This window comes from uncultured Roseobacter sp., from assembly GCF_947488185.1.
In the GTDB taxonomy this organism is placed as follows: domain Bacteria; phylum Pseudomonadota; class Alphaproteobacteria; order Rhodobacterales; family Rhodobacteraceae; genus Roseobacter.
Genome location: NZ_CANKYM010000001.1, coordinates 668267 through 783609, shown reverse-complemented (window position 1 = coordinate 783609; position 115343 = coordinate 668267). Strand labels below are relative to the sequence as shown.

At 60.1% G+C, this 115343-nt stretch carries 107 protein-coding genes (2 of these 107 running past the window's edge); 58 read left to right on the top strand and 49 right to left on the bottom strand.

The features are described 5' to 3' along the window. On the top strand, positions 1–732 hold the 3' portion of the coding sequence (locus Q1A52_RS03975) for a folylpolyglutamate synthase/dihydrofolate synthase family protein (protein ID WP_300011162.1). 543 nt of this gene lie to the left of the window's left edge; the window shows 732 of its 1275 coding nt (coding positions 544–1275); the start codon falls outside the window, past its left edge; it ends in the stop codon at positions 730–732. A gap of 146 nt (positions 733–878) precedes the next feature. After that, positions 879–1457, top strand: coding sequence for a hypothetical protein (locus Q1A52_RS03970; RefSeq protein WP_300011159.1), 579 nt, complete (start codon positions 879–881; stop codon positions 1455–1457). Here the strand turns inward: Q1A52_RS03970 and zapE are convergent. After that, the gene (gene zapE / locus Q1A52_RS03965; RefSeq protein WP_300011155.1) at positions 1454–2512 is read right to left on the bottom strand and encodes a cell division protein ZapE; all 1059 of its coding nucleotides are present in this window, start codon (positions 2510–2512) and stop codon (positions 1454–1456) included. The genes Q1A52_RS03970 and zapE overlap by 4 nt on opposite strands. Positions 2513–2644: 132 nt before the next feature. On the opposite strand from zapE, the gene Q1A52_RS03960 reads away from it, so the two are divergent. Then, positions 2645–3886, top strand: a complete 1242-nt coding sequence (locus tag Q1A52_RS03960; RefSeq protein WP_300011151.1) for an MFS transporter — start codon at positions 2645–2647, stop codon at positions 3884–3886. Here the strand turns inward: Q1A52_RS03960 and Q1A52_RS03955 are convergent. The 7 genes from Q1A52_RS03955 to mbfA form a co-directional block, all read right to left on the bottom strand. Further along, positions 3883–4806 carry an alpha/beta fold hydrolase gene (locus tag Q1A52_RS03955; RefSeq protein ID WP_300011148.1) on the bottom strand — a complete coding sequence of 308 codons (924 nt, stop codon included), beginning with the start codon at positions 4804–4806 and terminating at the stop codon, positions 3883–3885. The two genes, Q1A52_RS03960 and Q1A52_RS03955, sit on opposite strands and share 4 nt — an antisense overlap. After that, positions 4803–5720 (bottom strand): ornithine cyclodeaminase, encoded by a 918-nt coding sequence (locus tag Q1A52_RS03950; RefSeq protein WP_300011145.1) that lies wholly within the window; start codon positions 5718–5720, stop codon positions 4803–4805. Before Q1A52_RS03950 ends, Q1A52_RS03955 begins: the two co-directional genes overlap by 4 nt. After that, positions 5717–6337, bottom strand: a complete 621-nt coding sequence (locus Q1A52_RS03945; RefSeq protein WP_300012161.1) for an HAD family phosphatase — start codon at positions 6335–6337, stop codon at positions 5717–5719. The genes Q1A52_RS03950 and Q1A52_RS03945 overlap by 4 nt, the downstream gene beginning before the upstream one ends. A gap of 23 nt (positions 6338–6360) precedes the next feature. Continuing rightward, a complete protein-coding gene (locus tag Q1A52_RS03940; protein WP_300011142.1) occupies positions 6361–6816 on the bottom strand; it encodes a YaiI/YqxD family protein in 456 nt (151 codons plus the stop codon). After that, the gene (gene fghA / locus Q1A52_RS03935) at positions 6813–7643 is read right to left on the bottom strand and encodes an S-formylglutathione hydrolase (protein ID WP_300011139.1); all 831 of its coding nucleotides are present in this window, start codon (positions 7641–7643) and stop codon (positions 6813–6815) included. Before fghA ends, Q1A52_RS03940 begins: the two co-directional genes overlap by 4 nt. A 65-nt stretch (positions 7644–7708) precedes the next feature. After that, on the bottom strand, positions 7709–8638 hold the full coding sequence (locus tag Q1A52_RS03930) for an AEC family transporter (protein ID WP_300011136.1): 930 nt from the start codon (positions 8636–8638) through the stop codon (positions 7709–7711). Between the two features lie 36 nt (positions 8639–8674). Next, a complete protein-coding gene (mbfA, locus tag Q1A52_RS03925; RefSeq protein WP_299780207.1) occupies positions 8675–9649 on the bottom strand; it encodes an iron exporter MbfA in 975 nt (324 codons plus the stop codon). A 138-nt stretch (positions 9650–9787) separates the two neighbouring features. On the opposite strand from mbfA, the gene Q1A52_RS03920 reads away from it, so the two are divergent. Next, positions 9788–10405, top strand: coding sequence for a TetR/AcrR family transcriptional regulator (locus Q1A52_RS03920; protein ID WP_300011133.1), 618 nt, complete (start codon positions 9788–9790; stop codon positions 10403–10405). Between the two features lie 83 nt (positions 10406–10488). Next, positions 10489–12150, top strand: a complete 1662-nt coding sequence (locus Q1A52_RS03915) for a DNA polymerase Y family protein (RefSeq protein WP_300011130.1) — start codon at positions 10489–10491, stop codon at positions 12148–12150. A gap of 78 nt (positions 12151–12228) precedes the next feature. Here Q1A52_RS03915 and Q1A52_RS03910 read toward each other — a convergent pair whose 3' ends face one another. The 3 genes from Q1A52_RS03910 to paaI all read right to left on the bottom strand — a co-directional run bounded on the left by Q1A52_RS03910 (position 12229) and on the right by paaI (position 14542). Next, the gene (locus tag Q1A52_RS03910) at positions 12229–12654 is read right to left on the bottom strand and encodes a DUF4399 domain-containing protein (protein ID WP_300011127.1); all 426 of its coding nucleotides are present in this window, start codon (positions 12652–12654) and stop codon (positions 12229–12231) included. A gap of 137 nt (positions 12655–12791) precedes the next feature. Beyond that, positions 12792–14093 carry a phenylacetate--CoA ligase PaaK gene (gene paaK / locus Q1A52_RS03905; RefSeq protein WP_300011124.1) on the bottom strand — a complete coding sequence of 434 codons (1302 nt, stop codon included), beginning with the start codon at positions 14091–14093 and terminating at the stop codon, positions 12792–12794. After that, positions 14090–14542: a hydroxyphenylacetyl-CoA thioesterase PaaI gene (gene paaI, locus Q1A52_RS03900; RefSeq protein ID WP_300011121.1), complete on the bottom strand. Its 453-nt coding sequence runs from the start codon at positions 14540–14542 to the stop codon at positions 14090–14092. Before paaI ends, paaK begins: the two co-directional genes overlap by 4 nt. A 111-nt stretch (positions 14543–14653) precedes the next feature. Between paaI and Q1A52_RS03895 the strand changes: the two genes are divergently transcribed. After that, a complete protein-coding gene (locus Q1A52_RS03895) occupies positions 14654–15001 on the top strand; it encodes a DUF2794 domain-containing protein (RefSeq protein ID WP_300011119.1) in 348 nt (115 codons plus the stop codon). Positions 15002–15082: 81 nt separating this feature from the next. On the opposite strand, the gene Q1A52_RS03890 is transcribed toward Q1A52_RS03895, so the two are convergent. From Q1A52_RS03890 to Q1A52_RS03880, 3 genes are all read right to left on the bottom strand, one after another. Continuing rightward, complete coding sequence (locus Q1A52_RS03890) at positions 15083–15874, bottom strand: NlpC/P60 family protein (RefSeq protein ID WP_300011116.1); 792 nt, start codon at positions 15872–15874, stop codon at positions 15083–15085. After that, complete coding sequence (locus Q1A52_RS03885) at positions 15871–17256, bottom strand: M17 family metallopeptidase (RefSeq protein ID WP_300011114.1); 1386 nt, start codon at positions 17254–17256, stop codon at positions 15871–15873. Before Q1A52_RS03885 ends, Q1A52_RS03890 begins: the two co-directional genes overlap by 4 nt. 65 nt (positions 17257–17321) lie before the next feature. After that, positions 17322–17702, bottom strand: a complete 381-nt coding sequence (locus Q1A52_RS03880; RefSeq protein ID WP_299780223.1) for a hypothetical protein — start codon at positions 17700–17702, stop codon at positions 17322–17324. 146 nt (positions 17703–17848) lie between these two features. Between Q1A52_RS03880 and Q1A52_RS03875 the strand changes: the two genes are divergently transcribed. From Q1A52_RS03875 to Q1A52_RS03855, 5 genes are all read left to right on the top strand, one after another. Beyond that, positions 17849–18499: a carbonic anhydrase gene (locus Q1A52_RS03875; RefSeq protein WP_299780225.1), complete on the top strand. Its 651-nt coding sequence runs from the start codon at positions 17849–17851 to the stop codon at positions 18497–18499. Between the two features lie 58 nt (positions 18500–18557). Next, positions 18558–19538, top strand: a complete 981-nt coding sequence (locus Q1A52_RS03870; protein WP_300011111.1) for a sodium-dependent bicarbonate transport family permease — start codon at positions 18558–18560, stop codon at positions 19536–19538. A 4-nt stretch (positions 19539–19542) separates the two neighbouring features. Then, a complete protein-coding gene (locus tag Q1A52_RS03865) occupies positions 19543–19854 on the top strand; it encodes a transcriptional regulator (RefSeq protein ID WP_299780229.1) in 312 nt (103 codons plus the stop codon). 36 nt (positions 19855–19890) lie between these two features. Then, positions 19891–20301 (top strand): hypothetical protein, encoded by a 411-nt coding sequence (locus Q1A52_RS03860; protein ID WP_300011108.1) that lies wholly within the window; start codon positions 19891–19893, stop codon positions 20299–20301. Between the two features lie 107 nt (positions 20302–20408). Next, positions 20409–20936, top strand: a complete 528-nt coding sequence (locus Q1A52_RS03855) for a hypothetical protein (RefSeq protein WP_300011105.1) — start codon at positions 20409–20411, stop codon at positions 20934–20936. 59 nt (positions 20937–20995) lie between these two features. On the opposite strand, the gene Q1A52_RS03850 is transcribed toward Q1A52_RS03855, so the two are convergent. From Q1A52_RS03850 to Q1A52_RS03830, 5 genes are all read right to left on the bottom strand, one after another. Continuing rightward, positions 20996–22018, bottom strand: a complete 1023-nt coding sequence (locus tag Q1A52_RS03850; RefSeq protein ID WP_300011102.1) for an aspartate-semialdehyde dehydrogenase — start codon at positions 22016–22018, stop codon at positions 20996–20998. A 69-nt stretch (positions 22019–22087) separates the two neighbouring features. Next, entirely contained in the window at positions 22088–22864 is a 777-nt protein-coding gene (locus Q1A52_RS03845) for an HpcH/HpaI aldolase/citrate lyase family protein (RefSeq protein WP_300011099.1), read from the bottom strand. 71 nt (positions 22865–22935) lie between these two features. Beyond that, complete coding sequence (locus Q1A52_RS03840) at positions 22936–24402, bottom strand: hypothetical protein (RefSeq protein ID WP_300011096.1); 1467 nt, start codon at positions 24400–24402, stop codon at positions 22936–22938. 64 nt (positions 24403–24466) lie between these two features. Then, positions 24467–25171, bottom strand: coding sequence for a hypothetical protein (locus Q1A52_RS03835; RefSeq protein ID WP_299780240.1), 705 nt, complete (start codon positions 25169–25171; stop codon positions 24467–24469). After that, on the bottom strand, positions 25143–25430 hold the full coding sequence (locus Q1A52_RS03830) for a hypothetical protein (protein ID WP_300011093.1): 288 nt from the start codon (positions 25428–25430) through the stop codon (positions 25143–25145). The genes Q1A52_RS03835 and Q1A52_RS03830 overlap by 29 nt, the downstream gene beginning before the upstream one ends. A 173-nt stretch (positions 25431–25603) precedes the next feature. Between Q1A52_RS03830 and Q1A52_RS03825 the strand changes: the two genes are divergently transcribed. The 3 genes from Q1A52_RS03825 (at position 25604) to Q1A52_RS03815 (ending at position 28081) form a co-directional block, all read left to right on the top strand. Further along, positions 25604–26086, top strand: a complete 483-nt coding sequence (locus Q1A52_RS03825; protein ID WP_300011090.1) for a hypothetical protein — start codon at positions 25604–25606, stop codon at positions 26084–26086. 180 nt (positions 26087–26266) lie between these two features. Continuing rightward, positions 26267–26896 (top strand): ribonuclease HII, encoded by a 630-nt coding sequence (locus tag Q1A52_RS03820; protein ID WP_300011088.1) that lies wholly within the window; start codon positions 26267–26269, stop codon positions 26894–26896. 84 nt (positions 26897–26980) lie between these two features. Next, positions 26981–28081, top strand: coding sequence for a site-specific DNA-methyltransferase (locus tag Q1A52_RS03815; protein ID WP_300011085.1), 1101 nt, complete (start codon positions 26981–26983; stop codon positions 28079–28081). Between the two features lie 242 nt (positions 28082–28323). Here Q1A52_RS03815 and Q1A52_RS03810 read toward each other — a convergent pair whose 3' ends face one another. The 3 genes from Q1A52_RS03810 to mutY form a co-directional block, all read right to left on the bottom strand. Further along, entirely contained in the window at positions 28324–28749 is a 426-nt protein-coding gene (locus tag Q1A52_RS03810; RefSeq protein ID WP_299780250.1) for a response regulator, read from the bottom strand. Between the two features lie 70 nt (positions 28750–28819). Next, complete coding sequence (locus tag Q1A52_RS03805; RefSeq protein WP_300011082.1) at positions 28820–29971, bottom strand: alkane 1-monooxygenase; 1152 nt, start codon at positions 29969–29971, stop codon at positions 28820–28822. 69 nt (positions 29972–30040) lie between these two features. Continuing rightward, on the bottom strand, positions 30041–31117 hold the full coding sequence (gene mutY / locus Q1A52_RS03800) for an A/G-specific adenine glycosylase (protein ID WP_300011079.1): 1077 nt from the start codon (positions 31115–31117) through the stop codon (positions 30041–30043). 84 nt (positions 31118–31201) lie between these two features. Here mutY and Q1A52_RS03795 point away from each other — a divergent pair, with 84 nt between their 5' ends. The 3 genes from Q1A52_RS03795 to Q1A52_RS03785 are packed head-to-tail and all read left to right on the top strand — an operon-like array spanning position 31202 to position 33508. Further along, positions 31202–31711, top strand: a complete 510-nt coding sequence (locus tag Q1A52_RS03795; protein WP_300011076.1) for a DUF721 domain-containing protein — start codon at positions 31202–31204, stop codon at positions 31709–31711. 13 nt (positions 31712–31724) lie between these two features. Continuing rightward, positions 31725–32396: a DsbA family protein gene (locus Q1A52_RS03790; protein ID WP_299825498.1), complete on the top strand. Its 672-nt coding sequence runs from the start codon at positions 31725–31727 to the stop codon at positions 32394–32396. Beyond that, positions 32396–33508: a CaiB/BaiF CoA-transferase family protein gene (locus Q1A52_RS03785; RefSeq protein WP_300011073.1), complete on the top strand. Its 1113-nt coding sequence runs from the start codon at positions 32396–32398 to the stop codon at positions 33506–33508. The genes Q1A52_RS03790 and Q1A52_RS03785 overlap by 1 nt, the downstream gene beginning before the upstream one ends. On the opposite strand, the gene lpxK is transcribed toward Q1A52_RS03785, so the two are convergent. The 6 genes from lpxK to Q1A52_RS03755 form a co-directional block, all read right to left on the bottom strand. Further along, positions 33505–34497 carry a tetraacyldisaccharide 4'-kinase gene (lpxK, locus tag Q1A52_RS03780; protein WP_300011070.1) on the bottom strand — a complete coding sequence of 331 codons (993 nt, stop codon included), beginning with the start codon at positions 34495–34497 and terminating at the stop codon, positions 33505–33507. The two genes, Q1A52_RS03785 and lpxK, sit on opposite strands and share 4 nt — an antisense overlap. Then, positions 34484–35731 carry a glycosyltransferase N-terminal domain-containing protein gene (locus Q1A52_RS03775; protein WP_300011067.1) on the bottom strand — a complete coding sequence of 416 codons (1248 nt, stop codon included), beginning with the start codon at positions 35729–35731 and terminating at the stop codon, positions 34484–34486. Before Q1A52_RS03775 ends, lpxK begins: the two co-directional genes overlap by 14 nt. Positions 35732–35737: 6 nt before the next feature. Further along, positions 35738–35980: a DUF4170 domain-containing protein gene (locus tag Q1A52_RS03770; RefSeq protein WP_299780266.1), complete on the bottom strand. Its 243-nt coding sequence runs from the start codon at positions 35978–35980 to the stop codon at positions 35738–35740. 57 nt (positions 35981–36037) lie between these two features. After that, positions 36038–36823 carry a 3'(2'),5'-bisphosphate nucleotidase CysQ gene (locus Q1A52_RS03765; protein WP_300011064.1) on the bottom strand — a complete coding sequence of 262 codons (786 nt, stop codon included), beginning with the start codon at positions 36821–36823 and terminating at the stop codon, positions 36038–36040. Continuing rightward, positions 36810–38156 (bottom strand): TldD/PmbA family protein, encoded by a 1347-nt coding sequence (locus Q1A52_RS03760; protein WP_300011061.1) that lies wholly within the window; start codon positions 38154–38156, stop codon positions 36810–36812. Before Q1A52_RS03760 ends, Q1A52_RS03765 begins: the two co-directional genes overlap by 14 nt. 122 nt (positions 38157–38278) lie before the next feature. Beyond that, positions 38279–39802, bottom strand: coding sequence for a DUF2125 domain-containing protein (locus Q1A52_RS03755; protein WP_300011058.1), 1524 nt, complete (start codon positions 39800–39802; stop codon positions 38279–38281). 128 nt (positions 39803–39930) lie between these two features. Here Q1A52_RS03755 and Q1A52_RS03750 point away from each other — a divergent pair, with 128 nt between their 5' ends. Both Q1A52_RS03750 and Q1A52_RS03745 read left to right on the top strand, forming a co-directional pair. After that, positions 39931–40680, top strand: a complete 750-nt coding sequence (locus tag Q1A52_RS03750) for an SDR family oxidoreductase (RefSeq protein ID WP_300011055.1) — start codon at positions 39931–39933, stop codon at positions 40678–40680. Beyond that, positions 40677–41285, top strand: coding sequence for an enoyl-CoA hydratase/isomerase family protein (locus Q1A52_RS03745; RefSeq protein ID WP_300011051.1), 609 nt, complete (start codon positions 40677–40679; stop codon positions 41283–41285). Before Q1A52_RS03750 ends, Q1A52_RS03745 begins: the two co-directional genes overlap by 4 nt. A gap of 4 nt (positions 41286–41289) precedes the next feature. On the opposite strand, the gene Q1A52_RS03740 is transcribed toward Q1A52_RS03745, so the two are convergent. Further along, on the bottom strand, positions 41290–41583 hold the full coding sequence (locus tag Q1A52_RS03740; protein WP_300011048.1) for an HNH endonuclease: 294 nt from the start codon (positions 41581–41583) through the stop codon (positions 41290–41292). 73 nt (positions 41584–41656) lie between these two features. Here Q1A52_RS03740 and Q1A52_RS03735 point away from each other — a divergent pair, with 73 nt between their 5' ends. Both Q1A52_RS03735 and Q1A52_RS03730 read left to right on the top strand, forming a co-directional pair. Beyond that, entirely contained in the window at positions 41657–42991 is a 1335-nt protein-coding gene (locus Q1A52_RS03735; RefSeq protein WP_300011045.1) for a mechanosensitive ion channel domain-containing protein, read from the top strand. Next, on the top strand, positions 42988–44172 hold the full coding sequence (locus Q1A52_RS03730) for a TIGR03862 family flavoprotein (protein ID WP_300011042.1): 1185 nt from the start codon (positions 42988–42990) through the stop codon (positions 44170–44172). Before Q1A52_RS03735 ends, Q1A52_RS03730 begins: the two co-directional genes overlap by 4 nt. Here the strand turns inward: Q1A52_RS03730 and Q1A52_RS03725 are convergent. Beyond that, positions 44151–44735, bottom strand: a complete 585-nt coding sequence (locus Q1A52_RS03725) for a glutathione S-transferase family protein (protein WP_300011039.1) — start codon at positions 44733–44735, stop codon at positions 44151–44153. The genes Q1A52_RS03730 and Q1A52_RS03725 overlap by 22 nt on opposite strands. A gap of 134 nt (positions 44736–44869) precedes the next feature. On the opposite strand from Q1A52_RS03725, the gene Q1A52_RS03720 reads away from it, so the two are divergent. Next, positions 44870–45298, top strand: a complete 429-nt coding sequence (locus Q1A52_RS03720; protein ID WP_300011036.1) for a GFA family protein — start codon at positions 44870–44872, stop codon at positions 45296–45298. On the opposite strand, the gene holA is transcribed toward Q1A52_RS03720, so the two are convergent. From holA to Q1A52_RS03700, 4 genes are all read right to left on the bottom strand, one after another. After that, a complete protein-coding gene (holA, locus tag Q1A52_RS03715; RefSeq protein WP_300011033.1) occupies positions 45295–46296 on the bottom strand; it encodes a DNA polymerase III subunit delta in 1002 nt (333 codons plus the stop codon). The genes Q1A52_RS03720 and holA overlap by 4 nt on opposite strands. Then, the gene (gene lptE, locus Q1A52_RS03710) at positions 46296–46772 is read right to left on the bottom strand and encodes an LPS assembly lipoprotein LptE (RefSeq protein ID WP_300011030.1); all 477 of its coding nucleotides are present in this window, start codon (positions 46770–46772) and stop codon (positions 46296–46298) included. Before lptE ends, holA begins: the two co-directional genes overlap by 1 nt. Continuing rightward, positions 46759–49305: a leucine--tRNA ligase gene (gene leuS / locus Q1A52_RS03705; protein WP_300011027.1), complete on the bottom strand. Its 2547-nt coding sequence runs from the start codon at positions 49303–49305 to the stop codon at positions 46759–46761. Before leuS ends, lptE begins: the two co-directional genes overlap by 14 nt. A 90-nt stretch (positions 49306–49395) precedes the next feature. Further along, positions 49396–49890: a DUF3576 domain-containing protein gene (locus tag Q1A52_RS03700; RefSeq protein ID WP_299780294.1), complete on the bottom strand. Its 495-nt coding sequence runs from the start codon at positions 49888–49890 to the stop codon at positions 49396–49398. Between the two features lie 285 nt (positions 49891–50175). Here Q1A52_RS03700 and Q1A52_RS03695 point away from each other — a divergent pair, with 285 nt between their 5' ends. Together Q1A52_RS03695 and Q1A52_RS03690 are read left to right on the top strand one after the other, a co-directional pair. Next, on the top strand, positions 50176–51132 hold the full coding sequence (locus Q1A52_RS03695) for a porin (protein WP_300011024.1): 957 nt from the start codon (positions 50176–50178) through the stop codon (positions 51130–51132). Positions 51133–51238: 106 nt separating this feature from the next. Further along, positions 51239–51892 carry a YggS family pyridoxal phosphate-dependent enzyme gene (locus tag Q1A52_RS03690; RefSeq protein WP_300011021.1) on the top strand — a complete coding sequence of 218 codons (654 nt, stop codon included), beginning with the start codon at positions 51239–51241 and terminating at the stop codon, positions 51890–51892. An 8-nt stretch (positions 51893–51900) separates the two neighbouring features. Here the strand turns inward: Q1A52_RS03690 and Q1A52_RS03685 are convergent, their stop codons facing one another. Both Q1A52_RS03685 and ribA read right to left on the bottom strand, forming a co-directional pair. After that, complete coding sequence (locus Q1A52_RS03685) at positions 51901–52410, bottom strand: L,D-transpeptidase family protein (protein ID WP_300011018.1); 510 nt, start codon at positions 52408–52410, stop codon at positions 51901–51903. Continuing rightward, positions 52407–53495: a GTP cyclohydrolase II gene (gene ribA, locus Q1A52_RS03680; RefSeq protein ID WP_300011015.1), complete on the bottom strand. Its 1089-nt coding sequence runs from the start codon at positions 53493–53495 to the stop codon at positions 52407–52409. Before ribA ends, Q1A52_RS03685 begins: the two co-directional genes overlap by 4 nt. Before the next feature lie 161 nt (positions 53496–53656). Between ribA and Q1A52_RS03675 the strand changes: the two genes are divergently transcribed. From Q1A52_RS03675 to Q1A52_RS03655, 5 genes are all read left to right on the top strand, one after another. Then, positions 53657–54343, top strand: coding sequence for a response regulator transcription factor (locus tag Q1A52_RS03675; protein WP_299780304.1), 687 nt, complete (start codon positions 53657–53659; stop codon positions 54341–54343). A 252-nt stretch (positions 54344–54595) separates the two neighbouring features. Next, the gene (locus Q1A52_RS03670; protein WP_300011012.1) at positions 54596–55384 is read left to right on the top strand and encodes an exodeoxyribonuclease III; all 789 of its coding nucleotides are present in this window, start codon (positions 54596–54598) and stop codon (positions 55382–55384) included. Between the two features lie 53 nt (positions 55385–55437). After that, positions 55438–56355: a thioredoxin gene (trxA, locus tag Q1A52_RS03665; protein WP_300011009.1), complete on the top strand. Its 918-nt coding sequence runs from the start codon at positions 55438–55440 to the stop codon at positions 56353–56355. A 27-nt stretch (positions 56356–56382) separates the two neighbouring features. Then, entirely contained in the window at positions 56383–57027 is a 645-nt protein-coding gene (locus tag Q1A52_RS03660) for an LON peptidase substrate-binding domain-containing protein (protein ID WP_300011006.1), read from the top strand. Continuing rightward, entirely contained in the window at positions 57024–57209 is a 186-nt protein-coding gene (locus Q1A52_RS03655; RefSeq protein ID WP_300011003.1) for a Trm112 family protein, read from the top strand. Before Q1A52_RS03660 ends, Q1A52_RS03655 begins: the two co-directional genes overlap by 4 nt. On the opposite strand, the gene Q1A52_RS03650 is transcribed toward Q1A52_RS03655, so the two are convergent. Next, positions 57206–58468: an FAD-dependent monooxygenase gene (locus Q1A52_RS03650; protein ID WP_300010999.1), complete on the bottom strand. Its 1263-nt coding sequence runs from the start codon at positions 58466–58468 to the stop codon at positions 57206–57208. The two genes, Q1A52_RS03655 and Q1A52_RS03650, sit on opposite strands and share 4 nt — an antisense overlap. Positions 58469–58516: 48 nt before the next feature. On the opposite strand from Q1A52_RS03650, the gene Q1A52_RS03645 reads away from it, so the two are divergent. From Q1A52_RS03645 to Q1A52_RS03630, 4 genes are all read left to right on the top strand, one after another. Further along, the gene (locus Q1A52_RS03645; RefSeq protein ID WP_300010996.1) at positions 58517–59845 is read left to right on the top strand and encodes an amidase; all 1329 of its coding nucleotides are present in this window, start codon (positions 58517–58519) and stop codon (positions 59843–59845) included. A gap of 106 nt (positions 59846–59951) precedes the next feature. Further along, on the top strand, positions 59952–61136 hold the full coding sequence (locus Q1A52_RS03640; protein ID WP_300010993.1) for an aminotransferase class I/II-fold pyridoxal phosphate-dependent enzyme: 1185 nt from the start codon (positions 59952–59954) through the stop codon (positions 61134–61136). An 18-nt stretch (positions 61137–61154) separates the two neighbouring features. Next, positions 61155–63974, top strand: coding sequence for a DNA translocase FtsK (locus Q1A52_RS03635; RefSeq protein ID WP_300010990.1), 2820 nt, complete (start codon positions 61155–61157; stop codon positions 63972–63974). A gap of 119 nt (positions 63975–64093) precedes the next feature. After that, the gene (locus Q1A52_RS03630) at positions 64094–64699 is read left to right on the top strand and encodes an outer membrane lipoprotein carrier protein LolA (protein WP_300010986.1); all 606 of its coding nucleotides are present in this window, start codon (positions 64094–64096) and stop codon (positions 64697–64699) included. Positions 64700–64704: 5 nt separating this feature from the next. Here the strand turns inward: Q1A52_RS03630 and Q1A52_RS03625 are convergent, their stop codons facing one another. After that, complete coding sequence (locus Q1A52_RS03625) at positions 64705–65292, bottom strand: lytic transglycosylase (protein WP_300010982.1); 588 nt, start codon at positions 65290–65292, stop codon at positions 64705–64707. Between the two features lie 248 nt (positions 65293–65540). On the opposite strand from Q1A52_RS03625, the gene hspQ reads away from it, so the two are divergent. Next, positions 65541–65867, top strand: a complete 327-nt coding sequence (gene hspQ, locus Q1A52_RS03620) for a heat shock protein HspQ (RefSeq protein WP_195820854.1) — start codon at positions 65541–65543, stop codon at positions 65865–65867. 35 nt (positions 65868–65902) lie between these two features. Here hspQ and Q1A52_RS03615 read toward each other — a convergent pair whose 3' ends face one another. From Q1A52_RS03615 to Q1A52_RS03605, 3 genes are all read right to left on the bottom strand, one after another. Then, positions 65903–67477 carry a gamma-glutamyltransferase family protein gene (locus Q1A52_RS03615; protein WP_300010979.1) on the bottom strand — a complete coding sequence of 525 codons (1575 nt, stop codon included), beginning with the start codon at positions 67475–67477 and terminating at the stop codon, positions 65903–65905. A 265-nt stretch (positions 67478–67742) separates the two neighbouring features. Further along, on the bottom strand, positions 67743–68183 hold the full coding sequence (locus tag Q1A52_RS03610; RefSeq protein WP_300010976.1) for an ATP-binding protein: 441 nt from the start codon (positions 68181–68183) through the stop codon (positions 67743–67745). A gap of 27 nt (positions 68184–68210) precedes the next feature. Next, positions 68211–68549: an STAS domain-containing protein gene (locus Q1A52_RS03605; RefSeq protein WP_299780329.1), complete on the bottom strand. Its 339-nt coding sequence runs from the start codon at positions 68547–68549 to the stop codon at positions 68211–68213. 79 nt (positions 68550–68628) lie between these two features. On the opposite strand from Q1A52_RS03605, the gene Q1A52_RS03600 reads away from it, so the two are divergent. The 11 genes from Q1A52_RS03600 (at position 68629) to Q1A52_RS03550 (ending at position 79445) form a co-directional block, all read left to right on the top strand. Continuing rightward, entirely contained in the window at positions 68629–69801 is a 1173-nt protein-coding gene (locus Q1A52_RS03600) for an acetyl-CoA C-acyltransferase (protein ID WP_300010973.1), read from the top strand. Next, the gene (locus tag Q1A52_RS03595) at positions 69798–70253 is read left to right on the top strand and encodes a GAF domain-containing protein (protein WP_300010970.1); all 456 of its coding nucleotides are present in this window, start codon (positions 69798–69800) and stop codon (positions 70251–70253) included. The genes Q1A52_RS03600 and Q1A52_RS03595 overlap by 4 nt, the downstream gene beginning before the upstream one ends. A 225-nt stretch (positions 70254–70478) precedes the next feature. Further along, positions 70479–71051, top strand: coding sequence for a helix-turn-helix domain-containing protein (locus Q1A52_RS03590; RefSeq protein WP_300010967.1), 573 nt, complete (start codon positions 70479–70481; stop codon positions 71049–71051). Continuing rightward, complete coding sequence (locus Q1A52_RS03585; RefSeq protein WP_300010964.1) at positions 71052–71672, top strand: LysE family translocator; 621 nt, start codon at positions 71052–71054, stop codon at positions 71670–71672. 1 nt (position 71673) lies between these two features. Next, complete coding sequence (locus Q1A52_RS03580) at positions 71674–72048, top strand: GFA family protein (protein WP_300010961.1); 375 nt, start codon at positions 71674–71676, stop codon at positions 72046–72048. A gap of 3 nt (positions 72049–72051) precedes the next feature. Further along, on the top strand, positions 72052–74505 hold the full coding sequence (locus Q1A52_RS03575) for an FAD-dependent oxidoreductase (RefSeq protein ID WP_300010958.1): 2454 nt from the start codon (positions 72052–72054) through the stop codon (positions 74503–74505). Continuing rightward, a complete protein-coding gene (locus Q1A52_RS03570; protein WP_300010955.1) occupies positions 74502–75392 on the top strand; it encodes a homocysteine S-methyltransferase family protein in 891 nt (296 codons plus the stop codon). Before Q1A52_RS03575 ends, Q1A52_RS03570 begins: the two co-directional genes overlap by 4 nt. Before the next feature lie 14 nt (positions 75393–75406). After that, on the top strand, positions 75407–77851 hold the full coding sequence (locus Q1A52_RS03565) for an FAD-dependent oxidoreductase (RefSeq protein WP_300010951.1): 2445 nt from the start codon (positions 75407–75409) through the stop codon (positions 77849–77851). Between the two features lie 119 nt (positions 77852–77970). Next, positions 77971–78618 (top strand): RluA family pseudouridine synthase, encoded by a 648-nt coding sequence (locus tag Q1A52_RS03560; RefSeq protein WP_300010948.1) that lies wholly within the window; start codon positions 77971–77973, stop codon positions 78616–78618. Between the two features lie 90 nt (positions 78619–78708). Next, positions 78709–79026 (top strand): helix-turn-helix transcriptional regulator, encoded by a 318-nt coding sequence (locus tag Q1A52_RS03555; RefSeq protein WP_300010945.1) that lies wholly within the window; start codon positions 78709–78711, stop codon positions 79024–79026. Further along, positions 79023–79445, top strand: a complete 423-nt coding sequence (locus Q1A52_RS03550; protein WP_300010942.1) for an SRPBCC domain-containing protein — start codon at positions 79023–79025, stop codon at positions 79443–79445. Before Q1A52_RS03555 ends, Q1A52_RS03550 begins: the two co-directional genes overlap by 4 nt. A gap of 157 nt (positions 79446–79602) precedes the next feature. Here the strand turns inward: Q1A52_RS03550 and Q1A52_RS22845 are convergent, their stop codons facing one another. Both Q1A52_RS22845 and Q1A52_RS03545 read right to left on the bottom strand, forming a co-directional pair. Beyond that, positions 79603–80112: a J domain-containing protein gene (locus Q1A52_RS22845; protein WP_367277990.1), complete on the bottom strand. Its 510-nt coding sequence runs from the start codon at positions 80110–80112 to the stop codon at positions 79603–79605. A 403-nt stretch (positions 80113–80515) separates the two neighbouring features. Beyond that, entirely contained in the window at positions 80516–80839 is a 324-nt protein-coding gene (locus tag Q1A52_RS03545; RefSeq protein ID WP_300012158.1) for a DUF3775 domain-containing protein, read from the bottom strand. 528 nt (positions 80840–81367) lie between these two features. On the opposite strand from Q1A52_RS03545, the gene Q1A52_RS03540 reads away from it, so the two are divergent. Further along, positions 81368–82615 carry an integrase arm-type DNA-binding domain-containing protein gene (locus Q1A52_RS03540; RefSeq protein ID WP_300010939.1) on the top strand — a complete coding sequence of 416 codons (1248 nt, stop codon included), beginning with the start codon at positions 81368–81370 and terminating at the stop codon, positions 82613–82615. A 21-nt stretch (positions 82616–82636) separates the two neighbouring features. On the opposite strand, the gene Q1A52_RS03535 is transcribed toward Q1A52_RS03540, so the two are convergent. After that, complete coding sequence (locus Q1A52_RS03535; protein ID WP_300010936.1) at positions 82637–82867, bottom strand: conjugal transfer protein TraD; 231 nt, start codon at positions 82865–82867, stop codon at positions 82637–82639. A 1-nt stretch (position 82868) separates the two neighbouring features. Next, positions 82869–83195: a conjugal transfer protein TraD gene (locus Q1A52_RS03530; RefSeq protein ID WP_300010933.1), complete on the bottom strand. Its 327-nt coding sequence runs from the start codon at positions 83193–83195 to the stop codon at positions 82869–82871. A gap of 193 nt (positions 83196–83388) precedes the next feature. On the opposite strand from Q1A52_RS03530, the gene traA reads away from it, so the two are divergent. The 7 genes from traA to Q1A52_RS03495 all read left to right on the top strand — a co-directional run bounded on the left by traA (position 83389) and on the right by Q1A52_RS03495 (position 105939). Further along, the gene (gene traA, locus Q1A52_RS03525) at positions 83389–85650 is read left to right on the top strand and encodes a Ti-type conjugative transfer relaxase TraA (protein WP_300010930.1); all 2262 of its coding nucleotides are present in this window, start codon (positions 83389–83391) and stop codon (positions 85648–85650) included. Between the two features lie 811 nt (positions 85651–86461). Continuing rightward, positions 86462–86695, top strand: coding sequence for an AlpA family transcriptional regulator (locus Q1A52_RS03520; RefSeq protein ID WP_300010927.1), 234 nt, complete (start codon positions 86462–86464; stop codon positions 86693–86695). Positions 86696–86937: 242 nt separating this feature from the next. Further along, positions 86938–87816: a DUF1403 family protein gene (locus tag Q1A52_RS03515; RefSeq protein ID WP_300010924.1), complete on the top strand. Its 879-nt coding sequence runs from the start codon at positions 86938–86940 to the stop codon at positions 87814–87816. Between the two features lie 3 nt (positions 87817–87819). Next, positions 87820–88419: an SMC-Scp complex subunit ScpB gene (locus tag Q1A52_RS03510; protein WP_300010921.1), complete on the top strand. Its 600-nt coding sequence runs from the start codon at positions 87820–87822 to the stop codon at positions 88417–88419. A 292-nt stretch (positions 88420–88711) separates the two neighbouring features. After that, complete coding sequence (locus tag Q1A52_RS03505; protein WP_300010918.1) at positions 88712–98548, top strand: hypothetical protein; 9837 nt, start codon at positions 88712–88714, stop codon at positions 98546–98548. Next, complete coding sequence (locus tag Q1A52_RS03500) at positions 98545–105084, top strand: hypothetical protein (protein WP_300010915.1); 6540 nt, start codon at positions 98545–98547, stop codon at positions 105082–105084. Before Q1A52_RS03505 ends, Q1A52_RS03500 begins: the two co-directional genes overlap by 4 nt. 36 nt (positions 105085–105120) lie before the next feature. Then, entirely contained in the window at positions 105121–105939 is an 819-nt protein-coding gene (locus Q1A52_RS03495; protein ID WP_195819304.1) for a hypothetical protein, read from the top strand. A gap of 159 nt (positions 105940–106098) precedes the next feature. On the opposite strand, the gene Q1A52_RS03490 is transcribed toward Q1A52_RS03495, so the two are convergent. The 3 genes from Q1A52_RS03490 to Q1A52_RS03480 are packed head-to-tail and all read right to left on the bottom strand — an operon-like array spanning position 106099 to position 107920. After that, positions 106099–106908: an ImmA/IrrE family metallo-endopeptidase gene (locus tag Q1A52_RS03490; RefSeq protein WP_300010911.1), complete on the bottom strand. Its 810-nt coding sequence runs from the start codon at positions 106906–106908 to the stop codon at positions 106099–106101. Next, on the bottom strand, positions 106905–107324 hold the full coding sequence (locus Q1A52_RS03485; RefSeq protein ID WP_300010908.1) for a hypothetical protein: 420 nt from the start codon (positions 107322–107324) through the stop codon (positions 106905–106907). Before Q1A52_RS03485 ends, Q1A52_RS03490 begins: the two co-directional genes overlap by 4 nt. Beyond that, positions 107321–107920 (bottom strand): hypothetical protein, encoded by a 600-nt coding sequence (locus Q1A52_RS03480; protein WP_300010905.1) that lies wholly within the window; start codon positions 107918–107920, stop codon positions 107321–107323. The genes Q1A52_RS03485 and Q1A52_RS03480 overlap by 4 nt, the downstream gene beginning before the upstream one ends. A gap of 165 nt (positions 107921–108085) precedes the next feature. Here Q1A52_RS03480 and Q1A52_RS03475 point away from each other — a divergent pair, with 165 nt between their 5' ends. The 3 genes from Q1A52_RS03475 to Q1A52_RS22840 are packed head-to-tail and all read left to right on the top strand — an operon-like array spanning position 108086 to position 110776. After that, the gene (locus tag Q1A52_RS03475; RefSeq protein WP_300010902.1) at positions 108086–108988 is read left to right on the top strand and encodes a multiubiquitin domain-containing protein; all 903 of its coding nucleotides are present in this window, start codon (positions 108086–108088) and stop codon (positions 108986–108988) included. Beyond that, a complete protein-coding gene (locus tag Q1A52_RS03470) occupies positions 108988–110379 on the top strand; it encodes a ThiF family adenylyltransferase (RefSeq protein WP_300010899.1) in 1392 nt (463 codons plus the stop codon). Before Q1A52_RS03475 ends, Q1A52_RS03470 begins: the two co-directional genes overlap by 1 nt. 1 nt (position 110380) lies before the next feature. Continuing rightward, a complete protein-coding gene (locus Q1A52_RS22840) occupies positions 110381–110776 on the top strand; it encodes a DUF6527 family protein (RefSeq protein ID WP_367277988.1) in 396 nt (131 codons plus the stop codon). 119 nt (positions 110777–110895) lie between these two features. Here the strand turns inward: Q1A52_RS22840 and cas13a are convergent, their stop codons facing one another. Further along, positions 110896–114213: a type VI-A CRISPR-associated RNA-guided ribonuclease Cas13a gene (gene cas13a, locus Q1A52_RS03465; RefSeq protein ID WP_300010896.1), complete on the bottom strand. Its 3318-nt coding sequence runs from the start codon at positions 114211–114213 to the stop codon at positions 110896–110898. Positions 114214–114336: 123 nt separating this feature from the next. On the opposite strand from cas13a, the gene Q1A52_RS03460 reads away from it, so the two are divergent. Then, positions 114337–114756 carry an antitoxin Xre/MbcA/ParS toxin-binding domain-containing protein gene (locus Q1A52_RS03460; RefSeq protein WP_300010893.1) on the top strand — a complete coding sequence of 140 codons (420 nt, stop codon included), beginning with the start codon at positions 114337–114339 and terminating at the stop codon, positions 114754–114756. A 47-nt stretch (positions 114757–114803) separates the two neighbouring features. Beyond that, a protein-coding gene (locus tag Q1A52_RS03455) for an RES family NAD+ phosphorylase (protein WP_300010890.1) crosses the window boundary here: on the top strand, positions 114804–115343 show its 5' portion. It continues 114 nt past the right edge of the window; 540 of the gene's 654 nt are visible here — the first part of the coding sequence; its start codon is at positions 114804–114806; the stop codon falls past the right edge of the window.

Sequence of the window (115343 nt, the reverse complement as noted above, 5' to 3'; positions counted from 1 at the left end):
GAAAAAGCGGGCATCCTGAAGCGCGGCATCCCCTGCGTGGTTGCCCGACAGGAAGAAGATGGTCTGGACGTCATCGAAGAGGTGGCTGCGCGCCTTGGTGCCCCCTTGCTGGCCTATGGTCAGCACTGGCATGTCGGGCCGGAGCGGGACCGGATGGTCTATCAGGATGACAACGGGCTGTTGGATCTGCCGCGTCCCAACCTGCCCGGCGCGCATCAGATCATGAATGCCGGTGCGGCGCTGGCCGTGTTGCGACATTTGGGTCTGGACAACGCGGCCTGCGAAGCTGCCGTGACATCGGCGCATTGGCCGGCACGCATGCAGCGGCTGAAGAGCGGACCCCTGTGCGCGGCGGCACCACTGGTCGAATTGTGGCTGGATGGCGGGCATAATCCGGCGGCAGGCGAGGCGCTGGCGCAGCATATCGCGAGCCTGCCGGCACGGCCGACGCATCTCATCTGTGGCATGCTGAATACCAAGGACATCGGCGGCTATCTGCGTCCTTTGGCGGCCGTTGCTGACAGCCTTGTGGCGGTGTCCATTCCGGGCGAGGCCAACACGTTACCCGCTAATGTCACCGCCAGGGAGGCGCAGGCAGCCGGGTTTCAGGCGACAACAGCCGAGACAGTGATGGACGCGCTGGCAGATATAGCGCATCGCATGCCCGGCACACGTGTTTTGATTTGCGGATCTTTGTACCTCGCCGGCGCTGTTCTGCGCGAAAATGGCTGAAAAAGAAAATTATCCACAACCCCAGATTTAGTAGCCCCTGCGTGATGTTGACGTGTGGGTAAGTGGCCCCCTATATGTTGCGTCGAATACGACGTGCCGGTGCCATTCGCCTCTCGGGGCTGCATCTGCATATGGGGGCTAGCGGAATGCAACAGGATGGTCGGGGGGCTGCACCCGAGCTTGATTTGACACGTATGATCACACGACCTGGGGCACCGGCCTCGGCAGTCTGGCTGCCATTGGCGGGATTGATTGCGCTGGCGGTGATTGCCATTCCGGTGGCTCTGGTCTTCAAATCGGACGTAGTCACCCAACCCCAAGACTCCGTGGCCGTGCAGATGCCCGCGCCAGAGGAAGTGTCGCGCGCTGCCGCTTCGCTGCTTGAGACACCGCAGGCGCTGCCGCCTTTGGCGGGCCCACCAGTGAGCCAGCAAGTGCGGCGGCCCATTCGTTTGACGGATCGATCCGCCAAGGCGCATGATTTGCTGAACCTGACGCGCGAGGCTTTGGAGCAATTCGGATACCGCGGCCCCGAAGGTGATCCACTGCAACGTATTCTGGTCCGGACGCTGGCGGAGGGTCAATCAGATGCCTACATCGATGCAGCGCTGAACGCGGCCATGGCACGCGGCGATTTTGCAGCCCCCGCAGCGCTCACCACGCCCTTTGGCGAACTGGACACAAACCGTCTGCTTTTCGCCGTTTTGCAGGCGTCTCAGAGCTAGAGCCCCCAGCCTTCCGATTGCATTTCACGGAGACGGGAAGCGGTGCGTTCGAACTCAAAAGTGCCTTCACCTTCGAGGTAGAGCATCTCAGGTTTCGCCGCTGCAGAACAGATCAATCGCACTTTGGCCTCGTAGAGCGCGTCGATCAGCGTCACGAACCGTTTTGCCTCATTGAAGTTGTTGCGCGATAGTGTGGGCACATCATCCAGCATCAGGACCTTGACGGCATCCGCGAGCGCCAGGAAATCCGCAGGTCCCAGGGGTTTGCCGCAAAGGTCGTGAAACCCGGCGCGCGCCACCCCGTTGCGGAAGGCCGGCAGTTCGACGTCGCGTCCCTTTACCTTCAGGATCAGGGGCTCTCCCGGACCCCCGGCGAGATCTTTCCAGACAGCTTCCATCGCTGCGCGGGCATCTGTGTTGATGGGGGTGAAATACACGGGCTGCCCGCCAAGCCGATCCTGCCGATAGTCAGTGGGGCTGGCCAGCTCAACCACATTCATCTTGTCCTTGATCAGTGCGATAAACGGCAAAAAAAGGTCCCGATTCAACCCGTTGAGGTAAAGATCATCGGGCACCCGGTTGGACGTTGTGACAACCACGACGCCGTCTGCAAACAATGCCTCGAACAGCCTGCCGACGATCATCGCGTCAGTAATATCGGTGATCTGCATCTCGTCAAAGGCCAGCAGCCGGACGGAGGCGGCAACATCGGCGGCGACAGGGGCAATAGCGTCCTCAACGCCGGTCTTGCGCACCTCGTGCATAGCGCTGTGGATTTCCTGCATGAAGGCGTGAAAATGCACGCGGCGCGCCGGAATATCATCCAGATGCTCCACGAAGAGGTCCATCAGCATGGATTTGCCGCGCCCGACGCCGCCCCAAAGATAAAGCCCCTTGGGCGGCTCCGGCGCCTTGCGGAACAACCCCTTTTTGATCGGGGTACTCAGGGCCGAACGGATGCGGTCGAATTCCGGCAACACGGTCAGCTGCGCGTCATCGGCCTGTAGGGAACCTGTGTCGATCAGGCCGTCATAGATATCGCCCAGTGTTTTCATCATTTCGCAATAGCGCGGGGCCGGGGCAGAGAAAAGGTCATCAACACATAAGGAAATTTGATGTGACCTAAGTAAATGCTGAATTGACCTGTGTCGGGACGGGCGTAGTGTCGCCAAATCGGAGGATCGAATATGCAGCAGCGCACCCCCCTATTCACGCCCGTTCTGATTGTCGGCTGTGTCATCATTATTGTCAGCTTTGCGATCCGGTCGGCCTTTGGCGTGTTCCAGATCCCGATTGCTGATGAATTTGGTTGGCTGCGGGCGGAGTTCTCGTTGGCCATTGCAATCCAGAACCTTGCCTGGGGTATCGGCCAGCCGCTTTTTGGTGCCTTGGCAGAGAAGATCGGCGACCGTAAGTCGATTGTTCTGGGGGCGGCGATCTATGCGCTGGGGCTGGTCCTGTCCGCACAGTCTACGACGCCAATCGAGCACCAGATGTATGCTTGGCTGGTGGGTTTTGGAATCGCGGGCACTGGGTTTGGCGTCATTCTGGCCGTGGTCGGGCGTGCGGCTTCCGATGAAAACCGCTCCATGTCGCTGGCGATTGTATCTGCGGCTGGCAGCGGTGGGCAGATTTTCGGGCCGCCGACCGCTGAATGGATGCTGAGCTTCATGACATGGCAGAGCACGTTCATGCTCTTTGCCGCGGCGATCATTCTGGTGCTGTTAACACTGCCGATGATGCGCGCACCGGCCACGGCCAGCAAGACAGAGCTTGAAGAAAGCCTCGGCCAGATACTGGTCAAGGCATTGCGCGACCCGTCCTTCACCTTCATCTACCTTGGATTTTTCTCCTGCGGTTATCAGCTGGCCTTTGTTACGGCGCATCTGCCTGCCTTCGTGACCGAGCTGTGTGGGCCGATCATGCCGGGTGGGATGCTGGACAACCTTGGCATCAGCACCACCTCGGCACTTGGCGCCGTCGCAATATCACTCATCGGGTTGGCCAATATTGCGGGAACACTGATCGCCGGTTGGGCGGGCAAACACTACTCCAAGAAGTACCTGTTGGCCGGCATCTACACAGCGCGCACGATCATTGGCGCGCTTTTCATCATGTTTCCCATCACCCCGACCAGCGTCATCCTGTTCTCGATCGGTATGGGCACGCTCTGGCTTGCGACCATTCCGCTGACCTCTGGCCTTGTCGCGCATATCTATGGCCTGCGGTACATGGGGACACTATACGGGATCGTTTTTCTCAGCCACCAGTTGGGCAGTTTCCTTGGCGTTTGGCTCGGCGGTCGGATGTACGATGTCTATGGCGATTATACGATGGTCTGGTGGATCGGCGTTGCGGTCGGTGCGTTCAGCGCCATCATCCACCTGCCCATCCGGGAGCGCAGGTTGGAAGGATTGCGTATTGCCTAATCGCTCTGCTGCATGAAGCCGTTTATCGCTTCCAGCGCATCCACGGTATGCGAATAGGGCAGACCGTGGCCTGCACCCTCGATCACCACTGTGTGCGCATCGCTGTTCCAGCGCTTGAGTATGTCGCGGGAGGAAAGAGGGATCACGTTGTCCTCGCTACCAAAGATCGCGAGAACCGGAACATCTTCGCGGTGCAGAAGGGCGTGATCCTCCTGCAGGTCGTCAGACAGAATTCCTGCAATACTGGCACGGACCGCGGGGATGAAGCCGCGCCAGTTGAGTTCCGCATCTTGCAGGTCGTTGATCCCGGCAACGCTGGTGGGCCGATCTCGTTCGGCCTTCAGCCCTGCGCGCAGAATGGCCGGGTAAAGCTCCAGCATAAGCCATGTGCCGATCACGGGCGTTCGGGCCGCAAAACCCAAAAGCCCCTTTGTCAGGGTGCACATACCCGCGGGCGCGAGCAGAATGAGTTCGTGAATGCGGTTGGGTTTCTGAGCGGCAAACACCGTTGCAATGGACCCACCCATTGAATACCCGATGAGGGTGATGTCATCCTCAACACCTTGGTCGGCGAGAAGGTCGTTCAGTTGAGTAATGAAGAAGGCACGATCCTGCGCACCGCGCAGACGTTCGGAAAATCCGCGCCCATACAGGTCATAGACCAGCACGCGCAAGCCCATGTGTGCGAGACCCTTGGCAATCCCTTGCCAAACGAAACTGGGCGTCGTCAGCCCGTGCACACAGACTGCCACGGGGCCGCCCTCAGGTCCGTACCATTGATAGTGCGTGACACCTTGAGACAGATGCGCGAACTGCCCTGGTGCGGCGGCGCGGGCCTTGTCATTCATGGGCTTGCGCGTGCTTTCGATGATCAGGGGGGTTGCGATGATCGCAGCCAGAATGAGGTATACCCAGATCATGTGTGGGCCTCCCATTGGTCAAGGATGTAGCGGCTGGTCATCAGGTCCAGATGTGCCCCGCCGCCGTTCTTGAAAATCGTGATGTCACTATCGCTGTCGCGGGTGAAAGCCTCAGGCGTATAGTAGTCGGCCACAATATCTGTTGCCCTGATCACGCCTGTTTCTATTGGGATCTTGATCTCGCCGATGTGCCCGACCGTGGTGTCGAGGCTGTCGACGAAAAGCCGCCCGCGGTGCAGGGCTGCATCGTCCACTTCGCGCATATCCGGGCGGTAGGCACCGATCAGGTCAAGGTGTTGACCCGGTTGCAGCCAATCCCCCCGTATCAAGGGCGTGGTGGACATGGTGGCGCAGGTGATGATGTCTGCCTGGTGCACGGCATCTTCCAGCGATGTCGCAACGGCGATGTCGGGGATTTCGCGCGCCAACGCTTCGGCATTTGCGCTTGTGCGATTCCAGATCGTGAACCGCGCCTCCGGAAATGCGGCGCTATACGCAGCATGCAGCCCGCGCGCCTGCGTTCCCGCTCCGACGATCAGGATGTTTCGGCTGTCAGGTCGGGCCAGTCGCCGCGCGGCAAGCAGGCTGTCACCGGCAGTTTTCCACTTGGTCACGAGATGAAAATCAATGATCGCCTGCAACGTCCCATCAGCATCAGAAAACAGCATGACGCCACCGTTGATCGAAGAGGTGCCTCGCGCAGTGTTCCCCGGAAAGACCGTGGCGGATTTCACTGCCAACCCCAGTCCGTCTATCCATGCAGCACGATTGAGCAGCGTGTCAGCATCCCGGTACAGGAATGTATCCGCAATCTCGGCCTTGGGCAGCCGGTGCCCCTCTGCCAGTGCCTCGGTCAGTGCGACCCAGTCGAGATGTACCTCGCCCTCGGCAAAGGGGATGACGATTGCCGTCACTGCGCCTCACCTTCTGTCAAAAGGCCGCTGTCGATCAGTTTTGCAGCCCACCCCTGCGGTCCTTCGAACAAATGTGTTTGCCAGCCCCGAACCTGTGCAACTGCAATGTTGTCCGCCCGGTCATCGGTGAAAATCAGGTCACTGCCGCTCAACCCGGAGGTCTGTTCAAGTTGCGCATAGATATCCGGGTCGGGCTTGGTCACCCGCATATGGCCAGAGATGAAGTCGCGGTCGAACTCGCGCAGGAACGGATAGTGTGTTGCCGCAAAATCGTAGCTTTCCACCCCGAAGTTGGTCAGCGAAAAGACCGGTACGCCCTTGGACTGCAGGGCTTTCATCAGCCGCACGGAATGCGCGATCACCGGGGTTGCCATCTCGATCCAACGATCATGCCACATACGAATTTCGTCCCGCCAGTCCGGGGTCGCCTCCGCTTGGGCGTATACTGTTCTGGTGAAATGCTCGCCCCGATCCACCCGTTCGTTCATGCCGTGCAAATCAACCGCATCAAACATCTCGCGGCGGCGCGGCTCACCGATCACTGCGTCGTAAAAACGTTCCGGTTGCCATTCGATCAGCACATTGCCGATGTCAAAGATCACCGCCTTGGGTTTCATATCTGTCTCTTCAATCATGTAAATCAATCAATCGCTTTTGCAGACCGCAAGGCCCGCTCCAATGCATCCAGAAAACGGGAGCGGTCAGCCTTTGTAAAGCCCTTGCCGCCGCCCGTGCGGAACGGATCAGCCGCACGCAGGTCCGCCATCAGATCCCGCGTCGCCAAAACATTGCCGATATTGGCCGAGGTTAGAGGCTCACCATTGTGCTTGAGAACCCGCGCCCCGGCCTCCACGCATTTGGCGGCCAATGGAATGTCACCGGTGACCACCACATCCTTCGGACCACAGCGTTCCGCGATCCACATATCGGCAACGTCAGGCCCATCCGAAACGATGACGGTTTCAACGAGCGGGTTTTGAGAGGGCCTGAGTCCGCCATTGGACACGACAAACATCTTCACGCCATGGCGTGTGGCGACCTTTTCGGCTTCTGCCTTGACCGGACAGGCATCCGCATCAATGTAAACCGCGGTCATGCGTAAAGAGCATCCGCGTGGAACGCCACATGCTCCTCCATGAAGGTGGACACGAAGAAATAGCTGTGGTCATACCCCGGCTGCATCCGCAACGTCGCCTGCTGGCGGCGCGCGGCTGTTGCCGCGGCCAGCGCTTCGGGTTTCAACAGATCGATGAACTGATCCTTGCTGCCGGTGTCAATGAGGACGGGCCCATCAAACCCCTTCTGCTGCATGAGCAGGGTCGCGTCGTGGGCGGCCCACGCCTCTTCATTGTTCCCCAAATATGCAGAAAACTGTTTGCGCCCCCAATCGCTGGCCGTCGGGTTCGAGATCGGCGCAAAGGCCGAGACCGAGCGGAACCGCCCCGGCAGTGACATCGCCATGGTCAAGGCCCCATGCCCGCCCATCGAATGCCCGGTGATCCCTTGGCGGGACATGTCCAGCGCAAAGGAATGATCCAGCACCTTGGGCAGTTCTTCGGTGATGTAGTCCCACATACGATAGTGCGGCGCCCAGGGCGCTTCGGTCGCGTTGACGTAAAACCCGGCACCTTTGCCAAGGTCATAGGCCTCGTCATCCGCCACATCCTCTCCGCGCGGCGAGGTGTCGGGAAACACCAGCGCAATCCCTTGTTCCGCAGCCCAGGCCTGCGCGCCTGCCTTGGTCATGGCGTTCTCATGGGTGCAGGTCAGACCCGACAAATACCATAACAGCGGCACGGGGCCGTCTTCGGCATCGCGCGGCAGGAAAAGACCAAAGGTCATGTCACAGGCGCAGGGCGTCGAGGCATGCGTGTAGACCCCTTGTGTGCCCCCGAAGCAGGCGTTTTCAGAGATGGTTTGCATCGGCGGGCTCCTCGTTCCTGATATACATGATGGCTACCGCGCGCAGCGCGGTGCGACAAGGGGGCTCAGGTCGGTGCGACCACGGCAATGATGCTGCTGACGGTCAGAATGCTGACGGTTGTTGACACAAGGATCGCCGCGGAAACCCGGTGCGGGGCCACGCCGTAGTGTTGCGCGAGGATGTAGACGTTGCCGGCCACCGGCAAGGCGGCGGCCGAGATGATCACGGCCGCGAAATAGGGATCGGCCGGAAACAGGTAAAGCACCCCCACGGCGACAAACAGCGGATGCAGCCCTAGTTTGCAAAAACTCAGCCATCCCGCGATGTGCAGCCTTTCGGCGGATTTGCTGGCCAGCGACGCGCCGATGGCAAAGAGCGCGCCGGGTGTGGCTGCACCCCCCAGAATGGCCAGAAACTCATTGGCCGGTGCCGGGATCGGCAGATCGAAGAAAGACCATATCAACCCCACGGTGATGGCCACGATCATCGGGTTCTTGATCAGACCGAGGCCCACCGTCCGGAACACGCCGAAGCTCAACCGTCCATCGCGGGAGCCGGTGATCAGGATGACAATCAGGCTGGAAAAGACAATGAGATCAACCGCCAGCGCCATCATGATCGGCCCGATTGCGGCCTCCCCCAGCAGCAGGGTGAGCATCGGCACGCCCAGAAAACCGACATTGCCAATCGCCGCACATTGCGCCTCAACCGCCGTGGTGGCGACATCGAGCTTGCGCAGATATCCCACCAGCGTGGCGATGAGGTAGACGGTCAGGGTCCCAACCAGGTACCCGGCGACGAGATTGGTGTCCCAGACGTCTTCAAACGACAAATTGGCCGAAAAGCGAAACAGCATCGCGGTCAGGGCAAAGTAGAAGACGAACTTGGTGAGATAGGCCGTGGCCTCTTCGCTGAAGAACCGCGTGTAGCCTGCCCAGTATCCCAGACCGATCAATGCAAAGAAGGGAACGGTCTTCAGGAAAATTTCAACCATGCTTGGTTGTTAGTGCGAAGCGCCCCGGGCTGCAAGCTAGCCTGATCCGATCAGCACCCCGGCGGCAAAGACCAGGGCGCCGCCGCAGACGACCTGCAGCGTCGCGCGCCAGAACGGCGTGTCCATATACCGGTTCTGAATCCAGGCAATTGCCCAAAGCTCGACAAAAACAACGATGATCGCAATCACCGTCGCGGTCCAGAAATCGGTGATCAGATAGGGCAGGGCATGTCCCAAGCCGCCCAGCGTGGTCATGATCCCGGAAGCAAAGCCGCGTTTGATGGGTGAGCCCCGCCCTGACAGTTGCCCATCATCTGATGCTGCCTCAGTGAAGCCCATGGAAATGCCCGCACCGACGGAGGCCGCCAGCCCCACGAGGAACGTGGTCCAGGTGTCCTGCGTGGCAAAGGCCGTGGCAAAGATCGGCGCGAGGGTGGAGACCGACCCATCCATCAGCCCGGCCAGCCCCGGCTGCACCCATGTCAGCAGAAACTGCCGGTGCGCGGTCTTTTCCTCGGAGGCCAGCGTGTCCGCATCCAGATGTTTTGCCTCCAGATCGCTGGCGGTGGTCTGATGACCCGCTTCTGCAGCGGCAAGATCCCCCAGCAGCTTGCGGGTGGCGGCATCCGAGGTTTGCGCAGCAGCGGCGAGATAGAAGGTCTCGGCCTCACGCTCCATCGCCGCGGCTTCGGTCCGGATACGCTCCAACCCCAGGTTTTCCACCAGCCAGACGGGCCGCCGGTTGTAATATCCCGCCACATGTTCCCGTCGAATGAGCGGGATGACATCGCCAAACCGCACCGTGTGCAGGTCGATCAATCGCTGCCTGTGCTGATCCTCTTCCGCGGCCATCCCGTCAAAAACATGCGCGGAATCGGGAAAATCCGCCCGCAGATACTCCGCGTAGCCCCGATAGATGCGCGCATCATCCTCCTCCGAAGAGATGGCCAGGGCCAGAATTTCTTGCTCGCTCAAATCGCGGAACCGCTTGCGGGAAAAGGAAAATCGCATTAGGTACGCTCCATAGTTTAGAATAATTCTAATCTATGAAAAAGCCTTCGGCAACCGGCTTTGCGCGGGGTCATACGGGTTTTTGCTTGGAACTGAACGGTTCGGTTTATATTGTGGACGGGCACAGCGGGGGATGCCATGACATCGACAGCCGAAATCATCCGCAAAGGCCGGAAATTTGATCAGGTGCTTGAGGGCGCGCGGCAAGTGTTCATGGCGGACGGATTCGAAGGTGCGAGTGTGGATGAGATCGCGCGTGTGGCCAATGTCTCCAAAGCCACGCTCTACAGCTACTTCCCGGACAAACGGCTGCTGTTCATGGAAGTGGCAACAACGGAATGCCAACGGCAGGCCAGCGATGCGCTGAACAGGATTGATATGAGTGCCGCGCCGGAGGAAGTGCTGACCCAGACCGGGCAACATTTCCTGGGCTTCATTACCTCGAAATTCGGGCAGCAGATTTTCCGGATCTGCGTTGCTGAAGCGGACCGGTTCCCTGAGCTGGGCCAGAAATTCTATAACTCCGGCCCGGCGGTCATGCGGGCGGAGATGGCAGCCTATTTCGAAGAGGCCGAGGCGCGCGGAGAACTGCGGATCGAGGACCGTATCCTCGCAGCCGATCAGTTTGGCGAGCTGTGCAAGGCCGATGTCTGGCCACGGCTGATTTTTGGCATGACCAAGGTGGTGACTGCTGATGAGATCGAACGTGTGGTCAATGGCGCAGTCAAAACCTTCATGGCGCGATACGGAGTCTGATCCGGCGTGACTCGACTCAGGTCGGGGTGTGTTCTATTTTGGAACAAATAGTGAACAAGTGAGTCTGCCCCGTTCTCCTGCCCATGACCAACCGCCGCGTCCTTTCGCTCTGGTTTCCGCATCTGGGGACCGACCGGCTGATCCGCCGAACCCCCCAGCTTGCCGATGTGCCGCTGGCAGTGGTGGAGGAACAGCAGAATGCGCAGGTTCTGACGTCCCTTAACATCGCTGCGCTGGGTTTCGGGCTGCGGGTTGGTCAACCTGTTCGGGATGCCCATGCGATGTGCGAAGGGCTGATCACGCGCACCCGCAGCCTGCAGGGTGAGGCCAGTTTTCTTGCCTCGCTGCAGCGTTGGGCGGGAAAGTTCAGCCCCTGGGTCGCAACAGAGGCAGAGGATGGGCTGGTGGTCGACCTGACTGGCTGTGCCCATCTTTTCGGGGGAGAGATGGCGCTATTGGAAGTGGTGCAGCAGGATTGCACCGACCTGAGCCTTGCCGTGCGCATGGGGTTGGCCGACACCCGGGGCGCAGCCTGGGCGTTGGCGCGGTTTGCGGGGCAGGTGGCAGGATCGCACCGTTCCGGTGACGCGATTGATCAGGAGGCGCGTGCCACCCGGTCCCGGGCAAGCAAGCGGCGCCACTGGACCCGCGGCGGCGCGGCTCCGGTTGTCACCCTGGGCCCGGAGGAGACCGCGCACCGCATTGCCGCGCCCGGACAAATGTATTCCGCGCTTGGCCCTTTGCCCATCGCGGCATTGCGCCTGGAGCCGCATATCACCGAACAGCTGTCCCGGTTGGGTCTGCGCCGGATCAGTGACCTGCTGGGGCAACCGCGCGCGGGTCTGGCGCGGCGCTTCGGGCGGGGGCTGGTGATGCGGATGGATCAGGCGATGGGCTCTGCGCCGGAACCGGTATCGCCCGCGCGGCCCCCCGATCAGTTTGCCGTCCGGCTGACGTTGCCCGATCCCATCGGGTTGGAAGAAGACGTGCTTGCCGGGATCGACCGGTTGCTGCCGCGCTTGTGTGAAACCCTTAAAACCAAGGGGCGTGGGGCCCGCCGGGTCCGGCTGCAGGCGTTTCGCAGCGATCATGGGGTCGAGAGCATTGAGGTCGGGCTGGCCAGTGTTTCGCATATGCCAGAGCGCATCCGCCCCCTGCTGGCGCTGAAGCTCAATGAGATCGATGCAGGCTTTGGCATCGACATGCTACGGCTGGAAGCTGTGCAGACGGAACCGGTTTTCGATCGTACTGTGCCGGGGCACCTTGAAGCGGGTCAGGCGGTGAACAGGCGGCTTTCAGAGGACACCCGTTTCGAAGATCTGATTGCGCGTATCGGCGCGCGGGTGGGGCTGGAGGCGATCACCCGGCGGCATCCGGCGTCGAGCCATATCCCCGAAAAGACCAGTACGGTTCTGGCGGCGGCCTGGTCCAAACCGCATGAGGGGGGCTGGCCCGCGCCCGCCAATCCGCGCCCGATGTTGATATGGCAGCCCGAGCCGGTGGGCGCGCCGGATACCCCGAAACTGCCGCAGGTGTTTCGCTGGCGCGGGCAGGATCTGACACGGGTGCGGGCCATCGGCCCGGAACGCATCGCGCCCGAATGGTGGCTGGACGATCCCAACTGGCGCAGTGGCGTGCGCGATTACTGGGTCATGGATACCGATGACGGCCAGCGATTATGGCTGTTTTATGGGCACGGGCATACAATGTCGTCAGGCTGGTTCTGTCAGGGGACGTTTGCCTGAGGCAGAGTACACAGCAAGACGGCACCGTGGCGTAGTGCTGAATCATGAACACCACGCCGCTGGATCAGGCCGGAATGCTCATTCGACGGTGATTGAAATCGCCTCGCTCATCACGGGTGGGTCGTGCGGAATGTGGTTCAGGTCGCCCAGAAGCAGTTGGATGCTGTGGGTCCCGCTGGGCAATTCCTTGGTCACCTGCGTCTGGCCGCCCCCGAAATGCACGATCTGATCCGTCGCGGGCAGAGATTCGCTCATGTCGATCCCGGACGGGTCGGTGTTGATCAGCAGATGGTGGTGCCCGGTATCGTCCACATCGGTGCCGGCAGGCGCCACGCCCATGCCCTCAAGGCCAAAGACAATGGTCACCGGGTTAGAGACCGTCGCGCCATCCGCAGGCGATATGATGTATACATTTGCGTCCTCCGGCGCTTCGGTGCGGTGCCCATCGGCAAGGGCGCCTGTGGCGAGTAGTGAAATTGCAGCGGTTGTGAAAAGTGTTCTCATGGTCTCCTCCCAAGTTGTTTAACCTATGCACAAATTGTAGGTCGGAATGGCAGGCTGGCAACGTTTGCACCTTGTCATAGCGCCGCCTCGAAAACTGCTTGCGGCATCTGAAACAATCACCCGTTAAGGATGGCGTTCTAGCCTTTGGGGCGATTATCGACGATCCGCACCGCTTTGCCCTCGGATCGGGCGACCGAGCCTGTGCTGCCCACATCCACTTTCACGCTGATCCCGATGGTTTGCTTGACGGATGCGGAAAGCGCCTTGGCGCAAGCGGCTGCGTCGACAGAAGTATCGGCAGTTTCGCAGAGGATACGCATCTGATCCATGCGGTCCGGGCGGGTCAATTCGATCTGGAAATGCGGGGCGAGGCCGGGAACGGCCATCAGCGCCTCCTCGATCTGGGTGGGAAAGACGTTCACGCCGCGCAGGATGATCATGTCGTCCGACCGGCCGGTGACCTTTTCCATCCGCCGCATCGTACGGGCAGTGCCGGGCAAAAGACGCGTCAAATCGCGGGTGCGGTACCGAATGATCGGAAAAGCTTCCTTGGTCAGAGAGGTGAAGACAAGCTCTCCCTGTTCGCCATCTTCGACCGGCGCGCCGGTCTCGGGGTTGATGATCTCGGGGTAGAAATGATCTTCCCAGATGTGCAGCCCGTCCTTGCTTTCCACACATTCCATCGAGACGCCGGGACCCATCACTTCGGAGAGGCCGTAGATGTCGACAGCATGCATATCGAACGCCTGCTCGATCTCTGCCCGCATCGCGTTTGTCCAGGGTTCGGCGCCGAAAATGCCGACCTGGAGGGACGAGGCGCGGGGGTCCAGACTCTGCCTGTTGTACTCATCGAGAATCGATAGCGCATAGGAGGGGGTCACCGTGATCCCCTTGGGCTGAAAATCCTCGATCAGGCGCACCTGGCGCGGTGTCATTCCGCCGGAGATCGGGACCGTTGCCAGCCCCAGCGCGTCCGCCCCGAGGTGAATGCCCAGCCCGCCGGTAAAAAGACCGTAGCCGTAAGCATTGTGCAGCAGGTCACCAGGCGTCAAACCCGCCGCCCGCAGGGAGCGCGCGACGACGCTCCCCCAATGATCGAGGTCTCTCTGAGTGTAACCCACGACCGTTGGCTGCCCGGTGGTGCCGGAGGAGGCGTGGATGCGGGCGATCTGATCTCGGGGCACGGCGAACATGCCGAAAGGGTAATTTTCCCGCAGGTCGGTTTTGACGGTGAAGGGGAATTTTGACAGATCTTCCAGTGACGACAAATCATCCGGATGCACGCCCGCCGCGTCAAAGCTTTGCCTGTAGAAAGGCACGTTTTTGTAAGCGTGGTTCAGCGACCAGCGCAGGCGTTCTGTCTGCAGTGCCGTGATTTCATCGCGGCTGGCAATCTCGATAGGATCAAGCGAATTTTGCGCGGGGGTCAGATCCTTCATGCAGGGCCTCCGTTTTCGGGGAAGTGATGGCCCTTGATGGTGCGGGAGAGACCGCGAAACAGCGCGATAATCGAGCCGGCGCTGTCGGATACTGTAACATCATAGGTGCCCGACCGTCCGGTGCGCGCGACCTCAAGGGCGGTGGCGGTGAGACGATCACCGGCCTTGCCTGGCGCCAGATAGGTGATCTGGTTCTGTTGCGCCACCGTGAGCTGATTGTAGGTGTTGCAGGCAAAGGCGAAGGCGGAATCGGCAAGGGTGAAGATATAGCCCCCATGGCAGATGCCATGTCCGTTCAGCATCTCCGGCGTGACCTGCATGGACAGCGTGGCCATCCCCGGTGCCACCCGATCAAGATGCATGCCCAGACCTCTGCTGGCGGCGTCCTTGTCCATCATCAGCGCGGCACATTTTTCGGCGCGGGCCTGCGCCGTTACGTCGTCAGACATACATGTTTCCGATTTTTTCCTCCACTGCGAAATCCGTAACATGAATTCTGCGCGCTGTATATCGCAACCTCGGGGCTTGATTTGTTGGCCCAAGAGCGCAAGTCTGGCACCATGAACATCCCTGTGCCACCGTCCAGCAATCTGCATCAATTCCCGCCAGAACAGATTGCCTTTCACCGCACGGAGCTTTCAGTCATCCTCTCGCTTTATGGCAGATTTGTTGCAGCGGGCGAATGGCGCGACTACGGGATTTCATGTTTGCGGGATGTGGCAGTGTTTTCGGTGTTTCGACGCACGGCGGAGACCCCGATGTATCGGATCGAGAAACGTCCGAAGATGCGCGACAAGCAAGGGATGTATGCGGTGGTCGGGATGGATGGTCAAATCCTGCGGCGCGGACATGACCTCAAGACGGTTCTACGCGTGCTGGAGCGCAAGCTGATCCGCGCCGTCGAGTAGATCTGTCGAAAGGCGGCCCGTGCCGGGCCACACGATGCCTGCAATCGCCTCCGGCAATTGCGTTTGCCGTTTGGGGCGATGTCAGGGCAGTTTTAGCCGCTTGTGCGCCGTTACGGGTCCGTCCCCTTGGTCCAGGATGCGGGCAATTCCCGCCTCTATACCTTCCTCGGCAACGGCCATATCCCCTGCATTGGCGTGCAGCATTGTCTGAGGGTCCATGACCAAGGCGACATGACCGTTCCAGAAGAGCAGATCGTTGCGCCGGTAAGGGCTTTGCGCGGGCAGGAGTGTGCCCAACCTGTCGCACTGCTGATCGCTGTCGCCGGGGCAGGGGATCCCACATGCCAGGCAGGCCGCTTGCACTAACCCCGAGCAGTCAATGCCTGTGCCGCTATTGCCGCCCCAAAGATAGGGCGTGCCGAGAAACAAATGTGCGACGGCGACTGGGTCGGTCTCGAGGTGATCTACGGTGCAGACATGCTGGCGGGGAATGAACCCTGCATCCGTTTCGATGAACGCTGCCGTTTCCGACGAAGCCACGATCCTGCCGCCAAACGACAAGCTGACCAGATCGGGTGATTTCAGGTCTGGTCGTTCGTAGGCATGCGTCGCTCGGACCGAGATCCGATGGGTCGGTGTCTGAACCGGTCCCAATGCGTGCGCCGGAACATAGCCGTGAAATTCGTCTTTCTCTGCTTTAACCAGACGCCATTCCCCGGCGTGATGCAGCACGGTGACAGCATCTCCGAAGAGCAGTTGACGATCCCGTTTGCCGTCAGGCTGGCGGCGCAGATCGATCAAAGGGCGCGCAACCTGCATGGGCTCGGCCCGGGTGGCGAGTTCGGGATCGGGTGTGTCGCGGGGGTCGGTCATTCGCAGGCCATGCGTGCAAAGGTTTTTAGCAGCGCGCGGGTGCCTTGGCCTGAGCCGCCTTTGGGGCGTGCGGGCGCATCGCTGGGCTGCCACCCGTAGATGTCGAAATGCGCGTAGGGCGTTTTCTCAACGAAGCGACGCAGGAAGAGGGCTGCGGTAATCGAGCCCGCAAACCCGCCCTTGGGTGCATTGTCGAGATCGGCGATGCCCGGTTCGATCATCGCCTCGTAAGGTGTGTGAAAGGGCATGCGCCAGATTGGATCGGCCTGTTTTTGTGCGGCACTCTCCAAGAGTGCGACGAAGCTGCTGTCATCGCAGTAATAGGGGGCGAGGTCAGGGCCCACCGCCACCCGTGCCGCGCCGGTCAACGTGGCCATCGAGACGATGAAATCGGGGTTTTCTTCCTCTGCCAAGGCCAGAGCGTCCGCCAGTACAAGACGCCCCTCGGCGTCGGTATTGTTGATCTCAACCGTCAGCCCCTTGCGGGATGTCAGGATGTCACCGGGACGGAATGCATTGCCGGAAACTGCATTTTCCACAGCCGGGATCAGAACACGCAATTGCAAGGGCACACCGCTGGCCATGATCATCTGTGCCAGGCCAAGTACGGCTGCGGCCCCCCCCATGTCCTTCTTCATCAGACCCATGGAAGCCCCGGGTTTCAGGTTCAGACCGCCGGTGTCAAAACACACACCTTTGCCGACGAGCACGATGCGGGGACCCGCATCCCCCCACCGCATGTCGATCAGGCGCGGCGCACGATTGGCAGCGCGCCCGACAGTGTGGATCATCGGCAGGTTTTCTGCGAGCAGGTCATCGCCGAGGGTGACGGCAATCCTTGCATCATGCTGCGCAGCGAGATCGCGGGCGGCTGCTTCAAGATCGTCAGGGCCCATGTCGGAGGCGGGCGTATTGATCAGATCGCGGGTCAGCGCCTCCCCCGTTGCGATTGCTGCCAGTGCGTTTGCGTCAATATCTTCGGGTGCGACAAGCCGGGCGGCCATTTCGGTCTGTTTGCGATAGCGGTCGAATCGGTATCCCGCCAGCAACCAGCCAAGCACCTCGACCTCGCTTTGATCCTCGGGCAGTCCCGAGGCGATCTTGTAGGCGCCTTTCGGCAGTTTCGCGGCTGCCGCGGCAAGATGAAAACGTCCGCGGGCACGGGTCTGTGCTGTCCCATACCCTGCGACAGCACCAGCAGGTGCGCCGTCGGAACCGGGGATCACAAGTGCCTGCCCCAGACCACCGTTGAAATCCTGGGCAGTGACCCAAGCCTGCAGCGTGTCCGACTGAGCCGCACACCAGTTTTCGAATTGGTCTTGAGACACGATATGCAGGGGATGCGCCGGGCCCGATGGATCGGCAAAAAGGGGCAGGGGCATTTTCAGGGGCCTTTCAAGCGGTGGTTTCCGCTCAACCTAGACTGTCATGCCTGTCGCGCAAGACATCAGATTGTAATGTCCTGTAAGTCCCAGATGGCGGTCAGCGATTGCTCGCCAATGCGGATCAGGCGTGCAAGGGTTGCCGAGATGGCCGGTCCGTCAGCGGCATCAATGGCGGCAATGACATCTCCTGCCACGCGGGTCAGTACGTGCATGCCGATTTGGTCGCCGATCGCAATTAGGGATCGGGCACATTTGCGCAATTCGGTCATGTCCGACGCTAAATACAGACGGCTGCAATGGGAAAGACGCAGGGCCAGCTCTTCCATGGCGCGGCATACGACGTCCTCTGCGCCTGCTTCGCCCAGCTCTGCATAAAGAGCGGCCAGTCGATCTTGGTCGACGTGCACAGTTTCTTTCAGCCTGATTTTCAGGACTTGATCCATTAGTCTCACCCTTATACGCCCCCACGGCACGCGATATCTATGCCCTCCAAACCTATCCAAAGTGTTGAGACCGAGGTCTGTTTTCGCTCGAATTCTATGTGAATTCGGTATAGTTGCACGCAACGAAAAAGACGAATGGGACAGATATGGATCACGCTAGACCGCTGCCAAACTATCTGGTGCAGCGCTATCACGGCTGGAAAGCCACTGGCTATGCCGAGAACAAGGCGTGGTATCGCCATCTGGCCAGCGAGGGTCAGCGCCCGCGGGCCATGGTCATTTCCTGCTGCGACAGCCGGGTGCATGTCACCTCCATATTCGGCGCGGATCAAGGTGAATTCTTCATTCATCGCAACATTGCCAATCTGGTGCCGCCCTACCAGCCAGACGGTGACCATCACGGCACCTCTGCGGCAGTCGAGTATGCGGTCAACATGTTGCACGTCGCGCATCTCATCGTTTTGGGCCATTCCAACTGTGGCGGCGTGCAAGGATGCATCGACATGTGCCGCGGCCATGCGCCTGATCTCGAAGAACAGAACAGTTTCGTTGGGCGCTGGATGGATATTCTGAAGCCGAAGTACGATCTGGTCTCGGCGGAAAACGATGCGGCCGTGCAAGCGCAACAGCTTGAAAAACATGCGGTTCTTGTCAGCCTGGAAAATCTTCTGACCTTCCCGTTCATCAGCGAAAAAGTCAAAGAAGGCGCGCTGACCCTGCACGGCCTCTGGACCGATATTGGCGAGGGCGGGCTGGAATTTTTCAACACCGAAAAGCAAGCGTTTCAGCCGGTCTGAGATTGATGAAGTGATCGGTCGTTTTTATTGGGCCTTTGATCAGGGCAAGGAGTAGCACGTGGAACAGATCCTCTCGTTGGCGGCCAATAATCTGCTGTCGCCAATCATTCTCTCCTTCGCGCTTGGTTTGGCAGCCTCGCTTGCCCGCTCTGATCTCAGCGTGCCGGAAGCGGCTGCCAAAGCGCTCTCAATCTACCTGCTCTTTGCGATCGGTTTCAAAGGCGGGGTCAGCGTGTCAGCGCATGGGATCGACGCGAAACTGGGGTTAACCTTGCTGGCCGGCATTATCCTGTCCGCAGCACTGCCGTTGATTGCCTTTGCTCTGCTCAAGGTCATGACATCGCTGAACCGCCTGGATGCCGCTGCCGTTGCCGCGCACTACGGGTCGATCTCCATCGTCACTTTTGTCGCTGCCACCTCCGTGCTCGAAAGCAGTGGTATTGCGTCCGAAGGGTACATGGTGGCTGTCGCCGCAGCTATGGAGGCTCCGGCAATCCTTTCAGCGCTATGGCTGATCACACGCGGTGGGGGAGACGGGCAACGTATGGACAGCGACCTGTGGCGGGAAATTCTGCTTAACGGGTCCATTGTCCTGCTGGTCGGGTCATTTTTCATTGGGTGGGCAACGGGCGAGGAAGGCCTGGAAGAAATTTCCAGCTTTATCGTCGCACCGTTCAAAGGCGTTTTGTGCCTGTTCCTGCTGGACATGGGGCTGGTCGCCGGACGCGGGTTGCGTGAGCGCAGCGATGTGCTGCGGCCCGGTGTGCTGGCCTTCGGTGTCTTGATGCCGGTTATCGGCAGCCTCTGCGGGCTTGGGGCGGGGCTGTTGCTGGGTCTGTCGTCGGGCGGCGTTGCCCTGATGATGGTGCTCTCGGCCTCGGCCTCTTACATTGCGGTGCCTGCAGCGATGCGGGTGGCGCTGCCCGAAGCGAACCCGTCAATTTATCTCACGCTGTCGCTCGGCGTAACCTTTCCGTTCAACCTGACGCTCGGCATTCCGCTATATGTCGCGCTGGCGACGGCCATGACAGGAGCCTGATTCCATGCAAACACATCAAGCCAAACGGGTCGAGATCACTATCGAAGCCATCATGCAGTCCCGCCTGACCGAAGCCCTGATGAAAGCAGGGGTCACCGGGTTCACGGTCCTGCCTGTTTTGGGGGGGTCGGGGCGGTCGGGGGCCTGGACCCGCGCCGGAGAGATTGGTCGCGCAAGCGGTATGGTGCAGGTGATCTGCATCATCCGGCCTTCAAAGCTCGACAAGCTGCTCGAGGCCGCTTTTGATGTCGTTGAGCGCCACATTGGCGTGGTCACGATAGTTGACTGCGAAGTTCTGCGGGCGGAACGTTTTTAACAATTTATAAACCAAAATTAAGGAATCCTCGCGGGCATGAACCGTCGTACAGTTTCGATTCAGTTGCCGGCTGATCTGGCGCTTGCAGTTCACGATCTGGCGACAGAGCAGGAAGGCACTGTAGCGAAGATCGTAGAAGATGTGCTTGTGGCCCATCTCGCGGCACACAAAAGTTCAAAGAAGAAGTCCGAGATTGTCGATCCACGGCTGATTTTTGCGCTGCAGAAGCTGCTGTTTCGCGACATGGCCGAGGCCGAGAACTGGGACGATCTGGACGTACGCATGCGCCGTCACGGCTATTTCATGAAAATCGCCTGGGGTGGGCTGTCGCTGCACACCGAAACCAGTGGTCAAAAGCTCTGCAACACGGCTGACCTGGGGTTTTCCTATGTGACCTTCCTGCGTCGATTCGGACCGGGCAAACCCAAGGACCCGCGCACAGTCTGAGCTTTGCGATAACCCGCTGTGATGCGGCATCCTCCATTGACAAGGGGTCGCCCGCCCGGCTTGCTGTGCCGGGGCATTTGACAGAACCGGCATCATGGAGACCGTCGATGCAGATTTTTCGCTATGCCTTATGCGGGGTGATCCTTTCCGCTGTCGCCAGTATGGCGCTGAGCCTTGAGTTGGAAACGCTGGCCCCTTGTTACACCCGCAGCTATTCCGCAGATCATCTGGCGGCACAGCCCGCCCAAAATGTAACCACGCTGACCTTGTCGTTAAGGATTGAGGACGGGTTTGCCATTGCGCGGCTCACCGGCACGGACCGCGCCGACCGGGCCGGATTCCTCTCCTTCATGTGTTCGGAAAGCGCGCCGGGGCTCTACGATGACGGATGTAATACGCTGGAAGGGGACAGCCAGATCTGGGTTCAGCCGCAGCAGCATGGGGAGATCCTGGTCCGCACGCGCAACGTCTTTCTCTCCGACATCGGACAGGGCATCGATTACCGCGACGATATCGAGGGGCATTATCGCTTCTATCTGGAAGAGGGGCCGCATTCCTACGAACCCAATACAGGGCCGTTCTATACCTTCCGCTTGAACCCTGCCGACGCAGAGGCCTGCGCGTCGGCAGAGTGAACGAAAACGCCCCGCCTGCGGTGCGCGGGCGGGGCGTTGTGATTTGATAGTGAGCGGGCTCAGCCCTTTTTCAGGATGCGATTTCCCAGCAATTCCGCGATCTGCACGGCGTTGAGAGCGGCCCCTTTGCGCAGGTTGTCGGACACGCACCAAAAGTTCAGCCCGTTGTCGATGGTACTGTCCTGCCGGATGCGGCTGACGAAAGTGGCGAAATCGCCGACGCACTCAACCGGCGTCACGTAGCCACCATCTTCGCGCTTATCGATCACCATGACGCCGGGTGCCTCACGTAGAATCTCGCGCGCCTCATCCTCGTCCAGATGGTCTTCGAACTCGACGTTTACCGATTCCGAGTGGCCGACAAAGACCGGGACACGCACGCAGGTGGCCGTGACCTTGATGGCGGGATCGACGATCTTCTTCGTCTCGACCATCATCTTCCACTCTTCTTTCGTGTCGCCCCCATCCATGAAGACGTCGATTTGCGGGATCACGTTGAAGGCGATCTGCTTTTGAAATTTCTTCGGCGGTTTGTCATCGGTCGGGTTGTAGATCGACTTGGTCTGATCCCAGAGCTCGTCCGCCCCTTCCTTTCCTGCACCCGACACCGACTGGTAGGTCGAGACCACAACGCGTTTGATCGTCGCGCGGTCGTGCAGCGGCTTCAGCGCCACGACCATCTGCGCGGTCGAGCAGTTGGGGTTGGCGACAATGTTCTTCTTCGCATAGCCCTCGATGGCGTCCGGGTTCACCTCTGGCACGATCAACGGCACATCCGGGTCGTAACGGTAGAGCGAGGAGTTATCGATCACGACACAGCCCGCCTTGGCCGCGGCTGGCGCGTATTTCTTGGTCGCCTCGGACCCCACCGCAAAGAGCGCGATGTCCCAGCCAGTGAAATCGAAGGTATCCAGATCCTTGGTCTTGAGCGTCGTGTCGCCAAAGCTCACTTCCGTGCCCAGCGACTTGCGCGAGGCAAGCACCGTAAGCTCGTCCACCGGGAAGTGGCGTTCGGAAAGGATGTTCAGCATTTCGCGGCCCACATTACCTGTGGCGCCCGCAACAACGACGCGGTAACCCATCTTTTTTACTCCAATGTTCAAGTGATGGTCCGCGCCTCTTATACCCCTTGTGTCTTAAGGGAAAGAGGCTCAGGAGGTCTTGTCTTTCCATTTTGCCGAAACGGCCTTGGCAGAGTTCAGCAGCAGCGCAATATCCATCGCCACCGCAACAAAGCGCGCGCCGGCGTCCAGAGACGACTGGATCATGCCGTCGTCAGGCGTCAGAATGCCCGCCGCCTTGCCGCTGTCGCTGATCCGTTTGAGCGCGCCTGTGATCGTGGCCTGCATATCCGGGTGCATGGTCTGGCCAAGATACCCCAGGCTGGCCGAAAGGTCTGCCGGGCCAATGAAAACGCCATCTACACCTTCGACAGCAAGAATCTCATCGAGGTTATCAAGGCCGGTCTTGTTCTCCACCTGAACCAGAAGGCAAATCTGGGCGTCCGCTGTAGGGCCGTAGTTGCCCATCTGCCCGAAGTCCGACACACGGCCCACCGCGTAGCCCACGCCCCGTGTACCATGTGGTGGATAATGACACGCGCGCACAAGCTCCCGCGCCTGCTCGGCCGTCTCCACCATGGGAACCAGAACGGTCTGCGCACCGACATCAAGCACTTGTTTTATGATCCATGTCTCCCCAATCGGGACACGCACAACCGGATGGCTGGCGCTGCCTTTGAGGGCGACCATCTGGTCACGGATCGACCGGATGTCGTTCGGCGAATGCTCCCCGTCGATCAGCAACCAGTCAAAGCCAGCACCGCTGAGAATCTCGGCCGTGTAGCTTTCAGCCATGCTCATCCAGCATCCGAAAAGGGTTTCGCCATCCAGAAGGGCTTGCTTGAAGGTGTTTGTGGGAGCGGGCATGGTCGGGTCCTTTGGTCGCGTGATTCAGGCGCAAGGTGACCTGTTCTTGCATCCTTGGCCAGAGTGGACTTTCAGTCCACTTCCTCCATTTTGCCGCCGCGTGTGTCTGCCTCGCCAGAGGAGGAGGCCGCCGCGCTGGTGCCGGGCAGAGCAGTGTCCCAGGCTGATGTCGGCGCAGGGCGGGCAACCGTCCGGGTGTCCCGGCGCCGGTCCTCGGCACCGCCGTTGCGTACTGGCGCGGCGGCTGCTGCGGGCCTGCGCGCGGGTGGCAGCGGCGCGTGCAGCGGATCAATCGCGCCCATTTCAGGACGGAGATCTTCTGGATGCCGCTGTTGGTGCGCCGCGATGTCGAATACGAAACTCTTCGCATAATCCGTGGGGATATAGAGACGGTAGTAAACGGTTCGATCTAGCTCGCCATGCGGCTTGTAATATCCCAGAGCCTGTGACGGTGTTTGGTTGGAGGCGTTGGCGAGATAGTAGTCTTCGCTGACCTGTTCGACCAACGCGATGAAAGGTACATCCTCCGCCGCAATTCCCTTGGCCCCGGCCTTGATCAGAATTTCCTTGTCGGCGATCGCCTTTTTCCGTGCATCTTCTCTGTGCAGTTTTTTCGCGTAGGTTTCGGTGGAGTAATCCTCCGGATGCAGATCGTCTGTCGCAGAAACACCCGCGACCATACCAGCGCGGTGATGCTCATTGCGTGAAGGACCGCTCGCCCGATAGGAGGGTGTATCTGACTTCAAGTGTCCCTCCTCGTAACTCACATCAACAAGGGTGTTGTTCGCCGAGACGGGCTTAAGCGCATACTTCCCGGCACTGATCGCAACGCCACCCGCTTCGAATGACAGGTAAGGCGACTGTCGATCGTCTTTTTCAATATGATCCGTCGCTGATGCGCGACCTGTCGGATTCTCGGCGATGAACACCGGTGGCGCACCCTCGCCGCCATGCTGAGATGCTTCGAAGTTCTTGATATTGTTAGGACTCATGCCCCGGAAAATCATATTGCCAACCTTGGCTTTGTCATCCGGTGAAACACCAATAATGCGTGGAGCGCGCATCTGTTTGCTTAGTTCGGCCTTTGGAACAATGTCTCTGATCGCAGCGCGATTACGTTCCTCTTCCTTTTCGCCAAACCTGGCCTCTGCTTGGTCATAAAATGCATGATCAATACCCAGCTTGCCAGCTGCTCTTTGGCGGGACAGATACTCGATATACTCCGCCTCGTTCGAGGCGTATTCTTTTACCCTGGGGTTTCTGCTTTTCTTCAGTTTATGCGCGTCATCCACTTGCCGAACGGTACCAGTCTCCGGCGGCCCGATACGCACATATTTGATTCGCTGGATCACCTTGTGCAGGCGTTGAACAACCGCTGATCCATCTGCCTTGGCCTGAAGCCGCAGAAGATGACCTTGGTTTGAGGGTGCCGATGCAGGAGCCTGTGATGCCTTGGAGTGCGCCCGTTGTTTTGCCGGGTCTGTCTGCTGGGTTTTACGATGGAGCATCTGTTCACCGCGCAAAAACGTTCGCGCCAAAGTAGAGTGTACAAAATCCTGGCAGTCAATCCTGATGTTGCGCGACCATCCCAGCGCGCAGGCGTCAGATCACTTTGATAACGTCCTTGTCGATGGCCAGCATATAGCCGCGACGCGCGATGTTCTTGACCAGAAGTTCCGCCACAATCTGGTTGCCCAAGGTGTCGCGCAACCGCTTGATCCGCGTGGCCCCAGCAGCCTCTTCACAGTCGGTGGCGCTGCGGCCCGAGATCATGCCTTCGATTTCCGAGCCCGACAGGACGTCGTCATCCATCCGCGCCTCGGCCAGCACCGACATGGTTTCCATCGCTGCATCGGTCAGCTTGAAGCCGAGGTTGTTGAGGTAGACGGTGTTCTCCTCGCGACTGATCAGGAGAGAATTGACCTGAATGCCCGCCCGTTCAATCTGTGCCACGCGGCGGTTGAAACTGACCAGCATGACCAGAAAGACCAATGCGGCAATGAGCAGTGCCGTGGCAAAGAGGAGCAGCACGAAAATCACCACGCGGTAGCTCATCAAGGTGTCCGAAAACGCGGTGCCCGACTGTGCGAGGATTTCCAGAAGCTTGACCTCGGCCTGCGCTGTCAGATCGTTGTTCTCGATAAAGAGCTGCTCGACCCGTGCATTGAAGGCATTGGCATCAGGCAGCGCCCAGAACAGAAGAACGGCGGTGATCAGCAGGATCAGCACAATCGCGGTGATCCCGATGACCACGATCCGCCCCCCCGAGCGGCGCATTTCAGAAGCGGAGGAAGTTGGATCCTGCACTCTGTTTCCTTTCTGCCAGCCCGCTTTCATCAAAGACGGAGACGATGTTCAGCAGGGTCCAGCCCTGGTCGGCAAGCCGTGCGGAAAGCTCTGCCTTCGCTGCTCCTTTAGAGCACTGCGAAATTTGCGCCACCCCATAGTGCAGTCGCAAGGGGTTGTCCTGTTTGGCCTTGTAGTCGGCATAGCATTCGGCCGTATGACCCGGTTGGGCAAGGACAAGCGCCGCGACAAGGCCCGCAATGAGGGCTGTGTGTTTCATGGTCCGATCCTGCGCGCCGCATGCAGGATATTCAATAACAAAAGGGCCTTAGGACGCGTGTTATCGGATAACGGGGCGTTGATATTGCCTGTCTGGCAGGGGGTGACCCAGATTGATCCCACAAGGCCGCTTGCTGTGCGAGGGGTCACAAGATCAAGAAAAGGAAATGCCCCATGCACCGCAAATTCATCACCACCATTGCCGCCGCTGCTATTGCGGTCACCGCTTTCGGCAATGCGCCTGCACGTGCAGATGAAGATGTCTTGCGGGCACTGGCGGCTATCGCAGGCATCGCGATTGTCGGCAAGGTGATCCATGATCGGAACGAGCGTAAACGCGAGCAGTACAACGCCACGCGGAACGCCCACAAAGCGCCCGTCTATCACAAGCAAAAAAAGGTCTACGATCTTGCTCCCCGCCCGCTGCCGCACCGCGCCAAGAACCGTCGGCTGCTGCCTGGTGATTGTCTGCGCACTGCAGAAACGCGGCAGGGGCGCGTGCGCTACTTTGGCAAACGCTGCCTGGAGCGGAACTACAAATACGTGAACCGGTTGCCACAGGCCTGTGCGATCCGCTTGCGCGGGGACGACCGCAACCGGCGTGGGTATGAGGCGCGGTGTCTGCGTCGCGAAGGATACCAATTGGCCCGCCGATAAGGACGGGTCGATGCAAGGCCGGGAGGGATCCCTGACCCGGCTTTGACCTGGAAGGGGGCGTTCGGGCGCTTCCTTCCCTTTTTAACCAGTGCTGCGCGCTCCCTTATCGGAGCGCGCTTTTTCGTTTGGTCACTGGAACAACGGGGTTGCACCTTCGCCGCGATCATTGGATCAGAAGGGATGGGACCCGATTTTGACTTTGAAACCGCAGCCTATGCCGACGGTGCAGCCCGCGTCGCCGGGGTGGATGAGGTCGGACGCGGGCCATTGGCGGGGCCCGTGACGGCCGCCGCCGTGGTGCTGGACCCAGCGCATATTCCCGATGGGCTGAACGATTCTAAACAACTGTCGATCAAGAAACGTGCCTATCTGGCGGAGCTGTTGATGGACTGCGCCGAGATCTCGGTGGCCCATGCCTCTGTCGAAGAGATCGAACAACACAATATTTTACGCGCAAGTCACATCGCGATGATGCGGGCCGTTGCGGGTCTGCCGAATGTGCCGGATCATGTGCTGATCGATGGGTCCATGATACCGCGCGGCATGAACATCGCCGCGCAGCCGGTGGTCAAAGGTGACACGCGATGCCTGTCGATTTCGGCAGCCTCTATCGTGGCAAAAATCGCCCGTGACAAGCTGATGGTGGATTTGGCGCAACAGCATCCCGGCTATGGGTGGGAGACAAACATGGGATATGGATCAAAAAGCCACATGTCCGCGCTTCAAAATCTTGGGCCGACCCCACACCATAGACGAACCTTCAAGCCGGTGCACAATATCTTGTATCAAGATAAAAACTTAAAGCCTTGATTCAAAAAAGAAATTGACCGCGAATCGCCTTTGACTCATGCTGTGTTCAACCAATGAGTGCAGCAAGCACCGGGACAGAGGCAGATGAAAATGACCAATACCAAAGGCGCCACCGCGCTTCCTTTGAACACGATACTTGACGGCGATTGCATCGAGATGATGAACAGCCTGCCAGAGGCGTCCGTCGATCTCATCTTTGCCGATCCGCCTTACAATCTGCAGCTCAAGGGCGAATTGCACCGCCCGGATAACAGCCGTGTCGATGCGGTGGATGACGCCTGGGACCAGTTCTCCAGCTTCAAGGCCTATGACGATTTCACCCGCGCATGGCTCAAAGCGGCGCGACGCCTGCTAAAACCGAATGGTGCGATCTGGGTGATCGGCAGCTATCACAACATCTTTCGTGTGGGGGCTGCGCTGCAGGATGCGGGTTTCTGGATCCTGAACGATGTGGTCTGGCGCAAGTCGAACCCGATGCCGAACTTCCGGGGCAAACGTCTTACCAACGCGCATGAGACGATGATCTGGGCCGGCAAGTCCGAGGACAGCAAATATACCTTCAACTACGAAGCGCTCAAGGCGCTGAACGAAGGCATCCAGATGCGGTCCGACTGGGTGCTGCCGATCTGCAATGGTCATGAGCGGTTGAAAGACCACAAGGGCGACAAGGCGCATCCGACGCAAAAGCCCGAAAGCCTGCTGCACCGGGTGCTGGTCGGCTCGACAAATCCGGGTGATGTGGTGCTCGATCCGTTCTTTGGCACCGGCACCACCGGGGCCGTCGCCAAGATGCTGGGGCGTGAATTCATCGGGATCGAACGCGAAGAGGCGTACCGCACAGTTGCTGCAAAACGCATCGCCAAGGTCCGCAAGTTTGACCGCGAAGCGCTGCAGGTGTCGGCCTCCAAACGGGCAGAGCCCCGTGTTCCTTTTGGCCAACTGGTCGAGCGCGGTATGCTACGCCCGGGCGAGGTACTCTATTCTCCCCGTGGCCAGATTGCCAAGGTGCGCGCCGATGGCACGCTGGTCGGCAATGACATCAAAGGCTCGATCCATCAGGTGGGTGCCGCCTACGAGGGCGCCCCAAGCTGCAACGGCTGGACCTATTGGACCTTCAGGAAAGAGGGCGAGAACGTGCCCATCGATATCTTGCGCCAGCAGATCCGCTCGGAAATGGCGAGCTGACGCATCTCTGATTTACGAACACCGCCGGTGCCTGTGGCCTAAACTAGGCTGCCTTTGAAGGCACACACCTTACCCCGCCCAATGTGGCGGGGTTTTTTCGTTATCTGGATCAGCAAAAATTGAAACAGCTGGTCAAACGACAGGCCGAAGATCACTCTATGACCGAAGTGGGCGGTGGTCGTTTGGCTTTGACACATCGAAAAGAGCATCGGTCAGCGGAAAAGCCACCTTCTGAACCGGCCTCAATTCAAGCGTCTTGGCTTCACTTTGTGGTTGAGCGCCGCGTGGATGTAGCGGGCGCCGAAGTCGGACTTGTTGACCACGTGGATCACACCCGCCGATTGTGCCTTGTCGAACATGAACGGTGTGGGCCAGTCGCTGACCATCACGATCGGGATTTTGGCGAAATCCGGATTCTCGGCCAATTCTATCGCGAAGTTCGCCCCGGTGCCGTCCGGTAGATGATTATCGAGCAGGATAATGCTTGTCTGATAGCGCGCCATATGTTCGCGCGCCTCTTCGATTGTGGCGGCAACCGCAACGAACACCCCCTTGAAGCTCTTGTCGAGGATGCGTTTGATCCGTTCCTGGTCAAAGGTGCTGTCTTCGACAATCAGACAGGTTTGTGTTTTGGCGCCTGTCGGTGTTGCTGCAATTTGTTGCTGCATTGTAAGCTCTCACGTAAATCCACCGGAGAGCAACTCGTGCCATATAATGCTTAAGATATGGTGATCGGCTTCAGCGTGGGTGCGGGTTTGCGGCGGTGTTGTAGGTGCTCCAATCGGTGATTTCCGGATAGTACATCTGCCGCCAGCGCCGCACGCGCGGGTTCATGATGCGCCGCCAGAGCGGGGGCACCATCGCGGCCATGGTCATGATCGGATAGCCATAGGGCAGTTGTGGGGCTTCCATGTCGGAATAGGTCTGCAGCACCGGAAAGCGCCGGTCGGGTTTGTAGTGATGGTCGGAATGCCGCTGCAGGTTGATGAGCAGCCAATTGGACATCCGGTAGTCTGCATTCCATGAGTGCTGCGGCTTGACGTGTTCGTATTTGCCATCGCCCAGATGTTTGCGCGTCAGACCGTAGTGCTCGATGTAATTCACCAGTTCCAGCTGCCAGATCGCGGTACCGGCCTGTACAAGAAACAGCACCAGACCGGACCATCCGCCGAGGCCAAGGGCCAGCACCAGCATGAAAAGCTGCAGCCCCCAATACCGGAAAAACGGGTTGCCGAGATCATACCACGGCAAGTCGCGCCGCTTAAGCCTGTGCTTCTCAGCGGAAAAGGCCGAGTGCAGGGACTGGCGCAGCACCCGGGGGTAAAACCGGTGGAACCCTTCGTTGTAGCGCGCGGTGACGGCGTCCTTGGGGGTACCGACGTAGCGGTGATGCACCAGCAGGTGCTCGGACCGGAAGTGTGAATAGAGCACCATGGCCAGCAGGATGTCGGCCATCCAACGCTCGGCCTTGTTCTTCTGGTGCATCAGCTCGTGGCTGTAGTTGATCCCGACCGTGCCGGTGATCACGCCGACACCGAAGAAGAGCACGACGCGTTCCAATACGCCCAGGTGGTCGGCCTGCGGCACATACCAGATCAGGCTGAAGAGCAGGCAAAACTGGACCGGCGTCCAGATCAGCGTGATGACCCGATACCAGAACAGGCTCTGTTCCGGCGTATCGGGGTCCGCGTTCGACTTGTCATGGCCAAAAACCGCGTCAAGCGCCGAAAACAGGTACCATGTGACAATCGGCAGCAGGGCCACCGTCCACCCGCCGTAAAGCGCACCCAACCAGGCCACGGGCACCAGCAGGAGCGAAATCCAGAACGGGGCAGCCCGCGAAAACCGCATCAGATCGGCAAGGGGGATGGGTTTCTGATCGTGGGTCATCATCTGGGTCCTGTTTGCTTGGCGTAGTCTAGTCTGGCGGGGACGATTGTTCCAAGCATGACGCAGCGCTCATACCGAGGTCTGCACAAGATCAAAGGCCTTGCGCATGACTGTTGGCAGGTCGGATGGTCGAAAGTCGGTGGGGGGTCGGAAACTGCCACGGGTCGGGGCTGTGTCTGGTGCGATCTGTGCTGTCCAGACCTGCAGGATCAGGTGGAAATGCGTGAAGGTGTGACGCACTTCACCTGACAGTTGCGTCCAGTCTGCCGATGCAGGGGGCGGCACATCTGGCAAGGCGATGTCCGTGTCGATCCACTCTGATCCCGGCCAGCCCAGCATGCCGCCTAACAGTCCCCTGTCCGGTCGTGTTTCCAAAAGCCATGCGCCATCGTGGCGACGACCGAGATAGACCATACCGTGACGGACCGGCTTGGCCTTCTTGGGCGCTTTCCTGGGTAGCTCGCCCGCCGTCCCGCGCAGGCGCGCAAGACAGGGATCACGCCAGGGGCAGATGCCGCAGGCCGGAGACTTCGGGCTGCAGATCGTGGCGCCCAGGTCCATGACGGCCTGTGCATAGTCGCCGGGACGGTTGGCGGGGGTTAGCGCCTCTGCCTCAGCCATCAACGCGGGTTTTGCCTCGGGCAGCGGCGTATGGATATCGTGCAGCCGCGACATCACCCGTTCCACATTGCCGTCCAGCACCGCGTAGGGCAGGTCAAACGCAATTGAGGAAATCGCGGCGGCCGTATAGGGCCCGATCCCCGGCAGCTTCAGCAAGGCGGCGTGATCGGCGGGAAACTCCCCGCCATACTCTGCCACCACGGCGCGGGCGCATTTCAGCAGGTTGCGGGCCCGGGCGTAATACCCCAGACCGGCCCATTCCCCCATCACATCGGCATCCTTGGCTGCCGCCAGATCGCCCACGGTGGGCCAGCGCGCCGTGAACCTGTGAAAATAGTCTTTTACCGTCGCCACGGTGGTCTGCTGCAGCATCACCTCGGACATCCAGACGCGGTAGGGATCGGGCAGCACCCCGGCCTTGCGGTCCGCGGGCGGCACCCGCCAGGGCATTGCGCGGGCATGCACGTCGTACCAGGCCAAAAGGGCGCCGTTCAATTCTTCGGGATCAGGGGTAATTTCACGCAATGTTTATGATCGTCCGTCCGCTTTGTCTGGTTGCCGCTGCTCGGAAAGGCTATGCTGGGCCAACCGTTTCTTGAGAAGATAGCGATGCCGCCCAGACGTGCCAGTACAAAAGGGTTTACCCGCACCGCCAGCCTGCTCACAGGCCGGATCAGGGCGGCCTCGGAAAGCCGGGGATTCGCGCAAAGTCGGCTGCTGACCCAGTGGTCGGAGATCGTCGGCGCGGATGTCGCGGCAATTTCCCGCCCGGTTGAGGTGAGCTACGGGCGTGCGGGCATGGGCGCCACGCTGACGCTGCTGACCACCGGCGCGCAGGCCCCGATGCTGGAGATGCAAAAGGAAAAACTGCGCGCCAAGGTGAATGCTGTCTACGGCTACAACGCCATTGCGCGTGTCCGGGTGACCCAGACCGCCGCCACCGGGTTTTCCGAAGGGCAGGTTGCCTTTGAACCGGCCAAACTCGACGCCGATGCGGCGCCCGTTGATCCCGCCATTCGCCGCAAGGCTGCCCAGACCGCCAGCCCTGTTGAGGACAGCGGGCTGCGCGATGCGCTTGCACGCCTGGGCGAAAACATACTCAACAAGACAAATCGCTGAAAAGGATACACCGATGTCGCGCATGATGATCATCTCCGCCGCTGTGGCCGTGCTTGGAATAGGGGCATATTTCGTTACATCGCCCGGCCCGTCCGTGACGCCCGCCGATCCTTTGGGTGCGGCAAATGCACAAACGGCAGAAGCGGATGTGGATACCTCCACGATTCAGGAAATGTCTCTGGGTAATCCGGACGCGCCTGTCACCGTGATTGAATACGCGTCCTTCACCTGCCCGCACTGCGCGACTTTCCATGCAGGCCCCTACAAACAGCTGAAAGCGGATTACATCGACACCGGCAAGATCAACTTTGTCTACCGAGAGGTCTACTTTGACCGGTTTGGTCTCTGGGCTTCGATGATCGCCCGCTGCGCCGGTACGCCGCAGAGCTTTTTTGGCATGGCGGATCTGATCTACTCCGGCCAGTCCACCTGGGCCCGCGCGGGGGAACCGACGGCAATCGTTGCAGAATTGCGCAAGATTGGTGCCGTGGCAGGGCTCGACGCGGACACAATGGAAGCCTGCCTGCAGGACGGTGACAAGGCGCGCACGCTGGTTGCCTGGTATCAGGAACATGCCGAAGCCGACGGGATCGACAGCACCCCAAGCTTTGTCATCAACGGCCAGAAATACTCCAACATGGCCTACAACGAAATGGCCGCTCTGATCGACGCAGCGGCTGAATAATGGCCGCACCGCTTGACGGTCTGAAGGTCGTCGAACTGGCACGTGTTCTGGCTGGCCCCTGGGCGGGCCAGACGTTGTCAGATCTCGGCTGCGAAGTGATCAAGGTGGAAAGCCCCGCAGGCGATGACACCCGCCAATGGGGTCCGCCGTTTGTCACCCGAGATGAAGATGTCTCGGCGGCCTATTTCCACTCCACCAACCGGGGCAAGGCCTCGGTTACGGCGGATTTTCGCACCGAAGAAGGCAGGCAGAAGGTCAAAGACCTGCTGGGCGACGCCGACATCCTGATCGAGAATTTCAAGACCGGCGGGCTGGCCAAGTACGGGCTGGATTATGACAGCCTGTCGAAAGAGTTCCCGCAGCTGATCTACTGCTCGATCACCGGGTTCGGCCACACCGGGCCCTATGCGCCGCGCGCGGGATATGATTTCATCGTGCAGGGCATGTCGGGGTTGATGTCGGTGACCGGAGAGCCCGATGGGCAGCCGCAGAAATACGGGATCGCGATCACCGATATTCTGACGGGTGTTTATGCGACAACGGCGATTCTGGCCGCCGTGCACCAGCGGCACCAAACCGGGCGCGGCCAGCATATCGACATGGCCTTGATGGATGTGGCGGTGTCGATCACGTCCAATCAGGCGATGAACTATCTGACCACCGGCACGCCGCCGCGCCGGATGGGCAACGCGCATCTGAACCTCGCGCCCTATCAGGTCTTTGACTGCGAGGACGGGCATATCATCATCGCCACCGGCAATGACGGCCAGTATCAGCGGCTCTGCCATCTGCTGGGGCTGGAAGAGATGGCGACGGCACCGGAGTTTCTCAAGAACGTGGACCGTCTCGCCAATCGCGCAGAGATGGACGCGCGGCTGACGGCGGTGACCCGGACGCGTACGCGCGCCGATCTGCTGGCGGCCTGCGAGGCCGCAGGTGTGCCCGCCGGGCCGATCAACGACATGGCCGAGGTGATGGCGGACCCTCAGGTGCAGGCGCGCGGCATGCAGCTTGATCTGGAGGGCGTGCCGGGTGTGCGGTCCCCCTTCACCTTTTCCGATGCAGAGCTGGTGTTGAACCGCCCCGCGCCAAAGCTGGGGGAAAACGACTAGGGTGCTTTGAAATCGTCCAGCCGGTCAAAGAGCGGGTTTCCAGCCTGCGCGAAGGCCAGGCGCACGGGTAGTGTGATTACTTTCATGCGGAACGCCGGGGGCAGGCGCACGGCGTCTTTCTCTGTGGTCACAAGCTGCGCACCCTTGGCTTTTGCATCCGCTTCCAACCGTGTCATCAGGGCGGGTGTCAGCGGCTGGTGATCCTCCAAAGGCTCGCTGTGCAAGAGACGGGCACCTAGTCCGCGCAGGGTGTCAAAGAACTTCTCGGGGTGGGCGATCCCTGCAAAGGCGACGATGGGCTCATCCGTCCAGTCCATGCCCGTCTGCAGTGGTGCGAGCTGTGCTGCCACGCGTGGCAGTGTTTGGGGGACTGCCGCGGCAAACTCTGCCTGCGCAGTGTCATCACCCAGCGTGAGCAGGACATCCGCCCGCGCCAGCCCGACATCCACGGGTTCCCGCAACGGGCCTGCAGGCAGGCAGCGTTCATTGCCAAAGCCACGTTTTGCATCCACCACGACGATGCTGAGGTCCTTGTGCAGCGCCGGATTCTGAAACCCGTCATCCAGCACAATGATGCTCGCGCCTGCAGCTTCCGCCGCCCTGCCACCTGCGGCACGATCCTGCGCGACCCAGACATCGGCAAAAGCGGCAAGCAGCAACGGTTCGTCCCCCACGTCCGCCGCCGTGTGCAGGCCGGGGTCCACGCGCACCGGCCCCTTGAGGCGTCCGCCATAGCCGCGCGTGACCACATGCGGTTTGTGAAACCTGCCACTCAGCCGTTCCAGAACGGCGATCACGGTGGGTGTCTTGCCGGTGCCACCCGCATTGATGTTGCCGACGCAGATCACTGGAATGCCGAGTTTCAGGCCGCCCGTTCCGGCAAGCCGCCGCGCCGTGCCCTGTGCGTAGATCCACCCCAGGGGAGACAGGACGCGCGCCAGCAGGCCGGGTTTTTCCGGCGGTGCGAACCAGAAGTCAGGCGTTCGCATGGCGTTTTTCCAACCGCTCATCCAGCGTGGTCTGCACCAGATCGATCACCCGGTCGGTCAGCTCGGCCCCGTGGCTGATCACATCCCAACCCGCATGTGCCATCGCCGCAGCCTGATCCGGTGCGATCAGGCGGGTGACCGCCGTTCCGAGGCTTTGTGCATCTTTCACGATGCGGGCCGCACCGGCATTCGCGAGCCGTGAATAGAAGGGCAGGTAGCGCCGTACATTCGGGCCATACAGAACGGCCGATCCCAGCGCCGCAGCCTCAAAGGGGTTGCAGCCGCCGTGACCGGGCGACAGCGAGCTGCCCAGAAAGGATACCGGTGCCAGCCGGTAGAAGAGGCCGAGGTCACTGTCATCTTCTGCCATCATGACCTGCGTTGTCTCGCTGGGTTCGTCTCCAACGGACCATTCGCTGACGCGGAAGCCTTGTCCCACTGCCTGCTCGGCGAAATCAATGAGAGACTGGCTGTGTGCCGGGTGCAGGATCAGCAGCAACCGATGGGAATATCGCACCGCTTGGCGATGGGCGGCCAGTATGGTTTCGACTTCCTCTTCCTGTACGCTGGTGGCCAGCCATACAGGCCGTCCACCCAGCGTTCTGGTCATTTCCGACAGGTCCTGATCTTCGCAGGGCAATGCCTGTCCGCCTGCTTGCAAGGGGGATGTCACTTCGATGGTATTAGAGGGCAGACCAAGGTTTTGCAGACGCTGTGCGGCCGGGACCGAGCGCGCCATCAGGGCTTTGAAACCCGTCAGCAGATCACGCGACAAATCGGGTAGCCAGCGGTCCCGACGCCCGTCGAATCCGCCGGTATCCGCGTCGATCAGGATCATCGGACAGCCGTTTCGATGGGTCTCGTGCACAAGTGTGGGGCGCAACCGACCCCAGGCCCAGATACACATGTCAGGCGCCCAGTTCTTGAGAAAACTCTCCACCGCTGCCGGATGCTCTGACGGGAGCTCATCCAGGTGGATGTTGCCCTCTTTCGGGCTGGTCGTGTGGGCAAGATCGAGACCTTCGCGGTCCGGAAGGGTGATCAGTACATGCAGATCATCGCGCGCGCCGCAAAGCCGTTGTGCAAGATCCTGAATGGCGAGAAGATTGCCAGCCTCGGCTGCGTGCAGCCAGACCACTTCGCCCTTGGGGCGCGGCGCGCTTGGACCAAAGGACCGGGCCGCTGATCTGCGTGACAGCGCCCGGTAAGCCGCCATTCCGAACGAGCGGCTCATAGGTCTTTACCCCAGTTCTTCGGTCGCTGAGGCAGCTGTCTCTTCGTCCCGCAGGCGGTGAAGGTGGGCGATGAAATAGCGCATGTGGGCATTGTCCACGGTACGGTGCGCTTCGGACTTCCACGCGTCGAACGCCGCTGCATAATCCGGGAAAATGCCAACAATATGAATGTCCTCGACATTCTTGAACGTGTTGCGGGTCGGGTCAACAAGTTCGCCACCAAAGACGAGATGCAGACGTTGCGTCATGGGTTTTATCCTTTGAGACGGAGGGTTGGCGGAAAATCGCGTATCTGGAAGCCGGGGTCAAGGCGCGGCAGGTGCAAGCGCCGAGAGCACCTGTTGGTGCAGGTTGGGTCCGGCGGCGATCACCCCGTTGAGCGTGGGTGTGGCATTGTTGAACCGCAGCGGCGCGCCGGATTTGTCGGTACACAGACCGCCCGCTTCAGTCACGATCAGCGCCCCGGCGGCAATATCCCATTCCCAGCTTGGCCTGAAGGTCAGCATGGCGTCAAAGCGTGCTTCGGCCACCAGCCCCAGCCGATACGCGAGCGAGGGCCGATGCGAACGGTGAAAACCCGGTTGCCCCTCTGACCAGTGACGGGGGTCCATTACCGGCTTGGTCGCGAGAATCTCCGCCTCCTTCAGGTTCGCGGCGGTCGAAGTGGTCAGCGGGGCGCCATTGAAAAACGCGCCTTCTCCCAAGGCCGCAGTATAAAGCTTGTCGCGCATCGGCAGGTAGATGGCGGCCGCCGTGATCTGGCCGCGATGCGCCACGGCGACGGAATGCGCCCAGGTGCGCGACCCTTCGACAAAGCTGCGCGTGCCGTCGATCGGATCGATGATAAACAGCGTCTCCTGGCCCAGCCGGTCGGCAGTGTCCTCGGTTTCCTCGGACAGCCAACCATAGTCTGGGCGTGCGCTGCGCAGGGTCGTTTCCAGTGCCGTGTTGACCGCGAGGTCGGCTTCGGTCACCGGCCCGGCGCCGCCGGGTTTGTCCCAGGACCTTGCATCCTTGCCGACAAATCCGGTGGCCACACGGCCCGCGAGGCGGATGGCATCAGTGATCAGGGCGAGGTCAGTTGCCTGCAAGGGTCATTCCTGGCACCAGCAAGGAGGGGACCACGCGGCTCAGATGCGCCCGCGCGTCATTGGCAGGCACGATCTGGCGCAGCATGTCGCGCAGGTTGCCCGCAATGGTGCATTCGTTGATCGCATGGGTGACCTCGCCGTTTTCAACCCAGAACCCGGCGGCTCCGCGTGAATAGTCGCCCGTGTTGGGGTTGATAGTCGCCCCGATCATGGAGGTCACCAGCAAGCCGGTGCCCATGTCGCGGAGCAGGTCTGCGCGGCTCGCCTCCCTCTGGCTCAGCGCCACATTCCAGGTGGAGGGCGAGGGCGCAGAGGAGGCCCCGCGTCCTGCATTTCCCGTCGAGGGCAGCCCGAGCTTGCGCCCGGTGGCCAGATCCAGCGTCCAGCCGGTCAAAACACCGTCCTTGACGATCTCGCGCCTCTGGGTTGGCAAGCCTTCGGCATCGAACGGGCGCGAGCCGGACGCGCGGGGGCGGTGCGGGTCCTCGACCAGTGAAAGGTGATCCGGCAGCACCGGTTGCCCCTTGGCATCACGCAGCCAGGACGCGCCACGGGCGATGGATGATCCGTTGATGGCGGCCAGCAAATGGCCGATCAGGGAAGAGGCGATGCGTTCATCAAAGAGCACGGGAAAGCTGCCGGTGGGTGGTTTGCGGGCGTCCAATCGGGCCACCGCCCGTTCCGCAGCCTGTGTGCCGATCTCTTGCGGATCGCGCAGATCGGACTGAAAGGTGCGGCTGTCACCATCCACGTCGCGTTCCATACCGGTGCCAGTCCCCGCGATGGCGACACAAGACAGCCCCCGGCTGGTGCGGCTGTAGCCGCCGGAAAACCCGTTGGTGGCGGCCAGATGCACATGTCGGGCGGAATACCCCGCGGAGGCGGATTGTACCTGGGTCACGCCCTTGTTCTCCAGTGCTGCGGCTTCGGCGGCTTGCGCGTCTTCCTGCAGGCTTGCGGGCGAGGGTTCCGGTGTCGGATCGTGCAGCTCCAGACGCGCCACATCTATATCACGGGCCAGCTGCTCGGCATCGGCAAGACCGGTGTAGGGGTCTTCGGGGGCTTCCTGCGCCATGGCGATGGCCCGCACGGCCATCTCCTCCAGCGTCTTGGAGGCGGTGTCGGACGCGGATACCGTGGCGCTGCGCTGGCCGACAAAGACCCGGAGCCCGAGGTCCACGGCTTCGGCCCGTTCGGCATGCTCCAATGCGCCCGTCCGCACGTCGATGCTGAGCGATGTGCCCTGCATCACGATGGCATCGGCGGCATCGGCACCCGCTGTCCGGGCGGCATCGAGTAGCTGAGCGGTCAGGCTCTCCGGCGACTGGGTCATTCAGTAAGCTCCAAACCAATTCCACGTCAGGTAGCGGTGTCATGCGGGCACTGCAAGGGAGGAAGGCAAAAAGGGGCGCTCGCCGCGCCCCTCTTTCTCGTCTACATGCGTTTATTCAGCGATTACTGAATGCGCTGACCGTTGGCCATGATGTGGCCTTGCTCATTGATCTCGATCTTGGAATTGAGCGTATCCGGGGCTTTGCCCGGTACGGCTAGAAGGCCCATCATCATCCGGGCGCCCATCGCCTGATCCTCGGGCAGCAAGCCCATGGAGACAAGCGTATCCAGCAGCTTGTTGCCGCCGACCAGCATCAGATCCGCAGAGCCTTTGGGTTTCAGTCCGGCACCCGGCGTATCCGTATCGAAGGTGAATGCACCCTCGCCGGTCAATTCGGCACCGGCTGCAGTGACCTGAAGCCGATTGATGTCCACGGATTCCAGCTCGGCCGGTGTAAAGCCCGGATCGTCCACGGCCGCCGCTGCGGAGGGGTCAAGGAAATCAAACAGAAGCCGGGCCTTGCCTGTCAGGTCCAGCACAAAAGTCGCGGGTGTGCGCGGCAGCTGTGCCTGCGGATCAAACAACCCCCACAGCAGATCGGACATTGTGAAATCGTTGAAGGAAAAACCAACGGCAAAATCATCGGCGGCGTCGGATTTCTGCAAGGGCATCGCGAAGTTGAAGCTCGCCCTGGCCATGTCGACTTCGATGGGTACCGGGAAATCCTCCGTTGTCATGGCCAATTTGAGGTTGTTCTGACCGCCAGAGTAATTCAGACCATCGGCCCCCATGACAACTTCGAGCGTGCCACCCGTCGAGGAGGTCTCTGCGGAAAAAGCCTCGGCGTTGTTTTCTTTGACCGACATGGTCGTGGCACCACCCGAGTAGTCGAACGCGCCTTTGACCGCCATGCCAGCGGCGAGGAGGGCGGAGATATCGCTAGCATCCTGAACGACAAGCGGCACGGCGCTTTCACCGGAAAAGCTGATGCCGTCTATCCCGCCTTCAAGATCAACTGTGCCCTGGCCCTCGGGATCGATGAAAGCAAGGGTATAGTCGACGTCTGTGGCCTGCATACGCTGGTCATAGAGGCGCTTCCCGGTCACACGGGACTGCGTGGTACCGGACAGGCCGTTCATGATCACGCGCATGGCCACATTGGCTGCGTCGATCGTTTCGCCATCCACGATCAGTTCAGTCAACAGCAGTTCGAGGCTCTGTGCCGTATAGGTGCTTGTCATCTCCGTCGGGACACCTGACACGGTCGTTTTCGCGCCGGACGGGCGAAGTTCCATCTGGATGTTTGCGTCTGCGCCTTCAGGATCGGTGATGGACATCTCGACGGGCATCACTTCGGGAAAGGTCACGTTGACGCTGCCGTCATCCGTCTCTGTGAATGTCACCTGATCGATGCGCATGATCATGCCCGCGGCATCGCTCGTTTCCGGAGAAGTGAATTCGATGTCGCTGACGGTCAGCGTGTCGCCGGATTTGGCTTCGTCTGCCGAAACTTCGTAGCCGACCCCGTTGAAATAGGCTTTCCAGTCGTTCCACACATCCTGTCCGCTGACATCTGCCTGTGCCGCGGACGCCACCGCGCCGAGGATCACTGCAACAGACGCAGTTCGGAGGGTCAAAAAAGTCATTCTCTAATCCTTATCAACAACAGTCGCGCGCATGGTCTGCCAAGGTATGGCGATGGTCAAGGGGCTGTAGGTCTGGACCCTGCCCGCGCGGCACTTTACCACAAGGCAATCAGCAAGGAGCGTTGCACATGGATATGACAGGAAAAACAGTACTGATCACCGGGGCAAGCCGTGGGATTGGCGCAGAAACGGCACGGGTTTTCGCCAGGGCCGGAGCGAACGTGGCGCTTGTCGCGCGCGGGCAGGGCCAGATTGCGGATCTGGCGGGGGAAATTGGCCAACAGGCCATCGCGATCCCCTGTAACGTCGCCAATGCCCGCGAAGTTGCGGCCGCTGTCGATACCACGGTTGATGCGTTCGGCGGACTGGACGTTCTGATTAACAACGCAGGCGTGATCGAGCCGATTTCGTATCTGAGCGACGCGGATGTCGAAGCCTGGGGGGACGTCATTGATATCAACCTCAAGGGGGTCTTTTACGGCATGCGGGCCGTCGTGCCGGTGATGAAGGCGAGCGGGGGCGGATCGGTCCTGACCATCAGTTCCGGGGCCGCCCATGGGCCGGTGGAGGCCTGGAGCCATTACTGCGCGTCCAAGGCTGCGGTGAACATGCTGACCCGCTGCCTCGACAAGGAAGAGGCGGAACACGGTATCCGCGCCATCGGCTTGTCGCCGGGCACGGTCGCCACGCAGATGCAGCGCGAGATCAAGTCCAGCGGGATCAACCCGGTGAGCCAATTGGACTGGGATGTGCATATTCCCGCGGACTGGCCCGCGCGGGCGCTGTTATGGATGTGCAGCCCGGCGGCAGATGAATGGTGCGGGCAGGAGATTTCGCTGCGGGACGAAGACATCCGTCGGCAAGCGGGCCTTACATGATCACGCTCGACCGCGCGGGTGATGTCTGGACGGTTACGTTGAACCGTCCGGACAAGGCCAATGCGCTGACCGAAGAGATGCTGACCGATTTGCGCGATGTGATGCTGTCCGCTCAGGACGCGCGGGCCGTGATCCTGACAGGTACGGGTAAGGTCTTTAGTGCAGGCGCAGATCTGGATGCCGCCCGTGCCGGGCTCGCGACCTCGCCGCTGTGGGAAGAACTCTCGACAGCAGTGGCGGCACTGCCCGGTCTGTCGATAGCGGCGCTCAATGGCACGCTTGCAGGCGGGGCGATGGGTATGGCGCTGGCCTGTGACATGCGGATTTCCGTTGCGACGGCGCGGTTTTTCTATCCGGTCATGAAACTGGGCTTCCTGCCACAGCCGAGCGATCCCAAGCGCATGGCGGCCCTGATCGGCCCGGCGCGGACCAAGCTGATCCTGATGGGTGGGCAGAAAATCGACGCTGAAGAGGCGCTGAGATTTGGGTTGATTGACCGGATTGTTACGCCTGACGATCTGATGACGCAGGCGCTGGCCCTTACGGTCGACACCGTTGCCGCGCAACCTGACCTTGCCACGCAGATCAAGGCGATGTGCAGCTAGACCATTATCTCTTGCGCCGTCCGCCGGGCACTTTCGACAAGAAGCCCGGCGGGCGTTTGCGCACCCAGGCAATGAATTTTTCCAACCGGGGGTGGCGGCGGAGCGCGTCTATGTTTGCGTAGTCCCGCGCCAGTTCCACCTCTGTCAGTGTCGCGTGGATTTCCCGGTGGCAGATGTGATGCAACAACACGGTTGGCCCGCCCTTGCCGCCTTTCAGCTTAGGGATCAGGTGGTGAAGGCTCTGTTTCACCTCCGCCGGGATCGGGCGATCACACAGGGGGCAGATCGGATCGGACATCTGGGCTTGCTCCGGCAGGCGGTGACGGGCAAGACTCTAGGTGTGATCGTGACGATGGAAAGAGGGGCACCGCGTGGAATTTGACCTGTCCAGTCAGCCGGAGATCGTGCAGCGCGCTGCCGAATACGCCCTCATCGGGTGGGAACTTGCAAAATCCTGGGCGCTGAGCCCTGCTGCGTGGTCCCAGTTTGCCCTTTTGGTGCTTGCCTATTTACTGGCCATCGTGGTGGCGCGTCGCCTGCGCGGGTTGCTGACCCGGGTGATTACCCCTGCAGAAGACGCGGACAACATGTTTGCACAGGCGCGGCGCACCATTCTGTTGGGTCTGCCCCTGTTGCTGCCGTTGCTGGCCTATCTCTTCACGGCAATCGGTGAAAGCGTCGTGCGGTCGGTTTTTGACAGCGGCGCGGTGATCGCCTTTGGCAAACGTGTCTTCATGTTCCTCGCCGTGCGCACCCTGGTGAAGGAGATTATCGGCGATCCCTTCCTCAAGCTTCTGGGACGCTACGTGCTGATTCCGGTGGCCGCGCTCTATGCGGTCGGGTTGCTCGACCCGCTGGTGGTCAAGCTGAACGAGATGACGGTCTCGCTGGGGAACATCTCCTTCTCTGTCATGTCCCTGGTGCGCGGCGTGATCGCGGGCGGCGTCCTCTTCTGGCTGGGCGGCTGGTCCAACCGGCAGACCGCGCAATTCATCGAAAACCAGAAAGACATGCGCCCGTCGCTGCGCCAACTGATGGCCAAGGTCATCGAGTTCACGATTTTCGGCGTGGCCTTCCTGCTGCTGCTGAACATCATGGGGATCAACCTCAGCGCGCTGGCGGTGATTGGTGGCGCAATTGGTGTGGGCCTCGGGTTCGGGCTGCAAAAAATCGCATCGAATTTTATCTCTGGCGTCATCCTCCTGATCGAAGGACAGGCAACCGTCGGCGATTTTGTTGAACTCGACGGCGGTGAGGCCGGGCAGATCGTGAAGATGACTGCGCGGGCGGCGATTCTGGAAACCTTCGATGGGCGCTGGATCGTGGTGCCAAACGAGGATTTCATCACCACGCGCGTGGTGAACTATTCCGATTCCGGCTCTGCCAACCGCTATGAGGCGCCGTTTTCGGTCAGCTATGATACGGACATCAACAAGGTGCCGCCGATCATCGAGGCTGCCGTTGCCACGCATCCGGATGTCTTGGATGCCCCTTACCCGCCTGATTGCGAATTGCGTGGCTTCGGCGACAGCGGCATCGATTTTGCGGTCGAATTCTGGGTGAACGGGCTGGACGATGGGCCCAATAAATACACTTCGGATGTGCTCTTTCTGGTGTGGAACGCGCTCAGGGACAACGGCATCGAAATCCCCTATCCGCACCGGGTTGTGGAATTCAAAGGCGAGATGCCGCAGGTTCAGGAGTGAGCCACGCGCTGGTGATTGGCGCGGGGCCTGCGGGGTTGATGGCGGCGGAAGAACTGGCCGCCGCAGGGCTGAGCGTCACGGTCTGTGAGGCCAAACCCTCTGTCGGGCGCAAGCTGCTGATGGCTGGCAAATCCGGGCTCAATCTGGCCAAGGACGAGCCTTTCGAGGATATGATGCCCCGCTATTTCGAAGCCGCCGACCCGCTGCGCCCGATACTCCAGACGTTCGACGCAACCGCGGTGCAGGACTGGGCGCGCGCATTGGGGCAGGAGATTTTCACCGGATCGACCGGACGGGTGTTTCCCCGTGCGATGAAAGCCTCGCCGTTTCTGCGTGCGTGGCTGAACCAATTGACCGGGGCTGGGGTCTTGTTTCGCACCAACATGCGCTGGCGTGGCTGGCATGACGGGAACATGGTTTTCGATGGTCCACAGGGGCGCGAAGTCATCCGCGCGGAGGTGACGGTACTGGCGCTCGGTGGTGCGAGCTGGGCGCGTTTGGGGTCCGACGGAGCCTGGGCCGACATTCTGGCTGCACGTGGCGTTGATCTTGCGCCCTTTGCAGCCACCAATGTGGGGCTGCAGATTGTGTGGTCACCGCACATGCAAAAGCACGCGGGCGAGGCGTTGAAAGGCGTGCGGTTCACGGCAGGACCAATGGCGTCACGGGGTGAGGCGGTGATCAGCCAGACAGGCCTTGAAGGCGGCGGCATCTACGAGATCAGCCGCGCCGTCCGGATGCGTCACAGGTTGGTCGTTGATCTTTTGCCCGATCTTGATGCGGCAGAGGCCACCAGACGCCTGTCGCGCGTCCGGGGGAAATCCAGCCTGTCGACGCATTTGCGCAAGGCCCTGAAGTTGGATCCGGTGAAAATCGCGCTGGCGCAGGAACTGGCGCGTCCCCTGCCGCAAGAGCCTGCGGATCTTGCGCAAGCCCTCAAGGCACTGCGCCTCTCTCACGACGGGCTGCGCCCGCTGGATCAGGCGATATCGGTCGCCGGCGGGGTGCGGTTCGACGCGCTGACGCCGGGGTTGATGATGAAACCGCTGCCCGGGGTCTTTTGCGCTGGCGAAATGCTGGATTGGGAGGCACCGACGGGCGGCTATCTGATCACCGCCTGCCTGGCAACGGGCCGGTGGGCGGGCCGAGCCGCCGCCGCTTACGTGGCCGAGACCGCTTGAAACGCATGCCGTTCCCGCAGCGCCTTGGCGTAGTGAAAAAGCTTGTCATCCGTGCGTGGAAATTTTGCCCCGATCGCCCAGTTCAGGCAGTGACAGGCCAGAATGTCCGGCAATGTCATCTCGTCCCCCATCAGGAAGGGCCCGTCGAGACGTTCGGACAAGGTGGCCGCTGATCGCTCGAATTCGTATTTCAGCGCGTCCTTGACGGCAGGCACCCGCACGCCCTCCGGAAGGGCAAAACTGTGTTTTGCAGCCGACCAGAGAATCGCATCAAGCTCATCAATCAGCCAGAAGGTCATCGCATCCTGTCGGGCCCGTGCCACCGTTCCGGCGGGCGCAGTGAGCTTGCCGTGCTTGTCGGCCAGATAGGTCATGATCGCCACGGAATCAGTCAGGACATCCTCCCCATCCACAAGCGCGGGAATTTTGCCCAGAGCATTGTACTTCATGGCTTCTTCTGATCGGGGGCCGGCAGCAATCTGCTCGTAAGGCTCCTGCATTTCCTGCAACATCCATAACACCCGAAACGCCCGCGATTTGGTTGTGCCAATGACCTTGTACATCGTCTGCTGTCCTTTGGATTGCTGCTTTTCTGGACTGTTTCATGCAGCGCGATGGCTGGCAACTGATGACAGAAAATGTCAGTGGATTGTGAGAATAATTTTGACGAACCTGTATCCAGAAAAGGAGTATGATGATGTCCAAGACCGGGAGCTGCCTTTGTGGCGCCGTAAGCTACACGTTGACCAGCGAACCGAAGGAATTCGGTGCCTGCCATTGCAACATGTGCCGCAAGTGGAGCGGTGGGATCTACCTCGGTCTGGAAGTGCCAAGCGACAGCATCGAAATCAAGGGCGCAAACAGCCTGACCACATTTGCGTCATCACCCTGGGCGGAGAGGGCATTTTGCAAGACATGCGGCAGCAGTGTCTATTACCGGGTCACGGCGCCGGGTCCGCATGAGGGCACATATCACTTGGGGGTCGGTACGCTGGATGACGCAGGCGCTGCGCCGCTGACGGGCGAGCTGTTCATCGACAACAAGCCCAAGGGCTACAGCTTTGCGGAAAAGACACATCAGATGACCACCGAAGAGGTCATGGCGATGTTTGCGCCGGAGAGCTAGCGCCCGCCCAGCATCGCCAGCCGGATAAAGGCACGTTCCACCAGAGCCATGCCGGGCGCATTTTGCCCGGCGGAGCGCAGTTGCAGGTCGGTGTCGGTCAGTAGGGTGATTGCGGTTTCCAGTTTCGCCGCACCCCATCGCCGGGATTGGGCCAGCATCCGATCCCGGTTGGGGCCGAAGATCGTGGGCCTGCCAGAGGTGTCGCTGGCCGCACGATGCAACGCCCGGAAATGGCGCATCGCCCCGATGCACAGCCCGACGGGCGTGGCACCCTGCGCCACCAGTTTTTGCATGACCGGGCCGATGTCATGGGCGCGGGCCTCGGCCACAACCATCAGCACATCGTCCACATCCGCCTCAGTGGACGTTGGTGCGCAGGCGGCGATATCTGCGGCAGACACCGGATCGGCATCGTTCATTTTGTAAAGCGCCAGTTTCTCAACCGTCTGACGGAAATCACCGGGATCGATCGCTTGCGCGAGATCGGCGAGGGCGGCCATCGCCTCGACGGGCACCTGTGTCAGACCGGCGTCGCGCAGGGCGGTGTCGATTTCTTCCCGTGTCGGCGGGTTGTCGTAGATCGCCGCCGCATAGGCCTGCGGATGAGCTTCAAACGCCTTGCGCAGCTTCGAAGTCGGCTTCAGGGCACCACCGGTCACAATGATCTGGGCATCCCCCGGTTGCCAGTCTTCCAGCGCCGCAAGTATCGCTGGGGCCGCCGTGTCATTTACCTCTTCGACAAAAACGGCGCGGGGACCCGGAAAAAAGCCCACCGCCTTCACGGCATCGATCAGCAGGGCGGGGTCCTTGCGGATATCGCTGCCCGCCATCCGGCTCAGCCGCATTTCTTCCTCGGCGCCCTCACCCAGCAAGGCGGTCAACATTTGCTGACGTTTCAGCGCTACGCGCATGCCGTCGGTGCCGTAGATCAACACCCCGGTTTTACTGGCATCCGGTTTTGCGAAATAGGCATTGGCGTCGCGCGGGGAAAGTTTCATCAGATGTCTGCAACCAGCACCCGGGTGACGATCTGGTCGGCCAACAGAATCATCAGGCGCTTTTGCGCGTCACGCTCTGCTGCTAGCGTGGCTACCGTCGTACCCGCAGCGGAGTATCCGGTGAAGTTGTCGACCGACCCGGAGGTGATCACGCGGCCCGTGGCGACCTCGACCAGAGAATAGTCCGCGTAACCCAGCAGGTTGTAACGCGTGATGTTCCCCTCGCGGTCAACCGCAAGGTTTTCCTGGCTGGAACGTACAGACAGGTTCAGCCGGTAGACAGGTTCAGCCGCGCGGCCCAGACGCTCTTCAATCCGCTGCGTCGCAAGGAATGCATTGCGGGTCGACGGTTCTGACACCGTGATGCTGTTCTGCACCTGCGTGCCTGCGCCCCCCGTCCCGTAGACCGGTGTAAAGCCGCAGGCGGCAAGCATCAGCGGCAAAATCAGCAGAAATTTTCGGCTAGACAACAACATTCACGATCCGTCCGGGGACAACGATGATTTTCTTGGGCGCAGCGCCATCAAGGGTTCTGAGCACAGCCTGATCCGCAAGCGCTGCCTTTTCAACCTCTTCTTTGGACATATCCGCAGGCACGGTGATTTCCGCGCGCCGCTTGCCGTTGACCTGAATGGGCAAGGTGACGGTGTCGGAAACCAGCATCGCTTCATCGGCCTTGGGCCACGGGGCGGTGGTGATCAGCCCCTCGCCGCCCTGATGCGCCCAGATATCTTCTGCCAGGTGCGGGGTCATCGGTGACATCAGCTGTGCCAGCGTCATGATCGCCTCGCGCTGGGCGGCATATCCTGCCTTGGATTTCTGCAAAGTGGCGGTGAAGGCGTAAAGCTTTGCAATCGCAGCGTTAAAGCCGAAGCTTTCGATTCCCATGGTTACGTCGTGGATGCAGACATGCATGGCGCGCAGCAGCTCCGCATCCCCTGTGCCTTGGGCCCTTTTGTCCATCGCGCCAATCCGGTCGCAGAGGTTCCAGACGCGGGTCAGGTGTTTGAACGCAGCCTCCGCGCCGGAAGCCGTCCATTCCACATCCCGTTCGGGCGGGCTGTCGCTCAGCACGAACCAGCGCGCGGTGTCGGCGCCATAGGCCGAGATGATGTTGATCGGGTCGACCACGTTTTTCTTGGATTTGGACATCTTGGCCGAAGGGATGATCTCCACCTCTGTACCGTCTGCCAGCTTCCCGTCTGTCACATCCTCGGGAAGGTGATAGACAGGCCGTCCCCGGTCATCGCGGGTCTGGTAGATCTCATGGGTGACCATGCCCTGTGTGAAAAGCGCGTCGAAAGGCTCTTCGGTGCCCTGTGGCAGATGCCCGGTGATCCGCATGGCCCGCGCGAAGAACCGCGAATAGAGCAGGTGCAGAATCGCATGTTCGATGCCGCCGATGTACTGGTCCACGTTCATCCAATAGGCGGCGTCTTCCATCACGGTCGGTGTGTCGGCGTGCGGGGCGGTAAAGCGTGCGAAGTACCACGAGCTGTCCACGAAGGTATCCATCGTGTCGGTTTCCCGCTGCGCAGGTTTGCCACAGGACGGGCAGGCAGTGTCCCGCCATGTCGGATGCCGGTCGAGCGGATTGCCGGGGACGCTGAGGTCCACGTCATAGGGCAGCTCGATCGGCAGGTTATCTTTCTTCTCGGGCACCACACCGCAGGCGTCGCAATGTACCACCGGGATCGGGCACCCCCAATAGCGCTGGCGGGACAAGCCCCAGTCGCGCAGCCGGAACTTGGTCACGCCCTGGCCGATACCATTGGCCTCGCAAAAGTCGATGGCGGTGTCGATGCCTTCCAGCCCGGTCTGATGCGGCTCGCCTGCAAAGCCACGGTTGTAAAAGACATTCTCCGTCTTGGCAGGCACGTAGGCCTCTGTCAGCGTCTCGTCGCTGTCCTCAGACGGCAGGTAGGTCGCAATGATCGGCAGCCCGTATTTGGTGGCAAACTCGAAATCCCGCTGGTCATGCGCCGGACAGCCGAAAATCGCCCCGGTGCCGTAGTCCATCAGGATGAAGTTGGCGATGTAGACGGGCAGTTCATGTGCGGTATCGAAGGGATGGCGGACGCGAATGCCCGTATCGAAGCCCAGCTTCTCGGCGGTCTCGATGGCCTCTTCGGTGGTGCCGCCCTTGCGGCATTCCGCGCAAAAGGCGGCGACGTCCTCGCGCTCCCGCTCCAGCACCTTTGCCAGCGGGTGATCCGGCGAAATGCCCACGAAGGACGCGCCCAGCAGCGTATCGGGCCGGGTGGTGTAGACCTCGATCCGGTCATGCCCGTCCGGGGCGTCTATGGTTGAGAAGGCAAACTGCAGCCCGCGGGATTTGCCGATCCAGTTCTCCTGCATCAGCCGCACTTTTGCAGGCCAGTTCTCCAGACGATCCAGCGCATCGAGCAGCTCTTCCGAATGATCGCTGATCTTGAAGAACCACTGCGTGAGCTCGCGCCGCTCGACTAGCGCGCCGGAGCGCCAGCCGCGCCCCTGTTCAACCTGCTCATTCGCCAGGACGGTCATGTCCACTGGATCCCAGTTCACCACAGCGTTTTTGCGATAGACCAGTCCGGCCTCAAGGAAATCGAGGAACAGCGCCTGTTGCTGGCCGTAGTACGCCACATCGCAGGTAGCGAACTCGCGCGACCAGTCGATGCTGAGGCCCAGCGGTTTCATCTGGTCCCGCATGTCCCTGATGTTGTCGTAGGTCCAGTCCTTGGGGTGCCCGCCGATGGCCATCGCCGCGTTTTCCGCAGGCATCCCGAAGGCATCCCAGCCCATGGGGTGCAATACGTTATGCCCTGTGGCCAGTCTATAGCGCGCGATCACGTCGCCCATCGTGTAGTTGCGCACATGCCCCATGTGGATGCGCCCCGAGGGGTAGGGGAACATCTCCAGCACATAGTATTTGGGTTTGTCGGCCGAGCGCACGGCTTTGAAAACTTCATCCCGAGACCATGCCGCTTGCCAGCGGGCTTCGATCTCTGCGGGGGTGTAACGCGTCATGACGGCGTCCTTTTTAACGTGAGAGCGCCGGGAGCCGTTTCATCTACGGGGCCCGGCGCTGATGTTGCAAGGGTTCGAAAAACCGAGAGCCTAGAGCCTGTTATCCGCGATGCGTAGCTGGCGGGCGCGGCTGAGGATGGCGTCTTCCACCGCGCGTACGGTGGCCGCACTGGCCGGACCACCCTGCGTCTGCAGCGATACATTCAGCGAGCGTGCGTCCAGCGCCGGATCGTTGATCAATACGGTTGCGCGGTAGGACCGTCCCCCGCCGGGCGGGCGACCAAAGCCGGTGATGATCACGCCGGTGAACGGGTCGACCGATTGCACGGGCAAAAAGTCGAGCACTTCCAGCGAGGCCGACCAGATATACTTATTCACCGCCACATTCGTTTCGGTGTTGCGGCGTCCAAAGGCTTCCCAGATCGTTTCCGCTCCGGCACCGTCTGACGCGCGTGCGGCATCGCTGTCTATGTCAGGATCAACCTCGGCAGGTGCGCCGCCCGTGCGGCTCCCCCCGCCGCAGGCGGACAGCGCCGCCACAACGGTTGTGACGGCAAAGAGCCTCAAAATACTGGTTGGTGTCATGTCGCTACCCGCTACTCAATCTCGGCTGCACGTTAGTCTATCTAATGGAGGAGGGACAAGGGCGTTATCGTCTATGAGGCAGTTGGTACATATGGGTTTTTGCGCAACCGATATCCGGGAGCGGAGGCGATGGGAAAGAGTGTGGCAAAGCTGCACCATTTTTCCCGGCTCTCGCCTCACCATTGTCCAAGTCCTTGCAAAAGGGGGGGGTTAAGAGCGAAACACTGCTCAGGTTCAAAAGGGATTCCCCCGTTGGACAACGAATAGCAAACCGAGGACAAGTTCATGAAAAAACTTCTCATCGCTACAACAGCACTGGTGGGAACAGCCAGCGTCGTAGCAGCTGACAACGCAAACGTTAACTTCGGCGGGTATGGTCGCTTTGGTATCCTGTACGAAGAAGATCGTGCTGGCGGCACCGAAGAGGACACACGTATCGAAAGCCGTTTCCGTCTGAACATCGACGCATCCACAGAGACAGACGGCGGCATCCGCTTTGCTGCTCGTGTTCGCGTTGAAGCCAACGAAAACGCCAACAACTCCGCAAACGCGGCGTCCTTCTCCGGCGCACGTTTCCAAGTGTCCTCCGGTGGCCTGCGCGTTCGCGTTGGTAACATCTCCGGCGTGACAGACGCGGCGAACGTTGTTAACTACTTTGGCTTCGAGCCCGGCCTCGTTGGTCAAACTGGCCAGTACGCCAACTCCGGCGTTTCGCTGCCAGCGTTCTCCAGCACAGGTGCAGGTAACAACGGCATCAACGTTCTGTACGAAATGGGCGACTTCAAAGTAATGGCGTCCTATACAGACGACCACACCGACAATCTTGGTGGTGCGGGCGCTACAGCGTTCGGCGATTCCTTCGAAATCGGCGCATCCTACACATTCAGCGCATGGACGCTGGGTGCCGTTTACGGTGAATTCGAAGACGCAGGTTCCGATGTGAGCGAAGACTGGATCGTTGCAACTCTGTCCGGCACCATCGGTATCGCAGACGTTTCGTTCCTGGTTTCCGACTTTGAAGGTGACGATGACGCCGTATTCGGTGCTTCGGCTTCCTTCCCGGTTGGCGCAGCAACAAGCATCCTCGCATCGTTCTCCGATGGTGGTGATGACGCCAACGACACATCCTACGGCCTGGGCTTCCGCCACTCGCTGGGTGGTGGTGTCCGTCTCGACGGTATGGTCGGCTCGAACGCAGCTGGCAACACCATTGCTGACCTGGGTGTTCGCTTCGACTTCTAAGTCGATCTGAATGATCCAAGACTTTTGGGGCAGACCTTCGGGTCTGCCCCTTTTCTTTTGCGTGGGGCTGTTATCTTGTGCGGCAAAAGATCAATTGGAGAGCCAAATGGGTTTAGCGGAGATTTCAGACCGGATCGCAAAGGCGGAGACTGCGGCAGGGCGCGAAAACGGATCGGTTAAGCTCATCGCCGTATCGAAGGTGCAACCCAACGCACGGGTGGAGGCCGTATTGCAGGAAGGTCACCGCTGTTTTGGGGAGAACCGCGTGCAGGAAGCCGCCGGCAAATGGCCCGCGTTTCGTGAGGCATTTGACGATATCGACCTGCACCTGATCGGCCCCTTGCAAACGAACAAAGCGCGGCAATCCTTTGAGCTTTTCCAGAGCATTCATTCGCTTGACCGACCCAAGCTTGCAAAGACCTTTGCGCGGCTTGTGCAGGAGATGGGCACCTGCCCGGAGATGTTCATTCAGGTCAATACAGGCGAAGAGCCGCAAAAGGCAGGTGTGCTGCCCGCAGACACGGATGCCTTTGTCGCCGAATGTCAGGCGATGGACCTGTCCATTCGGGGGTTGATGTGCATCCCGCCGATCGAAGAAGAAGCCGCGTTGCATTTTGCGCTTCTGGCCAAGATCGCCGCGCGCAACGGTCTGTCCGGCCTCAGCATGGGCATGAGCAGTGATTTCGAGAAAGCCATCGCTCTGGGAGCGACGCATGTACGTGTGGGCTCTGCGATTTTTGGAGAACGCACGCCCACCTGAGAGTGCGGCTAAGATGGATGAGAATCTGGCACGATCAACCGTGTCTTGTAGCCGATCCGCGGGGCAATCCGGTGCAAATCGGCACGCGATAGCGCAATGCAGCCTTCGGTCGGATACCCTGGCCTGCGGTACTGGTGTATGAAGATTGCCGAGCCGCGCCCTTTTGCAGCATAGGGCCAGTTCCAGTTGGTCAGGATCACCAGATCATAGAGCGGATCGGCCCGGCGCAGTTTCTCGTGGCTGGCGTCGTAAGGCGCACGCACCATCAGATTGTAGTCAGGGGCGCTGCTGTCATCCGACCATAGATCGCGCGGTCCAATCGGTAGTGCCCAATGCGTTGGCCGCGCCATCCGGTCCGGCCGGTAGAGCATGCCAACAATGCGGTGCACGCCGACGGGTGTAGCGCCGTCGCCTTCTCTTTTGTGGCGGGTACGCCCGGTTTTACCCACCGTGCAGGGATAGGTCCGCCCCTGAAACCGAAGACCTCTCGGGGTCAGAACCAGATCGTCGGGGGTCACAGCAGGTGGCCCGACTTTGCCGCCTTGGTGGCCAGATAGGCGTGATTGTGGCGGTTCTCGCCGACCTGCAATGGTACGCGGGCTGCAACGGTGATCCCGCTGGCCTGCATCATCTCGACCTTTCGCGGGTTGTTGGTAAGCAGGCGCACGGAGGAAAATCCCATCGCCTGCAGGATGTCCGCCCCGAGCCTGAAATCGCGTTCGTCATCCTCGAACCCAAGCCGGTGGTTGGCCTCTACCGTATCAAATCCCTGATCCTGCAGAGAATAGGCGCGCATCTTGTTGGCCAGACCAATGCCGCGCCCCTCCTGGTTCATGTAGAGCAGAACGCCCTGGCCTTCCTGACCCATCCGGGCCAGCGCCGCGCGCAGTTGGGGACCGCAGTCGCATTTGAGCGAGCCCATCAGATCCCCGGTGACACAGGCCGAATGAAGCCGCGTCAGCACCGGTTGTGACCTGTCGGGGCGACCGATTTCGACGGCATAGTGTTCTTCCCCGCCGTCTTCGGGCCTGAACACGTGCAACCGGCCCGCTTCCGATACTTCCAGCGGCAAGCGGGCGTTTACAACCGGGTGCAACGGGCTGCGATCGCTCAGGTGCGCAACAACCTGATCCAGTGAAAGCATGGTCAGGCCATTGTCCCGTGCAAAACGCGCCGCGTCCTCAACGGGCGTCACCAGAACCGCCGGTAGCAGCCGCGCGGATTTGGCGATCTGCAGGCCTGCACGATGCGCATCGACGTTCCCGCCGCGCGCGCAGGCCAGAGGCCCCTTCATCGGCGTCATCAGATCGTCTGCCGGGTCGGCGATGCCGAGCACCCAGTCCAGCGTCGCATCGGGCGGCAGTTGAACCCGTGCCAGATCGCCGTCATAGACCCGCGCCTTTAGCGTCTCTGCCCGCCGCGCGGTGATGGCCACAACGCTGTCACCGGGCATGTCCAACAAGACCTTCAGGCGGGAGGGAGAGAGCGTTTCCGCCGAGGAAATCAACACTGGCGCGGGGCAATCCACCACCACGGGAACGCCCATGCGCAGGTCAGCCCGCGCGCGCGCGAGTAGTTCAATGATATCGGGTCCGATGGTCATGATGTTACAATGCCTGTATTTTCCGCGGTTGATCTAGGCCAATTCCAACGAAATTGAAACATTTCACGGCCCCGGTAACACGACCGCGTGAGAGAATTCGCTGCGCGCTTGCGGGAAAGCTCAGGAACACACATTTGTGTTGCACTCAAGGGAGACAACCTATGGCACAGTTAAAAAAGATACTCTTGGTCGATGACGACGACGATCTGCGCGAAGCGCTGAGCGAGCAGTTGATCATGACCGAGGATTTCGATGTATTTGAGGCCGCAAACGGCGCCGACGCAATGGTCCGCGCCAAAGAGGCACTTTATGATCTGGTCATTCTTGACGTTGGTCTGCCCGATACGGACGGTCGTGAGCTCTGCCGTCTGATGCGCAAACAGGGCGTTAAAAGCCCGATTCTGATGCTGACCGGGCATGATAGCGACGCTGACACGATCCTGGGTTTGGACGCTGGGGCCAATGATTATGTCAGCAAACCCTTCAAGTTTCCCGTTCTTCTGGCGCGTATTCGCGCACAATTGCGCCAGCATGAACAATCCGAGGACGCGGTGTTCCAATTGGGGCATTACACTTTCAAGCCGTCGATGAAGATGCTGGTCACCGAAGATGACAAGAAGGTCCGTCTGACCGAAAAAGAGACTAACATATTGAAATTCTTATATCGTTCCAACGACGGCGTGGTGCCGCGGGACGTGCTGTTGCATGAGGTTTGGGGGTATAACGCCGGTGTGACGACCCACACATTGGAGACCCATATCTACCGTCTGCGTCAGAAAATTGAACCAGATCCGTCCAATGCGCGCCTTCTTGTGACCGAATCAGGCGGATATCGTCTTATGGCGTAACGCGTTGGGTTTTTATTAACCAATTCGCGCTTATATGAATCGTGAAGGTGGCAAGTCATTCAGGTCACGTTCAGAAATCCCGCGCATGTCCGGGTTATGACATGCACCTCCCTGTTGGACTTGGCCGGGCCTTGTGCCCGGTCTTTTTTTGCCCATCCGCATGATTCTGAACGCTGCCTTTCCGCACGTTTCGGCATGGCGAAGGGCCACAGCACGCGCTAGGGTGCCGCGAAATCGAAGCGGAGCGCAATTATGACCTTTACCCTGGCCACCTGGAACATCAACTCCGTCCGCCTGCGCGCAGAGCTCGTACTGAAGCTGCTCGCCGAAGAAGGTCCCGATGTTTTGTGCCTGCAGGAGTGCAAGAGCCCGGTGGACAAGATGCCGCTGGAGGCCTTTGCCGCCGTTGGATACGGGCATGTCGTCGCGCGGGGTCAGAAAGGGTATAACGGCGTGGCAATCCTGTCGAAAATTCCGATGCAGGAGGTCGGGTCGCATGACTTCGCCGCGCTTGGGCACGCGCGCCACATCGCGGGACAGCTGGAAAACGGCGTGACGGTCCATAATTTCTACGTCCCGGCAGGTGGGGATGTTGCGGATCGTGCCGTGAATGAGAAATTCGGTCAGAAGCTCGACTACCTGATGGAGATGCGCGACTGGTTCCGGGAAAATCGCCCGGAGAAATCCATCCTGGTCGGGGACCTGAACATCGCGCCGCGCGAAGACGATGTCTGGGATCACAAAAAGCTCCTGAAAGTCGTCAGCCACACGCCCATTGAGGTCGAGCACTTGGCCGAGACGCAGGACGCGGGGGGATGGCAGGACGTCACCCGCAAAGACATCCCCGACGGGCGGCTTTACAGCTGGTGGTCGTACCGGGCAAAGGACTGGGATGGCGCTGACAAGGGGCGCAGGCTCGATCATGTCTGGGCCAGCGGCGATATCGCAAGTGCCGCGCATTCCAGCCGCATCCTGCGGGACGCGCGAGGTTGGGAGAAGCCGAGCGATCATGCACCCGTCTTTGCCACTTTTGACCTTTGAATTGATACGCGGCCTCCCATATAACCTCTGACGCAACCCGTAAGGACACGAAGATGATGGACCTGAACCTGAGCGCAGCCCCCGCCGCCGATGACCTGATCAAGGACTCGACCGAAGCAACCTTCATGGCGGATGTGGTCGAAGCGTCGCAAACCACGCCGGTGATCGTCGATTTCTGGGCACCGTGGTGCGGGCCGTGCAAGACCCTCGGGCCGCAGCTCGAAGAGGCGGTGCGCGCCGCAAAAGGCGCGGTGAAGATGGTCAAGGTCAACGTGGACGAGGCCCAGATGATCGCGGGGCAGCTGCAGATCCAGTCCATTCCGACGGTCTATGCCTTTCACAAGGGCCAGCCGGTGGACGGGTTTCAGGGTGCCGTGCCGCAATCGGAGATCAAGGCGTTCATCGATCGCGTGGTGAAAGCGGCGGGTGGTGAAGCGCCCGGTGACACGCTGGATGAGGCGGTCGCTGCCGCCGAGGAAATGCTGGCCGACGGGGCCGCCACAGACGCGGCCCAGACTTTTGCGGCGATCCTGGGGGAAGACGCAAATCACGCGGGGGCCTACGGTGGCATGGTGCGTGCGCATATCGCCATGGGTGAGCTGGATCAGGCGGAAGCCATTCTGAATGGCGCGCCGGCGGAGATTTCACAATCTCCCGAACTCGAAGCGGCGCATGCGCAGCTGGAACTGGCGCGGCAGGCCGAAGGGGCCGGGCCGGTGGATGACCTCAAGGCTGCGGTGGAGGCCAACCCGGACGATCCGCAGGCGCGTTTTGATTTGGCGCTGGCGATGCATGCCAATGACGATATCGAAGGGGCGGTGGACCAGTTGCTTGAGCTTTTCCGGCGCAACCGGGAATGGAACGACGGTGCCGCCAAGACGCAGCTTTTCACCATTTTCGAAGCGCTGAAGCCAAACGACCCGATCATGTTGAATGGACGGCGCAAACTGAGCTCAATGATATTTGCCTGAGGCCGCCCGCGGGCTAGGTGGAAGCCTATGATAAAAGCCGCAGAGCTTCCCGACACAATTGCGATTTTTCCGCTGCCCGGTGCTCTGTTGCTGCCGCGGTCACGATTGCCGCTTCACATCTTCGAGCCGCGTTATCTGCAAATGCTTGAAGATGCTTTGAAAACCAGTACGCGCCTCATTGGCATGATCCAACCCAACGAGGTGCCGGGGCGTAGCGGCAGCGGGTTGCATTCCATCGGATGCGCGGGCCGGATCACGCAGTTTTCGGAAACCGAAGACGGCCGTTACCTGATCACACTTGGCGGTGTTTCGCGGTTTCGCGTGGTTCAGGAAGTGCAGGGCTTCACGCCGTACCGACGTTGTGACGTAAAATGGGACGGTTTCGACCGTGACCTCGGGCCGGATGAAAAAGACCCCTGTTTTCAGCGGTCCGGGTTCATGGACCTGCTGGGTCGGTATTTCGACGCGCGGGAGCTTTCGGCGGATTGGGATACCCTCAAGGAAGCCGACGACGAACTTCTGATCAATTCATTGTCGATGATGTTGGACTTCGACCCCGAAGATAAGCAGGCGCTGCTGGAAGCGCCGTCGCTCTCCACGCGCCGCGAAACACTGGTGACATTGATCGAATACCAACTGCGTGGGGGCGCCGAGAGCGAGATGATCCAGTGACAGAGACAGCCGTGGAATTCGACCGCCGCATGCTGGAGGCATTGATTTGCCCGCGCAGCCAGACAACGTTGAAATACGATGCCGAGCGGCAGGAGCTGATCTCGACCACCGCCAATCTGGCCTATCCGATCCGCAATGGTATTCCGGTAATGCTGGTGGATGAGGCGCGCACGCTCGACTAGAGGTTTTCGCCTTTCATAAGGCGGGGCAGGTCACCGGTCAGCCCGGCAGCTTCGCGAATGAAACCGCGCCGCAGGGCAGGCATACGCCCCACCACGCCCATGCCAAAATCACGCAGGCCGCGCAGGAGCGGATTGTCGTTGGAAAACAGCTTGTTGAAGCTGTCGGTGGCCACTGCGAGCGCCGTGTTGTCAAACCGTCGCCATTGCTGATAGCGGCCCAGAACCGGGGCGGACCCAACGTCCTCTCCGCGCCGGGATGCATCCGCGATCACATCCGCCAAGGCGGCGACATCCCGCAAACCTGCGTTCAGGCCCTGTCCGGCAATCGGATGCATTCCGTGAGCAGCATCTCCGACAAGTGCCACGCGCGACGCAATCAGATCATTCGCCAGCGAGAGCGATAACGGATAGGTAAATCGAGCACCGGCCAGCGAAATTTCCCCCAGGAAGCTGCCAAATCGCGGCCGCAGCACGTCGAGGTAATCGGCCTCGGACAGGGAGTTGATTTCCCGTGCGTTCTGCGTGGTTTCGCTCCACACGATAGAGGACCGGTTGCCGGTCAGCGGCAGAATGGCCAGGGGACCGGGGGGCATGAAAAACTGATGCGCGACGCCATTATGTGGCAATTCATGGGCCAGCGCACAGACCAGGGCAGTTTGGTCATACCCCCAACCGGTGCGTGTGATGCCTGCGCGCGTGGCTGTGCTGGACCCGCGCCCGTCACACCCCACAAGCAACCGCGCGCGCAAGGTCTTTCCGGAGGCAAGTGTCGCCGTTACACCCGTTGTGTCCACCTCTTGCGCAATTACCTCGTCGCCGTTGATCTGCCGGATCGCTTTGACCTTTTTGACAGCATCAAGAAGGGCCGGACGCAGATGCCGGTCCTCGACCATATAGCCCATCGGGCCCTCTTCGATCTCGGCATGATCAAAATGCATGAAGAAAGGCGACGGTCCTTCGCCCGCGCGGCCATCGCTGACCTTGATGTCGAGCATCGGCTGCGCCTGATCTTCGATGGTGTCCCAGACACCCAAGGCGCTGAACAGCCGCGTCGATGTGAGCGCCAGCGCGTAGGACCGCCCATCGAAAGCCGCGTTCTTGCGCGTCTTGACCGGCAAGGCATCGACGAGGGTCACGGTTTGTCCTGCGCTGGCCAGAGCCAGCGCCAGGGCCGGGCCATTCAACCCGCCACCGACGATGAGGATGTCACAGTCAAATTCCATATGTCTCAATAGGACCGGGGGAGGGGGATTGTCCATGCGCGCTTGCGTCGCTACCCTTTTGCCGGGGACATCGGGGAGCAGGACATGCAGGACTGGTTGCACATGACGGCCGCCGCGCTGGGGCGGGGGATTGCGGCGGGAGAGATCGATCCCGTGGCACTGACGCAGACCTATCTGGATGCGATTGATTCTCATCCGTTGAAAGACCGGATTTTTGCACGTGTGACGCATGATCGGGCCTTGGCGGAGGCAGAGGCCGCTGCCGACCGTGCGGCCTCCGGCCAGCGTCTGTCGCCACTTGATGGCGTTCCGATCAGCTGGAAGGATCTCTTTGATACGGCGGGCGTGGTGACCGAAGCAGGTTCGAAATTGCTGGTGGGGCGGGTACCAGACGTTGACGCCCGTGTGCTGGCCAATGCGACGGCGGCGGGCCTGATCTGCCTTGGCAAGACCCATATGTCGGAGCTGGCCTTTTCCGGTCTGGGCTATAACCCGAGCACGAATACCCCGCCTTGCGTCAACGATGAAGGTGCCGTGCCGGGTGGCTCATCCTCGGGTGCCGCTGCGTCGGTGGCCTTCGGGCTTGCCGCGGCGGGCATTGGCTCTGATACCGGTGGATCGGTGCGCATCCCGTCTGCCTGGAACGACCTCGTGGGGCTCAAGACCACCTCCGGCCGCCTCAGCCTTGAAGGCGTGGTGCCGTTGGCGCTGCGTTTTGACACCGTGGGCCCGCTCTGTCGGTCGGTTGAGGATGCGAACTTGATGATGGCCGTGATGGAGGGACGCAAGGCTTTTGATCTGAACGGGGCGACACTGACCAACAGGCGGTTCGCCATTCTTGAGACCGTGGCAACGCAGGATGTACGCGAAGAGCCTATGGCCGCATTCCAGCAAGCGGTTGTGCAGCTTCACGCGGCGGGTGCCCGTGTCGACCGCATTCACGTTCCCGAAGTCGAAACCGCGATGGCGCAGAGCACTTGTGTTTATACATCAGAGGCTTACGGTCTCTGGCGCGATGTGATCGAAGCCAACCCGGATGCCATGTACGGCGAGATACTTGAGCGGTTCCGTCTGGGCAAAAATCACACCGGGCCAGACTATGTTGCTGCCTGGGCAGCGCTCGAAGCGGCGCGGCTGGCTTATGATCAGGCGACGGCTGGGTATGATGCGGTTTTGTTGCCCACTGCGCCGATTCTACCGCCAAACCTGGAGCGCCTGAATGCGGATCACGCTTACTACGTCACTGAAAATCTTCTGGCCCTGCGCAACACACGGATCGGCAACTTGCTGGGGCTCTGCGCGCTGAGCCTGCCCACCGGCGTGCCCAGTTGCGGGCTGATGATGATGGCCCCCCCCGACTGCGAAGGTGCGTTGTTGCGCCTTGGAGCGGCTGCGGAGAAGGCATTGGCTTAAAAGCAACAAATTCGGAATAAGCTGCGCGTTTTTCTGGACGCAGGCCGCCGCCTTGGGTACCTTGGACGAAACGGGACGTTAATGATCCCGATCTGAGGCAGTTTTAATGGTGTATCCTGAGCGGTTTTCGAACCTTCCGGCACATGCTTGGCCGCGTTTGCGGGCCCTTTTGGACGTATCCAACGGGGGTGGCCCGGCTATTCACATGACAATTGGTGAGCCGAAACATGTGTTTCCGGCGTGGGTCATGGATGTGATTGCGCAGAATGCGGCGGGGTTTAACAACTATCCGCCAAATGAAGGCTCACCTGAGCTGCGCGCCGCGATCTGCGGTTTCGTGAACCGCCGCTACGGTGTGTCGCTCGATCCCGACACACAGGTCATGGCGCTGAACGGCACGCGGGAAGGGCTCTACAATGCGGTCATGGCGCTTTGCCCGGAGACCAAGAACAATCAGCGTCCGACGGTTTTAATGCCCAACCCGTTTTATCAGGTGTATATGATCGCGGCGCTGTCGGTTGCCGCCGACCCGATCATGGTGCCCGCGACGCTTGAGAACGGTCACCTGCCTGACTTCGCCAGCCTGCCGGAAGACGTTCTGAACCGCGCAACCGCCGCCTACATCTGCTCGCCCGCTAATCCGCAAGGGGTGGTGGCCAGCCGGGAGTATTGGCGCGACCTGATCACCCTGGCGGAGAAATACGATTTCAAGGTCTTTGCCGACGAGTGCTATTCCGAGATTTATCGCGATACGCCGCCTGTGGGCGCCTTGCAGGCGGCGCAAGAAATGGGTGCCGATCTGAACCGCGTTGTGATCTTCCATTCACTGTCTAAACGGTCGAACCTACCGGGCCTGCGGTCGGGGTTTGTGGCCAGCGGCGCGGAGAATATCCGTGAAATCAAGCAGCTGCGGAACTATGCCGGTGCGCCCTTGCCGCAGCCTCTGCAGGCCGCTGCCGCCGCTGTCTGGGAAGACGAGACGCATGTGATCGAAAATCGCGCGCTTTACGTCGAAAAATACGACATCGCTGATCGCATTCTGGGGAATGTGTCGGGCTATGTGAGCCCTAAGGCCGGATTTTTCCTGTGGTTGCCGGTGGAGAATGACGAAGAAGCGGCAGTAAAGCTTTGGCGCGAGACCGGCGTGCGGGTGCTGCCTGGCGGGTATCTGGCGCAGGACTATGACGGGGTGAATCCAGGACAAGGATACATCAGGGCCGCGATGGTGGCTCCAAAGACGGAAACGGCGCGCGGGATCGAACTGATCCGCGACTGCCTTTACCCGCAATAAGGTACGAGGGATCAGAGCATGGCATATCAAACACGTGGACGCGACCCGCTGCTGGACAGCAATATGGCTGAGGCGGTCGAAAAACGTGGCAAGGAGCTGCTCGGGCTGGTTTTGATCGCGCTGGGTTGTGCAGCCTGCGCGATGATCGCCTCCTACACGCCGGATGACCCCAACTGGATGGTCTCGACGGATGCGGCGGTGCAGAACTGGCTGGGGCGCACGGGTGCTTCCATCGCTGCGCCGCTCTTCATGATCGTGGGGTGGGGCGCCTGGGGCATTGGCATCGTGCTCGTAGCCTGGGGTTTGCGATTTGCCCTCCATCAGGGCGCGGAACGGGCGATTGGGCGGCTGATCTTTGCGCCGATCGCGATTGCACTGGGCTCGATCTACGCGGCCACGCTGACACCTGATGGCAATTGGTTGGACACCCATAGCTTTGGCCTCGGCGGGCTCTTCGGAGACACAGTCATGGGCTTTCTACTGACGCTTTTGCCCATTGGCTCCACCTTCACGGTAAAACTGATGTCGGTGCTGATGGCGGTGGGTATCCTGGCGCTTGGGGCCTTCGTGACAGGTTTCACCAAACCGGAATTGATGCGCATCGGGCGCTTTCTGCTTGTCGGCGTGGTGATGATCTATGCGGGCATCATGGCCCTGCTGGGACGTGGTGCAAGCGGCGCCCTGACCACAGCACAAAACCTGTCCGCGCGCCACGCCGAACGCCGCGCGCAGGCGCGAGAAGAACGTGCTGCGGCAGCAGAGGCGATTGCTGCTCAGACCATCCACACGGAAGTGGCCCCTGCCCATGATGCGCCGGCCTTTCAGGAGCCTGAGGACGAACCAAGGGCGGGGTTGTTTTCCCGCATGCCCGGACTGATCAAGCGGCCGGACATCATGCCAGAACCAGAACTGGTTGAGAGCGATATGGTGATGGATGTGGACGATGCACCGGGCGAAGACCGCATCAGGGCGCGCATCGCGGATGTGATCAAATCACGTGCCCGCACCAGTTTGGCCGTGCAAACGCCGACAACCGCACCGCTGACCAAGGGTCGCGGTCGTGGACCCGATCCGCTGCTTCTGAATACCGATGGCGCACGCGCCGAGCCGCCTTTGACCGCATCGCAAACCGGAGCGATCCCACCTGCGCCGCAAGACTTGGATCTTATGGCACCCTTCGAAGACGAGGCCGTTGTCGACATCCCCGTTGCACCCATAGCAGAGCCGCGTCGGGTGGTGCAGCAGCCCACGCGCAAGCCCGTGCAACCCTCCTCGCGTGCGCAGGCTGAGGCGCAGCCGAAGCTCTCGTTCGATGACACACATCCCGGGTTCGAACTGCCGCCGCTCAGCTTGTTGGAAAACCCGATTGAAGTGCCGCGTTTACATCTCAGCGATGAAGCGCTGGAAGAAAACGCCCGGATGCTGGAATCGGTGCTCGATGACTATGGCGTAAAGGGCGAGATCGTCGCGGTGCGCCCAGGCCCCGTGGTGACCATGTACGAACTGGAGCCGGCACCCGGCCTCAAGGCGTCTCGCGTGATCGGTCTGGCCGATGATATCGCGCGCTCTATGGCGGCGCTGTCTGCACGGGTGTCCACGGTGCCCGGCCGCTCTGTGATCGGCATCGAACTGCCCAATGACAGCCGTGAAAAGGTGGTGCTGCGCGAGATCCTTTCGGCCCGCGATTTCGGCGACAGCAATCAGCGCCTGCCGCTGGCTCTGGGCAAGGACATCGGCGGTGATCCGGTGGTGGCGAACCTCGCCAAGATGCCTCACCTGCTGATTGCGGGGACCACGGGATCCGGCAAGTCCGTGGCGATCAATACGATGATCCTCAGCCTGCTTTACAAGCTGACGCCGGAAGAATGCCGGATGATCATGATCGACCCCAAGATGCTGGAACTTTCTGTCTATGACGGCATTCCGCATCTGCTTTCGCCCGTTGTGACAGACCCGAAAAAAGCGGTTGTGGCGCTGAAATGGGTCGTGGGCGAGATGGAAGAGCGCTATCGCAAGATGTCCAAGATGGGCGTGCGCAACATCGAAGGGTTCAATGGTCGCGTGCGCGAGGCGCTGGCCAAGGGCGAGATGTTCACGCGCACGGTGCAAACGGGTTTTGACGATGAGACCGGCGAACCCGTCTTCGAGACCGAAGAGAACACCCCCGAGGCGCTGCCCTACATTGTGGTGATCGTCGACGAGATGGCCGACCTGATGATGGTTGCGGGTAAGGAGATCGAGGCTTGCATCCAGCGGCTGGCGCAGATGGCGCGTGCTTCCGGCATTCACCTGATCATGGCCACGCAGCGCCCGTCGGTCGATGTGATCACCGGCACGATCAAGGCGAACTTCCCCACGCGAGTTTCCTTCCAGGTCACCTCGAAAATCGACAGTCGGACCATTCTGGGCGAAATGGGCGCAGAACAGCTCTTGGGCATGGGTGACATGCTCTACATGGCGGGTGGGGCCAAGATTACCCGTTGTCACGGGCCGTTTGTGTCGGACGAGGAGGTTGAGGAGATCGTGAATCATCTCAAGGCCTATGGCGAACCTGACTATGTTTCAGGTGTGGTTGAAGGTCCCTCCGAGGATAAGGAAAGCGATATTGACGCGGTTCTAGGGCTGGGCGGGAATACCGATGGGGAAGATGCCCTCTATGACACGGCCGTCCAGGTGGTGATCAAGGACCGCAAGTGTTCCACTAGCTATATTCAGCGCAAACTGGCCATCGGCTACAACAAGGCCGCACGTCTTGTGGAACAGATGGAAGATCAGGGGTTGGTGTCCCCGGCGAACCACGTGGGCAAGCGCGAGATTCTGGTGCCGGAACAAGGGTAGAGGTTCCCGCGTTAAGCCAGTGATCACAGCGGATTGAAGCGTATGATCGCCGCTGATATCGCATAACAGCGCGTTCAACCCTATCTGAGGTGCAAGTTTGAATGTGCAAGGAGCCCTTGATGAAACGCTTGTTCCCGGTCTTTTTGGCCATGTGCCTCAGTGGCATCGCGGCCCTTCCCGCAGCAGCGGAGAAGTTATCGCTGAACCAGATTTCCACCTATCTGAATGGGTTGAAAACGGCGCAGGGGGCGTTCACGCAGATCAATGACGATGGATCGATCAGTTCCGGCACTCTGTACATCAGCCGGCCGGGCAAGATGCGGTTCGAGTATGATCCGCCGGAACAGGCCTTGGTTCTGGCCAGTGCCAATGCGGTTGTGATCATTGACAACAAATCCAATCAACCCCCCGAAACCTACCCGCTCAGCCGGACGCCCTTGTCCTTGATCCTTGCGCGACAGGTCAACCTTGGTCAGGCACGTATGGTCGTGGGCCATGACTTTGATGGCACCGCGACAATTGTCACCGCGCAGGACCCGAAGAATACGGAATACGGCACCATCGAGATGAGCTTTACCGACAATCCCGTGCAACTGCGGCAATGGGTGATCAACGACGCGAATGGCGGTCGGACAACGGTCATTCTGGGAGAATTCGAAACCGGTGTGCGCCTGCAGAACCGGTTGTTCGATCCCGGCATCGCTTTGCAAAACCGGGATCGATAATCGCGTCAGCGCCGCAGGTTACAGGTCGCGAGCTGCGTCTGGTAGACATCGGCGCGCGCATCAACCTTGTTCGCCACGTTCAGCAGCCAGGATTTGCGATTGTAGCTACCGCGCGCATACCCGGTGTGGCCCTCGTGATAGGCCAGGTATTGGTTGCGCGTGTCCGTCAGCGGGATCCCGTTCTTGGAGCGACTGGTGACCATGTACCACCCCATGAAGTCCGAGGCGTCCCTGATCCGGTCGCGCCGCGCAAAGCGTTTGCCCGTGGCCTTCTTGTAGTCTTCCCACGTGCCATCCAGCGCTTGCGCATAGCCATAAGCGCTTGACTGACGTCCCATCGGGATCACGCCGAGCGCGTACCGGTGTGGCGTGCGCGCATTGGAGATGAACTTGCTCTCCTGATGGATGGTCGCCATCTGAACGTGCACTGGCACGCCCCATTTTTGCTCCGTCTTACGGAACGCCTTGATGTATTCCGGGCGCTCACTGGCGATTCTGCACGCGTCATCCAAATGCCGCGGTGCCGTGCCCTGGCCACCCCCACAAGAGGCCACCAAAACAACCAATGCCATAGCGCGAAGAGTTCTGCTCATCTGCCTCTCGCTTCTTTTATGTTTTTTATCAGTTTAGCCGAAAAGCACCGTTTAGGAAATCCTGTTTTCTACCGTAGATGTGATATTTTGCGCATTTTTAATCGCTTAGCAGAGATGTGGCGGTCTGCCGCCGCAATTGCGCGACTGTCGGTAAGATGTTCACAAACTGTTTCGCAAAAATCCGAGGCTGTGATTGGACAAATCCCCCTTGAAGCGTTTAACTTCAATCGGTAAGGGGCTTGTTTGTAATGTTAAGAACGCGTGCCAAATACCATCTCGGACAAGTGGTCCGACATAAAAAACACCCCTTTCGTGGTGTGATTTTCGATGTCGATCCGGAATTTTCCAATACGGAGGAATGGTACGAGGCGATCCCCGAAGACAGTCGCCCGGTCAAGGAGCAGCCGTATTACCACCTGCTTGCGGAGAACGAGCAGAGCTATTACGTCGCCTATGTTTCGGAACAGAACCTGATCGCAGATTATTCCGGGGAACCTGTGGATCACCCGGATATCCCCGATCTTTTCGGACCGTTTCAAAACGGGACGTACCCGCTGCATTTCCAGTTGAACTGAGGTTAGGTGGCCTGAAAGCCCACCCTACCTGCCTGTCAATACCCCAATGCGCATCCGTCTTTGCGCGGGTCGCTTGCGCCTTCGAGCACGCCATCATCGCGGATCAGAATCGCCTGGGCACCCCCGATGGGGGTCTCCGGGATGCTTACATCGTGGCCCATGTCTGAGAGCTCCTGACGGACCGCGTCGGTGTAGCCCTTTTCAACCTTCATGTCGCCCCGGTCGGAGAAGGCCCGCGGCGCGTCGATTGCGGTTTGCGGGTCCATGCCGAAATCCACCAGGTTCGAGGCGAAACGTGCGTGACCGTTCGGCTGGTAGGCACCGCCCATGACGCCGAAGGGCACAATCACCCTGCCATTCTTACGCACCATGCCGGGAATGATTGTGTGCATGGGGCGCTTACCGCCCTTGAGTTCATTTGGGTGGCCTGCTTCCAATGTGAAGCCGGATCCACGATTCTGCAGCAGAATGCCGAATTTGTTGGAGGCAATGCCGGATCCAAATCCGTTAAAGATGGAGTAGATCAGCGAAACCGACATACCGTCGCGATCGACAGTTGTGATGTAGATCGTATCCTTATGCGTGTTTTCAGAAAGCTGCGTGGCATCGGTCATGGCTTTGGTTGGATCAATCAGGGCAGCAAGCGCCTTGGCGGTGTCCATGCTCAGCATATGGTCCAGGCGGGTGGTGTAATCCGCATCGGCCAGAAAACGGTTGCGGGCGTCGTAGGCCAGTTTGGCCGCTTCCGCTTCGAGATGCGTGCGCATTGTGCCGAACGGATCCATGTCCGCGATGTCGAATTGGGCGAGGATGTTCAGCATCAACAACGCCGTTGCACCATGGCCGTTGGGTGGGTGTTCTACTACCTCGATGTCTTTGTAGCCCCCTGAAATGGGGGTCGTGTGGGTGCAGGCCGCGTTTGCAAAATCTTCGACCGTATGACGCCCCCCAAGCGCCGTTAGCGTGTTGATCACATCCTCGGCGACTTCACCGGTATAGAAAGCGTCACGCCCCTGTTTGGCGACGCGTCGCAGGACATCCGCCTGACCGGGCGCACGAAACAACTGGCCCACTTGGGGGATCTGTCCGTCAACCAGGTAGTAGTCCCGCGCCTTGCCTTGCAAAACGGAAGCATCGCGTTCCCAGTCGAATGCAGCACGGGGAGCGACAGGCACGCCGTTTTCAGCAGCAGAGATTGCCGGTGCCAGCAGCGTGTCCAACCCGAGCTTACCCACCGTGTCGGACAGGTGACAAAAGGCATCGATGGCTCCAGGAATTGTCACGGAATGCGCGCTCTGGATTGGGACAGTGGTCTCACCGGCGGTGCGCAGATCAGCGGCGTCTAATGCTGCCGGGGCGCGACCGGAACCGTTCAATGCCTGAACATCCGCGTCGCCCTGCTGCCAGAGCACAAAGCAATCCCCGCCGATCCCGGTCATCTGCGGCTCGCAAATGCCCAATACCAAGGCACCGGCAATGGCCGCGTCCATCGCATTGCCGCCGCGCTCCAGAATGTCGATGGCAGTTTTAGCGCCCAGCGGGTGCGACGTGGCGCACATACCGTTGGTTGCAAGAACGGGCGAGCGTCCCGGAAAATGAAAATCGCGCATTTACGGCCTCTTTGAACAATTTTTGTGCAAAGTACCGCGTGATGCGCCAAAGTCCATGGCCGCGCTTCTCACGATTTTGGGGGTAAGGTCCTCGACGCCGCGCACTGGGTGGGGGCTATTACGCGCAGCGCCGAGGGAAGCTATATGCAGCTACACCCTCAATATGCGTAGTGAACAAGGCGGCAATATGATTGCAACAGGGCGCTTTGGGGGAAGAATGAGGACGAAATATGTCTTGGAGACGGCGCGTCTACGATGGCGAAGGTTATTGTACGGCAACAGCCAAGCGCATGGTTAGCTGATTTTCCGATCCAACACGTTGGTAAGAAACGTCTTTTGCGAGATCTTGTATAAGGAACCAGCCGAATCCACCCTCGGGGAGATCACCAAGCTCCACATCGACAGAAACACGTTGACCCATTGGTGTGGTACCATCTGGCATTGCGAGGCCTTGGTCAGTTACTTGCAGGTGCAACCCGTCTTTTTGATGCGCACAAGCAATGGTAAAGTATCCTGCCTTGGCAGGATCGGGATAGGCGTGTTCCACGATATTGTTCAGGGTCTCGGCCAGAACCAGTTCGACCGTGCCTGCCTCTTCCACGCTGAGCTCAAGTGGTTGCAGCGCGTGCAGAAATTGCCCCAAGGCTTTGCGCACAGCCATGTCACTGCTTTTCACCGATATCTCGAAAGGGGGCAGATTTGCCATTTGTTCGATCTTTTCCTGGTGTTTTGCTCAGTGTTGCAACTCGGCCAACGCGCCATCCAACGTCGAGAAGACGCTGAAAACAGTGTCCATTCGTGTCAATTGGAACACGCGTTCCACCGTTGGCGTGAGACCTGCGAGGGCCATCTTGCGTTCTGCCCCAAGGCTTTTCATGGCGGCAACAATCGCCCCAAGCCCGCTGGAGTCGATGAACTGAACCTGGCTTAGATCGAGCACAACCGTGTCTGGCCCGTTTTCGGTCTCAACACGCATCGCATCCTTGAATTCCAGGGCGACCGCAGCATCTATACGGTCTTCCTTCACCGATACGATGCGCAACTGCTCTTCTGTTTTCGTGGAGAGTTGCATTATATAGCCTCACTACTCGTTTGATTGTTCAGTACTTGGCAAATCTTACGAAATTCTTAGGCATCGAAAGGACGAGATCATGCGCGACGTCGTGATTGCCGGGGCGGCCCGGACGCCGATGGGCGGATTCCAGGGTGATTTTTCCAACCTGGACGCTTCTGACCTTGGGGGGGCGGCAATCAGGGCAGCGATGACGGATTCAGGCCCCGCGCAAATACAGGAAGTGCTGATGGGCTGCGTTTTGCCCGCAGGACAAGGACAAGCGCCAGCGCGACAGGCGGGGTTCAAGGCCGGATTAGGCGAAGATGTGCCCGCCACTACCCTGAACAAGATGTGTGGATCCGGCATGAAAGCGGCGATGATTGCCTTTGACCAGATCGCCCTCGGACATACCGATGTGATGGTCGCGGGCGGCATGGAGAGCATGACCAAAGCCCCGTATATGCTGCCAAAAATGCGGAGTGGGGCGCGTTTGGGCCATACTCAGGTTATCGATCACATGTTCCTCGATGGGTTGGAGGATGCCTATGACAAGGGCCGCCTGATGGGCACTTTTGCAGAGGATTGCGCCGAAACTTACCAGTTCACACGCGAGGTGCAGGACAGCTATGCGCTGGCGTCGCTGTCACGTGCGCTTGAGGCGCAGAAGACCGGCGCTTTCGACGGTGAGATCGCCGCGGTCAGCGTGCCGTCGCGCAAAGGGGCGGTGACGGTTTCGGCGGATGAACAACCCGGCAACGCGCGCCCCGAAAAGATCCCGCAGTTGAAACCGGCTTTCCGCGACGGGGGGACAGTGACGGCCGCAAACTCGTCCTCCATTTCCGACGGTGCGGCGGCGCTCGTTCTGGCGGGGGTGGATGCTGCCGAAGCGCAGGGGCTGAACGTTCGTGCGCGCATTGTGGGCCATGCCAGTCACGCTCAGGCCCCCGGGCTCTTCACCACGGCGCCGGTGCCCGCTGCGCAAAAGCTGCTCGACCGGATCGGTTGGGACAAAGCCGGTGTCGATCTGTGGGAGGTGAATGAAGCCTTTGCCGTGGTACCACTGGCCTTCATGCGCGAGATGGGGCTCGATCATGAGATCGTCAACGTGAACGGCGGGGCCTGCGCGCTGGGTCATCCGATTGGAGCCTCCGGCGCGCGCATCATGGTGACGCTGTTGAATGCGATGGAGAAACGAGACGTCAAACGGGGCGTGGCCGCGATTTGCATCGGTGGCGGCGAGGGCACGGCCATTGCTATTGAGCGCGTATGACAGTTGATTACGATGCATTGAAAAAGTCCATCGCGGCGCTGGCGGAGGGCGAAACCGACGCGGTGGCGCTCATGGCGACCGTGACCTGCGAGGTGCATCACGCGGATGATCGCTTTGATTGGACCGGGTTTTACCGAGTCACCGAACCTGAGCTGTTGAAAATCGGTCCCTATCAGGGTGGACACGGGTGTCTTGTCATTCCTTTTTCGCGTGGCGTTTGCGGCGCGGCGGCCCGAACTGGCGAGGTGCAGCTGGTGCCGGATGTCGAGGCTTTCGAGGGGCATATCGCCTGCGCGAGTTCCACACGGTCCGAATTGGTACTGCCGGTGCGCAATGCGGCGAACGATATCATTGCGGTTTTCGATATCGACAGTGATCAGCCGGATGCTTTCAACAGGCGCGACGCTATTGCCCTGGCGGACATACTGAAATCGGTGTTCGTGCATGTCTGACAAGCCTGGTAAAAAAGCCATTCTGGCTGTTTCTGTCTTGCGTTTGGACATGGCGGCGGCACCGTCTTTCATTGCTGATATCGCCTCATGAAGGGGTGCTGACGCTTTCCTACGTGGCAGTGCCCATCCGGTCTAACTGTATACCGTTGCCGACCGTGAAAAAGTTCTGGATTTTTTCACTAGAATCGTTAACGTGAACAAAACGCCGATTTTTTCACGAGACCGATGCGCCACGATCTTCCGACTCATTCCGATACGCTGGGGGCTGACCTGCGGGCCTTGCGCAAATCACGCGGGCTGACGCTCAGCGATCTGGCGGAGAGGTTGGGTCGCTCGGTGGGCTGGCTCAGCCAGGTCGAGCGGGACATGTCAGAACCCTCGATCACCGATCTGCGCCATATCGCGGAGGCACTGGAAGTTTCGGTCTCAATTCTCTTTCGGCATGCGGCAGCGCCGGCCCATGAGGCGGGCTATGTGGTGCGCAAAACGGCACGCCGCAAGATTGGCAACACGGTGGCCGGGTTGGTTGAAGAACTGCTCTCCCCCGATCTGACAGATGATTTCGAGATGGTGCACTCGACCTTCGAGCCGCAGAGTCGCATCACCGAAACCGTGACAAGGCCCACGCAGGAGGTGGGATATCTGGTGTCAGGACGGCTCGATCTGGAGATCGGTGGCACCACCCACACCATCACCCCCGGTGACAGCTTTCGCATTCGCGGAGAGGCGTTTCGTTGGGCCAACCCCTATGACAAACCTGCCGTGGCCATCTGGGTCATTGCCCCCCCGGTGTATTGAATGAGCTTTGAGGCATGGACCATATTCGCGCTGTTCTGGGTGGTGTTTGTCACCACGCCGGGGCCGAATGCGGTCAATTGCATCACCAACGGGATGCACCTGAGCTTTCCCCGCGCCATGGTCGGCGTGCTGGCGATTCTGACGCAGGCAAGCCTGTTTCTGCTGCTCTCGGCGTTGGGGATCACGGCGCTGATGGCCGCCTCGCCAACCGGATTTTTCATCGCCAAGCTGGTGGGGGCGGGGTTCCTGATTTATCTGGGTGTGCGCGGCTGGATCTTAGCTAAGCGCCCCGTGGTGGTTGGCGATCGCCCGGCAAAATCCGTCTATCTGCACGCGCTGGCGGTGGCCACGATCAACCCCAAAAGCGTGGCCGGTTATCTCGCCGCCTTTTCGCAATTCGTCCAACCGGGCGTGCCGATCTGGGAGCAGATGGTTGTGATTGTGCCCACGGCGCTGACCATCACGGCGCTCAGCTACACCGGGTTTACGCTGCTGGGTGCGGGGCTGGGGCGTGCCGCTCTGGGTGCTGTGTTCAACGTTTGGGTACGGCGCGTGCTGGCGGCCTGTTTCGTGATTTACGGTGTACTTTTGGGCACATCCGCCACACCGGGGAGGGCGTGAGATGATCTCTGGAAGCTGTTTGTGTGGCGCGGTCACTTACACGGCCAAGGGGGAGCCCGGCGCACCTGCGGCCTGTCACTGCACGCAATGCCGCAAGCAATCGGGGCATGTCTGGGCGTCGTCTTATGTCGAGGATGGTGCGCTGGAGATTTCTGGCCCGGTGCGTTGGTTCCAGTCATCCCCGAAGGCCAAGCGCGGCTTCTGCCCAACCTGTGGGTCGGCGTTGTTCTGGGATAACGACGACGATCCGTTCATCTGTTTTTCCACCGGCTCGATTGACGGGCCGACGGGGCTGCATCTGCGCGGCCACATCCATACCGCCACGAAAGGCGACTATTACACAATTTCGGCTGATGAGCCGCAAAGGGAGACCTAAACCATGGCAGATTTTCCAACAACGGCTCGCGTGGTCATCATCGGCGGCGGTGTTGTCGGCACCTCGACGCTCTATCACCTCGCCAAGGCGGGCTGGACCGACTGTGTGCTGTTGGAGAAAAACGAACTGACGGCCGGTTCGACCTGGCACGCGGCGGGCAACTGTCCGAACTTTGCAGGCTCCTGGGCAGTGATGAACATGCAGCGCTATTCGCTGTCGATGTACCGGACGTTGGCGAAGGACGTCGATTACCCGATGAACTACCACGTGACCGGGGCGCTGCGTCTGGCGCATTCCAAGGACCGGATGATGGAGTTCGAGAGAGTCGCCTCGCAAGCCCGTTATCAGGGCCTTGAGATGGACATTTGCACACCCGAGGAATTGAAAGAACACAACCCGTTCATGGAGACGCATGATCTGGCAGGCGGCCTTTGGGATCCACTGGATGGCGACATTGACCCCGCACAGCTGACGCAGGCGCTGGCCAAGGGCGCGCGGGATGCAGGTGGGCGGATTGAACGCTTCTGCCCGGTCACGGGCATCGAGCGCGATGGCGACGAGTGGATCGTAAAGACCGATAAGGGTGACATTCGCTGTCAGTATGTGGCCAACTGCGCGGGTTACTATGCGCAGCGCGTGGGCGAGATGTTCAAGCCCTTCGGCGGGCGCACAGTGCCGATGGTCGTGATGAGCCACCAGTATTTCCTGACCGATGAGATTCCCGAACTGGCCGAGTGGACCAAGGAAAAGGGCCACAAGATGCCGATGATCCGTGACGTGGATATTTCGTATTATCTGCGGCAGGACAAGAACGGCCTGAACCTCGGGCCCTATGAGCGCAACTGCAAGGCGCATTGGGTGACGCCCGATGATCCGATGCCGGAAGATTTCTCCTTCCAGCTCTACCCGGATGATTTGGAGCGGCTGGAGTTTTACATCGAGGATGCGATGGAGCGGGTGCCTGCGTTGGGCACCGCGGGTGTGGGCCGCAACATCAACGGGCCGATTCCATACGCCCCCGATGGGTTGCCGATGATCGGCCCGATGCCGGGGGTGAAGAACGCCTTTGAGGCGCATAGCTTCACCTTCGGGATCGCGCAGGGCGGCGGGGCTGGTAAGTGCCTCAGCGAATGGATCATGCACGGCGAGACCGAGCTTGACATGTGGGCCGTCGATCCGCGCCGCTACACGGACTATGCGGATCACGACTATTGCCTGTCGAAGGCGCTGGAAACTTATGGCCACGAATACGCGATGCATTTCCCGCATCACGAATGGCCTGCCGGGCGCGACAAGAAGCTGTCACCGAACCACGCACGCCTGCTGGCAGACGGCGGCCAGATGGGTGCCTATAACGGGTGGGAGCGGGCGAATTGGTTTGCCAAGGACGGGGATGACACTTCCGAGGCAGCGACCGAGACATGGGACCGGAACGGCCCTTGGGCGGAGCGCGTGAAGGAAGAGGTCGAGGCAGTCAGCACCGGCGCAGGTGTGCTCGATATGCCGGGCTTCTCGCGCTACACGCTCTCGGGCGAAGGCGCGGCGGAATGGCTGCGCGGGCAGATCGCAGGCGCGCTGCCGAAAACGGGTCGCATGAACCTCGGATACTTCACTGACAGCCGCGGCAAGATCGTAACCGAGGTGACGATCATCCGCTGGGGCGAGGATGATTTCTGGCTGATGACAGCCGCCGTGGCCCAATGGCACGACTTTGAGTTCCTGCAAAGCCGTCTGCCCGCCGATGGGTCGCTTACGATGACAGATGTCACGCGGGAGTGGTCCACGCATCTGCTGACTGGGCCCAAATCCCGCGACATGCTCGTGGGGCTGACCGACGATGCGGATCTCTCGACTGGCTGGCTGACCATTCAGGACGCCACGGTCGCCGGCAAAGCGGTCAAGCTCTTCCGCATCTCCTTTGCGGGTGAGCTGGGCTGGGAAGTGCATACCTCCTTTGAGGACAGCGCCGCCGTCTACACCGCAATTCGCGATGCCGGCGCCGCGCCGTTTGGTATGTTCGCGCTCAACTCCATGCGGATCGAGAAGGGTTATCGCAGCTGGAAGGGCGATCTGTCGACGGATTATTCGCTGCTTGAAGGCGGGATGGAGCGGTTCATCCGTTTCGACAAGCCGCAGGACTTCATCGGTAAGGCCGCGCTTCTCAATGAAAAGCAGCAGGGCAGCAAGAAGCAATTCGTCACGCTGGTGGTCGATGCAGGCGATCAGGACGCACCTTACATGTCGCCGCTCTTTGTGGGAGACGAAGTTGTGGGCGAAACCACAAGTGGCGACTGGGGCTACCGGATCAACAAGTCCGTGGCCCTGGGCATGCTGCGCAAGGACCTGACGGACCCGGGCAGCGAAGTGGAGGTGGAAATCTACGGCCAACGCTACAAGGCTGTCGTGCAGCCGGATCAACCGCTCTGGGATCCCGAGAACGAAAGGATCCGTGCGTGACACAGATCACGCTTCTGGACGGAGGCATGGGGCAGGAGCTGATCCACCGCGCAGGGGATCGGCCCACGCCTTTGTGGTCGACGCAGGTGATGGCGGAGCATCCTGGCATGGTGCAGGGGGTGCACGCGGATTTCTTTGCCGCAGGGGCCACGATTGCGACGACGAATACTTACGCGATTCATCGCGACCGTCTGGAAGACACAGCCTTGGAGGGGCGTTTTGAGGCGCTGCATGCGAGCGCGCTTGCAGAGGCCAAAGCCGCCCGCGCGGCACATGGAGCGGGCTGCATCGCGGGAGGGATCGGCCCGCTTGGTGCAAGTTACCAGCCCGACCTGCATCCCGCGTCGGACATCTCTGTGCCGCTCTTTGCCGAGGTGGCGCGCGCGCTGGCCGCAGATGTCGATTTTCTGATCCTTGAGACTGTGGCCTCTGTCGACCATGCGCGCGACGCGCTGGCAGGCGCGCGGCAGACCGACCTGCCGGTCTGGCTGTCGCTCACCGTGTCCGACACCGACGGGACACGCCTGCGCTCGGGCGAGCCGCTCGAGGACGCGAGGGCGGTTGCGGCAGAGGCCGACGCGGTGCTGATCAACTGCTCCGCCCCCGAAGCGGTCACCCAGGCCATGCCGATCATTGCGGAGCTAGGAAAGCCCTTCGGCGGCTATGCCAATGCCTTTGAGATGATCACTGAGGATTTCCTCAAGGCCAAACCCACCGTCGACGCGCTGAAAGCGCGTAGGGATATGGGGCCGCGCGCTTACGCCGGATACGTCATGCAATGGGTGGGCCTCGGGGCCACCATCGTCGGCGGGTGCTGTGAAGTCAGCCCCGCGCATATCGCTGAAATCGCACGGCGGCTGCGGGCCGTCGGTCATACCATCGTTTAAAGGAAACACTGCCCATGGCTTTGCCACCGTCTCACGCGCGCGTTGTCATCATCGGAGGGGGCGTTATCGGCTGCTCCGTCGCCTATCACCTGACCAAACTGGGGTGGACGGATGTGGTCCTGCTGGAACGCAAGCAGCTGACGTCCGGTACGACGTGGCACGCGGCGGGGCTGATCGCGCAGCTGCGCGCGACGGCGAATATGACCAAGCTGGCGAAATACTCCCAGGAGCTTTACGGCAACCTTGAGGAAGAAACCGGGGTGGCCACCGGGTTCAAGCGCTGCGGGTCGATCACCGTGGCGCTGACCGACGAGCGGCGCGAGGAGATCCTGCGGCAGGCGGCGATGGCGCGCGCCTTTGGCGTTGAGGTCGAGGAAATCTCGCCCTCCGAGGTCAAGGAGCGGTACGAGCATCTGAACATCAAGGGGGTGACCGGGGCGGTCTATCTCGACAAGGACGGGCAAGGGGACCCGGCGAACATCGCGCTGGCGCTGGCCAAGGGCGCCCGTCAACGCGGCGCGCTGGTGCTGGAGCGCACCAAGGCCACACGCATCGTGAAAGACGGTCGTCGGGTGACCGGTGTCGACTGGGAGCAGGGTGGCGAGAGCGGCCATATCACCGCCGACATGGTGGTGAACTGCGGCGGCATGTGGGCGCATGAGGTGGGTCGCATGGCGGGCGTGAACGTGCCACTGCACGCCTGCGAGCACTTCTACATCGTGACCGAGGCCATTGCGGGGTTGACCCAGCTGCCGGTGCTGCGGGTGCCGGATGAATGCGCGTATTACAAGGAAGATGCGGGCAAGATGCTGCTGGGTGCGTTTGAGCCCAACGCCAAACCCTGGGGCATGGAGGGCATTCCGGCAGATTTCGAGTTCGACCAGCTGCCGGAGGATTTCGACCACTTCGAGCCGATCCTGGAAGCGGCGGTCGAGCGTCTGCCGATGTTGGCCGAGGCGGGCATTCATACCTTCTTCAACGGGCCGGAGTCTTTCACCCCGGATGATGCCTATCACCTTGGTCTGGCGCCGGAGCTGGACAATTTCTGGGTCGCCGCAGGCTTCAATTCCATCGGTATCCAGTCTGCGGGCGGGGCGGGCATGGCGCTGGCACAGTGGATGGAGGATGGCGACAAGCCCTTCGATCTCGGTGACGTGGACATCAGCCGGATGCAGCCGTTCCAGGGCAATAAAAAGTACCTTTTTGAGCGCGCGACTGAGTCGCTGGGGCTGCTCTATGCCGACCATTTCCCCTTCCGCCAGAAAGAGACGGCGCGGGGCATCCGCCGTTCGCCCTTTCATCAGCATTTCATCGACAACGGCGCGGTGATGGGCGAATTCGCGGGCTGGGAGCGGGCGAACTGGATCGCCAAGCCGACGCAGACCGCGGAGTACGAATACACCTGGAAGCGGCAGAACTTCTTCGACAATGTGGCCGAGGAAGTCACCGCGATCCGCAACAATGTCGGCATGTATGACATGTCTTCGTTCGGGAAGATCCGGGTCGAGGGGCGCGATGCGGTGGCGTTCATGAACCATGTGGGCGGCGGGCAGTATGACGTGCCGGTGGGCAAGATCGTCTACACCCAGTTTCTCAACCAGCGCGGCGGGATCGAGGCAGATGTGACCGTCACGCGCGTCTCCGAGACGGCGTTTCTGGTTGTGACCCCGGCGGCGACACGGCTAGCGGATCAGACCTGGATGCAGCGCCATGTCGGCGACTTCAATGTGGTGATTACGGACGTGACCGCGGGCGAGGGCGTGCTGGCCGTGATGGGGCCCCGGTCGCGGGAACTGCTGCAGATGGTCTCGCCCAATGATTTCTCTAACGATGTGAACCCTTTCGGCACCGCGCAGGAGATCGAGCTGGGCATGGGGATGGCCCGGGTGCACCGTGTCACTTACGTGGGTGAGCTCGGTTGGGAGGTCTACATGAGCACCGATATGGCGGGCCATGTGTTCGAGACGCTAGTGGAGGCGGGCCAAGAGCTCGACCTCAAGCTCTGCGGGATGCACATGATGGATTCGGCGCGAATTGAGAAGGGTTTCCGCCACTTCGGGCATGACATCACCTGCGAGGACCACGTGCTGGAAGCGGGGTTGGGCTTTGCGGTGAAGACCGACAAGCCCGCGTTTATCGGGCGCGACGCGGTGCTGCGCAAGAAGGAAGAGGGGCTGAAGAACCGGCTCTTGCAGTTCAAGCTGACCGACGCGGAGCCGCTGCTCTATCACAACGAGCCGATCATGCGGAATGGCGAGATCGTGGGCTACCTCGCCTCCGGTGCGTATGGGCACAGCCTCGGCGCGGCGATGGGCCTCGGCTACGTGCCCTGCGCGGGGGAGACGGCGGCGGAGGTGCTGGCCTCGGAGTACCACATCGACGTGGCCGGTACGCGGGTGAAGGCCGAGGCGTCGCTGAAACCGATGTACGACCCGAAATCCGAGCGGGTGAAGGTCTGAGCGCACGGTGGGCTGAAGCCCACCCTACCCGAAAGCAGGTAAGGTGGGCTTTAGCCCACCCCCCCTTTTACGCGCACCGCGAGGGTTGAACATCGCGCCGGCATCTGCGATCCGGCGGCATGAGCGATATCTACGCCCCGCCTCAAGCCCCTTTGGTCGTGCTGCATGAAGACGCAGAAGTGCTGCTGGTGGACAAGCCTGCGGGTCTGTTGTCAGTGCCGGGCAAAGGGCCGGAGCTGGCCGACTGCCTGCTGACCCGGGTGCAGGCGGCCTTTCCGGATGCGCTGCTGGTGCATCGACTTGATCGCGACACCTCCGGCGTTATGATCTTTGCGCTGACCCCCCACGCGCAGCGGCATCTTGGCCTGCAGTTCGAAAAACGCATGACCCGGAAAACCTATGTTGCCCGCGTCTGGGGCGTACCGTCGGAGAAGACCGGCACCGTCGATTTGCCGCTGATCGTCGACTGGCCAAACCGACCGCGACAGATGGTGGACCACGCTAACGGCAAACCGGCTCAGACCGACTGGCGCGTGCTGAAAGACGAGGGCGACACATCACGTGTCCGGCTGCACCCCAAAACCGGGCGCAGCCATCAACTGCGCGTGCATATGCTGGCGCTCGGTCACCCGATTCTCGGAGACCCCTTCTATGCCACCGGCCCTGCACGTGCCTTTCCACGCCTGATGTTGCACAGCGAAGAGCTGCGGTTCAAACATCCACAGGGCGGTCGCTCCATGAAAATAAGGACCACCGCGCTCTTCTGACCCTTTAAAGATCGCCGTTGCCATCTGGGTTGACATGATACCTTATGGTTTCGTAAAAGGAACACCAGTTGGTATCATATTGGAGGAGACATGACCCCTGTACAATCCACCTTTCGCGCCTTGGCGGACCCAACCCGGCGCGACATTTTGCTGATGCTCCGGGACCGCGACCTGACGATCGCCGAAGTTGCGCAGAATTTCGACATGACCCGCGCTGCGGTGAAAAAGCACCTGACCGTGCTGTCTGACGGCGGGTTGATCACCGTGCGCGCCAAGGGCCGCGAGCGGATCAACCAGCTGAACCCGAAGGGTATCAGTCCTGTTTTCGACTGGCTGAGCTACTTCGACGGCTTCTGGGACGATCATCTTTCGGCACTAAAAATTGCAATCGAAAAGGATAGCAAATGACTGACACAGTTTTACGGAAAACCATTTTCCTCAAGGCACCCCGGACCAAGGTTTGGGCCTATCTCACCGAACCTGAACACCTTGCCGAATGGTTCCATCCCCCCAAGGTCACGCTGACCGCAGGCACAAAGTTGGAAATGTTCGGAGCGCAAAGCGGTGACAAGCTGATCTGGGGAGAGGTCAAGGCAGCCCGAGAGCCGGAGTATCTGGAATACAGCTTCACCGTGAAACCAATGGGCGATGTGGAAAGCTTGGTGAAATGGACCCTCACGGAGGTGGCTGGTGGCACGCAGCTGTCACTGGAACATGAAGGCTTGCCGCAGGGTGCTGAAGCCTTTGATCTGACACTGTCGCTCGACAAGGGGTGGGATGGTCATCTCATGGACATGCGCAAGGCTGTGCATGGTGAAGCCGCTTGATGGGGAAAGAGCCACTTGTTGCGAGTGGCTCTTTGCCAACACTGGGATTTTGAGATCGTGATCTGGCAAAGTGACCACGTTGCCTTCATCAAGTGACCACGCTGATGTTCTGCAGTTTGGGATGATAGCGCGAGGATTCAATGATCACCCAGGTGGCTCAATGCGAGCCTGGGTAACAAAGCACTTTCATGTCTATTGTCGGTGCCGGAGCAACGGTACCGATCCGCTCCAACACATTGCGGTAGGACGCAGCGGCCAACCGAATGAGAGTAGTATCAGCAGGCGACCGCTTACCGTTATGTGGTTGAGCAGTCATCGCGTGCGCCGCGTGTTCTTTTCCAGGGTCGGCGGCATTGTTCTCCGGACGCGATGTGGTCCTGTCCGGGTCAGTTTTGGTACGGTCTGATGTCGTGTTGGAGGTTTTGCATTTGGCCGAAGCTTGCCGTGTCGTTTTCCGATCGGAGAAGCCATGACCCTCAGGCCGTTCTGGTTTCGATGGTTTGGGAGCTTGGCCTCTTAGGTGTGCAATCAAGGTATCAGCGGCGGCGTTAATACGGGCCATGTGGCGCGATGATCGTGCTGGATCACTGGACCGGTCGGGATGATACTTAAATGCCAGCTCACGCCGGACCCGCCGTACATCAGCCAGAGTCGCCTCGTCAGTCATGCCCAGGACGCGGGCTGCATGTTCTGGTGTTGCTGACATTTTACCTCCGACGCCCGATTGAATGAGTTAAGACAACTCAACTATATTGAGAAAAATTTTAAACGAATACGCATACATTTATTCGTGGTTAACTGCGCCATCCAAATACTGAGTGTTCTGCCAGTTTGATGGACCTGATTGGTTCGTCGCGGGCCTTGGTCGGCCGCATCACTGGTTGGCGTGGTGGATCAGCGGGAAAGACGAAAACGAATGTCATTTTGTAAATTTGTCGGCAATCGACCGGTGAGCACTCGCGCATTCAGATGCCTCCGAAACCGAAGACCAGCGCCGATTGGCGCTTTTCCCCCTTCGACGGTGCCGCAGAAGGCGCTACTGATTGCTCGCTGGATGGTCGCTGACAAGGTCAACGGTCTCGGAAATGATCCTCTGCATCGGTCACATCGACACCCAGGGCCTCAAGTCCGGCTTCCAGGTGATCTGGCAGTTCGGGTATTCCGGATAGATAGTTCTCCGTCGGTGCCGTCGCCTCAGTTGTCGCAGTGGCAAGCGCCTCGGCCCAGTCTTCCGGATCAAAACTATCGCGTCCCACCCACATGATCGCAACAAGGTTGGCAGCTTCTTCGTCGTTCAGGTTCGAGATATAGTTGTGAAGCTGGCTGCTTTCCGGTCCATACTCTCGGGCAAGAAAAATCACGCGAACGACTTTGTTTGTGCTGATGTCTGGCAATCTGAGACCTTCCCGTTCTGTGTTACGAGCGCATGAGATAGTCAAACGTAGACGGTCAAAATTGGCAAGCAAGATCAGCGTCGGAAACTGAATATCCGAAACCGAGCATTCTGATTTTGACGTCGCCGGGCCCATGCTCAGATCGACAGAGATGCACCTACACGGCTGCGATGCATGACCTTGCTCTGTTGAATTCTGTTCAACGCTTAGTGAAGAGATGACCAATGGCTTGGTTCGGTCAATGATCTCACCAGCGCAAATGCCGGGTTGAGCAGCTGCGTGGGTATTTGATAAGGTGGATTGGCCAAATAAAATTTGTCCTAGTGGCCTGAAAATATGAATATTTAAGAGGGGATTTGGTGCCCAGGAGAGGCACCAAATACATGTTCCACCCAGTTCCACTTTGTTCCGCAATTGCCCGTGTTAGCCATAAAAACATAGTTTTTGATCTTGTTGTTCGTTTCACTATGCATCACAGTATGCCAAGTCATTCCCCAGAAATTGGGGAATACTTGGGGAATGAATTGGATGGCAAAGCTGGCACCAAACATTCTAAAGACTGCGACCACCGGAAAGTATGCCGATGGTGGAGGTCTTTACCTGCTCGTCACAGGACGAGATGCAAAAGGACACGCAAAAGGCAGTTGGATATTCCGCTACACTTTTTTGAAGCAACGGTACGAACTGGGACTTGGATCGGTCCAGTCGTACACACTTGCACAGGCAAGAATAGAGCGAGATCGATGGCGTGATTTGATGACCGACAAGCGTAACCCGGTCAATCTCATAGATGAGAAGCGGCGCTTGGAATGTGAGGCGCAAGATGCACAAAAAGCGCTGACATTGGCAGAGGTCGCTCCGATGGCATTTGACGCACTGAAGGGAAGTCTCAAGGACGACGGCAGGGCTGGCCGTTGGTACTCGCCTCTGCGTCTATATGTCTTACCGTTGATCGGCGACCTCAAGATCGAAGACATCCATCAACGCGATATCGTGAAGACACTGACGCCAATTTGGAAGACCAAGGCGCCGACTGCACAGAAAGCACTCAATCGATTGGGTGCGGTCATGAAACATGGCGCCGCTATGGGATTGGACGTCAACCTGAACGCCGTTCTGAACGCTAAGCAACTTTTGGGTCACACAGGGCATAAGGTCCGCAATCATCCTGCCCTATCATGGCAAGATATACCGCGATTATACCAATCGCTGAATGCGGACCGGACAGTCGAGCGTGCTTTGATGCTTTACATTCTTACTGGAGGCGGAACGCGCCTAAAGCCGCTTCGGCTTGCCAGAACAGATCAATTCTCGGAGGGCATTTGGACAGTGGCAGGAGAGGTACTGAAGGGACGCAAAGGGCAGGAAGCCGATTTTCGGGTGCCGGTCACGGCTGAGATGCAGGCGATTTATGATCGCTCCCTTTCCGAAACAGGTGCCGGGTATCTTTTCCCGTCTCCTTACTCCAGAGAAAACCGCCAAAGGGCCGTGAGTGATCAAGCCATCGAAAATGTTATGCGCAGCCGTGAAGTTGAATGGGAGTGGCCCGAACCGTATAGACCGCACGGCATCCGTGCGACCTTCCGTTCATGGGTGTCAGAAATCAATCCCAGCCTTTATGCGGTTGCAGAGACGGCTTTGGCACACAAGGTAGGCGGAGTTATCGAACGCAGCTACGACCGCAACGATTTCCTCGAGCAACGGCGCGCGTTGATGGAACAATGGGCTGATCATCTGACCGGTAGAAGAGATAACCTCGTGCAGTTGGCGAGGTGATGACAATCCAAACACTGCCCCTTACCCGTCCTTCTGATCCGCCTTAAACGCCCCTTTCCCCTTCTCGGCCCAGACCTCCCGCGCATGTGCGCCTTGTTCACTCTCGAGCTTTTCGGCCATCCAGAGCAACGCGCCGTAGATCAGAGCGCGGTCATCGCCGGTCAACTCGATGACGCGTGCCTTGACCACAAGTCCTCCAAGTTCGATCAGATGCCGGGTGCGTTTGCGGCGTTCGACCTGCCAGTTGCGCATGTCATGCCGCGCCTTTGTCGCCTGATGCCGGTTGCGCGCCGCCAGATTGCGCCGGAGTGCTTTCCGCGTTGCGGTCAGTTGCTTTCGCAGATTGCCGCGACCGGCGCTGAAAGAACGCGGCCCCGCGTTTTGACCAGGCCTCCCTTTTTGCAGTATCCGTTGTCTCGGCCAGCACGATCAGTGCTCCCGCCAGTTCGTCGGCGCTGAACGCATCGGCGCCTGTGGCGATCACCAACTCGCCAAGCTGTTGCACCTTGCGGGTCTTGAGCTCTTTCGCCTTCGCTTCCAGTCCTTTCAATTCCACATCGTAATCCCTTGGTTTGCGCATTCCTGCCTCCATAACCTGTTGATGCAGCGAGGATAGCGGGCCAGCTTGCAGAAGGCAGCAAAGTCCTCAGGACGGCTGGGGACGCACCGGTCCATCCCGAGATTTTATTGAGGGAGGGCGCGCTTATACGTCGTTCCGACGTGGGCGTTCTTGTGTAGATGATTGCCCCATCACGGCAATCTATCATCTCCACGTGAAGGTCATCGGGCGCGCAGCTGGTTCCAGCGCGGTGGCCGCCGCTGCCTACCGCGCAGCATCGCGGTTGCGCGACGAGCGGCTGGACCGCCCCCATGACTTCACCGCCAAGCGCGGTGTCGTGCATTCCGAGGTGATGCTGCCGGAGACCGCGCCCGAAGCATGGTCCGACCGAGAACGACTGTGGAACGCCGTCGAAGCGGGCGAGGTTAGGAAGGATGCGCAGCTGGCCCGGGAGGTGGAGTTCGCCATTCCGCGCGAGATGTCCGAGGCAGAGGGTATCGCGCTCGCCCGCGACTTCGTACAAGCCGAGTTCGTCGACCGGGGCATGATCGCCGATCTCAACGTGCATTGGGACAGAGGCGAAGACGGATTATTGAAGCCCCATGCCCATGTCATGCTGACGATGCGGTCTGTGGACGAGACCGGCTTTGGCCCGAAGATGCGGGACTGGAACCGCACAGGGATGCTGGAACGCTGGCGGGAACGCTGGGCGGAGCTTGCCAATGCACGGCTGGCGGAACGCGACATCGACGCGCGGATCGATCATCGCAGCCATGAGGCGCAGGGCATCGCGCTGGAGCCCCAAAGCCAGATCGGCGCGCCTGCGCAGAGTATCGCGGGCGAAGGGAGCCCTGCCGACCGGGCCGAACTGCATCGTCAGATCGCACGCGACAACGGAGCGAGGATCATCGCGGAACCTTCGCTTGCACTGGACGCGATTACCCATCAGCAATCGACCTTCACGCAGCGCGACATGGCACGCTTCGCAAATCGGCACAGCGATGGGATCGATCAGTTCAACGCGGTGAACAACGCAATCCTAAGCGCGCCCGATCTGGTTGGGCTTGGCCAGGATGGGTGCGGCGAGGACCGTTTCACCACCCGCGCGATGATCGAGGCCGAACAGCGCCTGCATCGGGCCGCCAAAGTCTTGGCCGAGAAGCAACGTCATGAAGTGCGGGATGCGGATCGCAAAGCCGCCTTGGCGCGTGCGGAAGCGCGCGGTCTGGTTCTGTCGCGCGAGCAGGCTGACGCTCTGACGCAGATTACCACCGAGCGCGATCTCGGCGTTGTCGTCGGCCATGCCGGGACAGGGAAGAGCGCGATGCTGGGCGTGGCGCGGGAGGCCTGGGAGGCGGCGGGGTATCGGGTACGCGGCGCGGCGCTCTCCGGTATCGCGGCAGACGGTCTTGAGAGTGGTTCCGGCATCGCGTCGCGCACCATCGCCAGTCTGGAACATGGTTGGGCGAACGATCGCGATCACCTCACCGCGCGCGATGTTCTGATAATCGACGAGGCGGGCATGGTCGGCACGCGGCAGCTGGAACGCGTGCTGTCACATGCCGCAGACGCGGGGGCCAAGGTGGTGCTGGTCGGGGATCCGCAGCAATTGCAATCCATCGAGGCGGGCGCAGCCTTCCGGTCGCTCTACGAGCGCCACGGTGGGGCAAAGATCGGTGAGGTCCGGCGCCAGCGTGCGGACTGGCAGCGCAACGCCACCCGCGATCTGGCGACCGGTCGGACCGGGGCTGCGATCGAGGCCTATGAGGCACAAGGAATGGTGCATGCCGCCGAGACACGTGAGCAGGCGCGCGCCGATCTGATTGACCGCTGGGACCGCGACCTTCAGGAGACACTGGATCAGAGCCGGATCATCCTGACCCACACCAACGCCGAAGTGGGCTTGCTTAATGAGTTGGCGCGGCAGCGGAAGCGGGAGGCGGGCGATCTGGGCGAGGACGTCTCCTTGACGGTCGAGCGCGGTGAACGTTGCTTTGCCAGCGGCGATCGGGTGATGTTCCTGCAGAACGACCGCGGCCTTGGCGTAAAGAACGGCACGCTCGGCACCGTCGATGCGGTCAGCGCGCACAGCATGTCTGTTCTGACCGACGACGGCCGGTCGGTCCGCTTCGACCTCAAGGACTACAACCGCCTAGACCATGGCTATGCCGCGACCATCCACAAGGCCCAGGGCATGACCGTCGACCGCGCCCACATGCCGGGTCTGGACGCCCATGGCAGCTATGTCGCCCTGTCGCGGCATCGGGACGGCATGGACCTGCACTACAGTCGCGACGACTTCGCCTCGCAGGATCAACTGATCCACACCCTGTCCCGCGACCGGTCCAAGGATAATGGCGATCGACTACGCCGAGACCGATCCGGCGCAGGCCTTTGCCGCGCGCCGCGGAATTGCATTCCGGGAGCATGTCATCGAGGTCCTGCGCAAGATCGTGCCGGAGAGACTCCGCGATAGGATTGATGGGTCGCGCCCTGCTAGAGACGGCGCGCTTGGCTCGGATGGCGCGCAGAGGCCGGGAAGGGAAGAGGCAAGGAAGGATATCCGTCCCAGCGCGGATGCGCTGCAAAAAGCCGTGGCGTATGACCCGGAAGCGGCAATGCGAAAAGCCCGCACCGAAGCCCTCAAACGCCATGCCCGCAGGGTGGATGCGATCTTCACGGCTCAGGAGAGGGGGAACTCGGGCACGCCTGACCAGTTGCGCGACCTCGCCGGGTCTCGCGCATCCTTCGAAGAGGTCCGGCCTGACGGCTGGCGCGATGCCGAAGCAGCCTATGCCAAGGACCCGTCCCTTGCGCGCGAGGCCGGATCGGGCCAAGCCAACCGCGCTATCCGGGCTTTGCAACTTGAAACCCGGCTGCGCACCGCTCCTGAGCGCCGGGCTGTGCAGTTCGTGGATCGCTGGCAAAAGCTCCATCTGACCAGCCTGAAGCACTACCGGTCGGGGACGATGTCCGATTACCGATCGACACGCGCGGAGATGGGCGAGATGGCCAAGAGCCTCCAACGCGATCCGCAGCTGGAATCCGTCCTTGCCAACCGCAAGGCCGAACTGGGTATTCGGATGGAGTCGGGCCGCCGACTCGGTGCGGAGTTGGCTTATTGTCACGGCATCGACATCACCCGGGGACGCGGACTCGGGCTCTGACACCTGTCCGATCTGCCGCCCATTCCACGCCCTGCTGCGACGATGGGTCGGACGGTCTTGCGCCAACAGCGCGCCGCGTTCTGTATGGATCAAGAACATCCAGCAGGAGGCATTAAACCCATGTCCAACCCAGACCGTATCATCCGCCTGACCACAGTCCTCGACCGAACCGGCCTGTCCCGTTCCACCATCTATCGCAAGATCGCAGAAGGCACCTTCCCGGCCCAACTCAGGATCAGCGTGCATGGCGCAGGATGGCGGGAATCCGACATCAACCGGTGGATTGAAGATCCCGTGGGCTGGCGATCAGAGGAGGAGACAAACGGCAAGGCATTGAGACGGCAGTTGTCTTGATTTGATGAAATGGTATCAGATTGTCTCGGTTGGGCGTACCTTCGGCATTCGCTTCAAGCCTACTAACTGACAGGATGGGGTTCGGTAAGAAACACGTGTAACTGAAGGTTTCTGCCTTCTAAAATCCTAGTTCTTTGAGGTCCGATATGGCAAACTTATTGGACATGTTGAGGACCAGCGAAGTGGGGCGGTTTCTACACTATATGGTAGGCAAAAGCGCCGCTATGCGATAGTCTTGTGGCATGACCTACGCCCGCGACGACTTCGAGACCCTACCCCGGATGCCGTCCTGGGTCACCTCGGCGCGGCCGGAAACCCCTGAAGATGTGGCGTTTTTGTCCGGGGCGGCATTGAGCCACCTGCATCTGGTGTTGAGCCGGGACGACGTCCCCCAGACCTTGCTCCGCGCGCGGCTGGCGCTCCGGGCGGCGGAGGCCTGCGTGACGTTTTCAGGACGTCCGGAACGAGCCTCAGATCTGCGCGACGCGGTGGCGTTTCTGCACCCCGGCGACAGTCCAGGTCCCGCAGGTGATGTCTATCTTTCCTGGCGTCGCGCTGTCGAACGACCGGTGTCGGTCAAGGCCTTGCACCGGGCGCTTTCTGATCTGGAGCCGGAGTTGATCGCCGTTTGGCTGGATGCAGGGAAGGGGGCGCCGGTCGTGCGCGCTGCGTCCGTGCTGCAGGCGGTTCTCGCGGATCGTCCGCGGGATCTCGGCACGGCCTTGATCCTGGCGGACGCGGCTTTAGCGCAGACGCTCGGGTGGAGCCATGTCCTGCCCCTCCTCGCGCTTGGTCTCAAGCAGGCCGATCTACGGAAGTCGGGTGAAGAGCTACGCTTGGCCTGCCATCGGGCGATCTCTGCAGCAGCGACTGGGGTATCGCGAGATGCCATCGATCTGACCCGCCGGGCGGCACGCGTGAAAGAGGTCGCGCCGAAGCTCCGGGCGAGGGGATCCGATGAGGCCGTCGCGCTGTTTCTGAGCCGGGACGCGGTGGCTCCAACGGCGCTGACGTCGCTCCGGTCCGACCGGGCCGCGCGGCGGTTCTGCGACCGGCTGGTGGAGCTCGGAGCGGTGCGCGAGTTGACCGGGCGTGAGACCTTCCGGCTCTACGGGGTCTAAGCGATGGCCAAGGATCACACTGATCAGGCGCTGGATCGTGAGCTGGAGGACCTGCCCGCCGATCTGCGCTGTCGGGAATGGATGCGCCGGATCGAAGCCGTACTCTTCGCGTCAGCATCGCCGGTGCCGCGCGAGGTCCTCGCGCGTGTCGTGGGTCAGGGGGCCTCGGTCGATCTGTTGATCGACGACCTGATGGCTGATCTCGAGGGACGCTCCTTCGAAGTCGTGAAGGTGGCCGGCGGCTGGATGTTGCGGACGCGGCCAGCTTATGCGGCGGCGATCCGGACGGCCGCTGATGTCGGCGATCAGAACCTCGATCTGCGCGAATACGATGTCGCCGTGCTGGCCGCCATCGCCTATCACCAGCCGATCACCCGGGACGGGCTCAAGGATATATTCGGCAAGGAGATCAGTCGTGATCTGATCGGGCGGCTGCATGCCAAGGGGCTCATCGTGACCGGTCCGCGATCTCCGCGGCGCGGGGCACCCTACACATACGTGACGACCGAGCAGTTCCTGGTCGCCTTCGATCTAGAGTCGTTGGAAGATCTGCCGGACCGCGAGCAGCTTCAGGATGCGGGGTTGGTGCGGACGCTGGCCTAGCTTGAGACTGACCGCTTGTGCACGGAACCAGATACCCTGGCCAAAGAGGATGTACCTCGCCGAGTGATAAAAGAAATCGATATCACAATTTGACAAATTGAGATTCGCCTAAGTACGCTTTCCAAATTGAATAAAAAATTTTCAGGGGGGGAAATTGTCGTCTGATGAGGAAGGCGGCTCGGGTTCTATTACCTCCCGAGTAGCGTCAATTAAACTTACCCGGCGCGGATTTATTGGCGCCACCGCTGCGGTTCCTTTTGCGGCGCATGCTGAATTCATCTTCGAGAATAGCGTGTTGGAACCCGAGCACGTAGATCTTAGCTTTTCCACCACGGACGGGCTGTTAAAGGTCGCGATAGAGGAAGGTCAATCGCGCGAGCGGCAGGCTTTCTGGTCGCGACTTGGGGTCAACACGGTGCGACGTGCGGCTCCTGAAGAAGACGATGCGAATGAAAGCGCTGAGGTTGAGCAGCGGACTGGCCCTGTTTGGAGCATTGAGACGGCTCGGTTCGGGCCGGAAACAAAGGTTCGATTTCGCAATCAACGGACACCGGAGGGGCGGCGACGCTATACGGTGACGCTGCACGACGTGTCTTACGGACGCGTATCCGGGCGGACAGTACGTTTTATCTTCGACGAGCACCTTGAGGTCGATACCGAGGGTCGAGAGCTCTTCGAAGACATGAAACGGAACCCAGATGCCGTGGGCAGGGTGATCAAGGAGCGGCTGGAGAAGCTGACGGTTGATGCTGTGCCAATGCGGCGGGTCTACACGATCCGTGCGGCAACCGATGTCTGGTCGCTCAGGAATGCGCCGACATCGAAACGCTGGTTCGAACTGGAGCCAGCCGAGGAGTATGATGCCGAGGCGCAGATCGACGGCGCGTTGAGGCTCGACGCCTGGGTTGCGCAGGCACCCAAGCGCAGAAATGGCACGCAGACGCCCTTCGGGTTCTCGCTTCTGGTCGATGCGGGCCGGATCACTTCGACGTTGCAGCTCGTCTTCAACGGTCAGGTTGGCTACGCCGACAAGGATGCGGGGCGCAATGTTTTGTTGTCGTTCGATCAGTCCGGTACGTGGCGCGTTGCGCAGAACGGTGTCTTTCTGAACGCATTGGCGCCAGAGCTTGAGCTTTCGGATTTCATGATGCGGTGGCAGCCGGTTGGTGGAGAGCCGCTGGAGGAGGCGCCGGAACTGCCGCCGGAATCCGCGAACGGCAATCCTCCAGAAGACGATGACGACGAACCGAAGCCTGTTCCGGATATCGATGAGCGCTCCGGCCCGTCGGTCGCAACCGGGGCATTTGAGTTGGTGGCGCAGTCGCGTGTTGCGCCGGGCGATGCGCCATTGGTCTTCAAGGCCAGAGGGCTGGCACCGGGGCTGACATTGCAAATGGACCCGGACGCGAGAGGGGACAGCCAGGTGCTCTTCCGCATTTTGGAGCCGACCGAGATCAGCCCGGGAAAGGTTGCGCCGGGGCAGTTGCGCTCTGAGGCGTCGCTTCTGACCGATTGGGCCCAGATCGATATCACCGGGAATGCGAAGGCGGCCGCCGGACCGTTCGAAACCCTGCGCGGGCGATTGCTTGAGCGCGTCGATGCGCCTGCGCGCATGAACGATTTCGACTATGCGCAATGCGAGGGCAGTGTCAGTTTTGGTGGCGATTTCAAGGCGGCGGCCAACCGTCACTGGCGCATTGACAGCCCGATCGGTCCGCTCGGATTTCGCGGGCCCGCGCCGGAAGATGACGCCGAAGACGGAACGGTGGAAGATCCGTTTCGGCAACGCCATGGCGATCAGGTTCAGGCGGTGTTCTTTTGGGGACGGCAGAAGAAAGGGCCGTTTGTCCCACGTCGTCGTCCGCGAACGGACTGGATCGAGGTCAACGGTGTGCTGCGCGAGGCCGCTGTTGAACTGGAGGAGGCGGACTTCAACCGTCTGACATTTGCGCCGACATCGCTGACGCTGCTCTACACGCCGAACGACTTGCCAGCGCCGCAGACGAGTTACATCCGGTTGGCCGCTCCGAAGGGGGCTGAAGAGATCGGACAGTTGGATCTGTCCGACGCAGCACTTGTGGCGTCACGGACGGACAATCTTCTCGGATTGACGTTCCGGTTTGGTGACATGGCGTTGTCGATGCAACGGGACCGGGCGGAGCTTGTTCGGCGAAATGCGTCGTGCCCGATCACGACGGATCGGGAACTGGACGGAAGCCACGACATACGCGACGGTCGCCCTGTGCTTGTGGTGGAGTTTCCTGGGCAGCACCTGTTTGAAGAGGCGTTCTTCCGACCGGGTCTTCAGGAACTGCCGGATGTGATCTTTGAAGGATCGACGGTCGAAGCGAAGCATCCTCAGATGATCGTGACGCCGGAGGGTGCGTCGGAGCCCGTGACCTATGTCGGTGATCGCGTGTTTCTCACTGCACTTCCGGCGGGCGCCGGCTGGCGGCTTGATCCAAACGATCGACAACAGGTTGTCGATCTTCTCCGACTTCTGGACAGCGACGACGCGAAGGTGGCGTTCCGCACCGCGTTGAATACCGCGAAGGTGGCGTTCGAAGAAGCGGAAGCGCAGGCGACTGATGGCAGGGCCAAAGCGGCAAAAGCAGCGGGTGCGCCCGATCCGGAGCCAGTTCCGCGCCCATTTGCGGAACTCTCCACAAGCTTTGTCGCGGGCTTGTCGAAATTGAACGATGTGCCGGCGGATCAGAGGGTTTACATCGGACCTTACGCGCTTGACCCCGACGTGATGCGCGTCGCGATGAAGGTTTGGCGGCAGACGTTCGAGGCAAAGCTCACCAAGTCGGCCGAGCGCCTCCTCGCCAGAGTCGCGCAGGCGGCAAGGGACCTGCATCGCGATGCAGGAAATCTCGGAGCAGCTTCTCTGACCGAGGAAATGAGGCGTATTGCTCGGGCCGATGCTTCCTTTGAGGGTGCGCTTGCGCTGGAACAACGGCTGGAAACGCAATTCCCGTCCTACCAACTTTTCCGGTCCGTTTATCGGGACCTGGTTTTGGACGTTGCATTGGAGGGGCTGAGCAACGCTCAGCAGCCTGCTGCCAGGGACAAGACACCCTTCGATACGTTTGCTGGAATTGCCGACGTCGCGCCGGAGTTCATCGAAGCCACCCATGCCGATGTTTTTGATGGGACACCTGCGTGGATGGGACAGCTTGGCCTCACCGACGCGATGATCCAGGCTGTGCGCGAACGGGCCAAGGCAGAATTCGTCGAAGCTCTGAAGGGCAAGGAGCCTCTTGACATGCCGGCGCGCGGGCGGATCGCAAATCCGTCGCGGTTGGCGTTTCGCGTACGGTGCCGTGACGGCATCTCGGTGGCGCGCAACAGGGTTGCCACGCTCGATATTCCGTCGGATGCGCGTGCCGAGGAAGTGCGGGACCGGTTACCATTTTCGCTGTCGAGCCTGACGCGGTTTTCCGACTTCGACCTTTCGGTTGTTCGCCGGGCTCAGGCCGTCTATCGCCCCAGCGAGACAGGGCGGATCGACGTTGCCTCGCGCCGCCGCCTCGATCTCTCGCAGGGCGCTCGGCTCGATCTCCTCAACTTCACTTCGGGTCCCTTCGTGACGTCGGGCACACGTCTTGGCGAGATCGCCAGATCGCTGACCGATGCTCCACATCTGCGGGAAACGGCCATCGAGATCCCCGCACGCCTCACGCTTTCGCCCGATCAGAACGCTGTTGTCGTGGTCAACTCCGGTGAAGTTCCCGATGGTATCTATTGCAAGCCGGAGAAGCACGACGAGGACGACAAGAACAACGGTTGTCACGGGATACCGTTGTTCGAAAAGAAGCCCTATGTGCCGCTCTGGTCAGCCGAGTTTCTGACGGGCGACGTCGACCCCAACCTTCGGGCCATTCATTCTCCCGACCTGCGCCCGGACGTTTTCACGGCGCGTGCCCAAAGGAAGCTGTTTCCGGCATTCGATGCGACGGCGAAGAACCCGCCGTATCCGGCAGAGGCCGCCCGAAAACGGTTCCCCGGCGCAAGCGCGCCGCCACGTGGGCCGATTGCGCCTTGGCACATCGGCGAGCACCAAACCCAAACCCGTGCAATGGGTGTGCAGGACGTCAAAGATCCGCTTCCGACACAACCCGCGTTGTCGCGGCTCTTTGCCTATCTTGCCGGAGAGAAGGAGCGCCGCGATGGAATTGATGCACGCGACATGAAGTTTCGTGCCGCCATCGATGCCTATGCGCGGCATGAGTTGGTTCTGTTGAGTTCGGGCTGGGGTCTTCCAGTTCTCGGGCGACGCAAGCCTAACGGTCAGCTTGTCGCCGACTCCGGTCAATCCGAGCCGGAACTCCGCTACCGTCTGGCGGACGTCGAAGAGGGTAGCGCACTCTATGAGCCTCGGACACTTCAGACGATTGAACTGTCTCTGACTCCCATTGGCGGAACGCTCCGCCATGCCAGCAGCTTCGAACCCTTTGCGGCCGCTTTCGACAGCCATGGCGATGCGCTTTTCGACGCTGTGTCAGTGGAAAGCTGGCAGCAATGGACGAACCTCGGGCGAGATGTGCATTGCGAGATTGTCTACAAGGGGTTCCTCTGGCCGATTGGTCAGCGGGCGTCGCTGGTTCAGGTCACGGAGCGCGAGTTCTTCATCGACCCGGCGACGGGTGCTATCCGGGCGGCGCTGCGTCAGCGATTGTTCATTCGCGTCGGCAAGGCGGAAAAGCTGTTCCCGGCGCTGAAGCAGCCCGCGCAAGGGCGGCGGTTCCCGGTTGAACGGCTGAAAAACCTCACGACGCAAACACCGGACATCGTTGATCCGTCTGATGACGAACTCAGGCAGACTCAGGAGGCCTTGGCTCTTCCGGGCGGGCGCGTTCAGTTGGGGCAGGCCGCAAAGGGGTTGGTCTTCTGGCCGCGAACGGCAAAGTTGCCCGACGCCAACGTGCGCTTCGAGTTGGACCTCGATGGCACGGTTTCGGACATGCCGCTGCTGTTTGTCGACAACGTTGCAGCGAACGACCCGGGGACGTTGAGCGACCTCGCGGCGTATTACAATGCTTTGCCGACGCCGGATCCTTTGACCGTGACGCAAGGGCAGAGAGAGTTCGATCCGGTATTGCACGTGCGAACCCTCGACATGGGCGGCGGCAAACGGCGGTATGCAGCTGAGAAGGAAGCGGGGAGCGCGAGTGCCGAAACCCAGCTTTGGACGCTGTGTGCGACCGGGTTGTCGAGCACGAGATCGCAACCTGAAGATACCGCGAGAAAGCTCACCTGGAAGCGGCAGGAAACGGTTTTCCGGAGCGACCCGGTGTTGCAGGGAGCGGATCAGCCGCCGTTTTATCCGGCCGTCGAGTGTTGCCGCATCCGGGTTCGGCAAGCGGAACGGTTGATCGGTCGACCGCTGTCGGGCGCGCGGGGTGGGCAGGTGATCGATGCGCGTTTCCTGCGAGCGATGCCGGATGCACATTACGTCGAGTACGGCCTTCCGGCGACGACGGGTGGCGATGGTCCGGTGGAGTATGCCATCGAGGGCAACGTAGCCGAGACGTACCTCGCGATGATCGATCAGCTTCAGTTAACGATGGGCGACAAAGGCGACAACGCCGGCGGTGTCTATCGGCCGTCGGGCCGCGTTGTCGGGTTGTCGCGCAGTCGCGGTGTGCTGACGTGGAGCGACCGGTTGAATGCGAACGGAGCGTTGGCTTGCGACAGGCTGTTGTCGGTCGCCGGAGCGTTCGAGATTGGCGAGGCTCCAAAGGCCGTTGCGAGCAACGGTGCGGGCAGCGAAGTGGAGAACCTGCCGTCGCTCTGTTCGGAAGCGCCGCCAGTTGTGATTGATCCGAACATTCAGCAAACCATTGAAAAGGCAAAGAAACTCTATAGCGATATTGTGGATGGCAACGCCAAAATCCTTGGCCTTGTCAGCATCAAGCAGTTGTTTGAGTTCATTCAGAAGCTTGATCCGCCGTCGACGGGAATGCCCGAGTTGGCGGAGCAGGCGAAGTATGGTGCGAAAGAAGTTCAATCGGCCATTGGTCAGGTGGACAACGCGGTCGGTGACGCGTTGTCGGCGCTCGATGAGACCGTCGATCTGGTGCGTACGACGGTCATTGTGCCACTTGCGGAGGCTATTCACGACATCCGCGAGGGCTGGGACGAACTGGACCGTGATATCGAGCGGTTTGCCAAAAAAGTCCCGGCAAGGCTGCTCGGAAACATTTCGTTTGCCAAGATTTTCCCCGATCTGCACTGCACGCTCGTGGCCTTCGACGCGGCATTGGCCCGCGCTATCGGCGCGGCAGATGCCATCGCGTTCACGCTTGCCGTCAGCGAAGTCTTCGCGGCAGGCCGCCGTTTTCTCGACGCCCTGTTCCGCGCGGCCTCGGACCCGGGTCGCCGAATAGAGGCGGGCTTGCGCGGCGGGATCGAAGGGATCCTGGAACTTATCAACGTTCTGGAGGAGCGGCGCGCGGAATTGGTCCTGGAGCTTGCAAGCCAGTACCTCGAAGAAGATGCGAAACTGATCAAGACCTTTGCCGACATCGCGCTCTATTTTTCAGGTCAATCCGACACGCTGCCCTTTGAAGTCAAAGGGTTCGCCGACAAGATCGTCACAGCGCTCATTCCCGAAGATGGCGGTCCGGCGTTTCTTCCAATTTTTGCGGTTCCACCAGTGCCGAATGCGAGTCTTTCGCAGACGTGGAACAGGCTTCAACCCACAGCAGATGAGGTCCGTGACCTACTGCGCCTGATGATCATTCTTCAGATCACAACGCGCGGTGGTTTGTCGCTTGAGGACCTGCTGGAACAGACGCGGTCAGAGTTTACAAGCCGTTTAGAAGGTCGTGCGCAACGCATTCTTGAGGGTATTCTCAACTGGCGGACTGACAGCATCACGCTCGCCGAGCAGATCAAGACCATTGCGCTTGAGCGCCTTGAGGAGGTTGAGGGTGAAGTCGCCGCTTTGGCGGACTCGGATGCCAAGAAAGCCGCGCAAGCAGCTTTGGCCGAGTATCGAACGCTGCTGGAAAGTTTCGAAAATGTCTCGCAAGCGGACGTAAAGGCGGCGCTCAAGAGGTGGATCAAGACCGGCTTCAGCGACGAATGGAACCTCTTCAGGGACACAGAGCGCCATGTGCGCGAAGCGGTTGCCGGGATTCAGGCCGGAGACTTCGAACTGGCGTTCAACGCAATCGTCCGGCTGGCGGAGTTGCACTTCGGACCGATGACCGGGTTCGAGACGCTTTGCAAGCAGACGCTTGAGCCGTTCCAGGAGGTCGCGACTGCAATCTACCCGGGGAGAAATGGTATCCACGCGCAGATTGCCGAGAAGCTTGGCGGCTTCAACAGCGCTGTCACGGGGCTCAAAGCGCAGGTCGACGGCGCTCGCTCCGAGATTGCTTCGGCTCGAAGCCAGCTTGATGCGGTAGCGCCGGAAGTCGAAGCACTGGGTGCGGAAGCCCAGCAACTGCTGCAACAGGCGAGAAGAGTGATTAATGTGCAGTTGCAGCATGTTACAGCCGCACAAGGCGAACTCGCCGCTGTTGCCGGCGCGATAGAAGCCACTGTTGCCGATGTTGCGGCTGACAGGGCACGGATGGTGCGGTTTGCCGAGAAGTTTGAACTGCTTGCAAACTTCGAATGCAATCTGGACAGCTTCGGCAAGCTTGGCGATCTCGACAGTATTCACCGTGATTTCCGCCAGATGATCGTTGAGCGGCGCGCGCTCATGCAGCGGGTCGTTGAGCGGGCTGCTGCTATCGCCACGTCTGTTGAGAAGCTGGTGAACAATCCGGCCGTGCAGTTGGCCGCGGGTGGGGGCGTAGCGACATTGGCTGCGAGTGAACTCGCGAGGGTCATGAGCCTTGGCGACTTCACTGAAGAACTCGAAACTTCAGCACAGGCCCTGGTGACAAACCTGAACAACCGGCAAGCGGCATTGCAGGAGCGTGCCAATGCCTATGTGGATCAGGCCGTTGCGCTGTTGCTGACTCACACTGAGGAACTAAGGAAACTTCTCGAGAGCGCCAAGACGATGCTTCGCCGCGCGGCGGGGCAGGCGAAGCCCGCTCTTGTGACGCAACTGGAAGCTCTCCTTGGCACAAGCATCAAGGAAGTAACCGAAGACATCCTTGAGGTGCTCGACGAGTATACCGACTGGCTTGCCAAGGTGCGTGTCGAACTGGAGAAGGTGCAATCTGCGGCGCCTAACGCTAGGGCAGAGGCGCTTGCAAAAGCGGAATTCGCGCCTCCGGACAAACCAAATATCAACCTGCTGAGGTTTCTGCAAAGCCCACCCGATCCAGGCATCGCCAAGTTCGACGTGGTCAACGAGATCGAAAGACGTCTGGTCGAGGCGCTTGAGGGACTTGCCGATCAGGGCGCAGTTCTGTTTACCGAGGTCAGCAGTCAGGTGGTTGATTTTGCCAACGATGCGATTGCCAAGGTTCTGAATGCGAAGCTTGGAATCCAGTTCCCTTCCCTCGATTTCGACTTCCCGCCTCCGGCCAACGGCGAGGAAGTACAGCCAAAGTTCGCTGGGAAGAACGGCCCAGAAAGCCTGTTAGAGGTCTACCAACAGTTCTGCGACTTCAGAAACGGAATTGCCGGTCTCGAAGCGGTTCAGGCTTTTGGCGTGAGCGACGTACTATTTGTCGAACCCGATGGACGTCCAGAAGTGCCTGGCAGATACATGCCTGCCAGGGGCGGAAATCTGGAAGGTACCAACGACCGCCTGGCAGGCGACGTCGCCTGGCTGGAACAGTTGGCGACAGAAGGCGGGATCAAACTCACCACCAACAAATCCGACGACGTCTACACCTTCCTTCAGGCGTTTCTCAACGAGTGGCGTGTTCTTCGTCCGACGCCGGTCGAGATCGGCAGCAACATCGAGGACATCGTCACTGAGTTCCTCAAGGGCGATCTGTTTGCGGCGATTGATTTTACCGATCTGCGGGATCAGGTGGAGGATTACATCCTGAGCCTTGTGCCGACGCAGATCGACATGAGCTACGGCTACGGTGTCGAGTTGGGCGACAAGGTGCGGCAGGCGACGGCGGGCATTTTTGCGCCGGGGTCCGGGTCGAAACTGACCATCGAGGCGGGGATCAAGATTGATCTCGGGTTCGACAAGGCGGCGGTTCATGCGAAGACGGTCGGTCGGCTCGACGCCTTTGACGTGAAGCTGGTGGGCGATGCCTTTGACGCGCTGACGCTGAAGTTCAACGGCGCGACCTTCACCGCCGAAACCGGCAAGAAGATGCAGTTCGAGATTTCGTATTCGGATTACGAGATCGGGCCGATGCTGGAGTTTGTCCAACAGTTCCAGAGCTTCCTCACCCCGAAAGGCAACTCGGGTTTCTATCTGGAGCCGCAGTTTTCACCGCTCGGCGTCGAGGCGGGCTATATTCTCAACCTGGGCGATTTCTCGGTCGGGGCGATGGCGATTTCGAACGTCGGACTTGCGACAGCCGCGATCCTGCCGTTCGAAGACAAGGATGCGCGGTTCAAAGCGTCACTTTCGACGAGATTAAGCCCATTTACAATAACTTACACGCCATATGGGGGCAGCGGATTCTTCGGCATAGAGGCCAATGCCAACGGCATTTTGGGCTTCGAGGCGAGCTTCGAGTTCGGTGGCTCCGCCGTGTTCGCGTTTGGGCCACTGACGGGGCAAGGGCGGTTGATGGCGGGGTTCTATATTCGCCAATCGATTGCCGACAACGGACAGAAGCTCACCGAACTCAGTGCCACGTTCTTCGTTGGGGGAACGGCTCAGATTTGGGTGTTCTCGTTTGCGGCGTCTCTCTCCGTTCGGCTTGGAATGGTCAACGGCGACATGAGTGGCGAGGCCATTTTCTCGTTCTCGTTCTCGATGGGACTCGCGGATTTCGAGTACTCGGTCGTGTTGTTCAAGAAGGAGGCGAAAGGTTTCAGCGGTCAGCAGCAAGCCAGCCTTCGTAACATGCCGTTCGGTCAGAGCGGCATGCGCTTTGCCGAACTCGGTCTGAGTGCCGAGGGGCTGGAGCAGCTCGACGACAATGTGCCGCGCATTGATACCCGCACCGCATGTCAGGCGCGGAACTGGCGCAGGTATGCAGATTATTTCACCGACGACGTTGCCGAGGACCTGTTTGAATGAGAACCGACCTGACTCCCGAGGAACTCGAAGAACTGGACATGCCGCGAGTGCGCATTCATGCGCGGATCGTTCCGAACGGCGCGGTGAAAAGGCCGTCGAGTGACGACAGTTGCCCGGTTGACGATTGCGGCGATACTAAGCTCCGCGCCACACTGCTTCTGACGCCCTATTTCGACAAGGCCAATAGCTCTGACGGAGTTGCGCTCGACCGGTGGCCGGAAGAAATCCACAGGCTTTTGACAGGTCCGATCAAGGGAATGATCGCGACTGTGCCACACAAAACAGGTTCGGGCCGGGTTTGTGACGGATTGCAGCAGGAGGTGGAATTCACCGCGCCCGGGCTGGCGCGCCTTACCTTGGAGGACCTTGAAACACTGTGCGATACTTGGGCCGGTTCGATCTGGAAGTACGATCTGGCGGACAAGGACGGGATCATTAAGGGCGCAAAGATCGCAAAGAGTGATTGGGAGGGACTCGGAACGCGGATCAGCCGGTCGCTCGATGGAGGCGCGGTTTCGTCGTCGGGTATGGGCTCTGGTGATGGCACGAACACGCCTCCCGACGCATCGCTTTACGGCCCGGACGGTCAGGTCGCTCCAACGGAGGAGGCCGGGCGGGCCAAGATGAAGGTCGTGGCGGCGCTCGACATCCGCCACGCGGACCTCGCGGTCACACTGGAAAACCAGCGGGCGTTGGCGCTTTCAGATTCGCTGAAAGCGGCGTGCAAGGAAGAGGTCGCGCGGCTTCCGAAGCCATTGCGTCGTCGGACGTCCGCTGTGAGCGATCAGGTGCTTGAGGGCGACAAGCTCCGGCACGTGGACGGCCAAAGCCCGCTGCGCGATCTGGCCGATAAGGTCATCGAAGAGAAGCCGCGTGGAGCGAATGAATCCTTCGACGACTACGCACTACGGTTGTCGGAGTTGTTTCCGAGGATGCCGCACGAAGACACGACGAAGTATCCGATGGGAAAGCGGAAATACGAGGTTGAAGAGGTCAAGGCGGCGCTTTTGAGCAATGAAGACCTGATTGCTGAACTGCGTCGACGTCGCAGGATCGCGGAGCGGACCGCGTTGTTCAGTGATTTGACGGACGAGCGCAATACTTCGGTCTCGCTCTACACAAAAGCGAAGGGCATCTTGGAGGAAGGGGCGCAGCAAGATTGCGTCGAACCTTCCGCTCCTGAATGGCAAAACGGCGTGACCCCAGGCGACGCGGCCAATGGCGAGGACCGGTTTGACGATCTGACCGCCGCAGCACGGTATGCCAATTGGCAGCAATATCGGACCAAAGAGGACGAAGAGGCGCAGAAGGACGTAAAGTCCGAGACGTCCGAAAGCCTCGATGCGGCGCAGCGGAGTTTCTTCACGCTGCAATCGACGCCGACGCTCGCGCGCGCTGCCATGCTGGCGGTGGATGTCGAACTGGATCTGACCGTCAACGGTAATGCGGAGGCGCTGAAGGAAGCGGGCAACTACGCGCATCTTTGTGTTGATCTGAACGAAACTGCTGATCGGTCGATAGAAGCCGATTTGCCGCGTCCCTGGACGCTTCTGCGGGTCACCGAGCCTGAGCGCAACGCGACTTGTTATCACTTCTGGCCCGTTTCCCGCGAGGAAGCCGACTGTCGGGGGGACGCATCAAGCGCACCGGCGGAAGGCCGGACGCGCCACTATGGCGGTCTGATGGTCATGGGGTTTGGTTCGGGCAACGAACTGACGAGCAAGACACCGCGTTTTGACATCACGAGCCTCGATATCCGCACCGCGATGGAGCTGGAAATCCAGCGGCGCAGCATCGAACAGGCGAATTCCGAGGCCGAAGAAGAGGTCAAAACGCAAGAAGAGACAAACGCGCGTGAGAAGACGCCGGGTGCGGCGGCCACGGCATCCAATGCTCTTCCGCCCGGTGTCAATGAGCCAGGCGACGGGGCAGGGCTTGATGACGAAGGTGACCGACAGGACGTCGGTCTCACGCTGCTTGACCGGGGCCTTTGTGCTCAGGCTATTCGCAAGATGGCGGCCCGCGATGCGAAGCTGGCGGATAAGGGACAGATTGCCACCTGTGTTGTCGATGGGCGCACTTCCATCGTGCTCGACGGGGAAGATCTGACGACCGGTTACCGTTTCTTCATTGGCACACCGGGAAGCGTGTGCACCAAGTGGCATCCGATGATGTCGCGGGCGATTGAATTTGGCACAACCGGCCCGAAATGGCGAAACTCCGGACGGATCGAGCGCGTGCTCACGCGGTTGATTGGTCGGGCCGGCTCATCGGAGCGGGTCGCCCTTGAAAGCGCGGCGATGAACGTGCCCGGACGGATGCTGCCCAAGGCTGCCACACCCAATGCCGATGACGAGCTCGAAACCGAAGCTGTTTTCGAGCAGGCGGTATCGGTCTGGGACGGCGGCCCGATGGGCGTCGAGTGCTCCACGCAGCCGGGTGCAGAGAAGACGACGGCTGACGTGCTGATTTTCGGACGTGAGTTGAGCATTCCTGACGGCGACGACTACCAGATCCCGCGATTGCGCTACGGACGCCCGTATCGGTTTGCGCTCGCTGCTGTATTTTCTGGCGGACGGTCGTTGGACGGTGCCGATTTCCCAGATGATACCAGCAAGACCGATACACGTGCGGACCTTTATTACCCGTCGACGCGTATGCAGGCGGCGTCGCAGAAGTGTGTAGACGGGGACAATACCTGTGTAGGGCCAAATGTCCGGCCTTATGTCCGAGCTCTGCGACAGGCGAAAATAGGTGCGCCTCAAGTGTTGATGCCGGAGGGGCATGCCGCAAGGACCAATGGCCCCATGGGCCCCGATCAGGCTGGTCTGATGCTTGTGCGGAGTACTGATGAGAACGAGAAGAACCCAAGAGACAAGCGGTTCACATCACGCGGGCAACCTGCCTCTGCGCGTCGCGTCATCCTGATCCCGTCGATCCCGTTTGCGCGCGCGGCGACGCATATGGGTACGCCGGATGAAAAGGCGGGGCCTTCCTCGCGGCCTGAAGACCCAACTCGGGGAGTCTTTGACGATCTGGAAAGGACGCCGACCTCCACTGGTGGTCTGACTTTCGTGCGGCAACAGAAGGGCGGTTGCGGGTTCCCTTCGGTGAAAACCACATATCTCAAGGGCCTGAATGGCGGACAGCATTTTTTAACGCGCAGTATTGAAGACGCGCCTTCGGATCAGTCGCTTTCGGAAGGTGAAGACTTTGACGGTTCGGTCTTTGCTGCCGGATTTTCGCCCGACAGCGCCTACTACCCCGATCCCGCTGCGGAGGCTTTGGTCGTGCGCGCGCGGATGCAAGGGGGCACGGGTGAATGGATGACGATGGTACAGGACAACACGTCGGAATCGGGTGGGATTGCACCGATTGACCTTGTTGGGGGCCATACTTATCCGGATCGCCGCCGTGTTCTTCTGACGCTAAATCGCAGCAAGACCCGCGAGAAAGTCCCGAGCATGCTGGACGAAATCATGGAGTATCGCCCACGCATGTTTTTCAACCCGGCGCATGAAGGAAGCGGCGGGTCGTCAGGGAAGTTTCTGGCCCGTGAGTTGATCCTCAAACTGGCCCCGCACGAATGGGTCGACATCGAATTGTGGCTCCTGCCGAGCGCCAAGCGTCTCGCGAGGGATTTCTCGGTCATTCAGGCTCTGGGCGTGCAGCTTTCCCAGGTGGGTGAGCAGTCTGTTGCATCGAGTCTTCAGGCAGTGTGCAAGGGCGCGAACCTTTGCCTGCCGCAGGAGATGCTCGAAGGTCTCATCTCCGAGCTGCAAAGCGGTGTGGAGGGCAAGGCGTTCTTTGGGCCAGGTGGTGTCAGTGCGCCGTCGATGCAGACGCTTCTTGCATTGGCGAACGCTGTGCGGAAGTGCATGATCCGACACCCGATGCCTGAAATCTCGGCCGTGTCGCGGCTGCGTGCAGTTCATGCATCGAACCGTGCCACAATCCAGCCGGTCATCGCTGAAGCCGGGTCGAATGAGCACTTCAACGGAACTGAGTTCGCAGCTCAGGCGCCAACTGGGGGCGAGGCGCCCAAGCCGTTGCGCGCGTTCCGACCAGGAGAGAATGCTGCTGGTCCCAAGACGTACGACGCGGTAGTTGCAGCTCGGAAGAAGGCGGGAAAGAAGCCGGGTCTTGGCAAGGCGGTGCGCCCCCTTGAGATAGATGAGAATTTAAACGTCTGTACTGACGACGCCACGCCAATCACCGTCGCTGCAAAGGGATCGACGAACCTGATTTTGGACGGCGAGGTTCAGCTTGATCTGAACCAGATCGACGCGGTCGAAGTGCGCGCCCGGATGGCGTTCCCTGGGTCGACGGCCTTTGACGATCGGCTTCGCGGTCGGTCGTTGGCGCTTCGCCGCGCTGGCTGGTGGCCGCTGGTGGATGATCCGTCGGGCGCCGAACCCGGCGGCAACGACAAGGTCTTTCGCGATGCTCAAAGCCTCTTTGGTTTCCATGTTTACCCGAGTGGCCAAACCGCCTTTGATCGTGCTGAGGTGACGCTTCTCAGGGCGGAGAACCTGCCACGTCCGAGCGGCGCGGCTTGCCAACGCAAGCTCAGCTTGCGGCGGCTCTTTGAGGAGGGCGATCTCGGAAACATCCGCATCACGGAAAGGCATCTATTCCCCGATGGCAAGGCACGGCGGATGTGGATTTGGGTCAACGGACTTCCGCGCACCGCGCAGTTCATGCGCTCCGCGGACCGGCGGCTTCGAAAGGGAGACCCTTGGGTTGCGTCCGAAGGGTTGCATCATGATGTGGGCGAACTTGTCGCTGGCGAAGACCTGCGAGCGGAGGCGCAATGCAGGCTGAGCGACGAGGTCGAGGTCGTTCTCCCAGCTACCAAGCGTCCGGCGAAACCAGACGCCCGTGCACCGCTTCCAGCCTTTCGGCATGACGCGCCAGATGAAGACGCCAAGAAGAGCAGGATGCTCACTCATCACCGACGCTCGATCATCCGCATTCCGCTAGGGCGCGAATGGTTCTCTTCAGGTGAGGACGAGCGCCTCGGGATTGTCCTTTGGCCGCCGCATATCTCGCCCGCGGACAACTGGATGATCGGCAAGAACAAAGTGAAGTTGCGGAAGTCGGAAGATGACGAAACCCCACGCGAGATCGATCTGAACGATCTCAAGGAATTTCGTCTCACGAAGCGCAAGCTTGTCGATATCATCTGCGCACCGCTGAGCGGGGATGCGGTAGACGATCCGATGCCCTTTGAAGACGGTCATCTCGGGCCAGGCGGGCGATTTGTCTCGCGACGCGGAGCCGACCCTGTGCGTGAAGGCAACTACCACCGCCAAATCCTCTTCTCGCCGGGTGATTTCCCGGATCTCGATCTGGAAGAAGGTCACCCGCAGAGAGCAGAGCTCGTGCCTATGGTGGAGATGCCGCTGTCGGACGACGAGGCCCCCGAAAACGCTGCCGCAGAAGACCAAGTGCCGCCGATGATGGTGTCGCTTCTGACCTATGTGCCGCGCTTTGATCCGGAAAAGGAGACTTGGTACGTTGATGTTACGCTGGAAGACAGCGAGGCCGCCGAAACCTTCGTGCGTTTTGGTCTGGTGCGCTATCAGCCGCACACGCGCCCTGCTCTAAGGTGTTCGCGGCCCGTTAGACAGTTCGTCCAGCCGCTTCCCGAGCGCATCGTCGACGTCACGCGCATTCCCGAAAGCGAGGGAGATGGCATTCGGATCAGGATGTGCGGACCTACATTCTATCGCCGTCGGATCAGCCATGCGCTTCAGGGGCATTTGAGTTCGCTTTCGAAGGCGGCAGATGGTGCGGCTGCCACCATCCCTCCCGGAGCAGGCGCATCTATCCCGGATGGAATGGAAGAAGAAATGAAAACGCCGGCGGAGTTGGCGCTTGAGCGGGGGTGTCGGCTCGAAGACCTCGCAGACATTGTTCAAGGTGCGGATGCAGCACCTCGGATGAAGGTAACGGTCTTTCGGGAAGGCAAGGATGCACATGGACGGACCTATCGCGAGACAGTGCCGCTGCCCGTGAGCGCCGCAGGTCGAGGCAGCCATCTGTTGTTGCCGCTGGATTTCGACACTGGCGTGATTGATCCCAAGGACTTCAACCCGATCAGACGGAATGATCCGGAAAGCAGGCGCGCATTTCTCAGATTGAACAAGCGTCACCCGATCAAGGCCGGTAGCGTCGCGGTCAAGGCGGCGCAGACAGCAAGGGGTGACGGAACGTGGTTATTGCAGATCCCGAAGGAAGTTTTGGAGGACCTGGACGATTTACATGTGCAGGTTGAAGAAGTCGAAGCCTTCGAACCGGCCGATCCGCAGACGGTGGAAGAGCGGGCCCGGGTTCAGGAGCCGAGTTTTGTCATGGAAATGCCGGGCAATCAAACTGGCGACGCCGCGGCGGGCGACGGTGAGGCAAGCACGACATCCGCCACGTTAGTCAGAGCGCCCGCCAGTACAGGTGGTCCGAATGCGCGCGAGCTGGGTTACCATCACAGCGGCGCCAGAATGCGGGCTGTCTTTGACTTGTCAAAACTGGACTAGTCACCTCGGTTACCGAAAGAAACGGAGAATGATGCAATGAGAACCAATCTGCTCTTCACGGTGGCGGCCCTGTGGCTCGCTGCTAGCCCCAGTCAAGCTGAAGTTTGGTCGCCGTGGGTCGATCTTGCGAATTTCAAGCCGGATGCGGCGCCTCTACAGCAGGCGCGGGCCAACCGGGGGCATTCTGCCAAGGACTACAAGGTCCAGCGGATTGATGAGGGGACCGGCAGTGCGGTCAACGTCGACGAATATGTCGTGCGGATCGATACGCTTCCATCGGGGATGAACAAGAAGCAGTTCTTCTGGCACGTTCGCAAGAACCTCAACAGCTTCTTTGACCAGTCCGTCGCCAGCTTTGATGGGTACAATGGCGATGACACCGGTGACTGGGGCTCGCAGAGCACAGCGCTCCTCGGCACGATTATGGTGTTTCAAATCAGCACGCTCGGCGGCGTGGGCAACGACGAGGCCGCTGTCGTTGTGTCGAGAACCAGTGAATTCTCTTGGGTGTTTTCCCCTGTGACTGATGAGGCGCTGGTATTGGGTTTTGGAGATCACCCGGTAGCCGGAAACCGGGAGTTTGGGCTTCGTGAAGTTGGTGGTCATATGGAGTTCTACACGCGCGCCTTTGACCGCGTGTACCCGAGTCTTGTCAGTGCAGCGGAAGAAACGGCGTTCGAAGGGGCGGACAAGCTTTGGAAGAGCCTTCAGACCAATCTGGAGAGTTATGTGAACTCCAACGGTGGTTCGGCGACGAAGCAGGCGCCGAACGTCCCGGGCGGAACCGTCCCGGCGAACAAGCCGCAGTACGCGGTGGTGTGTGCGGATGTGGCAGTGTCTCTCAGTTGTAACTGAGGGGCAGGGCGTCGCGGCTTGCAATCGCGATTGGGATTAACAAGCCGGCAACGAGACTTTTTGCAGCGCCCGTCGGGCGCCAGCTAGATCCATCGTGATTGGCGGTCCGAGCTTCGAGCTCGACACACGAGTTTCTCGATCTGTCAACAAGATACCGTCCTACCAGCGCTGCGACTGGCTTGCCGACAGAAACATATCGACCGTTTCAGGGTACACGAGTGTGAGCACCTCCCTGTGTTCAGGCTGCGATCGGGCGCCCGAAAGCATCGAATGGGCATAGACGTTGAAATCGGCCGCCTGATAATGCCCAAAAAAGCCGCTTGCTGGATATAGATGTGCCCGTGGGGCTGCCGCCTCACCACCAAACAGCAACTCCATTACACCTGTGTCCGGGTCGTGGTTCTTGCGCGGCATCCAGCCTTCCGGCCACGACGGCGACCTCCGAAACCATTTCCGGCCTTTTGGCCCGTAACAGATGAGCATCGTCTCCCTCGGGCTGAGATCAATGAAGCGAAGGGCCGTTGCCTTACGGCTAACATCGAAGGTCTCTGCGAGCTCATCTATGGTGACAAATGAAGGTCTTCGGGTATCGCGCATACGCGGCAGAAACATGAACCTGGGCATGATGAGCTGGGCAGCATACCGATCCGCCTCGCGCTCCTTTGCCTTGGCTCTGCCGTTGACCGATCCGATGTCCTGCTTGGCGCAGGTTAGGATCTGATTGCGATGTTTTTTCCAATGGCCGATTTCATGGGCGAGCGAAAACCGTGCGCGCCGTGCGCCAAATCGGTCATCCACGGTGATGATCGCCTTGTCCTGCACGCCGGTGATCTTGGCCTCGCAGCTCTCCAGCTGGCGAAACCTGACCTTCGCGCCCATGGTCCAGGCGATCGTTTCCAGATCGATTTGGCCCGGCTCCGAAATTCCGTAGCGGATAAGGTGGTGCTCGGCATCCGATAGCACTTTCACGGGTCACCCTCTCCTGGCAATGCTACACCAAGCTCGCGAAAATCCGCCAATAGGTCGAGCACTTCCGGGTCCGACATTGGACCTTCACAGGCATTGCGGGCAGCCTGTGTAAGGCTTGGCTGCTCGCGTGCGATCCGCGCTACAATGACGCGTGCTTCCGTGGCGGTGACGACGCGACCATGAGACGATGCCATGCGATCGGCATTCATTTCGTCGCGCGCGCGTGCAAGGGCCTTTCGTCCTGCCTTCATCCGGGCGCTGTCCAGCAGACTGTCGAATGCGCGTCCTGCATCTTCTGCAGTAATTCCATCCTCTTCGAGATCGGCGAGGATCTCCTCGTCGCTCATGTTGAGAATTGCATCGACGACATTATCCGTCAGATCAAACAGCTCTTCACGTTTGGATTTGGTCGTCATGATTGGCTCCGTTCTTTTTTGAAACGATCCATCATTCGGGCAATACGCCGGTGGATCGTAGCTAGCTCCTTTTTTGTCACGCCAGCGAAGTCACATAGGTCCTGACCCCGCAGGCCATCAAACCCACCGAGCAACACAAGATGGGTTTTCTCACACCCTTTGCATTGCTCTTCGAGAAAAGCATGGAACGCCTGTTCGTGTTCGGCATGTAGCAATTCCTCTTCTGGAGTTCGGAACGTCGTATCAGCGGTTGCCGCAGTAAGAAGATCATATTCGGGGTGCTGGATTTCTGCGGCCAGCGCTTCCTTTCGGCGTTTGCGCCACTCCACGCGATTGTTCGCAAGCGAGCGCATGACACCGGAAAGGAATTTCACCAGCTCGACACCCGTGGGGCACCGGCGGCGACTTCGAGGGTTTTCCTCAATCGCCTTCATCATGGCTTCATGCAACAGGTCCTCAGGCTCGATGTCTCCAGCGACATCGGCCCAAATTTTCGAGATCTTCTTCAAACGAACTTTGTCTGTGATGCACAGCGCGCCAAGCTCGTCCCGGAGTTCTTCCGTCTCCTTGATGTCAACAGGCTCAATCGCGCCCAACGTTCCGTCCTCCTTATTGCATAGTGGGACACTCCCTAAGGCGCTTCGGAAGCGCCGATTCGGACAACTCCAGAATATATTTTTCGGCGTCGGAATCGAAGGTGAACACAAGCCTTTGTGGGTGTGAGCGGCATTCGCCACAACATCTGAAAAGGACTTAAACCAATGACTGACGACAACACCTTCCTTGACCTTGAGGCCTGCGCCCGCGAAGGGCGCCATGACCCCGGCGCGACACGCTTCCGCATCCGCATTGATGATGAACGCTATCCCATCGATGATCCCAAGCCCACGGGCCGCCAGCTGCTGGCCCTGACGGAGCAGAAACCGGTCGATGAATACCTCATCTTCCTTGTGCTTCGGGGCGGCGGATTTGAAGAAATCCGTCTCGATGAAACCGTCGACCTGACCCGGCCGGGAGCTGAACGCTTTCTGACCTTTGAGAGCGCCGCCTCCTACCGGTTTGAAATCGACGGGCAGCGGATCGAATGGGGCACCAAGCTAATCACCGGTCTCAAACTGAAAGAGATCGCCGGCGTGGATCCCGCAACCTATGCGCTTTGGCGTGAGGTTCGGGGCGGCGAGGACCAGCCGGTCTCCAACGACCAGCTGGTGGATCTGAGCGCGGACGGACTTGAACGTTTCTTCACCGTTATCGAACAGACCACGGCTGGAGATGCACAAGGTGGCGGGGCTTTGCCCCGCCGCGACCAATCCTATCTGTCGACTGCGGCCCCGGGTTTCCAGGAGATTAGCGACAAGCAGCAGATCGGGATCGTCTTGAAGGACTTCATCCTGCCGGACGGCGGTTTCGATGTCGGACAGACGGACATCCTGATCCTTCTGCCCGCAGGCTATCCAGATACGCCGCCCGACATGTTTTATTGCCACCCCTGGCTTCGCCGGGCAGCCAACGGGGCCTATCCGAAATGCGCCGACGTTCCGCATCCCTTTTCCGGGATCACCTGGCAACGCTGGTCGCGGCACAATTCCCAATGGCGCCCTGGCAAAGACGGCATCTGGACAATGATCAAGCGTGTCGAGCACGCCCTGCGGGAGGCGGTCTAATGGACTATGATGTCATTGTCCCGCAGCGGTTCCTTAAGCCATTGCGGCAAGCCGCATTTGATGGCGCCAAGGAAGGCGGCGCCTGGGCCCTGTTCAGTTCCGCGCGGGTAACCCGCGATCCGGTCACCACCAAGCCGCGTCACCGCTACATTCTGCGGCAAATCCAGCCCTTCACCGCGACCGATATCGTATCGTCATCGTCAAAACACATCACGGTGAAAACCGACACCTTCATGCCGATCCTTCGCCAGTCCCAAAGCGAAGGCTTCGCACCTGGCTTCCTGCACGGGCATCCAAGTGGATACCCCACATTCTCGAAACAGGATGACATGAACGAAATGGCGCTTTCACAGGCAACCCGGAACCGGAATGGCTCGGAGGCGAAGTTCGTCAGCCTTCTGGTGCTACCGGACGATACGCTGAAAGCGCGGGTCTGGCACAAGGACGGCGCGTCTCAAGCCGCACCCGTTTCGATCACCGGATCGCAGCTGCGCATCATGGATCGGCACCCCCTTATTGCGGATCGCGGCAGCGATCTCGACCGTCAGGCCCGGGTCTTTGGTGAACTCTTCAACGAACAAATCCAGGCGTTGCGCGTCCTGATCGTTGGGGCAGGGGGGACCGGCTCGCCCCTTGCAGTCATGCTGGCGCGGGCCGGGCTTCGCTGCCCCGTCATTCTCGATCCCGATATTGTTGAGGACACCAATTTGCACCGGCTTCACGGCGCGCGGCTTTGCGATGTCGGCCGGCCCAAGGCTGAGGTTGTCGCCGATCACATCAATGGAATGGGACTTGGCACGAGCGCCATCGGCCTACAGGGCAATATCTTGGATGCCTCACATCGCGATCTACTGGTGTCTGCCGATCTGATTTTCTGCTGCACAGACGATCACGCAGGGCGGCTCTTGCTGAACCGTTTTGCGTATTTCTATGAGACCTCGGTCGTTGATATCGGGCTTGCCGTCGAGAGAGGCGGCTCGGGAATTCGCGATATGACCGGCCGCGTCACAACGCTCTATCCCGGGGCAGCGTGCCTCTTGTGCCGGAATATCGTCGATCCTGCTCGCGCCCGCGCAGAGGAACTCCGACGTCGCGATCCGGAGGCTTTCCGTCAACAGGTCGACGACGGCTACATTCTGGGTGGAGGCGATCCGGAGCCGGCCTTCATTTCGATGACAACGTCGGTTGCAACCATGGCCATGGAAGAGATGCTGCAGCTCATGACCGGGTTCCGCAGTACTGGCGGGACAGTCACCCAGCGGCTGCGGCGATTTCAGGTTCCCGAAGACCGGCGCACCGGGGCCAAGATCGATCCGGATTGCCCGGTCTGTGGCGAAAGCGAATTCTGGGGAATTGGCGATATCACCCCGTTCCTGGACCGGGTGGCCTAAGATGATCAGAGATTTCCTTCGCACCGCTCTGGTTTCGCTACGTCTGATCGATCCGCCAGATGTCTTGCTGAGACACGTCGAGACACAACCATCTCCTGAGGACATCGGGCCGGGAGACATCGTGCTTGTTGGCGAACATGGGCAGTTGAAATGGGCGGTCTTGCGCTGTCCCGGTGAATGCGAAACCATTATGCGTCTGCCGCTCGCGCTCAACCGTCGCCCACATTGGTCCGTCAGTCGTGACTGGCTAGGGCGGCCCTCGCTTTCACCCTCGGTCCATCAGCGCAACGCATGCAGGGCGCATTTTTGGATCAGAAAAGGCGCGGTCACCTGGTGTCGCGATAGCGGATGCGGGACCAGTAGCAGCATGCAATCTCGCCTTGATCGAACCTGCTGACACCCGAGGGGTGTCAGCAGGCCATGACTAAGTCGTAACAAAACACGGATCTTAGTCCCCCGTCATATGGGGGTGATGCGGCAAATCTAACAATTCACGCGATTCCTGTCACCTGCCTCTCAGAGCATGCCCCGCACCAGCGAAACAAACTCAGGCCCGACGAGGGTTTCCGTGAACGCAGCGTCCCCCAGATGCTGAATTGTCTTTGCCTCCAGCTTGGCATTGGACAGAGCGCCATCTGATGAGTCCCAGGTCACCTCAAGACCAAATCGGTCAAACAGATCACCTACGGATACACTCACCCGGTTCGTGCGTTTACGGTCATAGCGTGTGAGAAAACGAGTCTGGTTGATCAAATCCGTCAGGCAGATGTTGCCCGCTGCGTCGTAGAGCATGCCGAAATGCGCCAGCTCATTACGGATCGCGATGCGGCTGTCGCCGCCCGTTGCGAAGTCCGCCAGAAAGAAGGCCCTCAAAGCCTCAACGAGGCGGTCCGCCGCGTTATTCTGGTCGCGTTTCCGGATGGCTTCGATGATCTGCCCACGCCCAAGCAGCCGTCTGCTTCGTGGAGAGGAAAAGACATCTGCCGGGGAGACGCCAGACCGGTACAGGACACCGAGGGTCACAAAATAAAGATCGCGCTCCCAGATCCCAACATTGTCGACGAGCTTGGCCAGTGTGGCCACCAGCAGCCGATAGGCCTTGAGATGATTTCCCAGGAGGGCATGGTGGGAGACGTCGCGATGTGCCACGATCACGGCCAGGCACTCGGCATAGGACGACTTGTCTTCGTCGCTCAATACGTGATTGGCTTTCACCCATTTGTCGTGAAGTGCTGATCTTCTCTCCTGTGCCTTGGCGACTCCTTCGCTCAGTGTTGACAACGTTTCCAGATGACCTGTCGTGATCGGGACAGCAGACAAGACCTCAATCACACGCCGCGGCGGCTCAAACCGCAGTGTTTCGCGGAGCGCCCGGACGGAGCCACGGCCCAAGGCTGCATCCCCCGTAGATCGCTTCAGGACTGTGTCTGCGAGCTCTGGGGTTTCGAAAAGCGGCTCCAACGTGGACCGGCCACGCGCGCCTTCGAGCCCCTCGAACTTGGCATCGTGGCTGCGTTCGTAGAGTGAAAGCAGTGACAAAAGCGTACCGGCCAGGTGCGCCTGAGCACCATCGCGTATGCCGGTCCTGGAGATTTGATGTGAGAGCTTGTTGACCTCATCGACGGGGATCAGGTGCAGCAGAAAGTACATCACACATTGCCAGTTTTCTGCTGTCGTTTCAGGGGCAGTGACGACCGCAATGCGGGATTTGGGATTGTCGCCTTGCCAGCCCGCCTCAATGTCAAAAGCCCATCCCAACCCGGCCTGCTCGACATAGTCCTGAAAGGCCTGCGCAATCAGATCAAGCTCGAGATCGCGCAGATACTTGCCAAGATCCCGTTCGAGCTGACGGCCGATTTGCGCCGATCTTGCCTCTGCGACGGCGGCTGCACGCAACATCGCGAAGAGATCAAAAACAGTGTCACTGTCGAGGATTTTGATATGGGCAGCGGCCCGCGCCGTCAGCTTGTCATTGCCTGAAATCCGCCGTGCTTCGTTCGTCGCGCGCACAGTGTACCGCTCGACATAGGTCCGCAGTGCCTCAGCGGTCAGATCGCAAAGCCATTCTCCGAAGCCACGCTCATAAAGAAGTTTCAGAACGAGGTGCTGGCAACGCTTTGCCGGATCGCGCAGTACCTCGGCCGTCGCCGGCCCAGGAAGTCGGAAGTCGACGTCCTTTCGCCAGTAATAAGCGTCCCGTGCCCGACACAAAACGTTTTGAAAGGATGGCAGATCGTCGAAACGGGCGTCACCTCGCGTAACGGTCTCTAGGAGTCGATCCACCTGATCCTGCCCCAGAAAATACTCGGCGCGAACCGACCGTAAATCAGCCTTCAGACGCTCATCGAGCGCCGCCGTATCATCGGCATGCAGGGATTTGACGGCGGCGAGGGCGTCAGGACTGGCGCCGTCGCCTAGAGTATTGAGCACGTTCAAAACGGATGTCAGGCCGCTGAAATGAAATGCGGCGTTGCGAAGCCGGCTCAACTCATTGAGCGCAAGCGCCATGACCTCCTGTCGAAACTCTCTCGTCGAGGTGGCGAACTTGCCGCTTGATGCGCCAAACAAGAGGGATGCGATACGGTCAAAATGGTCGACTTCCAGAGCATTAACCGCAGCTTCCCGTTCTCTTGCACCGAGAATATCCCTGTCGATCACGGCATCGGCGTCTGCCCAGTTGGTTGCCGTTCGCGCTGCAAAGCTGAGCGAGTGACGCCAGACGCGCACAAAGGCTTCGTTGATCTTGATCGCCGCTTGCCCGTCACTGGACCAGAAGGGGCTACTGGAGACATCCGCGCTCCAAGTGTCGAAAAGGTGGGCCGGGCTGTCGGCATGCCCGTCCGGCGCCGCTTCATAGTGAATGATCTTTCCAAGACGGATCAGCGCATTGACCTCCCGGTTTCGCCAATCCTCCATCAGCTCGGCAGTAAGTTCTGCTGAACTCTTCGGAAGCTTTTTCCGCCAATGAGCTTGGGGCGCTCTCAGCAGTCGTTGAAACCTGGACTTTGTCGCCTGATGCAAGGCGAAGAGACCGGGGTAATGAGACGCAGCCTCTTCGATGGAAAGGATGCTTCCATCTGATCCGGCAAAGATGCGTCCTAAGTGTTCGTGCAAGACCCGGCCCACCGCACGACGGCTTCGCGAGGCGCGCTGGCCGTCATACTTATTCATGGCCTCGGTGATCCGATTGAGAACGTCCGGCGCGGCGAAGTAGGCGGAAACATCGTCGTTGCTCCAAGGCGGACCGAGAGCAAGCTCCCCCTGCCTGAGGGCCGGAACATTTTCGGAGATGCTGTGCGCGCGGGCTGGTATCAATCCCTTTGTGCGGGGTCGTACATCCTCCCCAAGGCGCTTTTCGCCTACATAAAGATGGTGGTAGAGCCCCTGTGCGATGACGTCTGTATCGATACTGGCTGGATCGCTCTCACCGCTGAAAACATGGAACCACCGACCTCTAAAATCCAAGGCCCCGGTCGGCTCGATCTCCCGCCCATAGGGATGGATCCGCGACCACCATTCCCGCTCGAGGCGCTTGAGCCGTTTTGGTATCGCGGATAACAGATCGCGGTCCACGATGATGGACCAGGCCGCCGTCCCAATCTCCTCCCTGAGATTGTACTGGTTGAGCGAGGGAACATTGCCTTCCGCGGGCTTTGTGATGACCTTGTCGATCATCGATATCCATTGCGACAGAACCAGTTTCGGGTTTGATTCAGCGAAGTCTGCGACATCTTTCGCCTCATGACGAAACGAATTCGGGTGGATGCTGCGCCTCAGCGCACCATCCTCACCCGGTGCCGTTTTCGTGGTGCCGTATGGCTTTACAACGCGCAATCTGGCCTTTCCTTTCTCTCCGTCACATTGCCCCAAGGGCTTGACCGACACTGTTTGAAGCACCATATCGGCAGAGTGGACAAATGTCCATCTATGTGCTATGTTAGGACAAAAGGAGTGATTATGCTTCAGCCTATTTCTTCTGGCGCCAATCTGCGCGACCGCCCCGTTCCTGGTGATTATGGCAAGGACGAGCGGGAAGCGATGCAGCGCGCCATCATCAATCTCTTTGCCAAGTGGCAGGTCAAGGACGCCGATGCCGCCGTCATTTTGGGCGGGATCTCGACAAAGACGCTCCAGCGCTGGCGCGATGGCGACTACGGCCGTGTCTCGCGCGATATGGCGGACCGGATGTCGAACATTCTTGGAATCCACAAGGCGCTCCGCATCATCTTCTCCGACCCACAGCGCGGATATGACTGGATGTCGACCGAGACATCCGCCCTTGGTGGCAAGTCAGCCCTTGATGTCGCCTTGCACGGTGGCATGGAGGACCTGATCCGAATTCGCCGCTACCTGGATTCCGTGCGTGGCGGATGGTAGCGCCCAAGACGACACGTGTGACATGGCCCAAAACCCATCGCCTGGTCATGTCGCATTTTCCACCCATCGACCTTTATGACGATATCGCAGACCCGCGCGATTGGGAGGCCCTGGCGATTGCACAATCCAGGACCAACCCGCGCATCTACGAGGAGATCGGTGATCTGTCTCTGGTGCCCGTCGAACGGCGGCTTTCAGGAGAGGGCGCGTCCTGGGTCATGGCCGCCTTCACACATATTTCACCTGATCGGCAGTCGCGCTTTAGCGATGGAACCTATGGGGTCTATTATGCGGCCAAGGCTCTTGAGACCGCGTTTCGCGAGCACTCGTTTCATATGGGCCGGTTTTATGCAGACTCAAAACTGAAACCCGGTTGGATCTCAGAAGTCCGCCAGCTCATCGGATCGATCGATACAGATCTCATCGACATCAGACCGGCAGGTCATGACACCCTCCTGGATCCGGACATTGGAAGTTATCCGGCGCCACAGGCATTCGCCCGCGAGCAGAAATCCCAAGACAAAAACGGTATCGTCTATCCAAGCCTGCGGCACTCAGGAGGCGAATGCATCGCGGCCTTCTTCCCC

Coding starts and splice junctions, on each gene's coding strand:
- Q1A52_RS03460 (WP_300010893.1), top strand. CDS start 114,337: ATGCTTCAGCCTATTTCTTCTGGCGCCAATCTGCGCGACCGCCCCGTT.
- Q1A52_RS03845 (WP_300011099.1), bottom strand. CDS start 22,864: ATGCCCGCTCCCACAAACACCTTCAAGCAAGCCCTTCTGGATGGCGAA.
- Q1A52_RS03785 (WP_300011073.1), top strand. CDS start 32,396: ATGGCCGCACCGCTTGACGGTCTGAAGGTCGTCGAACTGGCACGTGTT.
- Q1A52_RS03825 (WP_300011090.1), top strand. CDS start 25,604: ATGCACCGCAAATTCATCACCACCATTGCCGCCGCTGCTATTGCGGTC.
- Q1A52_RS03580 (WP_300010961.1), top strand. CDS start 71,674: ATGATCTCTGGAAGCTGTTTGTGTGGCGCGGTCACTTACACGGCCAAG.
- Q1A52_RS03550 (WP_300010942.1), top strand. CDS start 79,023: ATGACTGACACAGTTTTACGGAAAACCATTTTCCTCAAGGCACCCCGG.
- Q1A52_RS03875 (WP_299780225.1), top strand. CDS start 17,849: ATGGATCACGCTAGACCGCTGCCAAACTATCTGGTGCAGCGCTATCAC.
- Q1A52_RS03895 (WP_300011119.1), top strand. CDS start 14,654: ATGAACATCCCTGTGCCACCGTCCAGCAATCTGCATCAATTCCCGCCA.
- leuS (WP_300011027.1), bottom strand. CDS start 49,305: ATGACGCGTTACACCCCCGCAGAGATCGAAGCCCGCTGGCAAGCGGCA.
- Q1A52_RS03970 (WP_300011159.1), top strand. CDS start 879: ATGCAACAGGATGGTCGGGGGGCTGCACCCGAGCTTGATTTGACACGT.
- Q1A52_RS03775 (WP_300011067.1), bottom strand. CDS start 35,731: ATGAGCCGCTCGTTCGGAATGGCGGCTTACCGGGCGCTGTCACGCAGA.
- Q1A52_RS03820 (WP_300011088.1), top strand. CDS start 26,267: ATGGGACCCGATTTTGACTTTGAAACCGCAGCCTATGCCGACGGTGCA.
- Q1A52_RS03720 (WP_300011036.1), top strand. CDS start 44,870: ATGTCCAAGACCGGGAGCTGCCTTTGTGGCGCCGTAAGCTACACGTTG.
- Q1A52_RS03575 (WP_300010958.1), top strand. CDS start 72,052: ATGGCAGATTTTCCAACAACGGCTCGCGTGGTCATCATCGGCGGCGGT.
- Q1A52_RS03495 (WP_195819304.1), top strand. CDS start 105,121: ATGAGAACCAATCTGCTCTTCACGGTGGCGGCCCTGTGGCTCGCTGCT.
- Q1A52_RS03635 (WP_300010990.1), top strand. CDS start 61,155: ATGGCATATCAAACACGTGGACGCGACCCGCTGCTGGACAGCAATATG.
- Q1A52_RS03540 (WP_300010939.1), top strand. CDS start 81,368: ATGGCAAAGCTGGCACCAAACATTCTAAAGACTGCGACCACCGGAAAG.
- Q1A52_RS03745 (WP_300011051.1), top strand. CDS start 40,677: ATGATCACGCTCGACCGCGCGGGTGATGTCTGGACGGTTACGTTGAAC.
- Q1A52_RS03955 (WP_300011148.1), bottom strand. CDS start 4,806: ATGATCTGGGTATACCTCATTCTGGCTGCGATCATCGCAACCCCCCTG.
- Q1A52_RS03795 (WP_300011076.1), top strand. CDS start 31,202: ATGCCGCCCAGACGTGCCAGTACAAAAGGGTTTACCCGCACCGCCAGC.
- mbfA (WP_299780207.1), bottom strand. CDS start 9,649: ATGCGATTTTCCTTTTCCCGCAAGCGGTTCCGCGATTTGAGCGAGCAA.
- Q1A52_RS03640 (WP_300010993.1), top strand. CDS start 59,952: ATGGTGTATCCTGAGCGGTTTTCGAACCTTCCGGCACATGCTTGGCCG.
- Q1A52_RS03590 (WP_300010967.1), top strand. CDS start 70,479: ATGCGCCACGATCTTCCGACTCATTCCGATACGCTGGGGGCTGACCTG.
- Q1A52_RS03885 (WP_300011114.1), bottom strand. CDS start 17,256: ATGCCCCTGCCCCTTTTTGCCGATCCATCGGGCCCGGCGCATCCCCTG.
- Q1A52_RS03945 (WP_300012161.1), bottom strand. CDS start 6,337: ATGAAACCCAAGGCGGTGATCTTTGACATCGGCAATGTGCTGATCGAA.
- Q1A52_RS03625 (WP_300010982.1), bottom strand. CDS start 65,292: ATGAGCAGAACTCTTCGCGCTATGGCATTGGTTGTTTTGGTGGCCTCT.
- Q1A52_RS03650 (WP_300010999.1), bottom strand. CDS start 58,468: ATGGACAATCCCCCTCCCCCGGTCCTATTGAGACATATGGAATTTGAC.
- Q1A52_RS03670 (WP_300011012.1), top strand. CDS start 54,596: ATGACCTTTACCCTGGCCACCTGGAACATCAACTCCGTCCGCCTGCGC.
- Q1A52_RS03855 (WP_300011105.1), top strand. CDS start 20,409: ATGCAGATTTTTCGCTATGCCTTATGCGGGGTGATCCTTTCCGCTGTC.
- Q1A52_RS03585 (WP_300010964.1), top strand. CDS start 71,052: ATGAGCTTTGAGGCATGGACCATATTCGCGCTGTTCTGGGTGGTGTTT.
- Q1A52_RS22840 (WP_367277988.1), top strand. CDS start 110,381: ATGATCAGAGATTTCCTTCGCACCGCTCTGGTTTCGCTACGTCTGATC.
- zapE (WP_300011155.1), bottom strand. CDS start 2,512: ATGAAAACACTGGGCGATATCTATGACGGCCTGATCGACACAGGTTCC.
- Q1A52_RS03485 (WP_300010908.1), bottom strand. CDS start 107,324: ATGACGACCAAATCCAAACGTGAAGAGCTGTTTGATCTGACGGATAAT.
- hspQ (WP_195820854.1), top strand. CDS start 65,541: ATGTTAAGAACGCGTGCCAAATACCATCTCGGACAAGTGGTCCGACAT.
- Q1A52_RS03535 (WP_300010936.1), bottom strand. CDS start 82,867: ATGCGCAACTGGCAGGTCGAACGCCGCAAACGCACCCGGCATCTGATC.
- Q1A52_RS03830 (WP_300011093.1), bottom strand. CDS start 25,430: ATGAAACACACAGCCCTCATTGCGGGCCTTGTCGCGGCGCTTGTCCTT.
- Q1A52_RS03675 (WP_299780304.1), top strand. CDS start 53,657: ATGGCACAGTTAAAAAAGATACTCTTGGTCGATGACGACGACGATCTG.
- Q1A52_RS03530 (WP_300010933.1), bottom strand. CDS start 83,195: ATGCGCAAACCAAGGGATTACGATGTGGAATTGAAAGGACTGGAAGCG.
- Q1A52_RS03760 (WP_300011061.1), bottom strand. CDS start 38,156: ATGACCCAGTCGCCGGAGAGCCTGACCGCTCAGCTACTCGATGCCGCC.
- lptE (WP_300011030.1), bottom strand. CDS start 46,772: ATGTTGTTGTCTAGCCGAAAATTTCTGCTGATTTTGCCGCTGATGCTT.
- Q1A52_RS03805 (WP_300011082.1), bottom strand. CDS start 29,971: ATGACCCACGATCAGAAACCCATCCCCCTTGCCGATCTGATGCGGTTT.
- Q1A52_RS03645 (WP_300010996.1), top strand. CDS start 58,517: ATGCAGGACTGGTTGCACATGACGGCCGCCGCGCTGGGGCGGGGGATT.
- Q1A52_RS03815 (WP_300011085.1), top strand. CDS start 26,981: ATGAAAATGACCAATACCAAAGGCGCCACCGCGCTTCCTTTGAACACG.
- Q1A52_RS03920 (WP_300011133.1), top strand. CDS start 9,788: ATGACATCGACAGCCGAAATCATCCGCAAAGGCCGGAAATTTGATCAG.
- fghA (WP_300011139.1), bottom strand. CDS start 7,643: ATGCAAACCATCTCTGAAAACGCCTGCTTCGGGGGCACACAAGGGGTC.
- Q1A52_RS03605 (WP_299780329.1), bottom strand. CDS start 68,549: ATGCAACTCTCCACGAAAACAGAAGAGCAGTTGCGCATCGTATCGGTG.
- Q1A52_RS03510 (WP_300010921.1), top strand. CDS start 87,820: ATGGCCAAGGATCACACTGATCAGGCGCTGGATCGTGAGCTGGAGGAC.
- Q1A52_RS03660 (WP_300011006.1), top strand. CDS start 56,383: ATGATAAAAGCCGCAGAGCTTCCCGACACAATTGCGATTTTTCCGCTG.
- Q1A52_RS03695 (WP_300011024.1), top strand. CDS start 50,176: ATGAAAAAACTTCTCATCGCTACAACAGCACTGGTGGGAACAGCCAGC.
- paaI (WP_300011121.1), bottom strand. CDS start 14,542: ATGTCTGACGACGTAACGGCGCAGGCCCGCGCCGAAAAATGTGCCGCG.
- Q1A52_RS03740 (WP_300011048.1), bottom strand. CDS start 41,583: ATGTCCGATCCGATCTGCCCCCTGTGTGATCGCCCGATCCCGGCGGAG.
- Q1A52_RS03630 (WP_300010986.1), top strand. CDS start 64,094: ATGAAACGCTTGTTCCCGGTCTTTTTGGCCATGTGCCTCAGTGGCATC.
- Q1A52_RS03515 (WP_300010924.1), top strand. CDS start 86,938: ATGACCTACGCCCGCGACGACTTCGAGACCCTACCCCGGATGCCGTCC.
- Q1A52_RS03470 (WP_300010899.1), top strand. CDS start 108,988: ATGGACTATGATGTCATTGTCCCGCAGCGGTTCCTTAAGCCATTGCGG.
- trxA (WP_300011009.1), top strand. CDS start 55,438: ATGATGGACCTGAACCTGAGCGCAGCCCCCGCCGCCGATGACCTGATC.
- Q1A52_RS03880 (WP_299780223.1), bottom strand. CDS start 17,702: ATGGATCAAGTCCTGAAAATCAGGCTGAAAGAAACTGTGCACGTCGAC.
- holA (WP_300011033.1), bottom strand. CDS start 46,296: ATGAAACTTTCCCCGCGCGACGCCAATGCCTATTTCGCAAAACCGGAT.
- Q1A52_RS03930 (WP_300011136.1), bottom strand. CDS start 8,638: ATGGTTGAAATTTTCCTGAAGACCGTTCCCTTCTTTGCATTGATCGGT.
- Q1A52_RS03475 (WP_300010902.1), top strand. CDS start 108,086: ATGACTGACGACAACACCTTCCTTGACCTTGAGGCCTGCGCCCGCGAA.
- Q1A52_RS22845 (WP_367277990.1), bottom strand. CDS start 80,112: ATGACTGACGAGGCGACTCTGGCTGATGTACGGCGGGTCCGGCGTGAG.
- Q1A52_RS03890 (WP_300011116.1), bottom strand. CDS start 15,874: ATGACCGACCCCCGCGACACACCCGATCCCGAACTCGCCACCCGGGCC.
- Q1A52_RS03560 (WP_300010948.1), top strand. CDS start 77,971: ATGAGCGATATCTACGCCCCGCCTCAAGCCCCTTTGGTCGTGCTGCAT.
- Q1A52_RS03850 (WP_300011102.1), bottom strand. CDS start 22,018: ATGGGTTACCGCGTCGTTGTTGCGGGCGCCACAGGTAATGTGGGCCGC.
- Q1A52_RS03555 (WP_300010945.1), top strand. CDS start 78,709: ATGACCCCTGTACAATCCACCTTTCGCGCCTTGGCGGACCCAACCCGG.
- Q1A52_RS03960 (WP_300011151.1), top strand. CDS start 2,645: ATGCAGCAGCGCACCCCCCTATTCACGCCCGTTCTGATTGTCGGCTGT.
- Q1A52_RS03565 (WP_300010951.1), top strand. CDS start 75,407: ATGGCTTTGCCACCGTCTCACGCGCGCGTTGTCATCATCGGAGGGGGC.
- Q1A52_RS03595 (WP_300010970.1), top strand. CDS start 69,798: ATGACAGTTGATTACGATGCATTGAAAAAGTCCATCGCGGCGCTGGCG.
- Q1A52_RS03615 (WP_300010979.1), bottom strand. CDS start 67,477: ATGCGCGATTTTCATTTTCCGGGACGCTCGCCCGTTCTTGCAACCAAC.
- Q1A52_RS03810 (WP_299780250.1), bottom strand. CDS start 28,749: ATGCAGCAACAAATTGCAGCAACACCGACAGGCGCCAAAACACAAACC.
- Q1A52_RS03750 (WP_300011055.1), top strand. CDS start 39,931: ATGGATATGACAGGAAAAACAGTACTGATCACCGGGGCAAGCCGTGGG.
- Q1A52_RS03500 (WP_300010915.1), top strand. CDS start 98,545: ATGAGAACCGACCTGACTCCCGAGGAACTCGAAGAACTGGACATGCCG.
- paaK (WP_300011124.1), bottom strand. CDS start 14,093: ATGAAGGATCTGACCCCCGCGCAAAATTCGCTTGATCCTATCGAGATT.
- Q1A52_RS03790 (WP_299825498.1), top strand. CDS start 31,725: ATGTCGCGCATGATGATCATCTCCGCCGCTGTGGCCGTGCTTGGAATA.
- Q1A52_RS03770 (WP_299780266.1), bottom strand. CDS start 35,980: ATGACGCAACGTCTGCATCTCGTCTTTGGTGGCGAACTTGTTGACCCG.
- Q1A52_RS03520 (WP_300010927.1), top strand. CDS start 86,462: ATGTCCAACCCAGACCGTATCATCCGCCTGACCACAGTCCTCGACCGA.
- Q1A52_RS03940 (WP_300011142.1), bottom strand. CDS start 6,816: ATGACCGCGGTTTACATTGATGCGGATGCCTGTCCGGTCAAGGCAGAA.
- Q1A52_RS03600 (WP_300010973.1), top strand. CDS start 68,629: ATGCGCGACGTCGTGATTGCCGGGGCGGCCCGGACGCCGATGGGCGGA.
- Q1A52_RS03860 (WP_300011108.1), top strand. CDS start 19,891: ATGAACCGTCGTACAGTTTCGATTCAGTTGCCGGCTGATCTGGCGCTT.
- Q1A52_RS03690 (WP_300011021.1), top strand. CDS start 51,239: ATGGGTTTAGCGGAGATTTCAGACCGGATCGCAAAGGCGGAGACTGCG.
- Q1A52_RS03725 (WP_300011039.1), bottom strand. CDS start 44,735: ATGTACAAGGTCATTGGCACAACCAAATCGCGGGCGTTTCGGGTGTTA.
- Q1A52_RS03910 (WP_300011127.1), bottom strand. CDS start 12,654: ATGAGAACACTTTTCACAACCGCTGCAATTTCACTACTCGCCACAGGC.
- lpxK (WP_300011070.1), bottom strand. CDS start 34,497: ATGCGAACGCCTGACTTCTGGTTCGCACCGCCGGAAAAACCCGGCCTG.
- ribA (WP_300011015.1), bottom strand. CDS start 53,495: ATGACCATCGGACCCGATATCATTGAACTACTCGCGCGCGCGCGGGCT.
- Q1A52_RS03915 (WP_300011130.1), top strand. CDS start 10,489: ATGACCAACCGCCGCGTCCTTTCGCTCTGGTTTCCGCATCTGGGGACC.
- Q1A52_RS03755 (WP_300011058.1), bottom strand. CDS start 39,802: ATGACTTTTTTGACCCTCCGAACTGCGTCTGTTGCAGTGATCCTCGGC.
- Q1A52_RS03865 (WP_299780229.1), top strand. CDS start 19,543: ATGCAAACACATCAAGCCAAACGGGTCGAGATCACTATCGAAGCCATC.
- Q1A52_RS03700 (WP_299780294.1), bottom strand. CDS start 49,890: ATGACACCAACCAGTATTTTGAGGCTCTTTGCCGTCACAACCGTTGTG.
- Q1A52_RS03610 (WP_300010976.1), bottom strand. CDS start 68,183: ATGGCAAATCTGCCCCCTTTCGAGATATCGGTGAAAAGCAGTGACATG.